Below are 113,458 nucleotides of genomic sequence, written 5' to 3' on the forward strand. Positions count from 1 at the left end.
TGAGATGGGATCCAGACGACTTGGCCGTGCTGTTTACAGTGCTGATAAGTTCTTTCTCAGCTCCAGGAGCGGCTTAAACGGAAGTTGTCGGGTACTGAGCTTCTGCCCACCCAGATCAATTTTTGAGGTACTGGTAAATAGTTTCTCGACTGACTCCAAATTCCCTTGCGAGTTTGGCTTTAGGTTCGTCACTACGGGCTTTGAGCGCTGCTACCTGTGCCGTGGTAAGGCTAGGCTTCCGGCCTTTGTATGCGCCCTTTTTCTTGGCGATGGAAATACCTTCCTGCTGGCGTTCCCGAATCAAAGACCTCTCGAACTCGGCAAAGGCTCCCATGACGCTCAGGAGCAAGTTGGACATTGGAGAGTCTTCTCCTGTGAAGATCAGACCTTCCTTGACGAACTGTACCCTTACTGACCTTCCTGTGAGCGTCTGGACTAGGTTCCGTAGGTCATCTAGGTTGCGGGCAAGACGGTCAAGACTATGGACGATGACCGTATCGCCTTCCCTGACGAAATCGAGCAACGCTTTGAGTTGAGGACGGTGCGTGTTCTTCCCGCTGATCTTCTCAGTGAAAAGCTTGTCCACCTGGAGGCCCTCAAGCTGCCGCTCTGGATTCTGCTCAAAGGAACTTACACGAACGTACCCCACAACTTTTCCGGTCATGGTGTCAGTCTAGACTCTAAGAATCTATCTTGAAAGTGTCAGAAATTACTAAAGTGGACCCTAATCTGACACCTTTTTGTCTGTTTTCGGATGTCAGGAATGGGTATACCCCAGATTGACATATCTGACTAGCGATACGTAATTTATGTTACACTTAAACTACTCAATCACCAAAGGAGCAAGTATGAAAAAGACTGGGTGCTTCGTACTACTGATCTCGCTTAGCGTTAGCTGTAATCAGCCGCAGAAAAGTGCCATAACTGAAGAGAGAATAACTACGCTAGAGAATAAAATAGCTGGACTTGAAGATGCAAATTCAAATTTGAAGAATGAATTCTTAGTTTTACAAGACAAAATACACGATGAAGCGAAGACCTCAGACATTTTGTATACCGAGGCAGAATTAACTGGGAATGACTTAAAGAGAATTTACGGTCTTTTCAGAAACTTTTGTGGAGGATTTGATCGTTTTGGAAACAATTTAACAAACTATGTTGACGTTTGCGGAACCAGAGATGATATGTTGCCTACCGAATCAGGGGGTGTAAAGCGTATTGTAAAAGAGTAGTTTACGGTTGTTTCGAAGTGCCTGGAACCGTGAGGCATGTCAGACCTCAAGCAAATCATAGATGGGTGGAGGTTCCTCCTAGCCCGCACTGGAAATCAGACCACATGGTCGGGTTTCCATGCTATGATTATGGTAATTCTTTGAAGTAGACTTTCAAAGCGGCATAACCTAATACAAAAATGGGTATGAGTTTTTGCGAAGCCTCAGCTATTTTCTGGGCGCTTTCTGCGATTTCGGTAGCACTTTTAAATATTTCCACTGCGCTTTTACTTTTAACGGGCTCACCCATATGAGTGCCCACATTCTGAACGCTTTTTCCAATGAAAACGTTAATATTTTCGAACAGCTTATCCGGCCCAATGAAGTTTATTCTAGTGATGCCGTCCAACATTTCCATCAAAGTTTTTGACAACGTGTTCTTAATCTCATCACTGAAGCTTGACTTAGATACTATATCAAGCAAATCTATTATCCTATCTCTTAGTTCGTCAATTTCCTGTTGTGGAACAAGATAATGTTCTTCTTTCTCAGATATATTCTGATCTATCATGTCTGCTCTCGTCAAAATGTCTGGACTGAAGCCATGAATATGATTTATGCCAGAATTTAGGTTTGCAACTTCGTAGAGATTTGTAATTCCTTTAACTACATCCATGTTTGAGTCTCTGGCTCTCGCTGGAGAGTTCCTCTCCACATATTTCAAAGACGCATCACATATGGCTAACATAGCCTTGTAATCTTCGAGAATTTCAATCAAGGAATAGCCAGCATTTATGAATGGCCTACCTAAGACAAAAGAGATACTTGGACCTAGCATAAGATAACCGCCGTTCACAGTATACCTATTCCTAAATTCCTGTGATAAGTTTTGCGTACTGAGTTGGCGGGTTATACGTACTAAATTAGTAAGTGGACTGACGATGTCAGACGGTGCTTCTTGGGTCATTAGATTTGTATTCTAACTCAGAATTTCCCATACCTGAGCGTTCTCAGGTATATCTATAGCCACTCCGAAATGTGCACAGAACCGTTGAGCGTTACGCCGTCTGATATCGGCGTCCTGTCCGCCTGACTGCCTAGAACCTGTCCAGAGCCGCTCTAGCAAGGGAAGAGCAGGAGTGACCTAGCAAATCTTTTATACCTGCCTTCTGTCTATACTCCCTTAGTGCCGTATGCTGTCTTTATGGAAAGACAAGCGATAGTCACAAGGGTATCTAGCGACGGGCAAAGAGGAAATTTCAGCGAAGAGTACCAAAAGGATACGTGCGAACGTTACGGGAATGGAATGGGTTGGGAAACTTACGGCCAATTTCATGATGTTCAAACAGGAACAGATTATCTAAAGCGAAAAGCAGTAAGAACGGTACTAGAATTACTAGATTCAAAGATCATTCAACATGTCACATTCATGTCTATTGACCGGGTTGGACGTGAGAGTGAAGTTATTAAGCAGTTTGTCAAAGACATATACGCTAAAGGTGGAGACGTTTCTATTGCAGGTTCCAATCGTACATATGAAAGTTACCTGGAATGTATTACGGATCAAATCTGGAATATTGCACAAGCTGAAGGTGAACGATTAAGAATGATGGCACGTACTCAGCCTAATCGCCTTTTGGCATTTAAGAAAGGCAGTTATGCCAAGCGTGCGCCGTACGGATACCGAACAGTCTCTAGTGGTGCAAGACTTAAGCAAAAGTTTGTGAGTTTAGAAGTTGTAGAATCTGATGGTGAAACTATCCGCTCTATACTTACCTATTTTGCGAAAACCCGTAGCAAGTCGGCCACTTTAAGATATGCAAATACGGAAAAGCTTTCTTACATGGGAAATCCACAAAGCAATTGGCATCCAGGTACATTAAAACGCACTATTGCCTACGCAAATGTTTATGCAGGAATACCACAGATTCTCAGATACTCACCGAAAGAGCCTGTGGGCAAGGATAATCCAGAGATTGAATACACTTATCCCGCTATCATATCTCTAGAGTTGGCACAAGCGGTCAATTTGGCAAACAGCCTAAATGACCATAAGGGGACCGAGCTAAAAAATCCCAAGCCTTTTACGAAACTTGTGTGGTGTGAATGTGGAAAGCGTGCCAATTATGAAGAGAGTAGAAACTTAGCAAGTTCCCTTTTCAAATGTCCTACGGGACAACTCAACAAGCGTAATAGAAATCTAAACAGGCACGTAAGATATGAAAACGCCTGCAATCATGGGATTAGTCCTGTGATTCTAGAAAGAGTTTTGAGAGCCTACCTGTACAACCTCGACTCAGAATTGTTTATTTCAGAACTAGAGATAGAGTTGATGGACTATTACATGAAAGCAATGAACCTAATGGCAGACATAACCGCCATAAAAGCCTCAAGAGACAGCGCAGAGATACGCCGTAAGAGATACCGTGAAAGAATTTTGGAGACTGATCCCATAGAGTTTCCAGACTTTGTTGCAGAGATTAATTCCGCCATCAAAGAATTACAATTTGAGATAGATAATTTAGCAGAAAGAGAATCGCCCATTAAGCAGGAGCTGAATATGATTGAGAAAACATTTTCTCAGTTAGATTTACCACTATTTAACAATCTTTTACATGAAATTGGAGAGTGGGAACCTGACGAACAAGACGAAAAACTTTTGGAGGAAATTTACAGGCGCTATTCAGGTCTAGAAATCATGAATCTGGGATTAGATCAAATAATTCCAGAACTTAGGCACAGAATTCACCCACGAATGACAAAGGTTCGTAGTGCGGTTCAGGAACTCTCAGGGGCAGTAGACCATCAGGACTGGGAAAAGGTGTCTTACCTTATGGCCCTGCTAGGGCTGAGATTCCGAGCAGATTTTGCGGAACCTGGAATCAGCAAGCGAAGAAAGACTATACGGATAGAGATGAGCCTAGAAAACCCTATGCCAGTGGACGAAAATACACTAGGCCGTGGTTTTGTCTCTAATGGAGCAGGTTGTGCCCACCGGCCAGCGCGATTTCCAGCGCCCGGCGGGCTTGCCCCTGACCTTTGAGGTCAGCCAGATCAAGCGGCACGGAGCCGTCGTCGGAGAAGTCCGGGGCCTGGGCAGGGGTCAGGGGCACGTGGCCCGAGAGGTGCTGCAACGCTTCGCGCAGGGTGCGGGCCGGGTAGACCTTCACCTCGTCGATCAAGGCAGCCTCGCTGGCGTTGACCTCGCCCAGCAGCACATCCAACTCCTCTTGTCCGGCGAGCAGCGCCAGATTCACCGCGCCGCCGACGGGCCGCACGCTGCCGTCGAGTGCCAGCTCACCGGCCAGCAGCGTGCCCAACAGCGCTCCGGCGGGCAAGAGTTCCTGGGCAGCCAGCAGCCCCAGAGCAATCGGCAGATCGTACATCGGGCCTTCCTTACGCAGATCGGCAGGCGCGAGGTTGACCGTGATGCGGGCCGCCGGAAACGGCAGATTGCTGTTGCGAATCGCCGCCCGCACCCGCTCGCGCGCCTCGCTGACCGCCTAATCCGGCAGGCCCACGATATTGAAGGCAGGCAGACCCGGCGACACGTCCACCTCCACCGTGACCAGCACGGCGTCCACCCCGATGAGGGCAGCGCTGCAGGCGGTGGCGAGCATCAGGGCACTCCAGCAGAAGTGAAGCGGGCGGCACGAAACAAAGCGGCGGGCATGAAGATCACGCTAGCCGCCGCACCATCACCGAATTCTTTTGCGCCCCGGCAACCCGGGCCGCTTCAGCGCCTGCGCCGTTTGTTGATTTCCAGCAGCACCGGCACAAACGAGGCCACCAGAATGACGCCCACGATCACCAGGATGTACTTGTCGAGCACGTCGGCCGGAATGATCTTGCCCAGACCGTAGCCCGCCAGCGGCACGCCTGCGCCCCACAGCAGCGCGCCTACCGCATTGGCAATCATGAAGGTGCGCGGACTCATCTGGATAGTTCCGGCCAGGGTGGGCACCAGCGTGCGGATGATCGGCACAAAGCGCGCCAGCACCAGCGTCTGGTTGCCGCGCCTATCGAAGTACTCGCGGGCCTGCTCGACGTATTCGGGTTTGAGAAACCTGGCACGGGCAAACACGGCAGGGCCGAACTGCCGCCCGATGGCGTAGCCCGAAACGTTGCCCAGAAACGCCGCCACCACCGTCAGCCCGATAACCACCCCCAGATTGAGGTCGCCGCGCGCCGCGAACAGCCCTGCCGTGATCAGCAGGCTGTCGCCCGGCAGAAAAAAGCCCAGCAGCAGCCCGGTTTCGGCAAAGATGATCAGGGCCAGGCCCAGGTAGGAGAAGGTCTTGAGCAGGTATTCCGGATCGAGCATTCGGTGAGTCTACAGGCTGGCATCTGATCGGGGCGTCAGCCGAAAGTAAAACCCCCAGGGTCCGGGGACCCAACGTCCAGACGCTTAAACCCGGGTTAGGTCTTTCGGCAGCGGCAGAAACTCGATCTCGGGGTGTTGGGTCTGGGTGTAGTCGAGGTCGTAGGAACTCCTGAACAGCATCACCGGGCGCCCCTGGTCGTCCTCGACGTGGCGGGCGAAGCGGGCCACCGACGCCGTATCACCGGCCAGCCAGCGCACCAGCTCGTAACTGGTGACGTGCAGCTCGACCTCCACGCCGTACTCCTCGGCGAGCCGGGCCTGAAAGACCTCGAATTGCAGCGGCCCCACCGCGCCCAGATAGGGATCGCGCGCACCGTCGGTGGGGTAAAAAACCTGCACCACGCCCTCCTCGGCCAGCTGGGTCAAGCCCTTCATGAAGGCCTTGCGCTTGCCCACATCCTTCAGCGACAGCGTGGCGAAGGTCTCGGGCGTGAACCTCGGGAAGCCCGGCAATTGGAGTTTGGTGTCCAGGCTGATCACGTCTCCGATCTGAAAGACGCCGGGGTTGACCAGCCCCACGATGTCACCGGGGTAGGCGTCCTCGACCTTCTCGCGGTCCTGGGCAAACAGGGTATGGGCCTGCGAGAGCCGCAGCTTACGCCCACTGCGGGTGTGGGTCACGTCCATGCCGCGCTCGAAGTGGCCGCTCATGACCCGCATGTAGGCGGTGCGGTCGCGGTGGGCCTTACTCATATTGGCTTGGAGCTTGAAGATAAAGCCCGCGAACGGCGCGTCGGGATCGCGCTCGCCGAGGTTGGTCTCGGTGGGGCCGGGGGCGGGCGCGAGGTCCACGAAGCGGCTCAGGAAGTGCTCGACGCCGAAGTTGTTCATGGCGCTGCCGAAGAACACCGGGGTCAGCTCGCCCGCCAGGAAAGCTGTCTGATCGTAGGCGTCCATCGCGCCCTCGATCAGCTCCACGTCCTGCCGGAGCTTGGCCGCCAGGTCCGCGCCGACCAGCCGGGGCAGCTCGGGGTCGTGCAGGCCCGCCACCTGCACCGGGGCGCGCTGCTTGCCGCGTGCGGTGCGCTCGAAGACCAGCACCTGCTTGGCCTGAAGGTCGTAGACGCCCTTGAAGTCGGGACCGTCACCGATGGGCCAGGTCAGCGGAATGGCCGCGATGCCGAGGGTACTCTCGACCTGTTCGAGCAGCTCGAACGGATCGACGGCAGGGCGGTCCATCTTATTGATGAAGGTGAGAATCGGAATGCCCCGGTTGCGGCACACCGCGAACAGCTTCTCGGTCTGCGCCTGCACGCCTCTGGCCGCGTCGAGCACCATCAGTGCCGAGTCGGCGGCGGTCAGGGTGCGGTAGGTGTCTTCCGAGAAGTCCTGGTGACCGGGGGTGTCGAGCAGGTTGATGTGGCGGCCCGCGTACTCGAAGGTCAGCGCCGAGCTGGAAATCGAAATGCCGCGCTGCTGCTCGATGCTCATCCAGTCGGAGGTAGTGTGGCGCATCCCTTCGCGGGCGGTGACCGATCCAGCCTGCTGGATCGCGCCGCCGTAGAGCAGCAGTTTCTCGGTGATGGTGGTTTTGCCCGCGTCGGGGTGCGAGATGATGGCGAAGGTGCGGCGGCGCAGGATTTCGCGCTCCAGCTGGGCGTCGGTGGCGCTGGGGGCAGCAGGTGAAGGGGTGTCCGCGTCGTCTGAGCTGGGAATGTCAGAACTGGGCGTCTCTGAACGGGCGACGTCTGGCAGCGCCGTGTCTGTCACGGCACTGTCCAGCACAGTGGAGTCAATCAAGGGGGAATCGGTGGTGGTCATACGGCACTCCTGCGGGCGCTGGCGAACAAGCGACAACGGCGATCACGGAACTGAGGTTCGTTTCTGCGACTCAGGGCCAAACGGGTCGACCGAACAGGTCAATGTGGCGTGAGGAGAAACATCATCCGTTCATCATACCGCGTCTGGAGCGGCAGCAAAAGCCCCCAGCGCCGCGTCCAGGGTGGCCAGCCGCGCCTGCACCAGCGTGGCCGGGTCGCGGTGGTAGCCCCCGGCCATCAGCGACACCAGCGGCGTGTGGGTGCGGGCCGCCCAATTGTAGACTCGCTCGTCGCGCGCCCGCAATCCCTCTAAACTCAAGGCCAGCCGCCCCAGTTGATCGCCTGCCAGCACGTCGGCTCCGGCCAGGTAAAACAGCAGATCGGGGCGAAACTCCTGCACAGCGGGCAGCACCGTCTCACTCAGCACCGCCAGATACTCGGCGTCCTCGGTGCCATCGGGCAGGGCCACGTCCAGCGTGCTGGTTTCCTTCCTGAACGGGTAATTGTGTTCGGCGTGAACGCTGAGGGTAAAGACCCGCGCCTCGTCAGCGAAGATGCTGGCGGTGCCGTTACCCTGGTGCACGTCCAAGTCGAGAATCAGCACCTTCCTGACGAGTCCGGCGTCGAGGACGTGCTGGGCCGCAATCGCCACATCGTTGAGAAAGGAGAAGCCCTCGGCGTGATTGGCGTAGGCGTGGTGGGTGCCGCCACCCAGGTTGAGACCCAGGCCGGTGCTGAGGGCGTCCCAGGTGGCGCTGAGGGTCGCGCCGCACGACGCCAGCCCACGCTGCACCACCGCTGGATGCCAGGCGAAGCCCAGCGCCCGCTCCTCCTGGCGGGTGACCTCGCCTCTTTGCCAGCGGGCCAGGTAAGCCGGATCGTGAACGCGCTCAGCCAGCGCCCAGGGCAGATCTGGGGCCGCCAGCAGCGGGAAGCGTTCGGCGGCCCCGGCCAACAGAGTCAGCAGGTACTCTCGTGGCAGAAACTGCCTGCGCGGCGGCGGTGCATCGGTGTAGGCAGCATGCAGGAAGGGTGTGAAGGCACGGGGCACGGCTGAGTCTAGAAGGTGACCCCGCTCCTCAACGCAATCGGTCTCCCTTTGAAAGGTTGTGGTAGGCACATAGCAGTTGTACGTTCTCAGACTTGAGAGAGGTGCCGCCTTTAACAAACGGCAAGACGTGATCGAAGTGCAAATCTTCGGTAGCCCCGCACTCGACACAGCGGCCCTCATCACGACACCAGACTTCAATCTTGATCCAGGTAGGAATGGCCCGGCGTCTGGACGGACGGGGTGTCTGAGCAAGCACCTCCCTATCTTCGACGGGGGTCAAGCGGAACTTGAACACTCGGCGCGGTCCGCTCTGTTCTTGCCAGGAATCAACCAAGTTGAAAACGCCAGCATCAGATCAAATGCCTGCCCGGAGTTTTTCATACACCTGAACGCGCTCCGGGGCTGTTTGCGACAGCTTGGCCGCCTGAGCCGCCGCGTGGAACTTACCTTTCTCGCTCGGCCTACCGCTGGGCAAAAACTCCGGCTGGTCCAGCGTTTTGGGGTCAGGACTTCCTGCCCGTTTGGGCTCGTCATGCCCTTCGTAAATCAGGACCATACCGTCTGCCTGCCATAGATCGTGATAGGGCGCTCCCGGACGGGTAGACATCAGCACAACCGAGTGAGCGCCGTGCAATTTGAAATTCATACTGCGCTGAAGGTGGGCGTTCTCGCGCAAACACAGCTGCATATAACTGAGAATTTGATCGGCCACAGTCATCGGAGTGTAGAGCTTCAAAGGCAAGAGAGCGGGGCCGATAAGCCACACGGCCAACAGACTTGCTACACTCCCCTTGACCCGCTCAGGTTCCCTGAGGTCCGGCTTTCCTTCCCGCCCGTGAGAGGTTTTGATTCGTGAGAAGCGCCCCCCAGTCCACCGACTGAAGACGACACCCGTTGTCTGAGCGCCCTGCCGTGCGCCCCGCTTTGCCCGTGGGGCCGCGCTGCCACATTCAATACCGAGGGAAGATGCTGCTCAAGCTGAGCCATGTCGCCCGCACTCGCGGCGACCAATTGATTTTCGAAGACGTTTCTCTGACCCTGCAGCCCGCCGAACGCCTGGCCCTCATTGGCGAGAACGGCAGCGGCAAGACGACCCTGCTGCGCTTGATCGCCGGATTGGAGCAGCCCGACAGCGGCCAGATCGAGCGCTCGGGTACCCTGGCCTACCTACCCCAGCACGCGCCGCAGCCGTCCGGCCAGGTGCTGGAGGCGGTGACGCCGCCGGAGCTGCGAACCGCTGCCCAAACGCTCGCCGCCGCCAGCGACGCCTTGAGCAGCGCGACTCCGAGCGCCTTAGACGCCTTCAGCGCCGCCGAGGAGACGTACCGCGTACTGGGCGGCTACGACTTCGCGGCGCGAGCGCGGGCTGTGCTGGGCGGCCTGGACCTATCTCCAGACGCCTTGACAGCTCAGCTCTCGGGCGGGCAGACCCGACGCGTACTGCTGGCCCAGCTGCTGCTCTCCCCCGCGGAGGTGTATCTGCTCGACGAACCCACCAACCACCTCGACGAGGCGTCGGTGCGTTGGCTGGAAGACTGGATTGTCCACAGCCGCGCCGCCTTCGTGCTGGCCTCGCATGACCGGGCTTTTCTGGATGCGTCAGCCACCCGCAGCGCCGAACTGGAACGCGGGCGGCTGACGCTCTATCCCGGCAACTACGCGGCGGCGATGGACCTCAAAAGCACGCTGCGGGAAGCGCAGGGGCGCGACCACCGAGCGCAGCAACGCCAGCGCCGCGCCCTGACCCAGGAACAATCCCGGCTCAGCAGCCAGGCCCACAGCGCTGGGAAGTTCAGCCACCGCCGCGCCGGAAACAAACCGCTGCTGGCCGCCAAGAACAAGGCGGAGGGCGTCTCCAACACGCTGGCGGGCCGCGCGAAGGCCCTGGAACACCGCCTGACGCAACTGGACGCGGCAGCCACCGACAAGCCCTATGACGACCGCCGCCACCTGACCCTCGATCTGCCCTCCGCTCCGACTGGACCCGCCGAGGTGCTGACGGTGCGCGGCCTGAACGTGCGCCGGGGCGAAACCACCGTGCTGAGCGGTGTCGATCTGGACGTGCGCCGGGGTGAGAAGATCGCGCTGACCGGACCAAACGGCGGTGGCAAGAGCACGCTGCTGCTGGCATTGCTGGGCCGACTGCCTTCGACGGGCAGTGTGCGGCTGGGCACGAGCGTGCAGGTTTACTTTGCCGGACAGGGGGGCGAGGAACTCTCCAGCTTTCTTACCCTCAAGGACGCCCTGCTGGACGCCAACCCCCTGCTGACTTCGCACCAGCTCTATGAGATTGCCGCCCAGGTGGGCCTGCCGCCCGACCCCGGCTTCCGGGTGGCCGACCTCTCCGGCGGGCAGCGCACCCGGCTGACCCTGGCGCGGCTGGGCGTGACCCGCGCCGGGCTGCTGGTGCTCGACGAGCCCACCAACCACCTCGACGTAAAGGCCATTGAGGCGCTGGAAGGGTTGCTGCAAAGCTTTCCCGGCACGCTGCTGCTGGCGAGCCACGACCGGCGGCTGCGCGAGCGGGTGGCGACGCGGGTGTGGAACGTCGGGTCGGGCGGGGTGCGGGCGGACTGATGGTCTAAGCGCTGAGTTCGCGCCCCAACCAGGCCGCCGCCGTGTCCATCAGGGCGGCAGCCGCCGGAGACAGGGCAGTCATGTTGGCAAAGCCGTGAATCATGCCGGGGCCGCTCTGCTGCTCGGCGCGGTTGCCTGCTTTCTTGAGGGCCTCGGCGTAGGCCGCGCCCTCGTCGCGCAGCGGGTCGAACTCGGCGGTGAGTACCAGGGCGGGCGGCAGATTCCCCAGGTCGGCGTTGATGGAGCTGACGTGTGGGTGAAAAGCGTGCTGGGCGTCGGCCAGGTACATTTCGCCGAAGAACTTCATGCGCTCCTCGGTCAGGAAGTAGTCCTTGCCGTTTTCCTGCCGTGAGGGATAACGCTCGGTATTGCCGAAATCGGTGGCCGGATAGATCAGCAGTTGCGCTTTGATGGCCGGGCCATGTTCGTCGCGGGCACGCTGGGTCACGGCGATGCTGAGGCTCGCGCCCGCGCTGTCACCCGAAACGGCCAGCTTGGAAGCGTCCACACCCAGTTCAGCGGTATGCCCGGCAGCCCACACGAAAGCGGCGTAGGCGTCGTCCACCGGAGCGGGAAACTTGTGTTCGGGAGCGAGGCGGTACTCCACGCTCAGCACTGCCGTATTGGCCCCCTCACACAGCTCGCGGCAGACCTGATCGTGCGTCTCGATGCTGTAAGCCACAAAGCCGCCACCGTGGTAGAAGACCGTCAGCGGCCAGCCGCCTTCAGGTTTCGCGCCCAGCGGCAGATACAGGCGGGCAGGCAGTTCGGACTCGGGGCCAGGAATCAGCAGATCACGGGTCCCGGCGATCTTGGTGGGGCGCTTGGGCGTGCGCTCGGCGCTGGCGATCACCATCTGGCGCATCTCGCCCAAGCCATTCGGCTGCGGCGCGGCGGCGAATTGAAGCAGGACTTCTTTTAGGGCAGGGTCTAGTGGCATTGGGGTCTCCATTATTTGTTCAGAAGCCAGTTGAGGTGTTTTCTTAAATCAGCCGCGTGATGACACCAGTGGGTGTCATACCCGAAGCGGAGTCGGGAAACCGCACCTGAATTATTGACATGGGCAATTTCAAGTGAGCGTCCCAAAGCAAGAGCGATGTCGGTCAGGTCATCAATCGCGTCACCCACTGAGGAAAACTGCTCTCCCAGTTCTTCACCGGGATCTTTGGCATAAAAACCGAGCTCAGGCCACTGCCGACTGATCTCAGCTCTTAATGTTTCGTACTTCAGTTTCGATTGAAACTCTTCCGGCCAGCCGAAATTGTTGGGAAAGCCCTCGGCCACGCTCACCACGGCAAGCAAGGCATAATCCAGCTCCAGCAAAGAGGCATCGCGGCGTTCAACAAACAGCTCAAAAGCAGGCGCCACGATGTGCGTCATCAACTCCTGAGCCGTTTGCCGATTCACGCTTACAGCACCTCGAACAACCCCGCTGCGCCCATGCCGCCGCCGACGCACATGGTCACGACCACATGCTTCGCGCCCCGGCGTTTGCCTTCCAGCAGGGCGTGTCCGGTGAGCCGTGCGCCGCTCATGCCGTAAGGGTGGCCGATGCTGATGCTGCCGCCGTTGACGTTGTACTTCTCGGGGTCGATGCCCAACTTGTCGCGGCAGTAGATCGCCTGCACCGCGAACGCCTCGTTGAGTTCCCACAGGTCAATGTCGTCGACAGTCAGGCCGTGGCGCTTGAGCAGACGCGGCACCGCGAACACCGGCCCAATGCCCATCTCGTCGGGTTCGCAGCCGTGAACGGCAAAGCCCTTAAAGAGGCCCAACGGTTGCAGGCCGCGCTCACGGGCGAGGTCGGCGCTCATGACCACGCAAGCCGAGGCACCGTCGCTGAGTTGCGAGGCATTGCCCGCCGTGATGACGCCGTCCTCGAAGACCGGCTTGAGCTTTTGCAGGCCTTCCAGTGTGGTGTCGGGGCGGTTGCCCTCGTCAAGCTTGAGGGTCACTTCCTTGTCGGAAATTTCTCCAGTGGCCTTGTCCTGCACTTTCATGCTGGCGGTAAACGGCACGATCTCAGCGTCGAACTTGCCCGCCTGCTGGGCGGCGGCGGTGCGCTGCTGGCTTTTCAGGGCGTATTCATCTTGCGCCTCGCGCGAAATGCCGTAGCGCTTGGAGACGATTTCCGCCGTTTCCAGCATCGACATGTAGATGGCGGGCTTGTGCTCCATGAGCCACTCGCCGCGCAGCCGGTACTTGTTGGCATGCTCGTTCTGGGTCAGGCTGATGCTCTCCAGCCCGCCCGCCACAATGATGTCGCCCTGTCCGGCCATAACGCTGTTGGCGGCCATCGCGATGGTGTTGAGGCCGCTGGAGCAAAACCGGTTGACAGTCACACCCGCCACACTGACCGGAAAGCCGGAGCGCAGGGCGATCTGGCGGGCGATGTTGGAGCCAGTGGCACCCTCGGGGTTGCCCGCTCCCATGATCACATCTTCGATCTCGGAGGGGTCGACGCCTGCTCGCTGGACAGCATGGGTGACGGCATGCGCGCCCATGTCGGAGCCGTGGGTGTCGTTGAGGTAGCCCCGGTAAGCCTTGCCGATGGGGGTGCGGGCGGTAGAGACGATAACAGCTTCAGGCATGGTGGAACTCCTTTGGTCGAGAGGGCTTGTGGTTTATCGCTTGTTGTGAGAGGAGACGAGTGGCAGACTGTAAAAATTGTGCCAGCCCTGCCGCCGTGTGCTGGGGAGTATGCGCCGCCAGCACGCGGGCACGGGCTGCCTCTCCCATCTGACGGGCACGTTCGGGATTGACCGACAGGCGGCGCAGCGCCAGCGCCAGCAGGTGCGGGGCGGGCGACACCAGCAGGCCCGACACGCCGTCCTCGACGAGTTCGGCCTGCGCGGGAATCGGGGTGGTGATGATCGGCAGGCCCGAGGCCATCGCTTCCAGCGTCACCAGCGACTGGTTCTCGGCCAGCGTGGGCTGGAGCAGGGCGTCGGCGGCGCGGTAGAGAGCGGGCATGTCATGGCGGCGGCCCAGGAAGCGGACGTTGCCGAGGCGGGCCAGCCGCTTGAACTGCACCGCCAGTTTGCCCAGGGCCGAGTCCATATCGCCCACGAAAACAAAGTCCAGATCGCGGGCATGCCGGGCCGAGCGCAGCGCCGCCCACTGGTTTTTTTCCACGACGAAGCGGCCCGGCACCAGCACCGTGAAGCGGGTAAAGCCGAACTCGGCGCGGAGGGCGGCGCGTTCCGGTTCAGTTGCTGGGCGGAAACGGTCCACGTCTACCCCATTCTTGACGAAGCCGGAGGCAGGGAGTTTGGTGCGGCGCAGCCACCCATCCGCCCACTCCGAGACGGTCAACACGCCGCTGGCTTTCTTCATGCCCCAGCCTTTGGTCAGCCGGAAGCCCAGGCGGTAAAAGGCCCGCAGGCCCAGCGGATAGAAGAATTCCAACTGGTCGTGAATGACCACCCAGCGCGGCTGGGCGAGGTGGGACAGCAGGCGTAGGTAGGTCAGCAGGCCCCAGGCGTGCATCACCCGCACGTCGAAGTCGCGGGTCAGGGCGGGCAAATCACTGAGGCGCTTGAAACGGGTCACGGGGAGGCTCGCCGCCGTCAGCCGCTCCGCAAGAGGATCTAAGGCCGCTCCCACCGGCAAGAACACAGCCGGGTCAATGCCCTGCTCAGGCAGATGCGGCAGCACGCTGAGCAGCCACACTTCGCTGCCCGCCACGCGCGGCGCATCGGTGAGAAAGGCGGCAGTGGGCATCAAGCAGGCCCCTCCAGCGGCACGACGAAAATCTGGCAAGTCTCTTCCTCGCCGCCCACTGAGGCGTAGAGGCGGCGGGCCACCGCATTGTCCGGCTCGGTCAGCGTCCAGGCCGCCACGCAGCCCAGCGTGCGGGCGTGATCCAGCAGCGTGTCCATCAGCCGCCGCCCCAGCCCCTGCCCCTGATAAGCGGCTGAGACCCCCACCTCGTTGATGAACAGTTCCGGCGGCTTGTCGGGGTGGACGTAGCGCACGCCGGATGCCATGCCGACCACCGCTTCACCGTCCAGCGCCACGGCCAGATGATGCTGGGGATCAGCGAAAAACTCCGCCGTCCAGCGCGAGTCCACCGGATTGTCGAACACGTCTGGGGCGAGGTTTTCCAGGATATGGGCTTCCAAGGAAGTGAGGACGCGGACTGTGGTGGGCATGGGCTTCACCTCCTGATTTTGAGAGCTTCCACTATCAGTACGAGAATCAATTGGCCTACTTGAATGACGGGATCGAAATTTTGACGCGGCAAGAAGCTGAGGCGAATTGGAAGAGCAAGCCGAGATTTCCTCAGTTCCAGCAATGGCGAAAAGAATTTAATCAATCACGCTGGACGCCAATATTGCAGGATTGCTCATGCAATCCTTCAGAGGTGATAGAGGCGCGCTCATAATCTATGAATTAAACCAGTTGACAGATAAATTGAATTTTTTGAGCGACGGTCATGATTGATGCCTGGAACATTTTGAATCGCTTAAAGGGGTTCTAGATCTGATTCTCAAAAGTTAGATACAGCAACATCATTTGTTGTCTAGCTTCTCGCTTTCTCCTTGTCCCACCCCGCGAACGTCCCCCCCTGCTCCGCCAACTGCTTGAGCAACGGCGCGGGCGTCTGTCCGTACTGCTCCAGATCGGCCACCACGTTCTTCAGGCCCTGCTCGTCGGCGTACTGCATCGGGCCGCCCCGGTACGCCGGAAAGCCGTAGCCGTAAATGTAGATCACGTCGATGTCACCCGCCCGCTGAGCAATGCCCTCTTCCAGAATCTTCGCGCCCTCGTTGACTAGGCTGTAGGTCAATCTCTTGGCGGCTTCCTCCTGACTCACTTCGCGCGGCGTGATCCCCTGCTCGGCGCGGTAATCGGAGAGCAGCTGCGCGACCTCGGCGTTCGGCCTGGGCTTGCGGTCCTCGCCGTAGTCGTAGATGCCCGCCGCCGTTTTCTGCCCCTTGCGGCCCTTCTCCACAATGCGGTCGAGCCAGCCGTCGGGCTTGGGCTGCCCCGCAACCTTGGCCTGGTGCTGGCGAATAGCGTAGCCGATGTCCAACCCGGCCATATCGCCCATCTGGAACGGCCCCATCGGGAGGCCCAGCCCGTTCATGGCGGCGTCCACGTCCTGCGGCGCGGCTCCGGCTTCCACCAATTGCCGGGCCTCGTCGCTGTAGCGGTGAATCATCCGGTTCCCGACGAAACCGTCACATACGCCCACCACCACGCCGACTTTCTTTATTTTCTTGGCGAGCGCCATGCTGGTCGCCAGCACCGAGGCCGAGGTCTTATCGGCCCGCACGATCTCCAGCAGCTTCATCACGTTGGCGGGGCTGAAGAAATGCAATCCGATCACGCTTTCGGGGCGCCCCGTCACGCTCGCGATCTCGTTCACGTCCAGGGTCGAGGTATTGGACGCCAGAATCGCGCCGGGTTTGGCGATGGCGTCCAGCTTGGTGAAGATGTCCTTCTTCACGTCCATGTTCTCAAAGACCGCCTCGATGATGATGTCGGCGTCCTTGAGATCGGCCATGTCCAGGGTGGGCGTCAGCAGCCCCATCCGTTTTTCCACGTCGTCCTGGGTCATGCGGCCTTTCCTGGCGGTGTTCTCGTAATTCTTGCGAATGGTCGCCAGGCCCCGGTCCAGGGCGTCCTGAGCGGTTTCCACGATCGTCACCGGCAGACCCGCATTCAGGAAGTTCATAGCGATGCCGCCGCCCATCGTGCCCGCGCCGATGATGCCCACCGCCTTGATCTCGCTCTGCGGCGTGTCCTTGCCGAGCCCGGCGATCTTGCCCGCCTCGCGCTCAGCGAAGAAGATGTGGCGCAGCCCACGCGACTGCGGCGAGTCCTTGGCCTGCATGAACAAGCTGGCCTCGGCGTCCCAGCCTTCCTGAAACGGTATGGTGGTGGCCTTTTCGGCCAGATCAATAATCAAGCCGGGCGCGAGCTGGCCCTGGTGCGTCTTCTTGATACCCTCGCGGGCGGCAGCAAAGACTTCAGGACTGCCTTCGGCCGCCTTCTCACTGATGCGCGGCAGCGGGCGTTGGTCGGCATGCGCCTCGGCAAACTTCACCGCACCCGCCAGCAGATCGCCGTCCACGATCTCGTCAATCAGGCCCAGCCCAGCCGCCTCACTGGCTTTCACCGGGTTGCCCGACAGCATCATCTCCAGCGCCTTCTGAGCGCCCACCACTCTGGGCAAACGCTGGGTGCCGCCCGCACCCGGCAGCACGCCGAGTTTGACTTCCGGGAGGCCCAGCATGGCGTCCTTGACCGCCACCCGGTAGGTGCAGGCCAACGCCACTTCCAGACCGCCGCCGAGGGCCGTGCCGTGAATGGCCGCCACCGTGGGCTTACTGAAGGCGTCGAGCCGGACGATGAAGCCGCGCAGGTCGGGAGCCTGGGCGCGCGGCATGTCGAAGGTCTTGATGTCGGCCCCGGCGATGAAGGTGCGTCCGCCGCCGATGATGACCACCGCCTTCACGCTCTGGTCCTGCTCGGCAGCGTCAAGGCCCGCGCGCAGGCCTTCCGGGACGCCCAGCGAGAAGGCGTTGACGGGCGGGTTGTTGATGGTCAAAACGAGAACGTCACCCTGACGGGTCTGGCCTACGATGCTCACGGTGCTACCTCCAGAAGAGAGATGCTGAAACGCTGAACGTGTCAGACAGGTTGTCTTGGCCCGCCCATGGTTTCACGCGGGAGGCGGGTGGGTCAACCCGATGCAGGCAGTGACAGGCGGCAATTGTGCAACGTGCCTCCACCTTCATCCCAGCCCCCAGACGGCGCTTAGAGTAAAAGACATGACTCAAGCCCAGACCATGCGCCAGATTCTCGTTGAGCAGACCGGCAACCCCGACGTGATGCAGCTTCGCGACGCCACCAGGCCCGAACCCCGCGCGGGTCAGGTGCGCCTCAAGGTGCAGGCGGCAGGCATCAACTTCGCCGACGTGCTGGCGGTCAAGGGCCAGTACCTGACGCCCACCAAGCTGCCGTTGATTCCCGGCGGCGAATTTGCCGGAACCATCGACGCGCTCGGGGAGGGCGTGACCGGCTTCGAGATCGGTCAGCAGGTCGCCGCACTGACCGGGCAGGGGGCCTTGCAGGAATACGCCATCGTTCCGCTGCGCGGCATCATTCCTGTGCCAGACGGCCTGGACGCCGCCGAGGCCGCCGCTTTTCCGGTGAGTTACTACACCGCTTACATCACCCTGGTCACACTGGGCCGTGCCCAGAAGGGCGAGACGGTGCTGGTGCAGGGCGCGGCAGGCGCACTCGGCACGGCGCTGATTCAGGTGGCCACCGCCCTCGAACTCAACATCATCGCCATTGCCAGCACCGACGCCAAGCTCAAACTGGCCGAGGGTCTGGGCGCACACACCACCCTCAACTCGGAACGGGAAGACCTCGTGGACGCGGTGAAGGAAGCGACTGGCGGCAACGGCGTTCACATTCTGGTGGAAATTACCGGTGGTGAAATGGTCGCCAAAAGCCTGAAGATGCTCGCCAACATGGGCCGTCTGATGATCGTGGGCGCGGCCAGCGGTGAGCAGGCCAGCATCAACCCTGCTGCCCTGATGAAGAAGAACCTGAGCGTGACCGGCGTGTGGCTGACCCCGATGCTGGGCGACCAGAACATGGTCCGAGACGCGCTGGCCTTCTTCAATCCGCTGGTGGCGGCAGGCAAGCTGCGCCCGCAGGTCGGGCCGCGCTACCCGCTCGCCGAGTCGGCGCAGGCGTTTCAGGACATTCTGGACCGCAAGACCACCGGCAAAGTGACCATCGAGCCGCAGAAGTAAGCGGTGCTTTCCCTCACGGCGCAGACCCGCATTCGCCTGGCCCGGCCCAGCTCGGACCTCGAGGCCGCCGAGCGCTTCTACGGGCAGGGCCTGGGCCTGAGCGTGTTGCACCGGCACATCGCCACCTCGGACGCCGAGTTCTCACTGCTGATGCTGGGCTTGCCGGGAGCCAGCTGGCATCTGGAACTGACGCACTCGGCCCGGCATCGCGTCACGCCCACGCCCAGCGCCGACGATCTGCTGGTGCTGTATCTGGGGACCGCCGCTCCGGAGAGCACAGTCAAGCAGCTGGAAGCCTGCGGCGGCGTGCGGGTGGCGGCGCTCAATCCCTACTGGGACGAGTGGGGCGTGACCTTTGAAGACCCCGACGGTTACCGGCTGGTGCTGTGCCGCCGCGACTGGTCGGTCTGAGCGGCAGCCCTGGGCATCAGCAACCCGCCAAAACGACATTCGGTCCGCACGCTGTAAGCTAGACAGATGCATCTTCTCCAGGGCCGCTACACAGCAGAACACCGCAACGGCGGGTACTTCATCAAGATTCTGGAAGACTACGGCCATCACAGTGCCAGCGTCAGCAAGGAAGATTGGCGGGCCGACATCGACACGCTGACCCACGCGCTGACGCAGCTCGATCCCAGAGTGGAGGTCAACACCCAGGTGGGCAAACTCGTCTGGCGCTTCTCGCGGCGCGAGCGCGACAGCAACACCGGAGCCAGCGCCTACTTTCAGGGCCGCGCCCAGACCCTGGTCACGCCCATCGTCCGGCGCTAGAGCTGGGCGGTCACCTTCCGTTCACACCGTCGGGACAAGGCGTAAGGCTTTGTCCCGACGGTCTTGGCACACCCACCAGTTGTTTACCCCGCACAGACGGCGAACCGGGCGATCCGGCACACCTTCAGGGTTGCCCGGCTAGCAATCCCCCTTCAAAAGTTTTAGACTGAGTACAAGCAGCAAGACAAAACCCCTCCACCCAGCTCAGCACGCGCCAAGGAGAAGACCCATGCCCAGCTACAAAGCACCGCTCCGCGATTTTCGTTTCGTGATGCACGAGGTCCTGAAGGCAGGCGAGGTCCTCAAGGAGATGCCCTACTACGCCCAGAACGAGACCGCCGACGCCGATCTGATGGATCAGGTGATCGAGGAGGCCGCCCGCTTCGCCGAGAACGAACTTGCGCCGCTCAACGCGGTGGGCGATCAGGAAGGCTGCAAGCGCGACAATGACGGCAACGTCACCACCCCCACCGGCTTCAAGGCCGCCTACACCAAGTTCCGGCAAGCAGGCTGGACCGGGCTGGACGCCGACCCCGCCTGGGGCGGTCAGGGCATGCCGCACGTGGTCAACATCGCCACCAGCGAAATGAACATCTCGGCCAACACCGCCTGGAGCATGTACCCCGGCCTGTCTCACGGAGCCTACAGTGCCCTGGTCGCGCACGGCAGCGACGAACTGAAAGCCACCTACCTGCCCAAGATCGTCTCGGGCGAGTGGACCGGCACCATGTGTCTGACCGAGCCGCACGCCGGAACCGATCTGGGCATCATCCGCACCAAGGCCACGGACAACGGCGACGGCAGCTACGCTATCAGCGGCACCAAGATCTTCATCTCGGCAGGCGAGCACGATTTCACCGACAACATCGTCCACCTGGTCCTGGCCCGGCTGGAAGGCAGCCCGGAAGGCACCAAGGGCATCTCGCTGTTTCTGGTGCCCAAGTTCCTGGTCAACGCGGACGGCGGCATCGGTGAGCGCAACGGCGTGGTGTGCGGCAGCCTGGAGCACAAGATGGGCATCAACGGCAACGCCACCGCTCTGCTCAACTTCGACGGCGCGACCGGCTACCTGGTGGGCGAGATCAACAAGGGCATGAACAACATGTTCACCATGATGAACGCTGCCCGCCTCGGCACCGGTATGCAGGGCCTGGGACTCGGCGAAGTGGCCTACCAGAACGCCGTGGCCTACGCCAAGGACCGGCTCCAGATGCGCCACGAGCCGCGCATGTTGCCGGGCGAGAAGGCCGACCCGATCATTGCTTACCCCGACGTGCGCCGGATGCTGCTGACGGGCCGCGCCTACAGCGAGGCAGGCCGCGCCCTGGCCCTGTGGCTGGCGCTGAGCCTCGACACCGAACACCATCACCCTGACGAAGCCAAGCGCCAGGAAGCCGCCGATCTGGTCGCGCTGCTGACCCCGGTCGCCAAGGCCTTTATGACCGACAACGGCTTCAATGTGGCGGTGCAAAGCCAGCAGGTCTTCGGCGGACACGGTTACATCCGCGAGTGGGGTATGGAGCAGTTCGTGCGCGACGCCCGCATCGGCATGATCTACGAGGGCACCAACAGCATCCAGGCACTCGATCTGCTGGGCCGCAAGGTGCTGATGGACGGCGGCAAGAAGTTGCAGCGGCTGGCAGCGCAGGTCGAAGCGCTCGTCAGCGAAGTGGCGGACGACGAGGAGCTTCAGGGCTATGCCGACCAGCTCGGCAAGGCCGCCGGACAGGTCGCCACCCTGACGATGGTCGTGGGCCAGAAGGCCATGCAAAACGCCGACGAGGCCAACGCCGCCGCCGTCGATTACCTGCGGTACGTGGGCCACGTGACCTACGCCTTCCTGTGGGTCAAGATGGCCAAGGTCGCGCTCGACGCCGTGAAGGCGGGCCAGGACAAGGACGGCTTCTACACGGCCAAGCTTCAGACCGCCAAGTTCTACTTCGACAAGCTGTTTCCCGAAACCAAGATGCTCTCTGCCACCATCAAGGCGGGCGGCGACTCGCTCGACGTGGACCTGGGCATGTTCGGCGTCGAGAAGGAACTGGCGACGGCGTAAGTTCAATCCTGAGCTGAAACGGCCTTCGCCTGCGGGTGGGGGCCGTGCTTTTATTGTCCCGGCGTACCCGGCCAGCCCAGAAAGCTGTCCTGATCGCGGCTGAGCTGTTCGGTCTGGGACGGTGCGGTTTGAAACGCTAGCACCGCCAGCGTGCAGGCCGTTTCCTCCTCGCGGACGCCCTCGGCCTGGGCCTCATCAAGCAGGGCGCTGAGGGCGCGGACCAGCTGCTGATACCGGGCCGGGGTCAGGCGCAGGGTCAGCACATCGGTGTGGGCAGGGTACGACTCGTCTGAAGTCGGATACGGCAACTGATCGAGTGTGGCGGGCTGCTCGGTGCTCCCAAAGCCGTAGACATCCTCCTCACCCGCTTTCAGGCTGCGCCACGAGCGCTCGTAGGCGTCCAGAAAAGCGCTGGAGAGCCGGTGCATGGTGGACACACCGCTGCTGGCCTCATCGCCTGGCGGCAATTCGCACGGGACCCGGAATTCACGGGCGGCGAGCTGATACAGCACTTTCCCGCCCTCGCGCCGCACCTCGAACAGTAGGCCCAGGGCGGCCAACTTGTGGACGTGGTGGTGCGCCAGATTTGCCGCCATGCCCAAGCGCGGAGCCACGTCGCTGGGCGACAGGGGCGTGATGAAGTGCGCCAGGAAGCCGCTGCGTTGCCGCAGGGCACGGGCGGCGGCAAGGTCGGTGACGCGCCGCTGCTCAAGCTGAGTTCGGGTCATGCCCACAGCTTGCCGCTTTGCCTTTCAGTGGGCGAGTGGGTGGACTGAAACACCCCAGCGCAACTGACTGCAAGCTGATTGGAACTGACCGGAGAGACAGAATGTACGGTCTTGAATGGTCTATGTCAGACGCGGCAGGATAGTGTGAGGAATGTCCCTTGCAGGCACCCGCGTGGCCGACCACTACACTTTGCTACGCCCGCTGGGTCAGGGAGCGTCGAGCCGGGTGTATCTGGCGGTGGGTGACGACGGCAAAGCGTACACCGTCAAGCTGTTTTCCGCTGGACTCACGGCACACGCCGAGCGCGAGGCGAGCATGCGGGTGCGCGCGCCGCATCTGGCCGAGGTGGTGGCACAGGGCGAGGTCGCGGGACAGCCCGCCGTAGTGCTGCGCTTCAGCCGGGGTCAGGAACTGTTCTCGCGCTACCGCGCCCGCCCGGCTCTGACGCACGAGCGCCACGCCTACCTGCGCACGCTGAGCGATGTGCTTGAAGCACTGGTGGCCATGCACGCGGGCGGCTGGCTGCACCGCGACGTGAAGGCAGACAACATTCTGGTACAGCCCAGCGGCGAGGCCCAGTTGCTCGACTACGACCTCTCGGGGCCGCTCTACGAGATTTTCGACGCACCGCTGTGCATCGGCACGGCAGCTTTTCAGTCGCCCGAAGCCCGGCTTGGTGCAGTGTTGGGACCGCAGAGCGATCTCTACAGCGTCGGCGTGCTGCTTTACTGGGGGCTGTGCGGCGCACTCCCTGAGGGTCCCCACCCGCATTTCAACGCCGGGCCGCTGGGGGCGCTGTGCCGCCGCCTGCTCGACCCCGATCCGGCTCGTCGGCCGGGCGACGCCGAGCAGGTGAGAAGCGAGCTGCTGAGACTGGAGCTGGACTGAGTTCGGTGAGCGGCGGCTACAGGTACACCCGCGCCACCGTTTCCGCCGTCGCGGCGGGCTTGTCCTGCCCCTCGATCTCTATGGTGTTGAGCAAAGTCAGTTGCAGGTAACCGCTGCCCTGCTCGACCGCTTGCAGCACGGCGCGGTTGCGCAGGCGGCGGCCGACCCGCACCGGAGCGACAAAGCGCACCCGGCCCAGGCCGTAGTTGACCACCATTTTCGCGCCTTCCAGTTGCAGGCTGCCGCCCAGGTTGGCGAACTCACCGGCCAGCAGGGACAGGGTCAGGAAGCCGTGGGCGATGGGACCACCGAAGGGCGTCTGGGCGGCCTTTTCCGGGTCAACGTGAATAAACTGGTGGTCTCCGGTGGCGTCGGCAAAGGCATTGACGCGCGCCTGGGTGATCGGCACCCACTCGGAGAGAGCAATCTGCTGGCCGATCAGCGCTTGAAGTTCGCTCGGTTGCATATCAGGACTCCGTGAATCTTCGTGGATGGGTTCGCTCGGCAGGTTCGCGGCGCAGATGTGACGGCTATGCACTGATACTTTAGGAGCGCGTCCCGATGACGGCAATGGTCGCCAGCGCCGTCGCCACATGGGTGTCCTGAGCGCCGCTGACGGCGTATACGTCCGAGCGCACGATGACCTGCTGCTTTCCAGCGCGCAGCACCTCGCCCCGCGCCCACAACAACTCACCACGTGCCGCCGTCAGAAAGTTGAGCTTGTATTCGGCGGTTACCACGTCGCCCGTCAGGCTGGCCGCCGCCCAGGCGCTCACGGTATCGGCCAGGTAGCCGATGACGGCTCCATGCGCCTGGCCGTGGTGCTGGGTGAGATCGGTGCGCAAATCGAGTTCGATCTCGACGGTACCTTCCTTAAACGAGCGCAGGCGCACACCGATCCAGCGGGAATAGGCGCTGCCTTCCAACCCCAGCCTGGTAAGCAGCCTCGCGCCCTCACTGTCCAGTCCAGAACCAGTCAGGTCAGCCCCACTCATATCAGCATGGCTCCGCCGTCCACCGCGATGTTCTGCCCGGTCATGAAAGCTGAGGCGTCGCTCGACAGCAGCAGGGCCAGGCCCTTGAGGTCCTGCTCGTTGCCGATGCGGCCCAGCGGCGTGGCGGCCAGAATGCGCTGCATGCCGTAGTCGAGCGTGCCTTTGGTCATCTTGGTCGGGAAGTAGCCGGGGCAGATGCTATTGACCGTGATGCCGTGCGGTGCCCACTCGGCGGCCAGGGTGCGGGTCAGGTTGACGACGCCGCCCTTGGAGGTGTTGTAGGCCAGCGTGGGAATCATGCCCATGCCGTTGCCCTGAAGTCCGGCCACCGAGGCCACGTTGACGATGCGCCCGGACTTGCGCGGCAGCATCGACAGCTTGCCCACCGCCTGTGTCACCAGAAACAGCCCGTTGATATTCAGGTTGATGACCTTTTCCCAGGCTTCCAGCGGGTGCTCCTCGGTTTTTGCGCCCCAGGTGGTTCCGGCGTTGTTGACCAGAATGTCGATCTGCCCCCAGGCGTCCAAGATCTGCTGCACCATCGGCTCCACGCTGGCGTAGTCGCTTAAGTCATTGCGAATCACCATGACTTCCACGCCGAGGCCCTCCAGATGGGCTTTGGCCTCGTCGAGTTCGTTTTGCTTGCGGGCGGTCAGCACCACTTTCGCGCCGTACTCACCGAGTGCCTCGGCGATTTGTAGGCCCAGGCCGCGCGAGCCACCGGTGATGAGGGCGATTTTACCGCTGAGGTCGAACAGGGGTTTGAGTGGCATGGGTTCTCCTTTGAGTTGAAGAGGGAATTAGAAAAGTCGGTACCTGGCCCGGGCCAGCTCGAAGCCGTGACCGTCGCGGTTGGAGCAGCGCACGCCCGCTGTGCTGGAGACGCAATTGATGCCGCCGCGCCGCCAGACCTGACCGTAGGCCAGCACGGGCCGCGCCAGATCGACCACGGTGTCGCCGTGGCAGGTGAAGTAAGGTTTGCCATTGTCGTCCAGGCCCAGCGAATCTCCCCAGGCCAGCGTGCAGTCGGCAGGCTGACGCGGGGCCTTGAACGCCGGTTCCAACACGTCGCAGCGCAGCGTGAAGGCCGGGCCGTCGGGAGCGAACTGACATTGCAGCCTCTTTGACGGCAGCGAGAAGCCGTCGTCCAGCGAAGTACTCTGCGCCGAGGCCGTCGCGCACCCCAGACCCAGCACCACCAGCAGCAGCCACGGTTTCATTTGCTCGCCTCCAATTGCTCGTCCAGGAAGCCGCGCACATGCCGCAGAAACTCGCTGCGCCGCTCGATCTGCGGCATGTGCCCGGTCTGCGGGTAGATCTTGAGCCGCGCGCCAGGAATGCCGTCCACGAGGCGCTGGGCGTTGGGCAGCGGAATCAGGTCGTCGGTTTCGCCGTGCAGAATCAGCGTCGGCACCTCGATCTGGGCGAGGTCGGCGCTGGTGTCGTGGCTGCGAATAGACCGGAACTGACGCTTGTAGCTCTCGGCGCTCTGGGGGTGGATGCGGGCATTGTGTTCGGCCATGTCGAAGGCGGCAGGGTCGCGCTCCACTAGGCCGTCAGCGGCCATCAGGGCCAGGGCCTGCCGCGCCCGCTGGCCCGCCTCGATCTCGGCAGACAGAAACAGGGCCTCTCTCCCGCGCTCGGTGGCCGGGGTGCTGGCCGCACCGCCGGGGGTAGTGGACACCAGCACCAGCCCACACACCAGTTCGGGGTGGCGCAGGGCCAGCTGCTGCGCGACCATGCCGCCCATGCTCAGGCCCACCACGAACACCGGGCCGCTGCCGAGCGCCCGCAGAAACGCGGCGGCGTCGTCGGCCAGATCAGGCAGGGTGTAGGCGTCCTCGACTTTCTCGGAATCGCCAGTGTCGCGGTGATCGGGCGAGAGCGCCCGGTACGCCTGACCGATCTCGTCCACGACCTGTTGCCAGCCAAGCCGCGAGCCGCCCAGCCACGCCAGAAAGAGCACTGTGGCGCGGGGGTGAGCGGGCGAGACTTCGGTGTAAGCGACCCTGCGCCCATCAATCTGAATAGCGTTCAATTGAACCTCCTGAGTGCACCGGCAATGCCCACAAGTCGCCGCACTGCCGTCAGCGCGGCTCCCACCACGATGATCCACAGCACCACGCCCGGAATCTGGACCGCCCAGGCGGCGGGCACCACCGCGCACAGCCCTGCGCCTGCGGTGACCAGGGCCATGCGCTGCGGCTTGGCCAGCGGGCCGCGAAAATCGCTGGGCGCACCCGCAGCGCGGCCCACCGCCCGGATATAAGCGGTGCTCATCGCCGCCAGCGCCGCCGCGAGGCCCAGCGCCAGATTTCCAGCCGCCCAGCCCAGCCCCAGCACAATCGCGGTGTCCGAGACCCGGTCCGGCACCTCGTTGAAGAGTTCGCCCACCGGGGAAGCCACGCCGCGCCCGATGGCGACCATGCCGTCGAGCAGGTTGGCCAGCAGACGAAGCTGCACCAACGCGCCGCCGAGCAGCCACCATGCCCAGGCCGCGCCAGGCGGCGACGCCGCGAGCGCGAAGCAGCCCCCAGCCAGCAGCGCCGAGCCCATCCCGGCCAGCGAGACGGCGTTGGCCGAGGCCTGCCGGGCAATCAGCCAGGCCGCCAGCCGCTGCGCCGGACCGGAGTCGCGGGCGGCGATGGGGCGGCGCTCTCCCCCGTTGGTCACCGGCGGGCCTTAGAACCAGGCACTCTGCATGTCGTGGGTGGTGGAATCGGCGCTGGCCAGCAGGTCGGTGTGAAACTTGATCTTGGGCAGCTCGTAGACGGCAAAGAAGTGGGCGGCCTGGAGTTTACCCTGGTAGAAATCGGCGTCGTCACCCCTGGCACTGGGCAAGGCCCTGGCTGCCGCGCTGGCCTGCCGCAGCCACATCCAGCCGATGACGGTGTGGCCGAGCGCTTCCAGGGCGCTGTTGGCATTCGCCAGAAACAGATCCGGGCCGAGCTGGGGCGCTTTGCCGAGAATCGTCTGGAAGGCACTGCGGCACTCGTCAATCGCTGTTTGCAGCGCGTCGCGAATCTCCACCACGCCGTCCAGCGCCTCGGACGCCTGAAGGTCGGCCTGCATCTTTTCCAGCAAGACGACCAGACCTCGCCCGCCTGCCTGCGAGAGCTTGCGGCCCAGCAAGTCGTTGCCCTGAATGCCCTCGGTGCCCTCGTGGATGGGGTTGAGGCGATTGTCGCGGTAATACATCTCGACCGGATAATCGCGGGTATAGCCTGCGCCGCCCATCACCTGAATGGCGTCGGATAAGCTCTCCTGGCTGTACTTGCTGGGCCAGGACTTGACGATGGGCGTGAGCAGATCGAGCAGCAGGTCGTTGTCGGCCTTCTGGTCTTCCGGCCCGGTCTGAATCTCGTCCACCAGCGCTGAGGCGTAAAGGCCCAGGCTCAAACCGCCCTCCACGAACGATTTCTGGCGCAGCAGCAGCCGCTTCACGTCGGCGTGGTCAATGATGGACACCATGCCGCTGCCGGGGTCCTTGTTGCTGGCGTGCCTGCCCTGCTTACGCTCACGGGCGTACTCCAGGCTGGCGAGGTATCCGGCGTAGCCGAGCATCACCGCGCCCATGCCCACGCCGATGCGGGCCTCGTTCATCATCCGGAACATGTAGGCCAGGCCGCGCCCCGCCTCGCCCAGCAGTTCGCCCACCGTCTCGCCGCCCTCGCCGAAGTTGAGCAGGGTGTTGGTGGTGCCCCGGTAGCCCATCTTGTGGTTGAGGCCCGCCAGCACGACATTATTGGACTCGCCGACTTTGCCGTCCTCGGTCACCTGGTAGCGCGGCACGATGAACAAGCTGATGCCCTTGACCCCCGCTGGAGCGCCCTTGATGCGGGCCAGCACCAGATGGACGATGTTCTCCGAGAGTTCGTGCTCGCCGCCGGAAATCCACATCTTCGTGCCGGAGATGTTGTAGCTGCCGTCGTCTCTGGGCGTGGCGGACGTGGTGATGTCGGCCAGCCCGCTTCCGGCGTGCGGCTCGCTGAGGGCCATCGTCCCGAACCAACGCCCTTCCAGCAGCGGCAGCATGTACTTTTGCTGCTGCGCCTCGGAAGCGAACTCGCGCTGCAAGTTGGCGTTGCCGATGGTCAGGAACGCGTAGCCGCTGCTGCCCACATTGGCGGCCTGAAAGTGTGCCTGCACCGCCTGAAGCACCACCCAGGGCAGTTGCAGGCCGCCGAGTTCCTCGTCGTGGTGGGCGCTGAAAAATCCGGCGTCACGAAAAGCGTTGACCGCCGCCTGCACGCCCGGCACCAGCCGCACCTTGCCGCCCTCGATGTGCGGCTCGTTGAGATCGGCCTCGCGGGCGTGGTTGGCAAAATACTTTTCGGCCACGTTGTAGGCCAGCGCCAGCACGTCGTCATACACCTCACGGGAATGCTCGGCAAAGCGCGGGCGGCTCGGCAGAGAAGCGGTGTCGAGCACCTCGTAGAGCTGAAACTGCAAATCGCGTTTGGAGAGAAATGGGGCCACGGAAAGAATCCTCCTGACAGGTCGGGGCGCGGGTGGGGCTGGGGCAGCTTGAGCACGCCAAGTCTAGCGCAGACGCGGCGCACCTGTCTGACAGGTCACAGGCGCATCCGATTGGGCGTTGGGGCTAGGCAACCCAGCAGACCCACTCTTGCACTTGCGAAATTTCACGAATGCGGACGCGACCCGACCCAGGGTGCCGCCCAGAAGTGCTCCCGCACCTTGCTCCCAGCTCCACCCTCCACCCTTTTCCAGCCGGGAGCGGGCGTGTAGGCTGAGCGTAGTCCTGTTCCTCTATCCCCTTCACCCCATACCGGCCCCGGCGTTTTGCCACCGGCCCCAGGAGTCCCGATGACCTCAGGAAGCGATCTTCACGGCGGCCCCCACCCCAGCGGCAAGATGCGCGGCGTGGTGCTGCCCGGCAACCGGACCCTGTCGTGGCGCGAGTCCGACATTCCGGTGCCGGTGGGCCAGCAGGTACTGATCGAGATGAAAGCGTCGAGCCTGTGCGGCAGCGATCTGCGGGCCATCTACCGGCCCAGCGACCAGGGCCACGGCCCCGAGGCGTACCGGGGCGTCGTCGCCGGGCACGAGCCGTGCGGCGTCATCGTGGCCACCGGGCCGGACGCGGGGGTCTTCGAGATTGGGGACCGGGTGGTGGTGTACCACATCGGCGGCTGCGGGGTGTGCGCGGCGTGCCGCCGGGGCTACATGATCTCATGCAGCGACCCGGTTCGGCGGCGGGCCTACGGCTGGCAGCGCGACGGCGGGCATGCGCCCTACCTGCTGGCCGACGCAGCGCATCTGGTGAAGTTGCCGGACGCGCTGAGTTACGTGGACGGGGCACTGGTGGCCTGCGGCTTCGGCACCGCTTACTCGGCCTGCCTGCGCGCCGCCGTCTCGGGCTGTGACCGGGTGCTGGTCACGGGGCTAGGACCGGTGGGCCTGAGCGTCGCCATGCTGGCCCGCGCCATGGGCGCAGCTGTGGTGGGCGTGGAAAGTGTGCCAGAGCGGCGCGAGCTGGCCCACGCGCTGGGCTTTGCCGATATCGTCTCGCCCTCCGACACGGCGCTGGACGAACTGCTGGCCCTCAGCGGCGGCCAAGGTTTCGAGGTGGCAATCGACTGCTCGGGAGCCGAGGCTGCCCGCCACCTGTGTCTGGAAGCCGCCCGCGAGTGGGGCCGGGTGGTGTTCGTGGGTGAAGGCGGCACGGCCTCGTTTGCGCCTAGCCCGCTCCTGATTCACAAGCAACTGACCCTGCATGGCTCGTGGGTGTGCAGCCTCGGCGAGATGATGCGCCTGGTGGAACTGCTGGAGCGCTGGCAGCTTCATCCCGAAACCACCGTGACGCACCGCTTCAAGCTGGACCAAGCCCAAGACGCCTACGAACTCTTCGACACCGGCAAGACCGGCAAGGTGGTCATCACCTGGGACGAGCCGGTTTAGCGGCCACTGGCCTCAAGCCGGGTCGGTGACTTCAGATCGGGTAATACGTCCGGGCCTCGCCCCTCAGAAAATCGCGGGTGGGAATCCAGATCAGCGGGTTGCGCTCCTCGACTTCCGGCGGTGGACCGAACTTCACCAGGCTCAGCACCTGCTCGAAGGCCACCCACTTGGTGCCCACCACTTCCGGGTCGGTGGGAGCCAGCTCGCCGGTGAAGTTGGCCGTGAAGCGCCCGAAGTTGGCGTAGCACTCGTTGCGGGTGCCGGTGAGCATCTCGCCTTCCAGCAAGCTCACAAACTGCAAATCGGTCACGCTCAGGCCGGTTTCGAAGCGCACCTGGCGCACGGCGGCGTTGGCCAGACTCTCGCCGGGGTGCGCCTTGCCGCCGGGCAGACCATAAAAGATGCTGCCGTCGTCCATGCGCTCGGCGACCAGCAGCAGGTGGTTGTCGTTGACCAGGTAAACGTGGGCCGCACGCTTGATCGGCAGCGTGCGTGACAGATGACTCATGCGGCTCAGTCTAGCGCCGCTGGCGCGCCCCGCCCGGTTGCCAACTTGGCCCGGTTGCCGAGGTAGCCCAGTCGCCGACTTCATCCAGTTGCACATTTTGCCCAGTTGCTTCACCCGCGCCGCCGTACAGTGGACGCATGGTGGACGCACTGATAGGACATACGCCCGTCGTCAAGCTGAAGAGCCTTGCTGAGCCGGGTTCGAGCGACGTGTTCGTGAAACTCGAAGGCCAGAATCCCGGCGGCAGCATCAAGGACCGCACCGCCCTGGGCCTGATCGAGGACGCCGAGGCGCGCGGCTGGCTCAAGCCCGGCGGCCTGATCGTGGAGCCGACCAGCGGCAACACCGGCATCGGACTGGCGCAGGTGGCGGCGGCGCGCGGCTACCGCCTGGTGCTGTGCATGCCCGCCTCGATGAGCGAGGAGCGCAAACGCACCCTGGCTGCCTACGGAGCTGAGCTGGTGCTGACCGACCCCTCACGGCGGATGCTGGCCGCCATCGAGGAGGCCGAGAAGATTGCCGCCGAGCGCGGCGGCTGGATGCCCAACCAGTTCGAAAACCCCGCCAATCCCGCTACCCACGAGGCCACCACCGGCCCGGAACTGTGGCAGCAGATGGAAGGCCGCATCGACGCCTTCGTCTACGGCACCGGCACCGGCGGTACCCTCACCGGGGTCAGCAGATACCTGCGCAAGATGAATCCGGCGGTCAAGATCTACGCCGTCGAACCGGCCCGCAGCAACGTCTTGTCGGGCGGCGAGCGCGGCGACCACGGCTTTCAGGGCATGGGGCCGGGCTTCATTCCCGGCAACCTCGACCGCTCGCTGATCGACGAGGTGATCGAGGTCTGGGAGGAGGACGCCTACCCGCTGGCCCGCCGCCTGGCCCGCGAGGAGGGACTCTTCGTGGGCATGTCCAGCGGCGGCATCATCTGGGCGGCGCTGGAACTCGCCCGCCGCCTGGGACCGGGCCAGCGGATCGCCACGATTGCCTGCGATTCCGGCGCGCGCTACCTCACGACGCCCCTGTTCGACGGCAGCCGCGACACCCCCGGCCACTACCTGCCGTATTCGCGCGAAAAAACCGAGAGCCCTGTCTGAGCCGCTGACCTGGGGCTACATGGACGCTGCCGCCGTGCGCTGAGAGTGTGAGATTTCTGTCATTAGCGGATGATTAGACTTCGAACAGTTGTTCAGTCTGCTCTGCGCTTTTGATCACCCGCCTGATCACTCCACGCACGCTGAGTTCCGTATTCCGGCGGACTGCGCCGCATCCCCGCTGATCCATCTGGCGCTGCTTTTCCGGAGGCCCCATGACCCTGCTCGGCACGTTGGAACAATCCGCCTTCATCGACCTGTTCAAGTTCATCCAACACCAGCACGGGACCCTACTGCTGCATCAGGCCTACCAGGGGCGCACGCTGGAACTGTACCTGGAAGCGGGGCAACTGCGCGCCCTCTACGCCGACGGCTTTCAGATTCAGGAGCAGTTGCGGGTGCGCGAGGTCGCCTACCACCTGGTCACGCAGCCGGTCAGCGCCTTCGAGTTCGACAACCGCAAAGTGCAGCCCGGCGAGAAGTTGTGGCTGGACCTGAATCTGGGCGAGCTGCTCGGCAAAGCGGCCCGGAGCGCGCAGGTTCCCGAAGACCAGCTCCCGGAACCCCAGGAGAAGTTCATGGCCGAGCCGCTGACGCGCCGGGTACCCGAGACGCTGGAGGGGTGCTGGCAGCAGCTTCGGCCACTGCTGCGGGCCGGGGCGAGCGCCGCCGACGTGGCCCAGCACCTGCCGTACAGCGAGCGCGAGGCCCGGCTGATGCTGCGCGACCTGCGCGCTGTCGGGCTGATCGTGCCGCAGCGCCAACTGGCCGTCCGGCAGCAGTTCGCTGCCCAGCTCCGGGCCACGGCGGCAGAACCACCGGTCCCAGAGCCGGTCGGCGCGCACGCCAGCAGCCTGCGGGCCACCCTCAAGCGGCTGAGCGAGTCTTTTCACTGAAGCTGGAAACGGTTCAGCAGGCACCGGCGAACAGCCCGTCCAAGAAGTCTGGACGGGCTGTTCGCCGGTGGGCAGGCAAGAATTCTCGATTCAAGCGATTTCCGTCCAATTCGTTCTAAAAATGGAACCCCGCCATTTCTAGAACTCCTTTCCCAGCAACCGCTTTCCTTCTGCCATTGATCGGGTCAACAGTGATGGCATCACTGAGTAACCAGAATTCTTGATTCAGGCCGGCACGAGGTCGCCAGAACGGTTCCAGAAGCGGTGCTGGGCCAGCCCATTCAGGAAATCGTCAGTGGACGCCTTGGACAGCTCGAAGACGCCCTGCTCGGCACCCAGCGGCACGCCCGCCTGCTTCAGCAGCGCTGCCGCGTCGGCACTGGCCGCCAGCGGCTTGCCGTGCTTGTAGGCCTGGGCCACGAAGCGCACGGCGTCGCCCAGTGTGCCCAGCGTCTTGAGGCTGGCCGCGCCGCCCGGCAGGTACACCGCATCGTACACGACGGAAGGGGTGGTTAGCACCGTCTTGTCCACCGGGGCGCTGCCACCTTCGCCTTTCAGCTGGCCCAGATGGGTGCCGACGACCTCGGCCAGTGCGCCCTGGGCTTCCAGCGCCGCTTTCATGGCCTCGATATCGGCAATCCGCACGCCGTCGGCGGCCAGAATCGCCACTTTGCGGCCCTGAATGGAGGGCGGTGCGGTGTTGTGCTCTACCATGCTCAGGGCCGCGTCGCGCTGCAAGCCGCCCGACGCGGTGGTCGGGGTCGTCGCCCCGGCGAGCAGCTTCATCAGCTCGGCGTCGGTGGGCAGCGGCCCGGCCACATCCAGTTCGCCCAGCGCGGCGGCCACCTGATCGCCCAGCACCGCGTTGATGCGGCGCAGGTGATCAATCATCTTCAGGCGAATGTCGCGGGTTTCGACTTTACCCAGCTCGAACTGCTGCGCGCGCACGATGTGCATTTTCTCGACCGGCGACATCGAGTTCCAGAACAGCTGGGCCTGCCCGTAATGGTCGGCAAAGCTCTCGGCCCGCTGGCGAATCTTGGTGCCTTCCATCGCTTCCGGGTAGCTGACGAAGCCCCCCTTGTCGGCCGGTACCTCCGCCGGTTGCCCGCCGCCCAGCGAGTTGGGGTGGTAGGCGACCCGGCCTGGATTGACGGTCCGGCGCATCTGGCCGTCGCGCTGGTGATTTGCTACAGGCGCGAGCGAGCGGTTGATCGGCAACTCGGTCCAGTTGGGTGTGCCCAGGCGGCTGATCTGGGTATCGAGGTACGAGAACAACCGGCCCTGCAAGAGAGGGTCGTCGCTGAAATCCATCCCCGGCACCAGGTTGGTGGGCATGAAGGCGACCTGTTCGGTTTCGGAGAAGTAGTTGTCGGGGTTGCGGTCCAGCGTCATCTTGCCGACCCGCTTGACCGGCACCAGCGCTTCAGGAATCAGTTTGGTGGCGTCGAGCACGTCGAAGTCGAAGGCGGCGGCCTGCGCCTCACTGAAGATCTGCAAGCCGAGTTCCCATTCCAGCGGCTGCCCCAGCTCGATGCTGTCCCACATATTGCGGCGGTGAAAATCGGGGTCGCGCCCGGCCAGTTCCTGCGCCTCGTCCCACACCAGCGAGTGAAGGCCCGCCAGCGGCTTCCAGTGAAACTTGACGAAGTGCGACTGCCCCTGCGCGTTGATCAGCCGGAAGGTGTGCACGCCGAAGCCTTCCATGTTGGCGAACGAGCGCGGAATGGCCCGGTCACTCATCACCCACATCAGCATGTGCATGGTTTCGGGCGTCAACGACACGAAGTCGTAGAAGGTGTCGTGGGCACTGGCCGCCTGCGGAATCTCGCGGTGCGGCTCGGGCTTGACCGAGTGGATCAAATCGGGAAACTTGATGGCGTCCTGAATGAAAAACGGCGGAATGTTGTTGCCCACCAAGTCCCAATTGCCCTCCTCGGTGTAGAACTTGACCGCGAAGCCGCGCACGTCGCGGGCGGTGTCGGCCGAGCCACGCGATCCGGCCACCGTCGAAAAGCGCACGAACACTGGCGTCTGGCGGCTCGGGTCGGTCAGCACCTTTGCTACCGTGAACTCGGCGAGCGAATCGTCATACACCTGGAAGGTGCCGTGCGCGCCCGCGCCGCGGGCATGCACCACCCGTTCGGGGATGCGTTCGTGGTCGAAGTGGCTGATCTTCTCGCGCAGCAGGAAGTCTTCCAGCAAGCTGGGGCCGCGCACGCCCGCCCTGAGCGAATTCTGGTCGTCGCTGATGGCGTGCCCGAGGTTGTCGGTCAGCTGGGGACCGGGCGGCTGGGTGGCCTGCTGAACGGTCGACAGTTGACTGCTGCGGCGCTGGGCCTTGGTCTGTTCGGGCTGCTTGGTGTGGTCGTCCTTCATATGCTCCCCCTCACGGGTGGCCGCGCCGGATGAGCGGACGGCTACCATTGAAGGGGGTTATAAACCGGCGGTATTAAACGAACGTCAGATCTACCCACAAGGTAAAGCGCCGCTCAACGGCGGAGCATGGTACCGCGGCTGTTCTTCTAGATCGGATGAAGCCGGGTTTAAGTGACCCTCGGAAAAGCGACCTGAAAGGCTGTGTACTGCTGGATACGGTCCCCGATCAAATCGTTTCAGGGGAGCCGACGCCAGCAGAACACCCTACCGGACGTGGAAGAGGCAAATCGGAGTTCGTATCAGAACTGCAAAGCGTAGGCCGCACCGTCGCTGCCCTGGCAGTCGCCCACGCCGTGTCCGCTGGCGTCTGCTTGAAAGGTGCAGATGAGCGTTTTGACGGCGGCAGCATCGAGCTTGAGGGTCTTGACAATCAGGTTGCCGGGCCGGGCCACGTTGCGGGCCGGGGCGCTGAAGCCCATGCCGGAACCGTGCCGGAAAAAGCCCCCACCGGAGCTGAAACCGCCGCTTAGGCCAAAGCGCAGATTGACTGGATCCGCGTTGCCGATCACGCTGTACTGGCCGCTGTAAAGTTCCTGGCCGAGCTGCACCGTCACGTTGTCGGGCATGCCGGGCGTGGCGGCGCGCGCCTGGAAGCCGCCGAGAAATACCACCCGGCCCTCCTGCCCGCTGACGGTATTGACGAGACGGCCCGCCGTGTCAGTTATGGTGGGCGCGCAGGCCGCCAGTACACTGGCCGACACCACAGCGAGAAGAAGGGCAGAGCGGTTCATGCTTCATGATAGCTCCGGCGAACTGGCAGGCGGCTGAGAGAACCCCCGAATGTCCCCACCCGCCATTCACCCGCGCCCGCTTGCGCTAGCCTGAGCCGCCATGAAGCTTCGATCCAGCCGCCGACCCCCCAGTGCCCACGACCCCAGTGCCCGGCACCCCGGTACTCCGCACCCGAGTGCCCAGCCGCCGACCGCCACGCCCGACCGACTCATTCTCGACATCGAGAAGGTCGTGGCGGGTGGTCTGGGGCTGGCCCGGCACGCGGGCGGCGTGGTGCTGGTGCGTGGCGCGCTCGGCGGCGAGCAGGTCGAAGCTCAGGTCAGGGCGGCGCGGGGGGTGCGCCAGGGCCGCCTGCTGCGGGTGCTGCGGCCCAGCCCTGACCGGGTGGACGCCCCCGAGCTGCCCACCACGGATCTGGCCCACGCCAGCTACCCGGCACAGCTCGGCATCAAGCGCGAACTGGTGGAAGAAGCCCTGAGCCGCATCGCCAGACTGGACATCGCCAAGCTGGCCCATCCGGTGGCCGCGACGGTGGCGAGTCCCCGGCAGTGGCAGTACCGCAACAGCGCGCAGTACCTGATCACGCCCGGCGGCCTGGCCTACCGCGAGCGCAGTGGGCCGGGCGTTCGGCGGCTGGACGGCCCCGACCCGCTGCTCATGGAAGCGGTGCAGGCGGTGATGGCGCGGCTCAACCCTGCGCTTCTCGACCCGGCCCAGGAAATCGCCTTCCGGGGCAGCCGCCTGAGCGGCGAGGTGGTCGTTACCCTGATCGGTCCCGGCGAGCCGCGCCAGTACCTGCGGGCCTCGGATCACCTGCTTGACGCGGGCGTGGTCGGGGTGTCCCTGGCGAGTCCGGCCACTCAACCGGCGGGGCGGCGCTTCTCGGCGGGCGTCAAGCTGATCGCTGGGGAAGCCACCATCCTGGAGCAGCTCGGTGACGTGCAGGTGAGCCTGTCGGCCTCCGGCTTCGCGCAAATCAACCCCGAGGCGGCGGGGCTGGCCTACCGGCTGGCGGCGCAATTGGCAGGCAGCGGCGAGCGGGCCACCGACCTCTACGGCGGCAGCGGCGCGATTGGCCGCCACCTGGCGCACACCTTCGCGCAGGTGCTGGTGCTCGACACGGCTTCGGAAGCGCTCAAGCGCGGCCAGCGCGACGTCCTGCGCAGCGGTGAACGCAACGTGGTGTTTCGCCGCACCGATGCGGACGTCGGCGTCGGCCCACCGCTGCCCGAGGCCGACGTGATCGTGGTTGATCCGCCACGCGCGGGGCTGAGTTCGGAAGCCCGCCACGCCATCGACGCCGCCGCTGCCCGGACGCTGATCTACGTGTCGTGCGACCCGGCCACCTGGGCACGCGACGTGGGCGATCTGGTCAACCGGGGCTGGCAGCTCGGTGAGGTGGTGCCGCACGACTTCTATCCGCAGACCAGCCACGTGGAAGTCGTCAGCCGCCTGACCCGGCGCTAAATTCGCCGCGACCGCCTTCGCCTGTCTTCACTCGTCCTGTACTCCCTCAGCCTGGGCCGATCTCACCTGCCGCCAGCAAGCGCTCCAGCACAGCGGCCACACCGCCCTCGTCGTTGCTGAGGGTCAACTCGCTTGCCGCCGCCTTCACCCCGGCATCGGCGTTGGCGACGGCCACCCCACGCCCGGCCCAGGTCAGCAGCGGCAGGTCGTTGGGCGCGTCCCCGAAGGCAATGACCTCGGCGGCCTGAATCTCCAGCGCAGCGCACAGCTGTGCGAGCGCCGCACTTTTATGCACACCGCGCAGAGCGATCTCGGCGAAGGGTGCACCACTGGTGGAGGCGTGGAGGTCCTGGCCGCAGCAGGCGTTGATCAACTCCGCCAGGGCCACGGGAGAGCGGGTGGCCGAGCGGGCGATCACCTTCAGCACGGGGGGGCCACTGTCCAGCACATTGAGCACGTCATTCACACTGTCCGGCGCGGCGCGGTAGGCGATTTCGGCACGCATATCGCTGCCCCATTCCAGCGCCAGGCCAATGTCGGGACAAACCGAGCGCAACAGTGGCACGGCGCGGCGCAGCACCCCCGGCGGTACCGGAAAGAGCGACTCCGCGCCGCCGTCGGAGAGGCGGTGAATGGCCGCGCCGTTGCTGCAAATGACGTGGCCTTCCAGGCCGAGTTCACTGGCCAGCGGCAGCACCGTCCTTGAGGGCCGCCCGGTGATCAGCACCACCACGCCGCCCGCCGCCTGCACACCCGCAAGGGCGGCGCGGCTGCGCCCGCTGACCTCACCTGCCGTGTCGAGCAGCGTGCCGTCCAGATCGGTGGCGATGAGCCGCAGCGTACTGGCACGGGGCATCAGCGGGCTTCCAGCAGCACCACAGCCGAGGCATGCTCACGGGTGTGGGTCAGGGTCAGGTGGGCCACCCAGCCGAGGCGCTGCATCTCCAAAGCGATGACTGGCGCAAAGCCCAGCAGCGGCGGCGCGTAGGGAAAGGGACCGCCGGGGGTGCGGGGGCGCTCTACCCACACGTCGCGCCAGCCGTGTGGACGGGGCCAGACTTTCTGAAAGGCTTCCTTGGCGGCGAAGCGGGCGGCGAAACTCGGCACCGGGTCGGCGAGTGCGCGGCAGTAGTCGAGTTCGGTGTCGGTAAACAGCTTGCCGAGACGGTGACCCTCGCGCGCCAGCAAGCCCCGGATGCGCTCCACCTCCACCAGATCATGCCCGATGGCCACGATCACGCGGTTCCTGCGGCGCGGCGGCCCACGGCTAGTAGCCTTTCTCCAGCTCGACTTTGTTGGGCGGCTCCTCGCCGCGCGCAAGCTGGCCCAGCACCCCGGCGGCGTACCCGGCGGCCCGCTGCGACATGTCTGCGGTGGTGCTGGCGATGTGCGGCGTGATCAGCACGTTGGAGCGGCCCCAGAGTGGGTCATGGTCCGGCAACGGCTCGGGGTCGGTCACGTCCAGCACCGCTCCGCCGAGGTGGCCGCTGTCGAGGGCGGTCAGCAGCGCCGCCGGATCGACGAGTTCGCCGCGCCCCAGGTTGTAGAGCCACGCGCCGGGCCGCAGCTGACCGAGCACGTCCGCGTTCACGATCTGCCGGGTGGCGTCGGTCAGCGGCAGCAGCAGCAGCAGGTCGTCGGCCATTGCCAGGGCCGCCCCGATCTCCTGCGGCGTGGAGTGGGAGCGCAGCCCGGTCAGCTGCGCGCCGAAGGGGGCCAGTAGATCGCCCAGCTCGCGCCCGATGTGGCCGTAGCCCCACACCACCACCTGCCGGTCCTTGAGGGTCCACAGCGGCCCGTGCTCCGCCGCGCCGCGCGCCCAGTGGCGGGCCTGGGCAAAGCGGATCAGCCCGCGCCCCGAGGCCAGCAGCACCGCCGCCGCGTGCTGAGCTACTGCCGCGTCGTGCAGTTCGTGGGCGTTGTAGAGCGTGACCCCCGGCGGCAGCAGGTCGGGCCAGCCGTCGATTCCGGCGGTGAGGGTCAGCACCCACTTGAGATTGGGACGGGCCAGCACCCGCTCGCGCATGGCCCTGGGCAACCCCCAGGCCACCACCCCCGCGAAATCGCCGTCCGGCAGCTGGTCGGCGCGGTAGTAGGCCGCCTCAATGCCCGGTACGTCCAGGGCCCGAAATTCAGGCAGATCAGGAATCAGTACGCGCATGCCAGTCCTCCGAGGTTATTTCCATATGCACGTCGGTGCGCCCGGAACGCTCGCTGCGGCCCACCTCACGAAAGCCCGAGGCGGCAAAGGCCCGCTGGGCGCGGCGGTTGTGCGAGAAGGTGGTCAGGCGAATGCGCCGCAGCACCGGGTCGCGCACGGCAAAGGCCCACTGCAAGGTGGCCTGCACCGCCTCGCGTCCGTAGCCCTCGCCCCACAGCCGCCGCTCGCCGATCATCACGCCCAGGGTGGCCGTCGTCGGGCGGGCCGGCGGCGAAGGGCGCAGATCGTAGAGTTCGATGCTACCAATCAGGTGCGCGTCCTCGTTGACGATGCCGAACCCGTGGCGCTCGCCGCTGCGTTCCTCGTCTTGCATCACCTTGCGAAACAGCCACTCCGGCAGCCGGATTGGTTGCGCGCCGTTCCAGTCGGCCAGTTCGCGGTCGCGGAAATAGCTGTACAGGGTGCGCCACTCGGCGTTGTTCATATCGAGAAGCGGCTTGAGCATCACCCGCCCCCACGTTGGCCCCGCCCGTTGCTCGCTCACCATCGCCCGGCATCTTATCCCGAAACCCGCGCCTGTCACGGACAACGGCATGCTCGTCAGAATGCTTGAGGTGACAGCCCTCACGTGCCGCTGCTAGCCTGATGACATGCGCTTCTTTTCTCGGGTGACCGTTTCGCTCCTGACTTTCTCGTTTCTGACCGCGCCGCTGGCGCTGGCCACCGCGGTCCAGGCCACCTGGGTCACGCTCAAGCCGCTCTCTGAGACGCCGGTCCTGAAATTTGACGCACCGCAGCAGGTCACCGACCCGGCCAAGTCGTACCGGGCCGTCGTCAAGACCACGCGCGGCGACATCACGCTGGACCTCTACGCTCAGCAGGCTCCAAAAGCCGTCAACAGTTTCGTGTTTCTGGCGCTCAACCATTTCTACGACGGCACGCCCTTTCACCGCGTCCTGACCGGCTTCATGGCCCAGGGCGGCGACCCCACCGGCACCGGCACCGGCGGCCCCGGCTACAGCTTCTCGGTGGAGATCGACAAGGCGCTGAATTTCGACTCGGCGGGCGTGCTGGGCATGGCCCGCGCCCAGAGCCTCTCCTCGCAGGGCAGCCAGTTTTTCATCACACTGGCTCCGGCGGGCTTTCTCAACGGGCAGTACACCGTATTCGGCAAGGTCGCGGACGGCCAGAAGGTCGTGGATGCCCTGCAGAAGATCGATCCCCAGAAGTCCGACGCCTCGCTCAAGCCCGACCGCATCGAGAGCGTGGAGATTCAGGAGGAAGCAACGGGCGGGAAGTGAGGTCACTGGGAGGGTAGCTGGGAAAGAGGAGCAGCGGGGCGCTAGCATCTGTTCATGACTGCTCAAGCTCCGATGCCCGAATCCGTCCAGCCGGTGCCCACCGCCCGCATCGATTTGCGCTCCGATACCGTGACGCTGCCCACCCCCGAAATGCGTCAGGCGATGGCCGAGGCGGTGGTCGGCGACGACGTGTACGGCGAAGACCCTACCGTCAACACCCTGCAGCAGACGGTGGCCGAACTGCTGGGCAAGGAAGCGGCGCTGTTCATGCCCTCGGGCAGCATGACCAACCAGGCGGCCATCGCCATGCATACCTCACGCGGCCAGGAAGTCATCTGCGCCGAGGGGTCGCACATCTACGAGTGGGAACTCGGCATGATGGCGGCCTTCTCGGGGGTGGTGCCCAGGTTCGTGCCCGCCCCATTGGGCATTCCCGACCCACAGCAGGTGCGCCGGGCGGTGCGGCACAGCATTCACCAGTCGCCCACCGGCCTGATCAGCCTGGAAAACACCCACAACAAGGCGGGCGGCACCGTCATTCCGCTGGACGTGATGCAGGCCGTTCGGGCGGTGGCCGACGAGGAAGGGTTGCCGCTGCACCTCGACGGCGCGCGGATGGCCAACGCGGCGGCGGCGCTGGGCATGAGCCTCAAGGACGTGGCCGCTCCCTTTCACAGCGTCTCTCTGTGTCTGAGTAAGGGCCTGGGCGCGCCGGTGGGCAGCGTGCTGGCCGGATCGAAGGCCGATCTGGTGCGCGCACACCGCTACCGCAAGATGCTAGGCGGCGGCATGCGCCAGGCCGGAATTCTGGCGGCGGCGGGTCTGATCGCCCTGCGCGACGGCCCGGCGCGCCTGAGTGCCGACCACGCCCGCGCCCGCAAGCTCGCCGAGGCGCTGGTGGAAGCCGGGTACGCCGTCAACCTGAACGCCGTGCAGACCAACATCATCTACGCCACCATTCCCGGCGCTCAGCAGAAGGTGGACGCCTGGGCCGAGCAGGGTGTGCTGGCCAGCGCCCTGGACGTGGACAGCGTGCGCTTCGTGCTGCATTACCAGATCGGCGACGAGATGCTGGCGCAGGCGATCGGGGTACTGACCGCCTGAACCGGCCCACTTTCCCCGGCCCGGACAGGCTACCCTGAAGGCATGTCCGAGCTGCCGCCCACCAAGCTTCCGCACGCCGCCGCCGAGCTGTTCGCCGACAATCTGCCGTCCGCCCAGCCCACCCCGGCCACGCCGCCGATCACGCCTGCCGAGGGCGGCTGGGCGGCCATCATCGTGCTGGTGACGCAGAACGCGGTGTCGGCCATTGCCCTGGCACGCGGCCTGCCACTGGGTACAGCGCTGCTGCTGTCGTTCGTGGTGGTGGTGCTGGTCTTCGGCCTGACCATGCGCCGCACCGCGCTGGCCTTGCTGCGCGACGTTCGCTGGCGCACCCGGCCCAATATCGGCGTGGTGCTGGGCAGCTTCGCGCTGGCGTTCGTGGCGTCGCGGGCGCTGCTGCTGTTCGTGCTGAGCCTGTGGCCCGCCGGGGCGCAGACGGTGCCGGAATTCCTGTCGAAGGGCGCAGACGTGTGGGTGCTGCTGCTGGTGGCAGGCTTCCTGATTCCGGTGGCCGAGGAAGTGGCCTTCCGGGGCCTGCTGATGCGCGGCTTCGAGTGGGCGCGGGGGCCGGTCTTCGCTGCGCTCGTGTCCAGCTTGCTGTTCGGGCTGGCGCACGGCGCACCGGCCCAGGTCATCGCTATTTTGCCGCTGGCCTGGTTTCTGGCGCGCAGCGTGCAGTACAGCGGCTCGCTGTGGACCAGCATCAGCATTCATATTCTCAACAACGCGCTGGCGGTGGGCCTGAGCGCGTTCCTCCAGGGCAAGGACCTCAGCGCGCTGGGCGGCGACATCACCGGCGTCAGGATTCCGCTGACGCTGGGCCTGGCGAGTCTGCTCGTCGGCGTGGCTGCGCTGGTCATCGGCATGCTGTGGCTGACCCCGCGAACGTCGCCCGCGCCCGAGGTGCGTTTTCCGCGCTGGCCCGTCTGGACGCTGAGCACCGTCGTGCTGGGCGTGCTGGTGCTGGCGGCGGTGGCCCTCTCCAGCGCGCCGCTGATCTTCAAGAATCTGGACTTCAAGGGCCTGTGATGACGGCGCGTCGCACTTCTTCTCCCCCAATTCCTGCAAAGGCCCAGCCATGACCAAGCGTCCCTCTTCTGCACCACTGCTCCAGTCGCCCACGCCCGCTCCATTACCCGCACCTTCAATCGCCGACCTGCTCATCCGGCCCACTGCCTTTTTCGAACAGTTACGCGCCCTGCCGCCCAGCGCGGGCCGCTACCTGTGGCTGGTGGCGCTGGCCAGCGTCGTCAGCGGAGTCTCGACCACCATCCTGGCCCGGCACGTGCTGGGCGCGCAGTCGTCGATTCTGTCGGGCGCGGCGGGTGGCAGCGCCATCTCGCCGCTGTTCAACTACGGAGCCGCCGCCTTTGCCAGCGTGTTCGTCACGGTGCTGCTGTGGCTGGCCCTCTGGGGCCTCGGAGCGCTGGGGGCAGGTCCGGCGGGCCGCGCCGCCGAGGTCTACGGCGCGGCCTTCTTGCCCACCCTGATCTGGGCGGTGGTGCTGCTGCCGGTGGCGCTTTTCTTCGCGCCGCAGGTCGCGGTGGCCGCGCCGAACCTCAGCGGCCTGAGCGGCGCGGCGCTGCAAAAAACCGTTCAGGCCTACATCCTCCAGGTGCAGGCAGCGTCGAGCGGCGACCCGGTCAACACGGTGACAACCTGGCTCGGTTACGCCGTGTACCTGTGGCAGTTCGCGCTGGCCTTCGTCGGCTTCCGGGTGCTGACTGGCCAGCCGAACAAAGCCTGGCGCGGCGTGCTCTACCCACTCGCGCTGCTGCTGGTGCTGGCGGCGGCAGCCTGGCTGGCCTCGAAATCGGTGGGGAGTTTGCTGGGGGGATAAAGACGGGCGCACAGACGACGGCTGTCTCAGCGGGCCGTCTGTGCGGTGGGCTGCGCCTCCGGCACCGTCAGTAGCGGCAGCAGCACCTGCACCAGCGGCCCGATCAGCAGCGCGTAGGCCAGCGTTCCCAGGCCCACCGAGCCGCCCAGCAGCCAGCCGACAGCCAGCACCGTCACCTCGATAGCGGTTCTGACCCAGCCGACTGGGCGACCGGTGCGCCGGACCAGCCCGGTCATCAGGCCGTCGCGCGGCCCCGGCCCCAGCCCCGCGCCGATGTAGGCCGCCGTTGCCAGCGCGTTGAGCAGCACGCCACTGATGAGCAGCAGCACCCTCAGCGGCAGGGCCGTGACGGGCGGCAGCAGCCACAGCACGGCGTCGGCCACCGTGCCCAGCACGAAGATATTGGCGACGGTACCGACGCCGGGCCGCTGACGCAGGAAGAGCCACAGTAGCAGCACCAGCGCGCCGACCACATTGACCACCGTGCCCAGGCTCCAGCCCAGGCGCTGCGCGAGGCCCTGGTGAAACACGTCCCAGGGGTCCAGGCCGAGGTTAGCCCGCACCATCAGGGCCAGCGAGACGCCGTAGAGGGACAGGCCGAGGAGCAGCTGAATCAGGCGGCGGGGCAGCATGCCTCCAGCATTCACTCAACTGGACTGTTTTTCTAGAGCCAGTTGTGCCAAAGTGGCTTGATGTCTGCTCCTGCGCCTGTCTTCAGTGGAGGCTCACGCTCGATCAGTGCCGACGCTGTCGCCGCGCTGCTGGGCGAGTGGGCCGGGCGCGGGGCGGCCTACCAGCAACTGGCCCTGGGCCTGCGCCACCTGCTGCTGGATGGTCGCCTGGCCCTGGGCGTGCGGCTTCCCGGCGAACGCGAACTGGCCGCCAGGTTGGGCCTGAGCCGCACCACCGTGACGGCGGCCTACCTGCGGCTGCGTGATGAGGGCTTTCTCACGACCCGGCGCGGTTCGGGCAGCCTGACTTCGCTGCCTGTGGGCGCGGCCCTGCCGGGGGTACCGCTGCCGTTTGAGCCGGCCAGTGGGATGAGCAGTGAAACGGGCCGCTTGCTCGATCTCGCCTACGCCACCCTGCCCGCACCCGAGGGTCTGCACCGGGCCTATACGGCAGCCCTGCAAGCGCTGCCCGCTTACCTGCCAGGTCACGGCTACGCTCCTGCTGGGCTGCCCGCCCTGCGCCAGATCATCGCCGAGCGCTACACCCGCCGGGGCCTGCCCACCGACGCCGAGCAGATCGTGGTCACCTTCGGCGCGCAGCACGCCTTAGGCCTGCTGGTGCGGGTGCTGAGCGCCCCCGGCGAGCGGGTGGTCGTGGACCATCCCACTTACCTGCACGCGCTCGACACCTTCCGGGCCGCCAGCTGCCAGATCGTGCCGGTGGCACTGGGCACGGGCGGCTGGGACCTTCCGGCGCTGCGGACTGCCCTCCGGCAAACCGCGCCCCGCTTCGTGTACCTGATTCCCGATTTCCACAATCCCACCGGGCTGTGCATGTCGCCAGTGCAGCGGCGCGGCGTCGTTGAAGCGGCGGACGAGGGCCGCACCCCAGTGATCGTGGACGAGGTGCTGAGTGATCTGGCGCTCGACGGCCCCGTGCCGCTTCCACTGGCCGGATACGCGCTCCATGCGCCGATCATCAGCATCGGCTCGCTGAGCAAGTCGTTCTGGGGTGGGCTGCGCCTGGGCTGGATTCGTGCGCCCAGGGCGCTGGCTCTCCAGGTAATGGCGGCCCGCACCGCCTCGGATCTGGGCGCGCCGATTGTGGAGCAGCTTACCGCCGCACACCTGCTGGCCGACGCCGAATCGCTGCTCTTACAGCGGCGGGCCACCTTGAAGCGGCAGCGCGCGGCCCTGCAAACGGCGCTCGGTCAGCACCTTCTCGAATGGCACTTCACCGTACCGGAGGGCGGCCTGTCGTTGTGGGCCCGTTTGCCGCAACCGATCAGCTCGGCGCTGGCGGCCAGCAGCGAGCGCTTCGGCGTCCGGGTCATCGCGGGGCCGCGTTTTGGAGTGGGTGGTCAGTTCGAGCGCCACCTGCGCCTGCCCTTTACCCTGCCGGAAGCGGAGATCGGCGAGGCGATCCGGCGGCTTTCCCGCGCCGCCCAGGCGGTGAGCGCCAGGCCGCAAGGCAAGGCGGCTTCCGAGATGGGCGGCCTGCTCAGCGGGGTTTGAGGGCGCAGGGCGGTTTGGCGAGCTGTTCGGCCCCACTTCACCGCTCCGTGCTAAGTTTTTAGCCATGCGCGTACTTCATACCGCCGACTTTCACGCTGGGCGGAATCTGCGCGGTTATGACCGCACCCCCGAGATCAGGGAGGCACTCACCGAGATTGCCGGGCTGGCCCGCAGCGAGAAGGTGGACGCCGTGCTGGTGGCGGGCGACCTCTTCGACACCGTCAATCCGCCTGCCGACGCCGAGGCTGCCATCTTCGCCTTCTTCCTGTCGCTGCGCGACGCCGGGATTCCCAGCATCGTCATCGCCGGAAACCACGACAGCGCCTCGCGGCTGGGCGGCCTCAGCGGCCTGCTCGGCTGGGTCGGCGTGCAGGTGGTGGCCCAGCCCAGCGCCGACCCCCGGCAGATGCTGAGGTTCGTCGAGACGAAAAGCGGCGAGAAGCTGGTGGTGGGCGCACTCCCCTACCTCTCCGAACGCCGACTGGTCAAGGCCGCCGACGTGCTGGGGGCTGACGTGGGCAGCTGGCGGCAGAAGTACCGCGAGGGCATGAATTTCTTTTTGCGGCGGCTGGCCGAGGGCTTCGAGCCCGGCGCGGTGAACATGCTGATGCTGCACGCCACCTTAGATGGCGCAGTCGCCAGCGGCTCGGATAGGGGCATGCAGTTCGATTTGACCAACGCCTACACGGTCTCGCCCCTGCAACTGCCCGCCAGCGCCCAGTACGCCGCGCTGGGGCACGTCCACAAGCCGCAGCAACTGGGTGCCGCGCCGCTGGCCTGCTATCCAGGCAGCATCATTCAGCTCGATTTCGGCGAGGGCGGCGAGAAAAAGCAGGTCAATCTGGTGGAGGTCGAGGCCGGGCGGCCCGCCCGCGTTCACGCCATTCCGCTCGTCAGCGGCAAGGAACTCAGGACGGTGCGCGCCGATCTGGACACGCTCGACGCCCGCCTGAGCGCCCTCTCCGGCTTCGACGGACTGCTGAAGGTGGTCGTGCGCGCGCCCACCGGCACGGCGCTGCCGGGTCTCAAGGACCGGGTACTGCGGCAGTTCCCCAATGCGCTGGGTGTGGAACTCGACCCCATCAAGGACGAGGCCACCGCCCAGGCAGGCAGCCGCGAGGGCCTGAGCCTGGAGCAGCTCTACGAGCGGTTCCATCAGGAAAAACGCGGAGAATTGCCCGCTGCGCTGCGCCAGGTGTTCAAGGAAAGTGACGCGGCGGTGCGCGAGGCGGCAGGTGAGGGGGCATGAAACCGCTGCAGCTGAGCGTGCAGGGCTTCATGCCGTTTCGGGAGCACACCGAGGTCGATTTCACCGATCTGCAACTCTTCGCCATTCAGGGCGCCACCGGCAGCGGCAAGAGCAGCCTGCTCGACGCCATCACCTACGCCCTCTACGGCGAGACCGACCGGCTGGGCCAGACCGGACTCGACGCGCTGATCTCGACCGGCGAAAAAGCCTTCTCGGTTAGCCTCACCTTCGAGAGCGGCGGGCAGACGTACCGGGTGACGCGCACCAAGGGCCGCAAGCAGGCCGAGAACCAGGTGCGGATCGAACACCTCCAAGCGGGCAAATGGCTCAACCTCTCGGACAACACCACCCGCGCCACCCAGAGCCGCATCAGCAAGTTGCTGGGACTCGACTTCAAGAGCTTTACCCGCGCCGTGATGCTGCCGCAGGGCAAGTTCGACGCCCTGCTGCGCGGCTCCAAGGCCGAGCGCCAAAAATTGCTGGGCGAGCTGACCAACATCGGCCATGTGGCCGAGATGCATACCCACGCCGCCGAGCGCGCCAAGACCTTCAAGTTCGAGCTGGCGGGCGTGCACCATCTCCTGGAAGGCGAATACGCGGGGGTCTCGGCCAGCTGGCTCGGCGAATTGCGGGCCGAACGGGGCCGCAGCGAAACAGAGGCCCAGACGCTCACCGACGACCGCGACGCCCTGCAAGCCGAACTGACCCGCCTGCGCGCCCAGGAAAGCCTGCACCGCGAGCTGGAGGACACCCAGCGCAGGCTCGCGGCGACAGACGCCCAGGCCGAGGGCGTGCGGGCCGGGGCCGCGCGGGCCGAGCAGGCCCGGCTGGTGGCGGGCGCGCTGCCGCTGCTGGACACCGCCAGCACGGCGCGCTCGGCGGCAGTGCGGGCCGGGCAGGACGCCGACCGGGCAGAGGCGCTGCTGCAAGGTGCGCAGGTGGCGCTGGAGCAGGCCGCCGGGCGTGAGCGCGCTGCCCTCGACGCCCAGGAAAGCGGCAGTGCGGCGGCCAATGCGCGCCTGGAGCGGGCCGGGAAGATGGCCGAGGCGCTGCCGCTCCTGCGAAGTGCGTCGCAGGCAGGCGATCAGCGCACGCGGGCCGAGCAGCTTGTCCGCAGCGCCCAGACCAGCTTCGATCAGCTTCAGGCCGCCCAGCTCGCCGCCGCCCAGGCCGAGGCGGCGGCCCAGCACCAAACCCGGCGCATTCCCGATCTGGAGGCGCGCGCCGAACTGCTCCGGAATGCCGAGACCGATCTGGCGCGGCTCAAGCGGGCCGGGGGGACCCTCCAGACCAGCCATCCCGACCCGCTGCCCTGGGACGAGGACGCCCACTTCACGGCCCGCGAGGCCGCCCACAAGCTCGAACAGCTGCGGGCCGAGGCGGTCAAGCTGGAATCCGAGAAGGCCGGGCTGAGCGCCGAACGCGCCCGACAGGCCGAGCGGGAGCAGCTCCAGCGCCAGGAAAAAGCCGAGATGGACCAGATCGAGCAAGACGGCCGGGTGCTCAAGGCCGACTTCGAGCGGGCCGAGGCGGCGCTCAGGGCGGCCCGAGACCAGGCGGGCCTGAGCGCCTACCGCGCCCACCTGCACCTGGGCCAGCCGTGCCCGCTGTGCGAGCAGCCAGTCAAGATCCTGCCGGGGGGCCCGGTGGCCGACGTGGAGGCGCTGAAGGCATCGGCTGATGCCGTGCAGCAGCGGCTGGAGGAGCGGCGTGACCGCTTCAAGAACCTGCGGGCGTCGAGCACCGTGCGGGCCAGACAGCTCGAGGAAAAAGCCAGCGAACTCGGCGACTGGGCCGCCGTGCTGCAAGACCGCGAGACCGAGCTGAGAAGCGGGCAGGCGAGGTACAGCGGTGAGGAGCCGGAGCAGGCGCGGCGCTTGCTGGCGGGTCTGGCGGCGCGGGTGCAGCAAGCGGGGCGCGATCCGGCGGGCGAGCGGCAGCGGGTGTTGGCCGAGGTGAGCGCGCTCAAGGCCGGGCTGGACACGGCCCGGACGGCGCTGGCCAGCGCTCAGGCGCAGCAGGCCGCCGCCGCCGCCCGACTGGACGCGGCCCAGCAGACCCTGAGCGAGCGCGCCAGCGAGGCCGAGCGCGCCGGGCAGGTGCTGCAATCGGCGCTGGACACCCTGGAGCTGAGCGCCGAGCAGGTGCGGCAGTCGGCTGATCCGGCAGACGAGCGCCGCGCCGCCCAGCAGCAGCTCAGGGCGCTGGCCGAGACTGCCGAGGCGGCCCGCCGGGCGGTGTCGCAGGCCCAGGCGGAGCAGGCCGCCGCCGCCGCCACCGCCCAAGCCGCCCGCGAGCGGGCCACCGAGCGCGCCACCGAGGCCGAGCAGGCCGAGCGCTCGCTGGGCGCGCTGCTCAGCACCCTGGGGCTGAGCGCCGGGCAGGTGCGGGCCGCTGCCCTGCCGGAAGCCGAGATCCGCGCCCTGGAGTCGGCACTCAGAAGCCACCTGGCCGCGCGCGAGCAACTGATGGCCGAGCGCGCGGCCCTGGACGCCAAGCTCGGCGGCGCGGCGTTCGACCCGGCCCGGCTGGGTCAGGTCCAGCGCGATTTTCACGCGGCGGAGGCCGCACTCTCGGCGGCGCGCGGACGTATCGGGGAGCTGAGTGAGTCGCTGCGCGCCGGGGCCGAGCGCCTGGAGCGCAAAACCGAACTGGAAGCCAGCGCCGGGCGACTTTCCAGCACCCTGGATCTGTGGAGCACGCTGTCCAATTCGCTGAGGGCCAACGAATTTCAGCAGTATCTGCTGCAAGACGTGGAAAGCCGTCTGCTGGCCGGAGCCGGCGAGCTCCTGTACGACATCAGCGACGGGCGCTACCGGCTGGCCCTGGGCGATGGCGGCGGCGATTATCTGGTGCAAGACCTCTGGAACGCGGGCGAGACGCGCGGGGTCAAGACCTTATCGGGCGGCGAAACCTTCCTGGCGAGCCTGTCACTGGCGATCGCGCTCAGCGATTATCTGGCCGGAAACCGCATTCTGGGTGCGCTCTTTCTCGATGAAGGCTTCGGCACGCTCGACCCCCAGGCGCTCGACTCGGTGGCGGGCGCACTGGAAAACCTGCGGACCCAGGGCCGGATGGTCGGTGTGATTACCCATGTGGAGAGCCTCTCTGAGCGGCTGCCCAGCCGCCTGCTGGTGAGCAAGAGCGTAGCGGGCAGCAGTGTGCAGCGGCTGGACGGCTAAAACGGCTGGTGTGACTCAGCGCGGCTGCTCGCTCAGCCACGCCAGCGCCGCCTCAGCCCCACGCAGCACCGACAGATGGCCGTCGTCCGGAAAGAGGCGCAGCTCTGCCGAGCCGCAGCGATCCGCCAGCCAGCGGCTGTGACTGCTGGGTACGATCCGGTCCTGTTCGCCGTGAAGCAGCAAGAGCGGGCTGGTGATCCGCGCCGGGTCGAACCCCCAGGCCGCCACATACGCCAGGTCATCGTCGATCATAGGGCCGGGGCCACTGACCTGCGCCGCCTGCACCACGCTGTTCAGCCAGGCCCAGTCACCTGCGAGGGCGGCGTGATCCGCCGGGGTGAACATCTCCGGGTCGAAGTCGCCGGACGCCAGGCAGATGGCCAGCGCTTCCCGGCCTGTCTGGGCCGCCCGCAACTCCGCCGCGCCGCCGGAATACATGCCCGCGAACCAGTCGAGCCCCGCCGCGCCGAAGGGAGCCAGCCCCGCCAGGCTGATGGCCCCTACCACCCGCTCCGGCAGCAGCGCGGCGCAGGCCAGCGCGTGCGGACCGCCACCGGAATGGCCCATCACGGCAAAGCGGGTCAGGCCCAGCGCGTCGGCCAGGTTTGCCACGTCGAGGGCAGCTGAGGCCACGTCCCGGCCCGGCAGCGGTGACGAGCCTCCGTAGCCGGGCCGGTCATGACCCACCAGACGCAGGTTCAGCCGCTCAGCAGCGGCGAACAGGGGTGCGGGCGGCATACTTATATTGGGCGTGCCGTGCTGCCAGAACACCGCCAGCGCCTCGGCCTGGCCCAGCTGATCCGCAGTGGGGAAGTGATCGTAGAAGTGCAGCGTGCGCCCATCTGGCAGTGTCAGGTCCGCCTGCGTCATCATGCCCATGCCTCCCGCCCCAGTTCTCTCGAAAACGATTCTTAGGACTGGGTTCTGTTCTAGCACGAACGGCGCGGCGGTGGTCGGCGCACACAGGTATCGGGTGGGCCGCCTGCGGGCGTAAGCTCAGGGCATGAGTCAGCCCACCCGGTCCGGCCCGCCGTTCGAGATCACCATCGGCAGCGTCACCCGTCCACTCCGATTGGTGCCGGTGGGCCAGATGGGCTTCGTGCCGCTGATCGAATTTCTGGGCGACAGCGAACTCACCCGCGCGGCGGCCCAGGCCCTGCTGCCGCTGATCCCGGAAGGCAGCGAGGCGCTGCTGACGGTCGTGACCAACGCCCTGCCGCTGGCGCACGAACTCAGCGACCTGTCGGGCCTACCCTATGAGGTGGCGCGCAAGAAGCGCCGCACCTACATGCAGGCTCCGCTGATTCAGGAAGTGCCGGGCCTGACGCTGGGCGTCTCGGAAACGCTGTGGCTCGACGGTCCGCACGCCGCACGCCTGAGCGGAAAGAAGGTGGTCATCGTACAGGACGTGATCGCCAGCGGCACGACGGCGGCAGCGCTGGCCCGCCTCGTCGAGCGCTCCGGCGGCACGGTTCACGGCTACCTGGCCGCCTTCAAGCAGGGCAACAGCGCCTTGCCGGTGCGCTACCTGCAGGAGTTGCCCGGCCGGGTCTGAAGCTGCCCTCACCCTGACTGGGCGCACCTTCCGCGATGGGAACGGCGACGACCGGGGGCCTATTGCCGGGGAAGTGGGGATAACTGACAACTGGGTTCCTGACTCCTAGCGTCCAGACTGATGCCGAGATGAACGGTCAGGCCGGTAGTGTGCTGGCGAAATTCGCGCATGCCAAAGATTGGCAGGGCGGCGAGCAACAGGAGCAGCGGGTGGCCAGGTTCGAGCATGCCGATCACGATGTGTCTGCGGAGCGCCTGGGCTGGATAGTGCTGACCGCCCTACTCCCGAAATTCCAACCTGAAAAGATCAGAATTTGGTGAACGCGAACCGGATAATGTTCGTTTGCAAGACTGACCCTTGCTGCTCTCTTCAGAGAAAAGATTAATGAAAATCACATAGTAGCCTGAGTTTTGCTCAATCTATCGTTAAGCCAATTTCCCTTAGACACACTATGTTCCTCTTAAACTCAGGGTTGCCTCCTGAAACTGAGTAGCCCGAATTTTACGTTTGGATTCAATTAAGCTCATCCCAAAGCGATTTATGATTTGTCCTCTATTCAATAGACAGTTAGGTCGCTAGGCTGAGTCAACTCGGTTCGGTTGGGCGAGGCACGCACACCTGCTAGGGTCGATTGTGATTACCAGATGCACTGATCGTGAAGAAACGCACTATAATAGACTTTTGTATTCATGACACCCATTTTATCAAGCTTTTACCTCATGGTCTTAAGAAAAGCGGTCTGGGCAGGCGGGGAATATAGTAAAAATAAAGGGCCTCGTACGTTCTGGCAACATTGCCGGGAGTAGGGGGTGGGGAGACGACAGTGAAAGGAACTTCGGACAATACAGCGGTGATTCTCTGCCTTTCGCATTTAAGATGGGATTTTGTCTTTCAGCGCCCACAGCATCTGATGACCCAGGCGGCGCTGACCCGGCGGGTCTACTACGTCGAACTGCCGCTGTTTGGTGACTGGGACGATCATCTGGAGATCCGGGCAGTGGAAGGCGGCGTGCAGGTGGTGGTGCCCCACATCCGCACCGGCTTCGATGCCGCCGAGTCGCAGGCCCGCACGGCGGCGCTGCTGGCCGAACTGGCCGAGCACCAAGCGCTGGGCGACTTCACCCTGTGGGTCTACACTCCGATGGAATTGCCCGTCGCCGCCCGGTTGTGCCCCGGCCTGACGGTGTACGACTGCATGGACGAACTCGCCAACTTTCGCTATGCGCCGCCAGAGTTGCACTCCCGCGAGCAGCAGCTATTCACCCAGGCCGATCTGGTCTTCACCGGCGGCCACCGTTTGTGGGAAGCCAAGAGTAAGCAGCACCCGAATGCATACCCATTTCCTTCCAGCGTGGACAAGGCCCACTTTGCCCAGGCCCGCGCCGATTTGCCCGATCCCGAAGATCAGACCTCCTTGCCGCGTCCCCGGCTGGGCTTTTACGGCGTCATTGACGAGCGCTTCGATACCGAGCTGATCGCCGAACTGGCCCATCGCCGCCCGGAGTGGGCGTTCGTGCTGCTGGGGCCGGTCGTCAAACTGGAAGACAGCGAACTACCGCGCGCCGCCAACCTTCGCTACCTGGGCATGAAGAGTTATGCCGAGCTGCCCCACTATCTGGCCCATTGGGACGTGGCCCTGATGCCGTTTGCGCGCAATGCGGCCACCGAGTTCATCTCGCCGACCAAGACACCGGAATACCTGGCGGCGGGTGTGCCAGTGGTGTCCACCTCGATCCGCGACGTGGTACGGCCCTACGGCGAGCGGGCACTGGTGCGGATCGCCGACACGGCGGACGACTTCGAGGCAGCCTGTGAGGCCGCCCTCGCCGAGCGCCGCCAGCTGGCCGGGCAGGAGAGGCAAGCCAGCGCCGACGCTTTTCTCGCCGAACTCTCCTGGGAGCAGACCTGGCGCGAGATGGACCGCCTGATGACGTCGGCCCGGCAACGGCAACAAACCCAGGCCACCGAGCGCATTGAGGCTGCCGATGACTGAGCCGATGACCAGCGTGCCAGCGGGTTTCGATTACCTGATCGTCGGGGCGGGCTTCGCCGGGTCGGTGCTGGCCGAGCGCCTGGCCTCGGAAGGCAAGCGGGTGCTGATCGTGGACAAGCGGCCCCATATCGGCGGCAATGCCTATGATTGCTACGACGACGCGGGCATTTTGATTCACCCTTACGGCCCGCATATCTTTCACACCAATAGCCGCGAGGTCTTCGACTACCTCTCGCGCTTCACCGACTGGCGGCCCTATCAGCACCGGGTCAAGGCCAGCGTGGACGGGCAACTGCTGCCGATTCCGATCAATCTGGACACGGTGAACCAGATGTACGGCCTGAACTTGACCGCCTTTCAGGTGGAGGAATTTTTCGCCTCGGTGGCTGAACCCATCGAGCAGGTGCGAACCAGTGAGGACGTGGTGGTCAGCAAGGTTGGACGCGACCTCTACAACAAGTTCTTCCGGGGCTACACCCGCAAACAGTGGGGCCTGGACCCCTCCGAACTCGACGCCTCGGTGACGGCCCGTGTGCCGACTCGCACCAACCGCGACGACCGTTACTTCGCCGACACCTATCAGGTGATGCCGCTGCACGGCTACACCCGGATGTTCGAACGGATGCTGGCGCACCCCAACATCAAAGTGATGACCAACACCGACTACCGCGAGATCGTGGACTTCATTCCGTTCAGCCATCTGATCTACACCGGACCGGTGGATGCCTACTTCAATTACCGCTTCGGAAAATTACCCTACCGCAGCCTGGAATTTGTCCACGAGACGCACGCGCAGGCGCAACTGCTACCGGTAGGGACGGTCAACTACCCTAACGACTACGCTTACACCCGCGTCAGCGAGTTCAAGCACATCACCGGGCAGACACACGCCCAGACCAGCGTGGTGTACGAGTTGCCGCGTGCCGAGGGCGATCCGTACTACCCGGTGCCGAGGCCCGAAAATGCCGCGCTTTACAAGGAGTACGAGGCGCTGGCCCGGGCGACGCCGAACGTGACCTTCGTAGGGCGGCTGGCGACCTACAAGTACTACAACATGGATCAGGTGGTGGCCCAGGCGCTGACGACGTACCGCAAGTTGAGCGTAGCGAGGACATCGGAAGAAGCGATAGTGTGAGCCGGAGAAACCGAACGCTACCGGGGATGTAAGATTCCTGTGTCCTAACCCCTGTGGAAGCGGCCAAGGCTGGGAAGCGTCAGTACACTAGGCGTTCAAACCAAACCCCAAAAATCGAACGTAGCGGTAAACCCGGAGGCAGATAGGGACAGCCAACCACTTGTACTGTCCCGTTGGAGCGTCATTTCTCCACCGCAAACGACAAATTCGGGTCCGATCGCGAGTCAGTTGACGCGGCGAGAGGGAGTGGCAGCTCGGTGCTGGCGACGGGCGACTTTGCAGGCGTACATTCGCTGGTCACTCAGGCGCAGCAGGTCGCCTTCGAGGGTGGCCTCTTCTGGAAACGAGGCGATGCCCGCGCTGATGTTGGCCGAAGGGAAGCCCTGGCGCTGGACCATGCGGACCACCTGTTCCAGATCGCTCAGAAAGCTGGCCTGCTGCGCCTTGCCGACGTGGTCAACCACCACGGCAAATTCGTCGCCGCCGATGCGGTAGAGTCGGCCCACCGGACTGAGATGGGTGCGCAGCGCCAGCGCCACCTGCCGCAGCAGCGTATCGCCTCGTTCATGGCCTTCGAGGTCGTTGACCACCTTGAGGCCGTCGACATCCATCGACACTACGCTCAGCGGGTGCTGGTGGCGCACCGCATGCACAATCTCGGTCTGGAGTTCGTCCTCGAAGGCGCGGCGGTTGGCCAGCCCCGTCAGGGCGTCGGTAAAGGCCGCGACCCTGAGGGTGTCGATGGTCTGGCAGGCCTGCTGGTATTTGTATTCCAGCTCCAGCAGGTGTCCGGCTCCCTCAGGAATAACCGGCAGCGGAGCCTGGCCCGGCTGCGGTTCCGGCGCGCTGCGCTTGATCAGGATGTCTTGCAGCGCCGTGTCGTCGTGCAGCAGGGCTCGCAGCGGCAACTCGCCTGAAGCGTGCAGGGCCAGCAGGGCGTCGACGATCTCCGGCTGGAAGTGCCGCCCGCGCTGCTGGCGAATTTCGCTGAGCACCTCGCCCAGTTCCCAGGCCCGCTTGTATGGGCGTGGGTTGAGCAGCGCATCGTACACGTCGGCCACGGCGACGATGCGGGCCACCGGGGCAATCGTCTCGCCGCTCAGGCCCTGCGGGTAGCCGCCGCCACTCCACTGCTCGTGGTGGCTGAGGGCGATCTGCTCGGCCATTTGCAGCAGGGGCGACGCGCCGCCCGCCAGAATCTGGCCGCCGATGGTGGTGTGGCGCTTCATGGTTTCAAATTCCTCGTCGGTGAGCTTGGCAGGCTTTTGCAAGATCAAGTCGGAAATGCCGATCTTGCCCACGTCGTGCAGCCGCGCCGCCACCCTCAACAGCGCCACGTCTTCGGCGGGGAAGTTCAGCTGCTGCGCCAGCAACGCCGACACGTGTCCGACCCGCAGGGTGTGTTCGCCAGTCACGTCGTCGCGGTACTCGGCGGCATTGGCCAGCCGGATCGCCACCTCAACCTGTGTCTGGGCCAGCCGACGGGTCTGCTCACTGACCTTGAGTTCGGCGGCCTGATACGCTTGCTGAGCGATTTCTGTTTGCAGATTCGATACGGAAGTTTCGTGGTGGGCGCGCTCCACATCAAACTGCACCGTGAGTTGCCGGGTGTGGCGCTCGCGCTCGTCGTTGAACAGGTACTGCTCGAGTTCGCGCAGCGCCCACAAGTGGTCGAGCGCGCCCTTGAGGTCCCCTGCTTCCTGAGCGCTCTGGGCCAGCAGCGCCCGAATGCGGGCGACCTGCTTGTGGGCCGCCGCGTCCACAGCCAACGGCAGGGCACACTCCAACGCTTCCTGCGCCCTGGCAGGCTGCTCTAGTGCCAGGTGCGCTTCGCCCAAGCCCAACAGGGCGTCGACCTCACCCTGGGCCTCACCGAGTTCGGCGGCGATCTCCAGCGCCTGCTGGTGGTGCCTCACGGCGTCACCGGGACGCGCCAGGGCTGTGGCCGCCCGGCCCAGACCGTGATGGGCGCAGCCGCTGAGGTAGCGCATGCCGATGCGCTCGGCCATGCTCAGCGCCTGGGTAAACAGCGTCCAGGCTTCCTGATGGCGCTGGAGGCTGCTGACCGCTTCGGCGAGGTTGTTCAGGCAATACAGCTCCAGGGTGTGGTTGCCGTGCCCGCGCGCCAGTTCGAGCGCCCTGGCGTGGTAGTCGTAGCTGAGCTGATGGTCGCCCATTTCCTCGTAGACGTAGCCGATGTTGACCAGGCAGTGGGCGCTGGTGCTGGGGTCGTCGACCGTCTTGAGCAGCTCGTAGGCCTCGGTCAGCGTCTGGAGGGCGGTGGGCAATTCGTGGCGGCTCAGGTGAACCTGCCCGATATTGTTCAGGCACTGCGCCGCGCCGAGGTTGTCGGCCAGCTGGCGGCGGATTTCGAGTGCGCCGCCGAGCTGCTCCAGGGCCAGCTCCGCATTGCCGCTGGTCTGCGAGAGCGCGGCCTGCTGGTTGAGGACCGAGGCGTACATGGCGCGGTCCTTCATTCGCTCGCCCAGACTGAGTGCCCGTGCCAGCGCTTCCCCAGCCTGACCCGGCTCGCCGAGTTCACGCAGCACCATGCCACTGACCAGCAACGCCTGGGCCTGCTGCGCCGTGTCGCCGAGCGCAGCGAACAACGTGACGGCCCTGTTGAGGTGACCTTCAGCTTCCCGAAGTACGGCCATGCGGTGCAGGGTTTGCCCGCACAGCAAATGGGCCTGCGCTTGCCCCGCCTGATACGCCAGATCGCAGGCCAGCGCCAGCGCTTCCTGGGCCATGTCCAGGGCGCGCTTGGGGTTGATAGGCAGCAGTGCCGAGGCGGCGTGGATCAGGGCGTCTACCGTCGGAGAAGTGGGCGGCTGAGTGAAGGCGTCAAAGGATGGCTGCATGGCAAGGCTCCAGGAGAGGGGCGAAAGAAAGTTCAATACAGCAGCAGGGCAGGCCCGGTTTGGACATGCCCCCGCTCGCCGCGTTGAAGATTTAAGGTTGGGTGGTGGCCCGGATGAAGCTGCCGACGTCCAGACGACGGTTGACCTTGTTTCCGTAACTCAGATTGAGGGTCGTGATGTTGCAGGACGTCTTGATGACAAGACCGGTCAGGGCTCTGGGCGTGATCCCTGCTTTGAGTGTCTGGCCCAGGGCCAGCGCGATACTGCCCGCCACCATCGGCGCGGCCATCGAGGTGCCGCTCCAGTACGAGAAGAGGTTGCCCGGCACCGGACCCCAGACCATCTCGCCAGGAGCCATCACGCCGATCTTGTCACTGTAGGTGGAGAAGTCCGACTTCCGGTCTGTGGGGGTGACGCTGCCGACGCCCATCGAGTAATCGTCGGTGGCGTCCCGCGCCGGGTAGGTGACGCGTTCGTCTCCAGTGTTGCCCGACGAGGCGATCACGCTGACGCCCTTGTCGGCAGCGTATTTGATCATCTTCTGAATCGTGTCCGATTTGGTGATGGAGCCGAGCGACAGGTTGATGACCCGAGCGCCGTGGTTGACGGCAAAGTTGATGGCCTGCGCGACCATGGTTTCGTCGCCACTGCCGTCGGGGGCCAGCACCCGTAGCGGCATGATCTTGGCGTGCGGCGCGATCTGCAAGACGATGCTGGCCACATTGGTGCCGTGGCCGAATCCCTCGTTGGGAAAGTCGCCCTCTTCCTGCGGCACCGCGTCGTTATTGAAGAAGTCCCACTGGTCTTTGGGACTGACCAGCGCGCCCTGGAACATCTCGTGCTGGAGGTCGATACCCGTGTCGATGACCGCCACCGTCACGCCCTCACCCAGATTGGGCGCGGCAGCCCAGGCGGCGGGCAAGCCGATCTGGCTCCAGGTTGCGCTGTTTTCGGGAATCCCGCCCACAGTGCCTCTGCCACCGCTCCAGACACGGGCACGTCCACCGCTCCAGACGTAGGCCCGTCCACCGCTCCAGACGCGCGCCCGACCCGCACTGTCGAACTGCACCGCCTTGCCTGACCAAGCGCTCGACGTGCCGCTGGCCCCGAAAACGTTCTGGTTGTTCGCATACGTGAGTGCCGCTCCATTCAGGTCCTGCGCCTGAAGCGATCCACCTTGCGGCTTGTGATGCAGGCCCAGCACCGCGAATCCAGCGTCGGGGCGCCAGACCACCGCTGTCGCGCCGTAGCGCTGCTCCACGGCGGCCTGTGTGTCGGCGTCGGTAATCGACACGGACGTGCTGTATTCATATCTGAGCGCCTGCGCCTTGCCCGGCTGCTGGACACCCGACTGACCACAGCCGCCCAGCAGCAGCATGGTGCTCAGCCCCATTCCCGCCCAAAAGAGCTTTCGTAAAATATGCATTTCATCCTCCTGTGCCCGCTCAATTTGAAGTGGTCTGCCAGAAACCGAAACGGCAGCACTCCATGCGTGCGCCCTGTACTCTGCCTATCAAGCTCTGACAGGGCACTTAAGGGCAATAGTCGAGAGCGTGTTAATTACTTCACGTTTTTGCTTTCTCTGTCTGGCACGCGATATTTCTCTTTTTTGCCCGTTTCGCGCTTGGCCCGGTCGCCAGCGCATGCCTGTTTATTTTCCAAAATTAAAGGCCGCTTCAGGTCAGGGAACACTGGAGAGTGTGCTGGTTCTGGAGCGACCTTCACAGGTCATACGGTTTCCGTCCAGTCGGGTCGGCAGTGATTGCAGAAGGGATTGACCAGGGTTCTTATCACAGGACGCCAGGCCAAGTCGACAAGTGAAGTCGAAAGGCCAAATCAAAACCCCCGGCGTCTACCGGGGGCATTGCAAGTGGGGAGTCCGCACTCAGTCGGCAGCCTGCTCCACCTCCGGAGCATAAACCTCGATGATGCCCGCCGCGCCCATGCCGCCGCCGATGCACATGGTGATCAGCGCCTTGCCGCCGCCGCGCCGCCGCAGTTCGTGAATGGCGGTGGTGGTCAGCTTGGCTCCCGAGCAGCCCAGCGGGTGGCCCAGCGCAATGGCCCCGCCGTTGACGTTAGTGATCTCCTCGTCCATACCCAGCGTGCGGATGACGGCCAGACTCTGCGCCGCAAACGCCTCGTTGAGCTCGATCAGGTCCATGTCGGCCAGGGTCAGCCCGTTTTGCCTCAGCACTTTCGGCACGGCCTCCACCGGCCCGATGCCCATGACCTCCGGCCCCACGCCCGCCACCGTAAAGCCGATGAACTTGGCGAGCGGCCTGAGGCCCAGCTCGTCGGCCTTCTGGCGGCTCATCAGCAGCAGCGCCGAAGCTCCGTCCGAGAAGGGTGAGGCGTTGCCTGCCGTTACCGAACCGCCCATCTTGAAGGCGGGCTTGAGCTTGGCGAGGCCTTCGGGGGTGGTGTCGCGGCGAATCAGCTCGTCGTCTTTGTACACCACCGTTTCGGAAGTGATTTTGGTGCCCTTCATCTTGTCGACGCGCACCGGCACCGGCACGATCTCGTCCCTGAACTTGCCCGCGTCCTGGGCGGCGGCAGCCCGGGCGTGGCTGCGCGCGGCGAAGGCGTCCTGATCGGCCTTGCTCACATCGTATTTGGCAGCCACGTTCTCGGCGGTCAGGCCCATGTTGATGTAGGCTTCCGGGCGCTTGTCGACGAGTGACAGGTTGGGGCTGGGGTTGTGGCCGCTCATCGGCACCATGCTCATGCTCTCCACGCCGCCCGCCAGCACGACGTCGAAATGTCCGGCCTGAATCGCCGCCGCCGCCATCGCCACGGTTTGCAGGCCCGACGAGCAGAAGCGGTTGACGGTAACGCCGCCCACCGAGTCGGGGAATCCAGCTTGCAACGCGGCCAGGCGGGCGATGTTGAGGCCCTGCTCGGCCTCGGGAATGGCGCAGCCGAAGATCACGTCCTCGACGATGGCCGGGTCGACGCCGACGCGCGATAAAGCTTCTTTCATGACCAGGGCGGCCAGATCGTCGGGGCGGGTGTTGGCGAGCGTGCCTTTGACGCCGCGCCCAACAGCGGTGCGGACGGCGGAGACGATCACGGCTTCACGCGCAGGATCAGGGGGATTAGACATTGGAATTCTCCTTGTGGGCAGGGGTCGGAACTTCGGGTTGATTCGGCTCGGCACTTCCCAGCATGCGGCCCAGGTACTGGCGCAGGTGGCGCTCGTAGGCTTCGATGTCCATGTTCCAGTTGCGCAGATGCTGGCCGCCCTCGACCCGCACATACTCGATCAGGTCGGGCCGGGCCTCGAACAGCCGGTCGAGCTGCACGACCGGCACGGTGTTGTCGTCGCTGCCGTGAAAGATCAGCATGTGCAGGTCATAGACGTGGGCGTGCTGGAAATGGTCCACCGCGTCGAAATCCTGGCCGCTCTTGAGGGTGGTCAGCCGGGCGACGATGGGCGCGAGGAACACCGGCAGATGAAAGCGCACGGCGTGGTGCTTGATCAGTTCGCGCCATTCCAGCGCGGGTGAATCCAGAATGACGCCGTTGATGTGCCGCGCCAGCTTGCTGCGGCGCATGAAGGCCAGCGTGATGCTGCCGCCCATGCTCAGGCCCATCAGCACGATCCGTTTGGCTCCGTGCTCACGGGCGTACTTGACGGCCACTTCTAGGTCTTCCCACTCGTCGGCGCTGAGACGGTAGACACCCTGCGGGGTGCGGCCCGCGCCGTGGGCGTTGCGGTAGGTGACGACCAGGCTGCTCAGGCCATAGGCGTGGTAAGCGGGCAGGTAGCGCAGTGCGTCCTGCCGCAGGCCCTGGTAGCCGTGCATGATGATGACCCAGTCCTCGGCGGGGTTGGCGCTCGGCACGCCGTCCTGGCCCGGCACGAACCAGGCGGGCAGCGGGCCGTGTTCGCCGTCCAGCACCAGATTGTCATAGATCAGGCCGCGTGCTTTCGGCGTGCCCAGACCCATCGAACTGGGCCGCACCGTCAAACCGGGGTGCAGGTACAGCCCGCCGCGCAGCAGGGGCCGCGTGACCCAGTCGGAGCCGCCCTCCGCCACTGGCCCCAGCAACGAGCCGCCGTCCTCGTCGTCCCAGTCGAGTGTGATCACGCCGGGCCGGGCGGTGATGAGGTTGCGGGTCAGGCGAATCAGCGTCTCGCTGCCTTCGCGCGACACGGCCAGCACGCGGGTTCTGGGAATGGGCCGCCGGACCGGTTTGGCCTTGACCAGTTCGTCGGCAAAGTACCAGCCGGTGCCGAGCGTGGCTGCCGCGCCGAGGCCCACGCCGAGCAGCACGCGGGCGAAAATGGGAAAGGAAGATCTGGAAGTGGGGGTCATGGGGAAGTATCTCCAATGGGGGCAGAGGTGTAAACGGACGCCACCTCAGTTGCGCAAAGGCTTCCCGGTCTTGAGCATGTGCGTGATTCGGTCCTGCGTGCCCTTCTTCCCGGCCAGCGTCAGGAAGGCCTCGCGCTCCAGATCGAGGAGCTGTTGCTCAGTCACGCGGGCCTGGCGGTTGTTGGTCGCGCCGCCCGCCAGGATGTTGGCGAGTTGCAGCGACACCTCGCGGTCGTACTTGCTGGCGTAGCCGCCCTCCACCAGCCCGTAGAGCGCACTCTTGATCGCGCCGATGGCCGCCTCGCCCATCACCGGGATGTCGGTTCGCATGGTGGGCTGCATATAATCGGGGGCAAGTTCCAGCACCTTGCGCTTGGCCTCCGAGAGCAGGTTGTCGCGATTCATCACGGTCTCGTCGCTGGGCCGCAGAAAGCCGAGCTTGCGGGCGTCCTGGGCGCTGGTGCTGACCTTGGCGGTGCCGATCAGCTCGAAGGCGCGCTGCACGGCGGGGAGTAAGGGCTGGCCGGGCAGGGTCTGGTCGGTAAATCTCAGCAGCATTTCCTTGGTGCCGCCGCCGCCAGGAATCAGGCCCACGCCGACCTCGACCAAACCCATATAGGTTTCGGCGATGGCGGTCACGGCGTCGGCGTGCAGGGCCATCTCGGTGCCGCCCCCCAGCGTCAGGCTGAACGGGGCCACCACCACCGGGTGCGGCGAGAATCTGAGGCTGGTGGTCGCCTGCTGAAACAGCTTGATGGCCGCGTCCAGCTCGTCCCACTCCTCGTCCTGCGCCTGCGAGAGAATCAGCGGTAAGTTCGCACCCGCGCTGAAGTGCTCGCCCTGGTTGCCAACCACCAGTCCGGCGTAACCGAGTTCCTGCACCGTCTTGTGCGCCGTGCCGATCATCCGGATGGCGTCCTCGCCCAGGGCGTTCATCTTGCTGTGAAATTCCAGCAGCAGCACGCCGTCGCCCAAGTCAACCAGGCTCGCGCCACCGGACTTCTTGACCACCTTGCTGGCGTCTTTCTTGAGGTCGCTCAGGATCAGGTACGGAGGCTGATACGGCTGCAGCTGGCCCCCAGCGTCCACGATCTGCTCGCCGTTGTAGAAGCTGGCCTGGCCGTCGTCCTTCATCTTCTGAAGCAGCGGCGGCAGGGTGCGGCCCTCTTGTTCCAGGTTGCCGATCACCGTCTGCACGCCCAGCGCGTCCATCGTCTCGAACGGCCCCTGCTCCCAGCCGAAGCCCCACTTGAGAGCGTTGTCGATGTCCTGCAATTTGCCCGACACGGTTCCGGCCATCTTAGCGGCGTACCAGAAGCCGTCGTTCATGACGCCGCGCATGAAGTCGCCCTCTTTGCCCTCAGCCTCGTACAGGCCCTTGACGCGATCATTCAGCGACCTAGCCTTCAGCGCGTCGAGCACCGCGACTTTGGCGGGCGGCTGGTCCTCGTAGTCTAGGGTCTCCAGATTCAGCGTCAGAATCTTGGTCTTGCCGCGCTCATCCCTGGTTTTCTTGTAAAAGCCGCTGTCGGTCTTGTCGCCGAGCCATTTTTTCTCTTCCACCAGTTTCTTGAAGGTGTCGGTCAGGGTGAAGTCCTCGTCCGGCCCCGTCACCGCGCCGATGTCGTTGGCGACGTGATAGATGATGTCCAGGCCCGACAGATCGGCGGTGCGGAAGGTGGCGCTCTTGGGGCGGCCAATCGCTGGGCCGGTCAGCAAGTCCACTACCGCCGGAGTCAGGCCCGTTTCCTCCATGCGCTTCATGGCCCGCACCATGCCGTACACGCCGATGCGGTTGCCGACAAAGCCCGGCACGTCGTTGGCAACGACCACGCCCTTGCCCAGCGTGTGATCGGCGAAGGCACTGAAAGCGCTGAGCACCTCGGGGCTGGTTTCGTTCGTCGGAATGACTTCCAGCAGGTGCAGGTACCGGGGCGGATTGAAGAAGTGCGCCCCCACGAAGCGACTCTTGAAGTCCTCTGAGCGGCCTTCCACCTGAAGGTGCATCGGGATGCCGCTGGAGTTGCTGGAGATGATGGCCGTCTTCTTGGCGATCTTTTCCACCTTGGCCCAGAGGTCGCGCTTGGCATCGAGCTTCTCGATGATCGCCTCGATGATCCAGTCGGCGTCCCTCAGCTTGGCGAGGTCATCTTCCAGGTTGCCCACCGTGATCAGCTTGGCGTTTTCCTGGGCCATGAAAGCGGCGGGGCTGGCCTTCAGCGCGCGCTCGATACCCGCTTTTGCCAGAAAATTGCGATCGGGCTTATCGGGCAGCACGATGTCGAGCAGGATGACCGGAATGCCTGCGTTGGTCAGTTGGGCGGCAATCGCCGCGCCCATCACGCCCGCGCCGATGACGGCGGCCTTCTGAATGGGAGAGGGCTGGGGCATCGAAGTCTGCTTGGGCTGCGTTCGGGGAGACTCTACTGCGGTCACGGGAAACCTCCTGAGTGAGAAACGGGACGGATAAATAATTTTAGACTCAGTTCAAAGTTTAGGGCGGCGCGGGGCGTTTGTCCAGCCAGTTCGGCACTATCTCCGCCCGGTCCAGACACCAGATCACGGCCCTGTCACACCTATGCTGGCATGCTGGGATGACAGCAGCTTGCTGACTTGGTCAAAGGAGACTGATGAACAGACTGACGCGGCTTCTCCCGGTGCTCGCCCTCGGTTGGTGGAGCACGGCCCAGGCGGCCACCACGTATACCCTCACCCTCAATGGTCAGCCTATCAGCGGCGCGGTGATCAACCAGGGCGGCAGGCTGTACTTCAGCGCCGAGGTGCTGAAAGCCGCCGGACTCACGGTGGTCGTCAAGGGAAACACGGTCATGCTGACCCAGCAAGCGGTGGGCGGCGCTGATCCCCTGACCGCCGTGAGCGGGTGCCTGAATCAGCCGCTCTTCAACGGCATCTGGCGCTTCAAGGTGCTGAGCGTGGCGGGCGACGCCACTGCTTGGCATCTCAAGGTGGAGGTCCGCAACGGTGCGGCGCAGACCGGCCTCAGCATGATCGGCACCGGGTTGCCGTTCGACAAGAATTTCAATCTGCAACTGACGGGCGGCGCGGTGCTGGCGGCCAACAGCGGCGCACCCGAACTGCGCGACCGGCCCTTCTTGCAGGCTGAGGCGTTCACGGCCACGCTCGATTTCGACAAAAACGGCGCAGCGGGCCAACCGGTCAAATTGGTGGTACCGCTCGACCCCACCGGAACGCTCAACACTGGGCTGAACTACAGTATCAAGGACCCGAGCTTCCGGGTGGACCTGACCTGCCGCAAGTGAAGGCGGGCGGGCCAGAGGCCGCTGCGGCATACTACGGGGCCATGCCGTCTTCCCTGCCCACCGTCTGGTTTACCAAGAACATCAACCCCACCCTCCACCGTATCCGGCAGGTGGCGCAGTCGGGGCGCTACCGGGTCGTCGCCAGCCATACCTCCACCGATGCCAGTTACCTCGGCGCGGCGGATCTGGGCTTGACCGAGCCGACGCCCATCGCGGAGGAGGCTTACCTCGACTATGTGCTGGAAACGTTGCGGCAAAAGAACGTGCAGGCCCTCGTCGGCGGGCGCTTCGCGGCGCTGCTGGCCCGCCACCGCGCCGAACTGGAGAATCTGGGCTGCCGTCTGATCGTGCCCAGCGCCGAGCCGGACAGTTACGAGCTGTGCGAGGACAAGGCCCGCTTCTACGGGATATTCTCCGGGCGCATTCCCATGCCCGAGACGCGGGCCGTGCGCGACTGGGACGCGCTGGAGGGTGCCGCTCGCGACCTGGAGGCCCGGCACGGCTCGGCCTGCCTCAAGCCCGCGCGCGGCATCTTCGGCATCGGCTTCCGGATCTTGACGCCGGGCGGCGACCTCAAGCACTTCCTGAGCGGCAACACCACCCGCATGAGTTACGCCGCCGCCGAACTGCTGTTCAGGGATCAGGCGCTGCCGAACATGCTGGTGATGGAAACCCTGCCCGGCTCCGAGTACAGCATCGACGCCCTGGCACGCGGCGGCGAGCTGCTCACCGGCGTGATCCGGAAGAAGGTGGGCGGGCTGGGCAACGTGCAGGTGGCCGTGGACCTGCCGCAGCTGCGCGAGTGGACCGCCCTGCTGGCCCGCGAACTGAAGATGGACGGCCTCTTCAACGCCCAGTTCAAGGAGGACGCGGCGGGCGTGCCCCGACTCCTGGAAGTCAACGCCCGTGCCAGCGGCGGTTTGCCGATCAGCGCGGCGCTCAGCGGACTGCCGCTGGGCCTGCTGGAAGTCGATTCGCATTTCGGCGCGCCCCTGGGCGACCTGAGTTACGCGCCGGGCCGCCGCGTCACCGACACCCAGGAGGTCGTCGAGCTGCCAGTTGGGTTAAACTGATATTCAAGGCACAATTGGGCCAGCGCATCATTTGGACGGTGACCCCTGGCCTATAGAGAGGAGAAGCGCATGGAAAAACGCCGTGAGAACCTCAAGCAACTCGACACCGCCGCGGGCCGGGGCGTCACCTTCACGACCTACCAGAGTCCGGTGCAGCCGCACGATCTCTACGAGGCTCAGCACTTCTATGCCGCCGACCGCATGGGCATGCGCCCCAACGTGCTGGAGATCAAGCTCGACGGCGGCGGCGCGCTGCTGCAACCCGGGGCCTTTCAGTTCAGCCGGGGCAACGTCAAGATGCAGTCGATCAGCGGCATGCGCAGCAACCTGGGCGGCAACCAGAACAACCAGAGCGGCGGCGGGCTGGGCGGCCTGCTCGGCGGCGTGGCGCGCATGGCGGCGGGGCGGGCCATGGGCGAGTCGTCGGCGCGCAATCTGTTTCAGGGCAACGGCGTGGTCTGGACCGAACCCACCTACAAGCACCTGATCATCGGCGAGAAAGACACCCCCAACGACAACTACATCATCGACGACGGGGCTTTTTACTCGTGCGAGACGACCATGGACATGTCGCCCCGGCTGATGCTCGACGCCCGCGCTTTCGGCGGCAGCGGCCTGGTGTCGCCGGAACTCAAGGGCACCGGGTTTTTCGTGCTGGAAAGCCCAGTGCCGTTCGAGGAAATCGAGATCCACACCCTCAGTAACGACGAGATGCGGGTCGACGGGGACTTGATCTTGCTGTTTTCCAGCAGCCTGAATTTCAATATCGAGAAGTTCGACCGCGGCTGGTTCAGCACCTACCGGAGCGGCGAGGGCATGATCTACAGCCTGACCGGCAGCGGCGTGGTGTGGCTGACCCCCACCGCCCAGGCCGCCCGCAAACAGGTGGCGATTCCGGTGGGTGACAGCAGCAGCGGTTTGAAGCCCTGAGGCGGGCGGCGCAGCCTATTTCGCCCCCACACCCGTCACCAGCGCCTCACGGATGCCGCGCGCGATGCCCAGCGCCACCCGCTCCAGATAGTTGTTGTCGAGCAGGTTGCTGCCGTCGACGGGGTGGCCAACGAAGCCGATCTCGACCAGGGCAGCGGGCACCTTCGAGCCGCGCAGCACCGCCAGCGAACGGCTGCTCTTGAGGCCTTGGTTGAAGGCCCCGGTCGTCTGGATAACATTGTTTTGCAACAGCGTGGCAAACGCCGAACTGGCGGCGTTGTTGTTGTTCCACCAGGTCTCGATGCCGTAGCCCCTCAGCACATTGACCGGTTCCATGCTGTTGGCGTGAATGCTGAGAAAGAGCTGCGCGCCGCTCCAGCCGAGCGCAGCGCGGGCGTTGAGGTCGGCGTTCTTGTTGGGCAGCAGTTCGCGGTCGGTGTCGCGGCTCATGATCACGGTGACGCCTGCCGACTGCAGGTACTGGCGCACCCGCAAGGCCACGTCCAGCACCACCGCTTTCTCGGTGACGCTGCCCACCGCGCCGGGGTCGCGCCCGCCGTGGCCGGGGTCGATGACCACGCTGGGAGCTACCAGCGCCGCGCCGCTGAAGGTGAGCGCGCCGGAACGCACCGGCGGCACGGCGGCCAGCACCCGCTCGGCGGGCAGCAGGGACGTGGTGTTGGCGATGGCGGGTGAGAGGTCGATCGCCAGGCGTGAGCGGTCCGAGCCGCTGGCGGGCGGCAAGAAGACGCTGCGCCAGCCGCTGTGAAGGCCCAGCGGCGAGGCCGTCATCAAAAAGACATTGCTGCGCGTCCCCGCCGCGCCGTAGCGCCAGCCGCGCAGCTCACTGCTGACTGCGCCGCTTGACCCTGCCCCGCTGACCTGGGCATCGACGCCCACACCCACCAGATCGATGCTCAGGCCCAGCGCGCCAGGGGTAATGACGAAGCTGGTGCCGGGCGGCAGATCAAGGACCACCCGCGTCACGCCAGGATTCTTGCCAATACGCGGCGCGGCCAGCAGCGCGCCGGACAGCGCGACTCCGCTGGCCTGTCCGCGCAGCACGTTGGGATCGCTGTCGTTCGCGCCTGGCAGCCCTGCGGCAGGCGCGGGCAGCGGGCCACTGGCGTTGCCCGGCGCGTCGCCCGGCGGAAGCTGGCTGGCCCCCGAACCGGTGGCCGGGCTGCCGGTGTTCAGCCCCGGCGCGGGGTCAGCTAGGCCAAGCGGGCCGCTCACAGTGGGCGAGGAGACCGAGGGCCGGGCGCTGCGGCTGAGACTCACACCCGTGCCGCCGTCCAGGCCGGGTGCGGTGAGGGTGATGGGGCTGACGGGCGCAGAGGCCGGGGGCGTGGGAACCGGGGTAACGACCTGATCGCCGCGCACCTCACCGCGCACACTGCTCAGCGCGCCGCCGCTGATGGCCGGGCCGAATTCCAGAATCAGCACCCGCCCGCCCGAGGCAATGGCTGTCTCACTGGCCCGCCAGCCGCTGCGAAGGCCCAGCGCGAAAGGCGTGGCCAGACTGAGCTGCGCGCCGCCGGGCGAGGTCGCCACCCGGTACTCGCCCACACTCGCGCCGAGCTGGGCCGTGATGCTGGGAGCCGCCCTCAGCCCCCGGAAGTCGAGCCGCAACCCGCTGAAGCCCGGTATCAGGGTATAGCTGACCCCAGTCGGCAGATCGTAGACCACTTTGGTCTGGCTGCCCTCACTGTAGACGCGCGGCGTGCTGAGGCTGGGCAGTGTGCTGGCCGTGGTCTGGGTGCTGCTCGGCGCGGCGGGCGGGGGCTGGGTCAACACCGATTGGCCCACGCCAGCTGGGATGGGTGCGGCAGGCAGCAGCGAGAGCCCTGGCAGACTCTGGGCCGGTGCGCCGCGCACGAACGGATCACCGAGCGTGACACCCTGAGCGGCGGCGCGAGGACTGAGCGCCGCCCCGAGCAGCAGGCCCGCAGATGAAAGGATCTTCAAGGCAAGATGCATGTCTGACATTCACTTTAGGGGGCAGGGAGTGAGAAAGGCTCAGGGGAATCTCACGCGGGAGGCAGCCGAGTGTGTCGGGCGCGGCAATCGAGCCTGCGCTGCGTCCGGCGCTCTACCCTGAAGCCATGCCCCCGCACCCCACCGAGCACCCCAACTGGCCACGCCTGATTCCCGACGCTGAGCAGCCCTGGCAGACCCTCGAACAAGTTGAGCTGAGCGGCCCGCCACGCCGTCTGGTGCGCGACACCGTGCGCCTGCACGGCGGCCAGCAGGGCGAGTATGTCTACCGCCCACGCGGCCCGCGCGCCGTGTTCGTGCTGCCGATCACGCCGGCAGGCGAGGCGGTCATGATCCGCGAGTACCGCTACCCGCTGCGGGCCTTCATCACCGAGATGGTGGCAGGCGGCGTTGAGGAGGCCGAGAACCTGGGCAACGCCGCCGCACGCGAACTACTGGAGGAAGTGGGCGGGGTGGCCGCCGAGTGGCTGGCCCTGCCGGGCTTTTATCCGCAACCGAGCATCAGTGGGGTGGTCTTTTATCCGTTCTTGGCCTTCGGGGTGGCGTTGCAGGCGGCCCATAACGAGGAAAGCGAACTGATCGAGCGTCTCGTGCTGCCGCTGCCAGACGTCTACCGGCAGCTGGAGGCGGGCGAGATTCTCGACGGCCCCAGCAGCCTGGTGCTGTTTCATGCCCGGCGTGAATTGGAGGCGCGCGGCCTGCTGTGAGCACCAGTTCGCCTGATCTGGCGCCGTTCGTGACCCTAGCCGCACCGCACCGCAGTGACGCCGTCATCGAGGGCAGCGAGTTTCTGGCCTTCGCCGCGCGCGCCGACACGCCGGAAGAAGCGCTGGCCCAGCTCGCGGCCCTCAAGGAGCGCTATCCCGACGCCACCCACCACTGCTGGGCCTACCAGATCGGCCCCCTCTACCGCTTTTCCGACGACGGCGAACCCGGCGGCACGGCGGGCACCCCGATGCTGCGGGCCATTCAGGGCCAGCACCTCGACCACGTGATGGTGGTGATCGTGCGCTACTACGGCGGCGTCAAGCTCGGCACCGGGGGGCTGGCGCGGGCCTACGGCGGCGGCTGCGCCGAGTGCCTGCGCACCGCGCTCTGGCTGGAAGTGCGCCCACGTGTGCCCAGGCGCGTCACCGTGCCTTACGATCAGGTCAGCGCCCTCTACCATCTGCTCGGCCAGTTTTCTGTGGAGCGCGGCGAAGAGGAGTACAGCGGCGCGGGTTTGGCGCTGGTGGTGCAGCTCTATCCTGAGGACGTGGGGGGCTTCGGCGCTGCGCTGCGCGACGCCACGCGGGGCAGCGGCAGCCTTGAAGAGCTCTAGAACAGGGAGCTAGAGGACCTGCGCCGCCCGCGCCCACCAGCCGGGAAACCGGGCCTGCAAGGTGGCCGCTGCTCCCCGCGCCTGCGTCTCAGTTTCGGCCAGGCCGAACACCGTGCTGCCGGAACCGCTCATCAGCGGACTGTGCAGACCGACTTCAGCCACGACCTTCAGCGCTATGGCAATCTGCGGATGGTGGGCCACCACTCCGGCTTGCAGAGCGTTGAAGTGCGGCACCAGCTGGCCGGAAGCCAGGGCCGAGAGCAGGGCTGGAATATCCAGCGGCGGGGTGTAGCTTCGGCGCTCGTCGAGCCAGGCGTAGGCGTCGCGGGCGCTGACGGCCACCCCCGGGTTGAGCAGCACCAGCCAGATCGGCGGCACGTCCAGTGGAGTCAGACGCTCGCCGATGCCCTCGACTTTCGCCGCGCCACCGATCAAGAAAAACGGCACGTCCGCGCCGAGCGCACGCGCGAGTTCCGGCAACTTCACCGGCGACGGGTACAGTTCCGAGAGGGCCAGCAAGGTACTCGCCGCGTCGCTGCTGCCGCCGCCCAAACCGCTGGCTAGCGGCAGCTGCTTGTGCAGGGTGATACAAACGCCGCCTGGCGCGTTCGCCGCCGCCAGATAGCGCTCGGCGGCGCGGTACACCAGATTGCCCCCATCGGTGGGCAGCTCGGCCCCCACCACCTTCAGGTTCAGATCGGCGGCAGGTTCGAACATCAGTTCGTCGCCCACTGACAGCGGCAACATCAGGGTGGAGAGATCGTGGTACCCGTCGGGGCGCAGCCCCAGTACCGAGAGGCCCAGGTTGATCTTGGCGGGCGCGAAGCGGTGCAGGCGCTCAGGAGGCATCTTCAGCGTCCCAGAGGTGCGCCAGCGCCCGCGCCAGAATCAGGTCGCCGGGCGTAGTCACCTTGAACAGCCTCGCGTCGCCGGGCACCAGTGCCACCGGCAACCCCAGCCGCGCCACCAGCCCGGCGTCGTCGGTGGCCTGAATACCGTCTCTCTCGGCTTCCAGGTGGGCCGCCAGCAGCAACTCGCGCCGGAAACCCTGCGGCGTCTGCACCGCCCACAGCCCCTCGCGCAGTGTCAGTTCACCCCACAGGGGCGGCGACGCCTGGGACTGCCCGCGCACCAAAGTGTCGGCCACCGACAGGGCGGCGGTGGCGGCCCCGGTTTCGGCGGCGGCCCTTCGCACCCCGGCGATCACCTCGGGCGGCAAAAAGGGCCGGGCCGCGTCGTGAATCAGCACCACCTCGGCGTCGGTGACGCGCAGCAGGGCCAGCACCGACGCCTGCCGGGTCGCGCCGCCCGTGATGGCCCTGGCGCGGATGTTTTCCGGCAAAGCGTACCCTTGCGGCAGCGCCACCACCACTTCGTCCACGTGCGGGGCGAGGGCGGTCACACTGCGGGCCAGCAAGGTGAGTCCATTCAGATCCAGAAAAGCTTTCGGTCCCTGCCCCAGCCGGGTGCCGAGTCCGGCGGCGGGAATCAGCGCGGCCGTTTTTGCTGGGCCGCTCAAACCTCGCCCCAGCGCTGGAAGCCGCCCGCCTCCAGCCCGAACTGATCGAGCACCCGCGCCGTCACGAAGTGCAGCAACTCGTCCACCGTCTTGGGCGCGTGGTAAAAGCCGGGACTGGCGCTCATCAGAGTGGCCCCGGCGTCATGGGCCAGCAGCATATTTTGCAGCATCGGGCGCGGCAGCGGGTCCTCGCGGGTCACCAGCACCAGGCGGCGGCGCTCCTTGAGGGTCACGTGAGCGGCGCGCGCCAGCAGATTGTCGGCAAAGCCGTGGGCGATCTTGGCGAGCGTTCCGGCGCTGCACGGCACCACCAGCATGCCCGCCGTGCGGTATGAGCCGCTGGCGATACTGGCCCCCAGGTCGCGGTCGTCGTGGACGGTGTGCGCCAAGTCGGTCAGGTCGCTGAGTTGCGGCCCACCTTCCAGACTCATGACCCGCTTGGCCCCGCTCGACACCACCAGATGGGTTTCGGTGCCGAGACTGTGCAGCGCGCGCAGCACCGCCAGCGCGTAGGGAATGCCGCTGCCGCCCGAAACCCCCACCACCAGCCGCCGGGGAGCGTGGCCGCTCACTTCACTTGTCAAATTTGCCGTATCCTGCCGCCGAGCGCCGCTGGGCACCGCGCGCGTAGTCGAGCTGCATCTCCACGTCCTGGTGTTTGCCCTCGCTGAAGGTCGTCTCGTGAATCCAGTAGTTGAGCTTGTCGTCGCCGAGCTGCACCCAGTACTTGTTGGCGTCATCCGCGTCGCGCCAGAAGGTGACTTGCGCGAAGCCGTTGTTCTCGGCCCACTGCTGAACATCGTCAAGCACTCGCGCCGCCTTGGGCTGCGTCATCTGGAATGGGCTGCCGTCGGCCTCGTTACGAAACAAGATCTCTGTCATGCTCCCAGGGTAGCGCCCTTCTCATGAAGTTGGGCCTGGGCAGCTTACATCTTGTCTTGACGCACCCCTTCTGCCCTGACGCAGCGGGCCTGGGTCCGGGCGGGCAGGCGAGCGGCTATCCTGCGGGCGTGTCTTCTGCCCCGTCTCTGCGTGTCACCACTCTAAATGTCAACGGCCTTCGCAGCGCCCTCAAAAAAGGCCTGCCCGGCTGGCTGGAGCGTCACGCCCCCGACGTGGTCCTGCTTCAGGAAGTGCGCGCTGACCCGATGCCGGAAGTATTCGCTGCGCTGGGCTACGACTCATGCTGGCATCCGGCCCAGAAAGCCGGGTACAGCGGTGTGGCGCTGCTCAGTCGGCGCGGCCTCGCGGACGTGCAGGTGGGCATGAACGACCCCGAGGTAGACGCCGAGGGCCGGGTGCTCTCGGCGCTGGTGGCAGGCGTGCGCTTTGCCAGCGTCTATTTGCCTAGCGGCGCGAGCGCCGAGCACCGCCAGGTGTTCAAGGAGCGGGTGCTGCCGGACTTTGCCCGCTGGACCCAGGGCCACCTGCCGCAACCCGGCGAACCCAGGCCGCCCTTGATCGTCGGCGGCGATTTCAACGTGGCCCACACCGAACTCGACCTCAAAAACTGGCGCAGTAACCGGAACAAGCCGGGGTTCTTGCCGCAGGAGCGCGAGTGGTTCGGACAGTATCTGGCGCTGGGCCTGCGTGACAGCCACCGCGATCACCTCGGCGAGCGGCGCGAGTACACCTGGTGGAGCAGCCGCGCCAACGCTTATGCCAAGGACGTGGGCTGGCGCATCGACTACCTGCTCTCGGCGGGGTTGCCGCTGCGTGAGGTCTGGGTGGAGCGCACAGAGCGCTTCTCCGACCATGCGCCGCTGAGCGCCGTGGTGAGCGGGTGAGCCGCCCGTGACCCTACCCATCTTCGAGATCCTGCCGGAAGTCAAAGCGGCGCTGGCCGCGCATCCGCTGGCCGTATTGCAGGCTCCGCCCGGCGCGGGCAAGAGCACCGGGCTGCCGCTGGAACTGCTGAGTGAGCCGTGGCTCGCGGGTCAACGCATCCTGCTGCTGCAACCCCGGCGGGTGGCGGCGCGGGCGGTGGCGGCACGCCTGGCGGCCACCCTGGGCGAGAAAGTCGGCGAGACGGTGGGCCTTCGGGTGCGCTTCGAGACCCTCATTTCGGCCCGCACCCGATTGGAGGTCATCACCGAGGGCGTCCTGACCCGCCGCCTTCAGCACGACCCGGAGCTCTCGGGCGTCGGGCTGATCCTGTTTGACGAGTTTCACGAGCGCAGCCTCAACGCCGACCTGGCACTGGCCCTGGTGCGCGAGGTGCAGGGAGCGCTACGCGATGAGTTGCGGGTGCTGATCATGTCAGCCACCCTCGACCCCGCTTTGCCCGACCGCCTGGGCGCGTCAGCGCCGATCATCGAGAGCCGGGGCCGCCAGTACCCGGTGGAGGTACGCTACCTGGCCGCCGATCCACCTGACCCCGCCTTGGCGGTGGCGGGCGCGGTGACGCGGGCGCTGGAGGCAGACCCCGGCGACGTGCTGGCCTTCCTGCCGGGCGTGGCCGAAATTCGCCGGACGCTGGCCACCTTGAGGGAGCGACATCCCGAGCTGGCGGTGCTGCCGCTCTACGGTGATCTGCCCATCGCCGAGCAAAACCGCGCCATCGTGCCGGACCCGGCGCGGCGCAAGGTGATACTGGCGACCAGCATCGCCGAGACCAGCCTGACCATCGACGGCGTGCGGGTGGTCATCGACAGTGGCCTGACGCGCAGCCAGCAGTTCGACCCCGGCACCGGCCTGAGCCGACTCGTCACCGCCCGCGTGACCCAGGACAGCGCCGACCAACGCGCCGGGCGGGCGGGCCGCACTGCACCGGGCGTGGCCTATCGCTTGTGGAGCGAGCGCACCCAGCCGCTCCTCGCCGCCGCCAGAGCACCGGAAATCCTGGGAGCCGACCTCGCGCCGCTGGTACTGGAAGTGGCGGGCTGGGGCGCGGACGTGGCCAGTCTCCCCTGGCTCGACGCCCCACCACCGATGCGCGTGCAGACGGCCCAGACGCTGCTGACCGAGCTGGACGCCTTACAGGAGGGCCGTATCACCCCGCAGGGCCGTGGGCTGCTCGATCTGCCGACCCACCCACGCCTGGCCCACCTGCTGTTGGTGGGTGCGGCGCTGGGCCTCGGCGCACTCGCCGCCGACCTCGCCGCACTGCTGGAGGAACGCGACCCGCTACCGCGCGGGGCCGGGAGCGATCTGACCCGCCGGGTGGCCGCCCTGCGCCAGTACCGGGCAGGCGGAGGTGAGGGCGACCGGGCCGTGCTGGAGCGCGCCGAGCGCCTCAGTCGGCAGTGGCGCGGTTTGCTGCGTGGCCAGCCCGACCACTCGTTTCCCGAGGCCGAGCAGGTGGGGCGGCTGCTGTTTCTGGCGTATCCCGAGCGGGCAGCGCAGCTCCGGCCTGGCAGTTCGGACCGGTATCTGCTGGCGGGCGGGCAGGGCGTGCGGCTGCCGGAGGGCGACGACCTGGCCAGGCAGCCGTACCTGGTCGCTGCCCACCTCGACACGGCGGGGCGCGATCCTGCGAGCGGTGAGGGCCACCTGTACCTGGCCGCGCCACTCGACCCATCCGTGCTGGAGGCCCACTCGACCAGCACCGACACGGTGGCCTGGGACAGCCGCAGCGGTACGCTGACCGCCGCCCGCGAGCGCCGTTATGGCCGCCTGCTGCTCAGTAGCCGACCACTTCAGCAGGTGCCGGAAGCACTGCGGGTTCAGGCCGTGCGCGCCGCCGTGGAAGCTGAGGGACTGGGTTCGCTGGCCTGGACGGACGACGTGCGCCAGTGGCAGGCCCGCGTGCTAAGCCTGCGCGCCTGGAACGGCAGCGACGCCTCGGGCGAGGCCTGGCCCGACCTCTCCGACGCCGCCCTGCTGGCCCGGCTCGACGACTGGCTGACCCCACATCTCGGCAACGTCAGAAAGCGCGAGGACCTGGGCAAGGTCGCGCTGCTGGCCGCGCTGCAACCCCTGCTGGCCTGGCCGCTGCCGCGCCGCCTGGACGAACTCGCACCCCGGCAGGTGGCGGTGCCGAGCGGGCACAGCATTCGGCTGGAGTACCGCCCCAGCGGCGAAGCGCCGATTCTGGCGGTCAAGTTGCAGGAACTCTTCGGCCTGGCCGATACACCCGCCGTCAACGCGGGACGCACCCCGGTGCTGCTGCACCTGCTCTCGCCCGCGCGCCGCCCGGTGCAGATCACCCAGGACCTGCGTTCGTTCTGGCACAGCGGCTACTTCGAGGTGCGCAAGGATCTGCGCGGCCAGTATCCCAAGCATCCCTGGCCCGATGATCCGTGGACGGCGCAGGCCACGCGGGCGACGAAGAAACGGATGTAAGGGAGCGAAGTCAGCGGGGAAAGGTTGGGGGCCGGGAATGCGCTTCGGTTTGCCCCTCCCCAGTGGGGCGAGGAAGCAGGTCGCTGCGCTCGGCAGGGTGTGTGCGCAGCATTTCTCGCAGCTTCTTACGCTAGCTTTTCCGACGGCTGCACCTTAGGTCTATATTCAGGCCGCCCCGTTCAAGACTTTCCCGGCCCGCAGAGTGGAAAGGCGAAGGTTGACTGACATCTTGCAGTTTACGAAAAAGCTGTCTAGCACGGCTTTACGCCTCAAAATGAGGACGTGAAAACAAAGAATACCCGTGCTGGACAGCTTTATTCTGACATTCTTGCGACGTTCACGCGCAAGCAGCACCTGGACAGTGTCCAGGTGCTGCTCTGCCTCTTCCTGGCGGCAATGGGGAAACCACTCCCAGCTTATGCAACGGTCAAGTCGCCTGCGGCCCTGAGCCGCTTTTTGAATCAGTATTCCTGGCGCTTGCCCGCCGTCATTCGCGTCATGCGACAGCATGCACACGCTCAACTGAAAGCGTATCGAAGAAGCTGTGCTGGACGTCCTCCACGACTGGAACTCGTCGTCGATCTCACGTCAATGGCCAAGGAAGGCCGCTTCGAGGGGTTGGGAGACTGGATGCACACCTTGAATTCGGTGCACGGGGTCCACATCGTGCTGCTGTATCTCTGCTGTGGAGAACGCCGCCTCCCGTGGTCGTTTTTGATCTGGCGGGGCAAGGGACAACCATCGCCGACCCAACTGGCCTGAAAGCTCCTGCGCGGACTTCCATTGGAAGTCCGCAACAGCAGCAAGACGATTCATCTTTTGGCGGATGGAGGGTTCAGTAGCAAGGCGTTTATCCAGGGCGTCATCGCGCTGGGATTTGCTGGGTTCATTGGGATGCGTGCAGACCGGAAAACCTCGACCGGACAACATTTGCGCGATATCACCACCCCAGGCCGCAAAATTGAGCTGCACGATCTTCCAGGAGTTCTGCTCTGGCTGAGCTGGGTATGGCTGCCGGCCAAAACAGGCGACAAACAGGAACAGCGATTTATCGTCTCAACCGTGCCACGCACCGCTCAGGTCATCAAACACACTGGGAAACGCCGCTGGAAAATTGAAGCCCTGTTCAAGACTCTCAAAAGTCGTTTTGGGTTCGGAAACTTCGGCCAGCACAGTAAAAAAGGCGTACTGCGGTTCCTCTGTCTGAGTCTCTTCAGTTTCTTGCTCTGCCACTTCGAGTTCCTGGATCGCCCGGATCCGGGCGATCCAGCCTGGCCCAATTGGCGTGATCTGGCCTGCCGATTCAGACAAAAATTTCTCGCTGGCGTGCGCCTTACGGAGCTTTATCTAGAGATTGATCGGGTCAATGCTGTCCAGGACGCACTTCTTCATCACGAATTCTAAACTGCAAGATGTCAGTTGATGGAGGCACAGAACTTGCCTTTCAGTCCTCCCCCACCAGCAATAGCCAGGCGCGGCCCAGTTCGCCCGAAACGTCTGTCGCGGTCAGGCCGTAGCCGTGCTGCTGTCCGGCGAGTTCGCCCGCCTTGCTGTGGAGGCGCACGCCTGCCAGGGCCGCGTCCGGGGCACTCAGCCCCTGGCCGAGCAGCGCCGCCAGGACGCCACTGAGGGTATCGCCCATGCCTGCCGAGGCCATGCCGGGGTGCCCGCCGCGCGCCACGAACAGACCGTCCTCAGTCGCCACCGTGGACGGCCCGCCCTTGAGTACCACCACGCCGCCGAACTTCTCCTGCATCGCCCGCGCCGCGCTGAGGGGGTCGCGGGTGATTTCTGTGGTCTCGGTACCGAGCAGCCGCGCCGCCTCGCCGGGGTGAGGGGTCCAGATGATCTGCGGATGGCCCGCGCCCATCAGCTCGGGTTGCAGGGCGTCGGCGTCCACCACGGTGGGCAGGCCCCAGCCCAGTACCATGAGCGCCACCCCAGTTGCCTGGGGACCGAGGCCCATGCCCACCGCCACGGCGTCAGGTTTCGGCTCGCTCTCCAGATTGCTGAACTCGACCCGGCGCGTCATCAGCTCCGGGGTGATCAGTGGAACGTCGGCCCCGCTGTAGATCGTGACCAGCCCGGCTCCAGTCCGCAATGCGCCGAGTCCGGCCAGCGCAGGCGCGCCCAGCGTGCCGGGGTGCCCGCCCAGCACCCACACCCGGCCCGCCGTGCCCTTGTGGGCGTCGGCAGAGCGCCGGGGCAGCAGCGCGGCGATTTCGGCGTCGGTAGGGCGCAGGGCCACCGCTTCCTGTTCGGTCCACACGGGTGGCAGGCGCAGCCCGGCCACCGTCACCTGTCCGGCGGTGTGCGTGGCGGGACCATAGATCAGTGCGGGCTTGAGGCCGCCGAAGGTCAGCGTGTGGGCCGCCTTGACCACCACCTCCGGCAACTCGGCGCTGGCCGCGTCCAGGCCGGAGGGCAAATCGATGCTCAGCACCGGCAGACCGCTTTCATTGAGCAGCCCGATGAGTTCAGCGAGTTCGGTCCGCAGCGGCGGCGTGAAGCCGGTACCGAGCAGCCCGTCCACCACCACGTCCGCGTTGCCTAAAGCGCGGCGCAGGCTGGACACCGTGAGCGCCTGCGAGGCCGTGCCGAATGCCGAGAGCCGCTTCTTGTTGAGCTTGCTCAGCGGGTGCTTGGGCGGCTGCGCCAGCACGCTGACCTCGCGCCCCAGCGCCAGCAGGTGCCGCGCTGCTACCCAGGCGTCGCCGCCGTTGGCCCCGCTGCCCGAGAGCAGCAGCACCCGGCCCGCCGGGAAGCGGGCTTGCAGGTGGTCGGCCACCGCCCGGCCCGCCGTCTCCATCGCCACATTGAGTAGACCCGCCCTTTCCAGCCGGGCGTCAATGACCTTCACGCCGCCGGGCAGCAGCACGCTCTGGGCCATCAGCGGCCCTTGAGGAAGAAGTAAAACACCAGCACTGCCACCACCAGCCCGATGATTCGCAACGTCGAGGGCTTGAGCCAGGAAGCGGCCCGCTGCCCGGCCGCGCCGCCCAGCCCGCGCGGGGCGTCCTCACGCATGCGCCGAACTGCCAAACGCTGACCCTTGCGGATCGCCTTGACCGAGTCGTTGACCCGGCCCTGCTTGCGCAGCGCCACCCCCAGGTTGTGGTGCGCTCCGGCAAAATCGGGATTGAGCGCGATGGCGCGGCGCTGGGCGGCCTCGGCTTCCTTGAGGTGTCCGGCCTGCAAATCCAGGTTGCCGATGTTGCTGATGGCCCGGTAGTGGCCGGGATCGGCCTCGGCGGCTTCCCCGAACACCTGCCTGGCCTGCTCGTTTTCCTCGTGAATGGCGTGCAACACCCCCACTGCGTTCAGTGCCTCGGCGCGGGTCAGCGCCGTCTCCAGCGCTGGGGCCAGCGCCGCCCTCAGCGCATCCGGTTCCACGTGCCGGGCCGTCTCCGAAGCTTCCAGGCTGCCCAGGGCCGCGTCCAGCGTCGGCAGCTGGATGCTGCGGCGCAGGGCGGCGAGTTGCGGTTCCGGCTCGCCCAGGTCCTCACCGAGCCGGGTCAGGGCGCGGCGGGCCTGCGGATACTTGTGGGCGCGCACATGTTCCTGAAAGTCGTGCAGCGATTCCAGCGCGCCGATCAGCCCACTGGGCATCGGTGTGGGCGACAGGCGGGCGGCGGCCAGGGCGCGGCGGTACTCGCCCGCCGCCACATAGCTGGCCCAGTCGAGATTCAGCCCCTCCAGATGAGGCGGGATCGGTGATGCAGCGTCCGGGGAGGTGAGGTCAGGTGCTGGCCCCGCTTTGCTGAGGCTCACGGCGGCCTTGCTCTCGGTCATGGCCGCAGTATACTGACTGCTTGCACTCCGGCGGATTCCTATGACCCAATCTGATTCACTCCCGATAAGTGACGGGCCACTCTACTCGCCGCGCACGGTGCGCGATCTGCTGGCCCGCTTTGATCTGCGGCCTACCAAGAGCCTCGGCCAGAATTTCCTGATCGACGGCAACACCCTGCGCGCCATCGCCGAGATCGGCGGGGCCGCGCCGGGGGTCAGCGTGCTTGAAGTCGGGCCGGGCCTGGGCGTGCTGACCCGCGAACTGGCCGGGCGCGGCGCGCAGGTCATCACCCTGGAAAAAGACGAGCGGCTGCGCCCGGTGCTGGCCGAAACCCTGGCGGGCCTGGACGTACAGGTCGTCTGGGGCGACGCGCTGACCTACGACTATGCGCAGTTGCCGCCCGGCACACGGGTCGTCGCCAATCTACCGTATTACATTTCCACGGCGCTGCTCTCGCGCTTCATGCAAGCCCCCAGCATCGTTTCGGCCACCGTGCTGGTGCAGCGCGAGGTGGCCGTGCGGCTCGGCGCGCAGCCGGGTCAGGACGGCTACGGCTACCTCTCGGCGCTGGTCTCACTTCACGGCAGCGCCCGCCTTGTGCGCGACGTGGCCAAGGGAGCCTTCTTTCCCGCCCCAGACGTGACCAGCAGCATCGTCAAGCTGGAGTTCAGCGGCGAGCGGCCCGCCCCCGCTTTCGTGCGCTTCCTGGAAGCGGCCCTGCACCACCGCCGCAAGACCCTGCGCAACAATCTGCGGCTGGTCGGCTACGCGGGCGCGGACATCGACGCTGCCGTTCTCGGCGCACGTCTGGGCGAGAGCGTGCGCGCCGAGGACGTGCCGCTCGATCAGATGAACGAAGTGTTCACAGCGCTGCCCCCGCTGGTTTCTGTAGACTGACGGCCTCATCCCACCTTGCAGCGGCCTTCGCCTGTCGGCGCGGGCAGACCAGCCGTGTATGATAAGCGTACTGAGGACAGAAATTCTCCTCGCAGCGCGGTGATTTCGACTGAGGAGTGCCGGGCAGGGCGTGGGGGCGGAGGAAGAGAGTGAAGTTTTATGTAATCGGCGACGTGACGGTGGACCACCTTTATCATCTGGACCATTTGCCCGCACCTGGCGAGGAGGTGGCCCCCAGCCGCGCCACCATGCAGCCGGGCGGCGCAGGCGGCACCATCAGCGTGACGCTCGCTCGGCTGGGCCACAGCGTGACCCTGGCCGCTCGGGTCGGGCAAGACCCGTTTGCCGACTTTGCGCTCTCGGGCGTGCGTGCCAGCAAGGTGTCGGAAGCGGCGGTGCAGCGCGACACCGAGGCGCTCACCAGCACCATCACGGTGATGCAGACGCCCGACGGCAAGCGGGCCATGATCAGTTACGGAGCTGCCAACCGCGAACTCGATCCGGCCAAGCTCAAGAAAAAAGATATCGACAGTGCCGACGCCCTGGTCGTCTCGGCCTACAGCCTCATCGGCGGACCGCAGCGCGACTATGCCCTCAAAGCGATGGCGATGGCCCACAAGGCTGGGGTGCCGGTGTTTCTCGACCTCGGCACCGGGGCCGTCAACGCGGTGGGCATGGGCCTCCTCGACAGCGCCGTCAGCGCCGATTACCTGCTGCTCAACCAGCACGAGTTGCTGGCCCTGACCGGCACCCACAGCATCAGCGCGGCACTCGTCACGCTGGGCGCGCGCGGCAGCAAGAAGGTGGTCGTCAAGGTGGGCGCGATGGGCAGCATCGTCTGGACGCCCGACGAGACCGAACTGGTGGACGCGGTGGCGGTGGGCGATCAGGTCGTCGACACCACCGGGGCGGGTGACACCTTCGTGGCGGCCTTCGCGCACGCCGCCCTCGGCGGCAAGCCGCTGGCCGAGGCTGCCAAGCTGGGCAATGCGGCGGGCGTGCTGAGCGCCACCAGCCTCGGCGCGCAGGCCCGGCCTATCAGCGCCGCCGAGCTGGAATCGTTCGCCTGAGCGGGCTGGAAACTGAGCGAACGAACGACAGGAAGGCGGCCCGAGCATCTTCGCTCGGGCCGCCTTCCTGTCGTTCGTCACCTGGCTACAGCAGTTGCGCGGCCTTCATGCACAGCCAGCCGAGCGCCGTGCAGGTGGGCAGGGTGATGATCCAGGCGGCCACGATGCGCCCAGCGACCTGCCAGCGCACCGCCTTGAAGCCCTTGGTGGCCCCCACACCCATGATGCTGGTCGAGATGACGTGGGTGGTGCTGACCGGAATGCCCAGGGCACTGGCTCCCTCGATGATGGCCGCGGCGCTCATCTCGGCAACGAAGCCGTCGATGGGCCGCAGCTCCACCACCCCGAAGCCCATCGTCTTGATGATCCGCCAGCCGCCCACCGCCGTGCCCAGGCCCATCGCCGTGGCCGCCGCCAGAATGATCCAGAGCGGCACGTTGCCGAGCTGGGTGCCCAGGTAGGTCGAGACCGCCAGCGTCATGATGCCCATGGTCTTCTGGGCGTCGTTGCCGCCGTGACTGTAGGCCATGAAGGCCGCTGAGAGAATCTGGAGTCGCCCGAAAACCCGCGTGACGGTGCGGGGCCGCAGTCGCCGGGCAACCAGCCACACTACCAGAAACATCAGCAGGATGGGAATCAGGAAGCCTAGCACCGGCGACGTCACCAGCCCCGCCAGCGTCTTGTTGACGCCCAGCGGAATGATAGCCCCCCAGCCGCCCACCGCCAGGCCCGCGCCGACCAAACTGAAGACCAGCGCGTGGCTGCTGCTGCTGGGAATCCCGCGCCACCAGGTCAGCAGATTCCAGATGATGGCGCTGACCAGGGCGGCGGCCACCAGCGTCAGCGAGGCCACGTCTGGCGAGATGATGTCCTTGTAGACGGTCTTGGCGACGGCGGTGCCGGTCAGCGCGCCCACGACATTGAGGACGGCGGCCATGCCGATGGCCTGGGCCGGGGTCAGCACCTTGGTGGCGATCGAGGTGGCGATGGCGTTGGCGGTGTCGTGAAAGCCGTTGATGAAATCGAAGGTCAGCGCCAGGGCGATGATGCCGATGAGGGCGAGCAGGGCCGTGTCCATCCGTTCAGGCGTTCTTCAGCAGAATGTTTTCGACGGTCTTGGCGACTCGCTGGGCCTGGTCCGAGGCGTCTTCGAGGAGAGAGAGGATTTCCCCGGCCCGCATCGCCTGAATCATCTGCGCCACCTCGCTCACGCCGTCGTACAAACTGGCCTGCGCCGCGTCGCTGAGGCGGTCGCCCTCGTCTTCCAGGGTGCGGACTTCCAGCGCCAGTGCGCTCAGCTCAGCGATGCGCTTCTTGTCCTCGATCAGTGGCATCCCGCGCGCGAGCACCTCGCACTGCCGCCGCACCACATCTGCCAGTTCGCGCATGACGGGCGTGGGCTTCACCTGGTAGAGCCACAGCTTGCGCCCGGCCTCCTCGATGAAGTCGGTCAGGTCGTCGAGCTGGGCGTTGAGTTCGATGATGTCCTCGCGGTCAAACGGCACGATGAACGAGTCGGCCAGCATCTGGGTGATCTGGGCGGCCAGGGTATCTCCAGCGTGCTCGAGGTCGCGCAGATGCCCGGCATGGGGTCCAAGGTCGCCGGACGCACCCAGCAGTTCCAGCAGTGCCTCGGCGGTCTGCTGAGCGTTGCGCGCCGAGGCGCTGAAGAGTTCGCCGAATTTTTCGTTCTTGGGCATGAAGCGTGACAGAACCATGACCTAAGCTAGCGGGTTTGGGCGGCGCAAATGTCAGGGTTTGGTAAGCTCACATTCCGGTGACATGCAACCAAGCGAACCCGCATGAGATGAACGAGGCGTGAAGGCAAAATCTATCTTTGGGCGCGGGCGGCGGCTCCCATCATCATCTCTGGGGCGAGGGGCGGCGCTAGCATGGAAGCGATTCTGGCTGGCCCCTCGCCTTCCGGCCAGCCGCCAAGGAGCCACATGACACAAGCGAATACCCAGCAGAGCGACACCCAGCCCAGCAAACTCGAGCAGCTCAAGGCCATGACCGTGATCGTGGCCGACACCGGCGACATCGAAGCCATCAAGAAGTACCAGCCGCAGGACTGCACCACCAATCCGTCGCTGATTCTCAAGGCCTCGCAGCTCGAAGGCTACAAGAGCCTGATGACCGAGGCCCAGGGCTGGGTCAAGTCCGGCGAAAGTGCCGACGACGTGATCGACAAGCTGACCGTGAGCATCGGCACCGAGCTGACCAAGATCGTGCCCGGCTACGTCTCCACCGAGGTGGACGCCCGGCTGTCGTTCGACAGGGACGCCGCACTGGCCCGCGCCCGCCACCTGATCAAGCTCTATGAGCAAAACGGCGTGGGCCGCGAGCGCATCCTGATCAAGCTGGCTTCCACCTGGGAAGGCATTCAGGCCGCCGAGATCCTCAAGAAAGAAGACATCCGCTGCAACATGACCCTGATTTTCGGGCTGGAGCAGGCCATCGCCTGCGCCCAGGCCGGGGCTTACCTGATCTCGCCGTTCGTGGGGCGCATCACCGACTGGTACAAGAAGAGCACCGGCACGAAGGATTACCCGGTGGACGAGGACCCCGGCATCAAGTCAGTGCGCGAGATCTACCAGCACTTCAAGGCGCACGGCTACGACACCATCATCATGGGCGCGTCGTTTCGGAGTGCCGCGCAGGTCGAAGCGCTGGCCGGGTGTGACCGCCTGACTGTCAGCCCGCAACTCCTGGGCGAGTTGGCTGAGGACCACGGCAAGCTGGAGCGCCAGCTCAACCCGTCTCAGGGCACCCAGAGCGAGGAACGGGTCAGCGAGGCCCAGTACCGCTGGAGCCTGGCCGAGGACGCGATGGCCGGGGAGAAACTCAACGAGGGCATCCGGCTCTTTCACCAGGACACCGAGAAGCTCAAGAGCCTGCTGAACAGTGACCAAGCCCCAGACAAGGCGGCGCAGGACAAGCAGCCGGTGGCCAACACTGGGGCCTGAGCCCCCGGCGCTTCCACAGGCTCTCAGCCGTTTTGTGAGCGCTGCACTAAGCCACACGGCGCACACTCGCCGCCGCGCCCCTCTTTATACTGAGGGGCGTGCCGTTTGATGCCCATGCCCTCGATACCCTGGATTACCCGCGCGTCCGCGCCGCCCTGAGCGAGCGCGCCGCCACGCCGATGGGCGTGCAACTCGCCCACCGCCTCTGTCCGGTGGCCGACGCTGCCCGCATCGAACGCGACCTGAATGAACTCGAAGACGCTCTGTTCGGCGTCTCACTCTCATTGGGCGGTATTGGCGACGTGCGGGAGCTGCACAGCCGCGCCAACGAGGGCCGGGTGCTGTCCGGCTCGGAACTGCTGGAAGTGGCCTACGCCCTCGACGCGGCCATGACGCTGCGCCGCAGCATCGTCAGCAATTCGCGCGGCCCGCTCCTGCGGCTCTCCGATCTGCTCGGCGAGCACAGCCTGCTGGTGCGCCGGGTCCTCGAAAGCCTGGACCGTGACGGGCAGGTGCGCGACGACGCCTCGCACAAGCTGCGCGAGATCCGGCGCAAGGTGGAGCCGCTCAGAACCCGCATCCGCGAGCGACTGACCCGCAGCCTGGAGCAGTGGGCCGAGGTGCTGCAAGACAACCTGATCACCATCCGCCGCGACCGCTACGTGCTGCCGGTGCAGGCCAGCCGGGTGGGACAGGTGCAGGGCATCATCGTGGACGCCTCGGCGACCGGGCAGACCTACTTCGTGGAACCGGCCAGCGTCACCCCGCTCAACAACGAGCTGACCCGGCTGCTGCTCGACGAGGAAGCCGAGGTGCGGCGCATCCTGACCGAGCTGAGCGCCCTGGTTGCCAGCGACGAGCGGGTCGCTTTGACCATCGAAACGGTGGGCGACCTTGACCTGATCGCTGCCAAGGCTGCCCTGTCGCGCGACTGGCGGCTCAACCGGCCCGAACCCGCGCCCGAAGCGGTGTACGTGATGCAGGAAGCCCGCCACCCATTGATCGAGAACCCGGTGCCCAACGACCTCTTGCTGGGCGAGAACGGCACCAACCTGCTGCTGATCACCGGTCCCAACATGGGCGGCAAGACCGCGACCCTCAAGACGCTGGGCCTGGCGGTGCTGATGCACCAGTCGGGCCTCTACGTGGCCGCCAGCCGCGCCCGGCTCGCTGTCGTGGACGACGTGCTGGTGGACGTGGGCGACGAGCAGAGCTTGGAAGAGAGCCTGTCGACCTTCGCCGCCCACCTACAACACCTGCGCTACGTGCTTCGGCACGCTTCCCCACGCACCCTGATCCTGATCGACGAGCTGGGCAGCGGCACCGACCCTGCCGAGGGCGCGGCCCTGGCGCAGGCCATGATCGAGCAGCTGCTCAGCCAGGACGCCCGCGGGGTCATCACCTCGCACCTGGCCCCGCTCAAACTGTTTGCGCTGGAAACGCCGGGCCTCAAGAACGCCAGCATGGGCTTTGATCTGGAAGCGCTCGCGCCGACCTACCATTTGCAAGTCGGGCAGCCGGGGCGCAGCTACGCGCTGGCCATTGCCCGGCGCATGGGCATTCCCGGCGGCGTGATGACCCGTGCCGAAACGATTCTGGGACCGGAAGGCGGACTGCTGGAGCGGCTCCTGGAGAACCTGGAAATCGAGCGCCGTCAGCTTTCGCAGGAACTCGAAGTCGCCAAGACCGCCCGCCGCGAGGCCGTGATCGAGCGTGACCGGATGCAGACCCAGCGCCACGATATCGAGGAGCGCCGGGGCGAATTGATCGCCGAGGCCTCGCAGAAGGCCGAGGTCGCCTACGCCCAGGCGCTCGAACAGGTGCGCGGCCTGCGCGCCCGTGCCCGTGAGGAATCGGCCCGCCCGCGCGTGTTGCAGGAATTGCGCGATCTGCGCCGCGCCGCCCAGCAAGAGCGGCCCCAGGCCAGCCAGCCCACCGAGCCGAGAGGTGACCCGTTGAAAGTCGGCAGCAGCGTCAATGTCCCGGCTTACGGCGCCGCCGGGCAGGTCATGGAGGTGCGCGGCGACGAACTGGTGGTGCAGCTCGGCGTGATGAAGGTCAATGTGCGCCGCCGCGACGTGCGCCTCAAGGAAGAACCCAGAAATACGGCGCTGGCCCGCAGCTTCGTGGGCCGCACCGCCAGCGCCTTCCAGACCGAGTTGCAATTGCGTGGCCAACACGTCGAGGAAGCTATTGAGGAACTGCGCAGCACCATCGGCGAGGCGGCGGCCCTACGCGAGACGCCGCTGCGGGTGGTGCACGGCAAGGGCCAGGGCGTCCTCAGGCGACTTATCCGCGACTTCCTCAAGGCCGACAAGCGCGTCGAGAGTTTCCATGACGCCGAGCCGAACCAGGGCGGGCACGGCGTCACGATCGTGAATCTGAAGGTGTAGCACCCGCCCTTCCATTTGGACCCCGGCCCGCGCCGTACACTCGGGGGATGTTGCCGCTGCTCCTCGATTTGCACCCCGACGCCTACCCGCTGGACGGCTACCGGCGCAAACAACTGCTCGAATGGGTGTTTGTGCACGGCGCGCCCAGCTTCGCTGCCATGACCAACCTGCCCACCAATTTGCGCGCCGAGCTGGAGCAGACCTACGCCTTAAATCCCTTTACCCGCACCGAGACGTTCGAGAGCACCGACGGCAGCATCAAGTACCTCTTCACCCTGCCGGATGGTCGGCAGATGGAAGCGGTCTACATGCCCTACCTCGACCGCAAGACCATCTGCGTCTCGACGATGGTGGGCTGCCCGGCCAAGTGTTCGTTTTGCGCGACCGGCGCGATGGGCTTCGGGCGTAACCTGACGCCGGGCGAAGTGGTCGGCCAGATTCTGGCGGTCAGCTGGCACCAGGGCTTCTCGCCGCGTGAAATGCGCAATCTGGTGTTCATGGGCATGGGCGAGCCGCTACTCAACTACGACCACACCATTGCCGCCGCCAAGCTGTTGCTGCACCCGCAGGCGCTGGGCATGAGCAAGCGCCGGGTGACCCTGAGCACGGTGGGCCTAGCCAAGGGCATTCGCAAGCTGGCCGCCGAGGACGAACTCGGCCTCAAGCTGGCAATCAGCCTGCACGCCCCCGACGAGGAAACCCGGCAGCGCATCATTCCCACCGGACAGGCCAACTCGATTGCCGAGATCATGGCGGCGGCCCGTGACTACCAGGCCGTCACCGGGCGGCGCGTGACTTTCGAGTACGCCATGCTGTCGGGCGTCAACGACCATCTGTGGCAGGCCGATCTGCTGGCCGAACTCCTGCAAGGACTGGTCAGTCACGTCAACCTGATTCCGATGAATCCCTGGGAAGGCAGCGGCTTTACCGAGACGCCCGAGCATGAATTGCAAGCATTCTACGACCGCCTCGCGGCGCGTGGGGTGCCGGTCAGCGTGCGCCGCTCACGGGGGCGCGACGCGGGGGCTGCTTGCGGGCAACTGGCCCTCAAGCAGCCGGGAGCGGTCAGCGGCGCTCCGGCGTAAATCACCGGGCATACCCGCCGGGCGTAAGAGTTGGGCAAGGAAACGGCTGCTAGCATGTCAGCCACGATGAAGACGTTATTGCCCTCGCCGCTGGCCCCTGCCCGTATCAAACCCGCAAGCCTGTACTGGCGCTGGGCTGCCCTGACGTTCGCGCTCGCCGCCGGGCCGCTGACCAGCCCACTCGCCCGCGCCCAGACAATGCTCGACACCTTGCAGACCATCAACATCTCCAACACCCTCGACCAGCAAAGCGTCAGCGGCGGGCAGGCGGCCCTCGACCGGGCCAAGGCACTCAAAGGCCAGCTTCAGGGCCAGGCCGCGCCGGACACCTCCGTTCCCGTTCCGGCCACGCCTGCAGCAGGCAGCGCCGCTCCAGCCGCCGCAACTCCGCCCGCTGCCACGATCCCCACCCTGCCGTTCAGCGACGCTCAGGCGGCCCGCCTCAAAACGGCCAAGACGCTGCTCTCGCAGAGCAAGTGGGCACAGGCCCGCGCCATCTACGAGGGCCTGATCGCCGACAACTACCAGCAGCCCGAGCCGCACTTCGGGCTGGCGCTGAGCCTGTTCGCGCTGAACGATCTCACCGGAGCGCGCTTTGAACTCAATCAGTTCGTGGCCCTGTCGCCGCAGAGCTTCGAAGGGCCTTACAACCTCGGCATCATCGCTGTGCAGAACAAGGACTACGACGAGGCGCTCAAGCAGTTCACGGCGGCGGCGGCCCTGGCCGACAAGGCCACCCCCAGTGCCCGCCGTCAGGTGCTCGAAGCGCTGGCCAGCGAGCAAAACCGCCGCCAGGACTACGCTGGTCTGAGCGCCACACTGACCCAGGCGCTGACGATCGACCCCAACGACGTCTCACTCCAGTACCGGCTCGGGCAGGCGGTGGCCCTATCAGGCAACGGGGCTGGAGCGCTGCCGCTGCTCTACGGCGCACTTCAAAACGACGCCACCCGCGCCGGGGCCGCGCTCCTGATCGCCGACATCTACGACGCCCAGAAACTGCCGGACCGGGCCGTACGCGAACTTGACAGCGCCGCCGGACAGACGCTCAGCGGCACCGACCGCGCCCGACTGCTGCTGCGCAAGGCCCAACTGCTGCAAGCCCAGAACCAGCTCAAACCCGCTGCCCAGGCAGCCCGGGAAGCCACGCTGGCCGATACCCGCTCGGCCAGTGCCCAGGCCACCCTGGGGGCGCTGCTGGCTGCCACCGGTGACCTCAGCGGCAGCCTCGACGCCTGGAGAAAAGCCGCGCCGCTCGAGCCCACCAACGCCAGCATCCTGCTCAATCTGGCCGCCGTGCAGCTCTCGCTCGGCCAGAACGCCGAGGCCCGCCACAACGCCGCGCTGACCCTCAAGCTGGCCGCCGACAACGACAGCGCCACCCTGGCCCGCGCCACCTTCGTGCAGGGCGTGAGCGCCTACCGCCTCAAGGATTACCCCGCCGCTGTCAGCGCCCTGAGCAGTAGCGCCGCCCGGCAGCCCAGCGCCGAAACCGCACTGTGGCTAGGCCTGAGTCACTACGCCCTCAAAGCCTACCCGGCGGCCATCGCGGCGCTGAGTGACAGCGTGCGGCTGGGCAGCACCCCCAGCGCCCGGCTCAACCTCGGCGCGGCGCTGCTGGCAGCGGGCCGCTTCGCCGAAGCCGAACCGAATCTGCGCAGCGTGGTGGTCGAGGACCCCGGCAATGCGGCGGCCTGGTATCAGCTGGGGCTGTCGCGCAAGGCCCAGGGCAAGAACGCCGAGGCCAAAACTGCCTTCACCTCGGCAGCCAAACTGGGGCTGGCCGCAGCCAAAGCCGAACTGAAATAAGCCCACCGTTCACACCCTCGTCACAGGTTTTACCGCGTTGCAAGCCGGGGAAAATACCCTACTCTGTAGCGTGAGGTACCTGACATGAGACTTGTTGGACGACGTTTACCCGATATTTTGATCGGCATCCTGATCGTGGTGTTGGCGCTGGGGCTGGGCAGTCTGCTGCTGACCCAGCGCAACCGCGCCGCCACCACCCCGAGTGCCCTGACGCCTCCGGCGGTGAGCAGCACGCCGGAGAGCACGGCCAGCATTCCCGCTGCCCCCGGCACGGCCCAGACCCAGACACCGGCCCAGACCCAGGCCGTCACGCCGCCCGCCGCCCCGGTGCCCAGCACGCCGAACAGCACAACGCAACCCGCCGCCCAGACACCAGCAGCGCAGACGGGTACGGCCCAAACCGGTTCGGCACCGTCCACTCCCGCGCCGTCCGGCACCGCTCCGACCCAGCCCGAGTCGCCCAGCACGCCCTCGACGCCTGCGCAGCCGTCGGGCAGTGCAGGCACGGTGACCAGTCCCAATACAGCCGCCACCGGCCCGATACCCACCAACAGCGTGGCCGCCCCGGTGACGCCGCAGCCCGATACCTCTCAGCCTCCCGTCACCACAGGGCCGGTCACGACCGCGCCGGACACCTCCTTGCCGAACTCGCCTGCCTTCGATGAGTCCGGGGCCACCACGCCTACCACCAGCACGCCCGCTCCCCGCAGCGGCGGCCCAGTGGCGACCAGCGAGAACCGCACCCCCCTGCGGCGCGACTACCGCATCAGCCTCGGGACCTTCGGCAGCGAGGCCGAGGCCAACGCCAGCACCGCCGCCGTGCGGGCGCTGGGCTACACCGTCTACCCGATTGACCTGGGCTCCCAGGTGGTGGCGCAGGTCGGTCCCTTCGCCGACGCGGCCACTGCCAACGCCGCCCTCAGCGACATCTCGCGGACTTACGGCGGCGCGGCCCTCTATGCCCCCCGGCAGTCGGCCACCGGCACCCCACCGTCTAGCAGTCAATCGCTCGAACAGCCTGCCGCCAGCAGCGCCGCGTCGAGTTCGGCCAGCACCACGGCTCCAACTCCGACCACACAAACGACCAGCCCAGCAGCCAGCACTGCCACACCCACACCACCAGCTCAGGCAGCTGCACCCAGCAGTCCGGTGTATTTGCAGGTTGGGGCCTTTGACCGCCAGGAGAGCGCCCAGCGCATGGTGGGCCTGCTCGGCGATCTGGGCTACTCGCCCAGCGTGCAAGCGCCTGAAGGCAAAAAGGTCACGGTGCTGATTGGTCCCTTCTCCGGCGACGCGGTGCTGCGGGCCGAGAGCAAACTGAACGACAACGGCTTTGATCACTTCCGGGTGCGCTGAACTGAGGTGGCCTGGGCTAAGGGCCACGTGATTGTTCCCGGCATTCCCACCGCCGCTGTTTCACGGCTGGTCACCTACCTGCGGATTCTGGAAGAGCTGGAGCGCGCCCAGACCCTGACCACCAGCAGCGGCGCACTGGCTGGGCGCGCCCAGGTCAGCGCTTTTCAGGTCCGCAAAGACTTGGCCTACTTTGGCCGCTTCGGCACGCGCGGCATGGGCTACACCGTCAGCGTGCTCAAACGCGAACTGACGCGGGTGCTGGGCCTCAACCGCTCGTGGAACGTGGTGATCGTCGGCATGGGGCGGCTGGGGCAGGCCATCGCCCATTATCCGGGAGCCAGCGAGTACCAGTTCGGCTACGTAGGCCTCTTTGACGTGAAGGCCGACCTGATCGGGCAACATGTGGACGTGCCTGCCCAGCGCGAACAGGCAGGGCCGCTGGGGCAGGCCGCGCCGCCGCGCCAGCTCAGGACCCGGCACATCCGTGATCTGGCCGACTTCGCCGAGCAGCAACGAAGCGCGGGACAGGCCATCGATATGGGCTTCCTGGCGGTGCCACCCGAACACGCCCAGAGCGCGGCGCAGTCGCTGGTCGAGGCCGGGGTCAAGGGTATTCTCAATTTTGCGCCCACCTTAATTCAGCCGCGACCCAAAGAAGGCGGCACTTTGCAAGAGATCAGTGACGAGTGGCGTGATGTGATGGTCGAGAACGTGGACTTTCTGGTGGGCATGAAGCGGCTGGCGTTTTATATGCTCAATCCGCAGCTCAAAGACCAGGACCCGGAGGAGAGGACATGAAGCACGAAAACAACAGGCGCTATTCCCACAAGATCTGGCTGCTCGGCGCGCTGATGCTGCCGCTGGCGGGGTGCGGAGACGTCGGTACCACCGGCTCCGCCCAACTTCCGACCACCTTGAATATCGGCATCAGTGTCAACGACAGTGCATCGGCAGTCACGGTGACGAAGACGGTCACGTCGGCAACCGCAGGCACCGCCGGTACGCCTGCTATACCGGCGGTGCCCGGTGTGGATGGCCAGCCCGGAACCCCAGCGGTTCCTGCGGTTCCGGGCACACCCGGCACGCCTGCCAAAACCACCTGGACGACCAGCAAGGCGGGTGCGGCAACGTTCGTCTTTACCAGCCGTCCCGGTTCAGACGCTGGGTATATCACCAGCTACCGCATTGTCAGCGACGTTATCAACGGTCAGGAGATGGTGAATACACCCGTCACGAACCCGAACCAGAAACTGAACATCTATGTACCGTCCGGGTACAGCTGCCCCACGGCCAGCGCTGCCCAGTCCTGCGACGCAGCGGCCACGACGAGCGTGCTCGCCAACGGTGTTCCTACGGAACCTCTCTCCATTGATTTTGCCAGCCCACTTTCTGATGTTGTAATTGCGAGCAACGCTTCAGCCTACCGAAGCACCGAGATCGAGTTTCTGGGCACCAGCAGCCGTGGGAAGACCTTTGTGATCAAGACCGAGGTCAGTTCGGTGGGCTATAAAGCGGGCGACGAGTAAGCTACCCTGACCTCCCCCTCACATCCCATCTGCTAAACTCCTCTTTATGAAACTGGTACTCGCCATCGTCCAAGACGCCGATACGCCGGGGCTGATGCGGAGCTTATCTGAGCAGGGCTACGAGGTCACCAAGCTGGCCTCGACCGGCGGCTTTCTGCGCGAGGGCAACACTACCTTGATGATTGGCGTGCAAGACGAGCGGCTGCCGCACCTCAAGGTTCTGGTGGCCCAGAACTGCCGCAGCCGCAGCCGCCTGGTTACACCCAGCGTCCCCATGGGTGAGCAGGGCGAGGGCCTGGTATCCGACCCGGTGGAAGTGCCGGTCGGCGGCGCGGTGATGTTTGTGGTCAACGTGGACGAGTTTGTGCGGGTCTGAACTGATTTGCCCTTCTACCCGAAGTATCCCGCCTAGAATGGCGGGATGATTCGTTTTGCGCTCCCGCTTTCACTGGTTCTGCTCGGCAGCGCCGCCCTCGCCCAGGTGGGGGGCCCCGCCACGTCGCTCAATGGCAACCCGGCCCTCAGCGGCTACACCAGGAGCGGCAACACCCTGGCTTCGCCCGACGGTACCCAGATCACGCTCTCCAGTCGGGGACCGTATCTGGCGGGGGCCACCATCACGCTACCGACGTTCGACGCGGCCAGAGCAGGCCAACTGCTCGGCGTGCTGACCGGCTACGGCGACGGCCTGAGCACGCCCTACGCTGGGTATCTGGGCAATCCGCAGGTCAAGTCTCAGCTCAGTACCCCGGCGGGCACGTCCATTAACGCCGAGCAGTACCAGGTCACCACCCGGCAGATCGGCGCGAGATTGCAATTCAGCATCAAGCTAAGCGAGGTGCCCGCCAGCACCTTTGTCAGCACGGCCAACACCACCGGTCCCGACAAGACGGCGGTGGTGCTGCGCTTGTTCAGCGACTTCCAGTGCCCTTACTGCGAGCAGTTCGAAACCCAGACCTGGCCCACCCTCAAGGCTGACTTACAGAAAAGTTTCGGCGGCAAAATCAGGGTCGAGTTTCACCAGTTGCCTTTAGAGCAGCTGCACCCCAACGCCCGCGCCGCCGCCGAGGCCAGCGAGTGCGCTGCCGCGCAGGGGCAGTTCTGGGCCTATAAGGACACGCTATTTGATCCCAGAAACTGGGCAGTCTGGACGGTAGCCGCCAATCCCAATCCCAATTTCCTGGCGCTGGCAGCGGGCGCCAAGCTCAACGCCGACCAGTTCAAGACCTGCCTGGCCAATCGGGACGGCAAGGTAGCAGTGGACGCGGGGCTGAAGGAAGCGGCGGCGGTGGGCGTTAACGGCACCCCGACCTTGTACGTCAACGGCTACAAGGTGGCCAACATCTACGACCCCGCCGCCACCCTGCAACTGATCCGCTACGTGCTGGGCCAGTAACAGTTGGAGCACTTGTCGGTCAGGCACAATGGGGCCTTATGGAAGGTCTAGCCCTGGCCCACACCCTCGCCGAGTTGCGCGAACACCTGCCCGCCCGCACGCTCGGCTGGGTCTTCCCCGACGAAACCTCGGCGGCGCTGCTGCTCGAAGGCCGCCGGGGCGTCAGCAATCTGGTGCTCTCCTACCGCCCGCCGCAGCCGGTGCTGTATCTCAGCCGCGAGCGCCTGCGCGGCGACGCCCACAACGCCTTTCAGCGCTTTCTGGCGGCCAAGGTGCGCGGTGACCTCACCAGCGCCCAGCAACTCAAGCTCGATAGGGTGGCTCAGCTCAGTTTCGCGGGCGAGGGCGGCTTCGTGGATGTGCCCGCCGTCAGGCTGCTGTTCGAGCTGACCGGGCGCAACACCAATCTGCTGGTGCTGGAGCTGCTGGCAGACAGTGTTGAAGGAGAGGAATCCACGGACGCCTGGCAGGGCCGCATCCTCACCGCCGGGCGCGAGATCACCGGCAGCCGCAACCGCTTTCGCACAGTCCGCAGCGGCGGGCGGTACGTGACGCCGCCGCCCTACACCAAGCTCGACCCCCGCACCATGACGGAGGACGAGGCCCGGACACTGGCCGAGCTGCCACTGGCCCGCTGGCGTGAGCGCGTCGACGGGCTGGGGCCGACCCTCAGCGCCGAGCTGGTACGCCGGGCTGGGATGAGTGGACCGCCGGGCGAGCAGTGGCCGCAGGCGCTAAGAGCTCTGCAGAGCCTAGTCACCGATCCGACCCTGAGCGCCTCGGACAGCGACCTCAACGACGCCTCGCGCGAGTCGGCCCGCAGTGAAAAGGCCGCGCAGCTGCGCAAGGCCCTGCGCGAACCGCTGGCCAAGCGCCTGACCCTGCTGACCCACCAGCTCGGCGACGTGGAGCGGGCGACCAGCGGGCTGGACGAGGCTGCCAAGGACCGCCGCGAGGCCGATCTGTTGATGGCCTACGCGCACACCCTGGAACCCGGCGCAGTGTCGGCGCTGCTGCCCGACTTTTCCGGCGAGGGTGAGGTGCCGGTGGCGCTGGAAGCCGCCCTGACACCCATCCAGAATGCCGAGAAGCGCTACGCCCGCGCCCGCCGCCGCGAGGAGGTCTTCGCGCGCCTGGCCGAGCGCGAACCCACCCTGCGCGCCGACTATGCCGAAGTCGAGCGCCGCCTGGCCGATCTCGACGGGGCCAGCCTGGAGCAGCTCGAAGCGCTGGAAAAGCAGCTCAGCGCCGAGCAGCCGCTGCGCAGTGCCTACGGCGCGCGCTACACCTCGCCGGGCGGCCTGGAAGTGCTGGTGGGCCGCAACAACAAGGAAAATGCCGCGCTGACCCACCGGCTGGGCCGCAGCCAGGACTACTGGTTTCACGCCCAGGGCTACCCCGGCTCGCACGTGCTTGTGCGCTCCGGCGGGCGCGACCTCGATCTGCCGGATATTCTGTACGCCGCCCGGCTGGCCGCCTGGCACAGCAAGGCCCGGCAAAGCGGCAATGTGCCGGTGGACTACACCCGCATCAAGCACGTCTGGCGACCCAAGGGTGCAGCCAGCGGCCAGGTGCAGTACACCCAGCAAAAAACCGTCTACGTAGACCCGCTCGACCCCCGCACGGAGGAAGGCAGCAGCTGATTGCCCTCATCTCCCCCACCGAACCGGGCGGCATGATGGGCCACTGATGCGCCGCGCCTTTCTCCCCTTTCTGCTGCCCCTTTCCCTGACCGGATGCGCGCCTGCCGGAGCGCTGGACGTGACTTCTCCCGTTTGGCAGGGCAACAGCTATACCGTTACGACCCTCGACCCCAGCCGCGACACCCTGCGGCTCTACTGGAAAAACCCGCGGACGGGCCAGCCGTTCCTGCGCTTCCAGACACTGCGGGCGTATCTGGCGGGGCGCAATGAAACGGTTGTGTTTGCCACCAACAGCGGCATCTATACTCCCGCCTACGCGCCGCTGGGCCTGCATGTGGAGGGCGGTCAGACGCTGGTCCGCCTCAACAATGCCCGCAGCAACGCCGGAACCGGCGGCGGCAACTTCTCGCTGCGGCCCAACGGGGTGTTCTGGATTGGGGCGGGCAAAGCGGGCATTCTGGAAACCGACGCCTACGCCCGGCGCAGCCCCAGCGCCGAGTTCGCCACCCAGAGCGGGCCGCTGCTGGTGAGTGGCGGCAACGTGCATCCCGAATTCAATGCCCGCAGCACCAGCTTTAAGCTCAGGAGCGGCGTGGGCGTGTGCCGGGACAATCAGACCGGAAAAACGCTGATCAAGTTCGTCATCAGCGCTGCGCCGGTCAACTTCTACACCTTCGCCACCTTCTTCAGAGACGCCCTGAACTGCCCCGACGCCCTCTACCTCGACGGCTCAATAAGCGCCCTCTACACGCCGCAGCTAGGTGACGGGCAGTTCGTCAACTACGCCGGAATGTGGGCAGTGACCACCAAGCGCTGAGCGTTTCGTTCCGCCTGCTCAGCGCCCAACTTTGGGGGCAGGTTGCGTAATCAGGGTCGGGCCAGAAATGGTGACCATACCACCCGTAAAACCCACCCTATCGAGGCGCATGCTGCGGTAGCCCGATTGATCGCCGATCTTGCCTGCCGTCCAGGCGTGGTACACCAGCCAGGTTTGATTGCTGTCGTCGGTGAAGATCGACTGGTGCCCCGGCCACCTCGCCCCGGCTGATGAGCAGCGGCCCGGCGGCCTTGTGGTACGGCCCGGTGAGCTGCGGGCTGGTGGCGTAGCCCACCGCGTAGCCGTCACTGTCGAAGGCCCCACCGGAGTAGAGCAGGTAATAGAGCCTGCCCTGGCGGTGCAGCGTCGGCGCTTCGATCACCCGGCCCTCCCAGGGCTGGTCGTTTTGCAGCAGGACGGTGGACTGCCCCGTCAGCTGCAGACCGTCTCTGCTCAGCGGCTGGATGTAGAGCCAAGTCGGCAGGCCGCAGCAGTTGCCGTCGTTTTTCCACAGCAGATACGCGTGGCCGTCTGCGTCCACGAAGGGGCTGGGGTCGATGCTGCCGCCCAGCTGGTTCTGACAGACGAGCGGGCCGTTGCCCACCGCCTCGAAGGGACCCGCCGGACTGCTGGAGACCGCCACGCCGATGCACTGCCTCTTGCTGGCGAGATCGTGGGTCGTGTAATAGAGCTGGTACTTGCCGTTCAGGTGCACGACCTCGGGGGCCCAGGTCAGACCCGGCAAGGCCCAGCCTGGCAGGGTCGGCAGCGCGTCCTTGCCCTCCGACCAGTGGACCAGGTCGCGGCTCTCGGCGTACTGCACGTTGCTGCCGCCGCCGTTGGTGGCGTAGGCATAGTAGGTGTTGCCCACCCGCAGGATGAAGGGGTCGGGGAAGTTAATAGCGATCACCGGGTAGCGAAACGTTTTGGTCAAGACGCGGGCCGAACCGGACTTGACCGTGCTGGACTGAACGGTGCCAGATGGAACCGGACCCGGCTGAACAATCGCGGGAACGGCGGCGCGGGGCAGCAGGGGCGCTGAGCCTGCACCGCCTGCCAATGCCGGGCCGAAGAGTAGCGGAGCCAGCCGTGAGCGTGGCAGGAACGGGACCAGACTGCCCAGGGGCGTCGGCATGGGCGGGCCTCCTCCTGAGGTTAGGAAAAGGCAGGCGGCGCGGCGGAGCTGAAGCAGCCAGCATGCTCCCGTTCCCGGCCCGACTACTGAACCGACTCACCGGTCTGCTCCCCCAGCGAGAACGCGGCATGCTCGCTGCTGGCCGCGCCATCCGCCGCGTGCAGGCGCAACCAGCGGGCGCTGTAGCCCAGCGGATTCTGGGGCTTGCGGGCGTGGCCCAGGGTGGCGGTGGCCAGCCCAGCGATGGGGGTTTTGGGGGTCCGGTCCATGCGGGTCAATCCGTTGATTTCCTGGTAGGTGTCGGTGAGCTGGGTGTAGCAAAACCCCGCCAGACCCCGGCAAGCGTGGACGGCCTTCATCAGCGCCGCGTAGTGAGCCAGAAAGGCTTCTGCGTCAGACACCTCGTTGTAGCCCCAGCCCAGCTCCTTCTTGCCGCCGCTGCGGTAGGCGACGCCGCCGAACTCGCTCAGTACGGTGGGGATCACCGTGGTGGTGAACTCCGGCAGCACCAGGGTGCGGCCCGCCGAACGAAAGCTGAGCAAGCTGAGCGCCACGGCTTGCGGATCGGCGTAGCGGTCCAGCAGTTCCTGCGGATCGCCGGTGTAGTCGTGAATGGTCAGCAGGTCGCTTACCACATGCTCCCAGCCGTCGTTGCCAATCACCAATCGGGTGGTGTCAAGGCTGTGGGTCAGCGAGTACAGGCTCTGGACCAGGGCGCGCTGCCCGGCCCTCAGCGGCAAATCCGGCACCCCCCACGATTCGTTGAACACCACCCACACCACGATGCAGGGGTGCGACACGTCGCGCCGCAGCACCGCCAGCCAGGTCTGACTCAGGCGTTCGGTGGCCGCCGGGTTGGAGGTGTAGACGCTGGGCAATTCTTCCCACACCAGCAGGCCCAGTCGGTCACACCAGGCCAGCCACTGCGGACTCTCGATCTTCTGGTGCTTGCGCACACCGTTGAAGCCCAGCCGCTTGGCCAGCTCCACGTCGGCGCGGTACTCGTCGTCGGTGGCGGTCATGCCCCCGTCCGGCCAGTACCCCTGGTCGAGCGCCAGCCGCAGCAGGTAGGGACGGCCATTGAGCAAAAACCGTCCGTTGTCGCTGCCCACGCTCCTGAGCGCCGTGTAGCTCTCGACCCCATCGAGCCGTTCGCCCTCAGCGCTGAGGACTTCCAGGGTAACGTCGAGCAGTTGCGGATGTTCAGGCGACCACAGGTAAGAGTCGCGGGCGTCGTCGATGCCGGGATCCGGCAGCCGCAGCACCCGGCTCAGCGCCGTGCCCGTCAGGCCGTAGGTGTCGCGCACCAGCACCGTTTCGCCGCAGCGCAGGGTCACGCGCAGCTGGCCGCCCACCGCCTCGGGTGTCACCTCGGCGTCCAGGGTCAGCGAGAAGTCGGCCACGTCCGGCGTCCAGCGCAGTTCACTGAGCCGCGCGGCGCTCACCTTTTCCAGCCAGACGGTCTGCCAGATGCCGCTGGTGCGCGGATACCAGATGCCGTGGCCCTGGCCGCCCACCTGCCAGTCCTGCTTGCCGCGCGGCTGCGCCAGGTCGTGCGGGTCGTCGCTGGCCCGCAGCGTGATGGTCAGGGTCTGCGTTTGAGCGGAAAGCGTCGGGGTCACGTCGAAACTGAACGGCGTGTAGCCGCCACGGTGTTCGCCCAGAAACTGCCCGTTGGCCCACACCCGCGCTTCCCAGTCGACCGCACCGAAGTGCAGCAGCAGCCGCTGATCTGTGCCAGGCCGCTCGCCCACGCCCAGCGTGAAGGTCTGCTGGTACCACACCACCGGATGAACGCCCGGCTCGTGAATACCGCTGCGCGGCGACTCCGGCGCGTAGGGCAGTGTGATCTGCCGGTCGAAGGTGACCTGCTGCGGGTCCGGGCTGCCGGAGAAGGCCAGGTCCCAGGGGCCGTCGAGGGTCTTCCAGTGGGCACGCCGCAGCAGCGGGCGGGGATAGGTCATCGAAACTCCTTTGGGGGAGGCTGGGACTGGACCGGACTTCACGAATCAGACCTCTTTTCACCCAAGCATGCAGGCTGAGCGCCGAGCAGAGTTTAGCAAGTGGCCCAGTTGACCTGCCTGACGCTCATGGCGCGACCAGGCCAGGCTGATCCGGGCTACTCAGCTCTAGTCTGCCCAGCTTTAGACTGGGCGGCATGGGTACTCCTGTTTCCCGGCTGGCCGTCATTCACACGGGCGGCACCATCGCCAGCCGTCCCGATCCCGGTGGCGCGGGCCTGACGCCGCAGCGAGCGCCGCAAACGCCGGTGTCGGGGCCGATTCGCCCGGAGCACATCGACGACATTCAGGCGTTCAATCTGCCCAGCCCACACATCACGCCCGCGCACATGGAGAGCCTGCGCGGACTGATCGAGGACCTCGCGCCGGAGTACGGCGGCCTGGTCGTGACCCACGGCACCGACACGCTCGAGGAAACGGCTTTCTTTTTACACCTGACGCTCGGCACGCCTGCCGGGGTGGTGCTGACCGGCAGCATGCGCCACGCTGAGGAGCCGAGCTGGGACGGCCCCGGCAATCTCCACGATGCGGCGCAGGTGGCCGTGAATGCCCAGACGCGGGGGCGCGGCCCGCTGGTGGTGTTCGGCGGCGATATTTTTGATGCCCGCACCGTGACCAAGGTACATACCACGGCAGTGGACGCCTTCGGGGGCTACCCCGGCCCGATTGGGCGCATCGATTACGGACCTGCCGGGGCGGCGCTGCACTACTTCGCCCGCCCCGAGCCGCGCCCGCTCTACCGCCCCGCACGGGTCGATGCCCGCGTGGAAGTGCTCTACGCCTACGCCGGGTGGCAGGGTGAGGGTTACGCGGAAGCGGCCGAGCGGGCTGACGGCCTGGTGATCGCCGCGCTGGGCACCGGCAATTTGCCCGCCGAACTGCTGGCGCTGATTGAGCAGACCTGCACACGCACCCAAAAGCCCGTCGTCATCGCCACACGCACCCACGCCGGGCCGGTGCTGCCGATCTACGGCTATCCGGGCGGCGGGGCCACGCTGGTGCGCGCCGGGGCGATTCCCGCCAGCTTCCTCAACGCCCACAAGGCCCGCATCCTGCTGATCGTGCTGCTGGGCCTGAACCTGAGCCGGGCCGAGATCGCTGGGGTGTTCGGGCGGGGAGCGTTTTGAAGGCAGCCCAGGAAAAGCGCCCCGGCCCTGAACCCTGGCCGGGACGCTTCTGGGGAGAGGTTCAGGGAATCAGGTATGTAACGACGAGCTGGGCCTTGGTCGCCTCAAGGTTGCTGACGGCGATGTAATCTGCCGAGCTGTCGCCGTTGGTGTCCTTGGGAAACGACAGCCGGACCTCGCTGAGGTTGCCGCGCGCCACGCGGTTGGTCAGATCGTCTCTCAGCCAGGGGCTGATGTCGCTGGTGTTCCAGCCGGTGGTCGTGCTGACGAACAGGCAGATGATGGTGCTGGCGCAGGGCGTCTCGTCGGTCAGGCCGCGCACGTCTGCCGAGAGCGGCGCGATGCCGTAGGCGCTGCCGGCAATGGTGTTGCCGTAGGCCACGTGTTCCAGGGCCACGCTCTTGCCGGTATACAAGCAGAACTGGCCGCTGCACGACTGGAACAGATCGGTCAACGGTGTGCCCACGAAGGAGTCAACGTACATCCGCACCCGCGCCGCCACGATGTTGGCCGGATTGAGGTCGCTTGGCAGCCCGGTGAGGTCGAAGCCGACGAAGCCGCGCCGCGAGGTGTTGTTGGCCTGATCACCCACCCGGATGTCTCCCGCCACCGAGTTGACCGTGAAGGTGTTGCTGATCTCGCCCACCGTGCTGGCCCTGACCGGCAAGGTCGCCGAGAGCTGCCGGAAGGTCTTGAAGCTGGCGCTGGTCGGGTTGCTCAGTGCGTTGCCCTTGAGGTCAGTGGCGGTGTTGGTGATCTGAAAGCTGTAGCTTTTGCCGGTGTTGGTGTAGACCAGATCGGCATTGGGATTGACGGTCATGACCTTGCCGGAGGCGTCCCAACTGATGGTGCTCGCTCCCAGGTCTGCCGACTGAAACGCCGCCTGGGCGCTGGCCTGATTCATAGCCTCGGAAAAGGTCACGACGATGTTGGCGTCCTTGGCGACGCCGGTCGAGCTGCTGGCGGGCGTCACCGAGACGATGCTGGGCGGGGTGGTGTCGCTGGGGTCCGGCGGCGGTGGAGCAGGATTCGAGCCGCTACAGGCGGACAGACTCAGGGTCAACGCGGCCATGGCCAGGCCCAGACCAGACGAAACAGTTGGAAAAAGACGCATCACAGACCGCCTCCTGACCGGGCGGGCGGCGACGTTCTGATGGGTCCGCCCTGTGTGCCCGGTCTGGAGAGCACTCTAGAAGGTGGGGCGTCAAATCCCCGTCAAAGTGTGGCCAGCAGGGTGTGAACCGCGCTCAGGCCAGCAGCAAGGCGCGCACCTTCAGCGCCGGGCTGTCCTCAGAGGGCGCGCCCGTGCGGCGCAAGATCAGCACGTCAAGCTGGGCGTCGGGCACCAGAAACGGCAGCCAGCTGTGGGCCAGGTAGCCCAGGGCCTCACGCGCTTGGGCCTGCAACATCACGTCGCTGCCCGCGCAGCGGTCCAGACCGCGCAGCACCAGCACCGCCCGCTCGCCGCTGCCGGTCTGCCAGACATCGGCCTGACCGAACCGGTCAATGCCAGCCGCATCGCGGTATTCGAATTCATGGGCCTGCCGAATCAGTCGCACCCTTGTCTGCCCACCTCCCTGCCTGACTGTGATTGGTCCCAGTGTAGGCCAGGGCGGAGGGTACACATGACCCTCAAGTGAGTATGAAGCGTCTCTTCAGGTGAGACCGGGTTCTATCAGCTGCAGCTCAGGTTCGGGCGTTCGGCCCCACGGGTCAGCTCAGTTTGGCTCTGAACTGGTCGTAGCCGAACTCGCGCACGATCTGGTATTCACCGCGCTGGTGCCAGATACCGATATCGGGGTGCTTGACGCCGTTGAAGAAGCTGGTCTTGACCATGGTGTAGTGAATCATGTCGTCGAAAATGACCCGCTCGCCGACTTTGAGGGCATGGCCGAACGAGTACTCGTCGATCACGTCGCCCGCCAGACAGGTCGTGCCGCCCAGCAAGTAGTCGTGCGGCAACTCGCCGGGCAGTCCAGCCCCCAGCACGTTCGGGCGGTAGGGCATTTCCAGCACGTCGGGCATGTGGGCACTCACCGATACGTCCATCAGCGCGATCTGCTTGCCGTTCTCGACCACGTCCAGCACGGTGCTGACCAGCCAGCCGGTGCGCCAGCCGAAGGCCGAGCCGGGTTCCAGAATCACGTCCACGTCCCACTTTTCCCGGAAGGCGCGCGCCAGCCGGATCAGGCGGTCGGTGTCGTAACCCTCGCGGGTCATCAGGTGGCCGCCGCCGAAGTTGACCCAACGCATCTGCGGCAAGAACTCGCTGAAATTGCGCTCCACGACTTCGAGGGTGCGCTCCAGGGTATCAGCGTCCTTCTCACAGAGGGTGTGGAAGTGCAGGCCATCCACGCCCTCCAAGAGATCGGCCCGGAAGTTGCTGCGGGTCACCCCCAGGCGCGAGAACGGCCCGGCCGGGTTGTAGAGATCGGTCTCGACCTCAGCGTATTCGGGGTTGATGCGAATGCCGATACCGACCTGCTTGCCCCCGGCTCGGGCGGCCTCGACCTGCGGCCTGAAGCGCTCCCACTGAGAGAAGGAGTTGAAGGTGAGGTGGTCGGCCAGCGCCAGCAGCTCGGGAAACTCGCCGTCACTGTAGGCCGGAGCGTAGACGTGCACCTCGCCGCGCATTTCCTGCCGGGCCAGCAGCGCCTCGTTGAGGCTGCTGGCGGTCGCCCCGGTGATCCCGGCCTCGCGCAGCCAGCCAAAGGTGCTGAACATCGAAAATCCCTTGAAGGCCACGATGATCTGCGCGCCGCTGAGGTCTTGCACCTGCGAGATCAGGGCCAGGTTGCGCCGCAGCCGCGATTCGTCAAGCACGAAGGCGGGGCTGGGAATGGTGTTCCAGGGAATGGCGTCGGCGGGGTACACGTCGGGCAAGGTGATGGGAAACTCGGGGGCAACGGCAGTCATAAACCCAGGGTACACAATGGACGGGTGGGCCTTTGTGCTGATTCAGCCGCCCCAGATTGGCGCTACACTTCCCCGCATGTCACGGGTCTTTTCAGGAATCCAGCCTACCGGAGAGCCGCACATCGGCAACCTGTTCGGAGCGATGTTCAATTATGTCAAGTTGGGCCAGCAGTACGGCAAAGAAGCGATTTACTGCATCGTCGATCTGCACGCGCCTACCAATCCGCTGGCCTACGACAAGGACACCCTTGGCCGCCTCACCTACGAGATGGCACTGGCGAATATGGCCGCAGGGCTCGACCCCGAGAAGGTCATCTTCTTCGTGCAGTCGCACGTGCGCGAGCACACCGAGCTGAGCTGGCTGCTCACGGTGCAGACCCCGGTGGGCGAGCTGGAGCGCATGACCCAGTACAAGGACAAGGCGGGCAAGCTGGAGAGCGTTCCGGCAGGGCTGCTGATGTACCCGGTGCTGATGGCTGCCGACATTTTGCTCTACAAGGCCGACACCGTGCCGGTGGGCGAGGACCAGGTGCAGCACATCGAGCTGACCCGCGAGATCGCCCGGCGGTTTAACCACACCTTCGGCGAAACCTTTCCCGAGCCCAAAGCGGTGCTGACCCAGGATGCCCTGCGCGTGCCGGGTGTGGACGGCAACGGCAAGATGGGCAAGAGCAAGGGGCCGGGCAGCACCATCGGCGTGCTGGAAGACTTCGGCAGCATCTGGCAGAAACTGCGGGTGGCCCCCACCGACCCCGCCCGCGTGCGCCGCACCGACCCCGGCAACCCCGACATCTGCCTGATTTTCGATTACCACAAATTGTTTTCCGATCTGCCGACCATCGAGATGGTGGACGTGGAGTGCCGCCGCGCCGGAATCGGCTGCATCGACTGCAAGAAAGCGCTGCTGGGTGGCATCGAGCGCACCCTGACACCCATTCAAGAACGCGCCGCCGCCCTGAACCAGGAGCCGCAGCGGGTCTACGACGCACTGGCCCACGGAGCCGAGCAGGCCCGCGCCATCGCTCAGCCGGTGATGGCGGAAGTGCGGGAGAAGATGGGGTTTTCGAAGCTGTGACGACCCGTGATTGCCGCGCCTGAGTCCGCACCAGCGGCTTCCTTCTCTCACTTCACCTTTCCCGGCTTTTCCGGCACGCTGACTGAGCTGGCCGCCGCGCTGCGCTCGGGGCGGATGCTGCCGGGCGAGGTGTCGCTGCTGGACCTGACCCGCGAACTGCTCGGCAGAATCGCAGCGCAGCAGTTGACGCCTGAAGAGCACGCCGAAACGCTGCCGGTGCTGGCGGGCGTCATCGCCCTCAAGATGCGGCTGCTGCTGCCCCGGCACGACGCGGCCCCCACCACGGAGTTTGACGACGACGATGGGCTGGGCGAGGTGCTGGAGGGCGTGGAGGCACTGGCCGAACTCGGCGAGCTGGTGTCGTTTCTGGCGCAGCGGCGCTCGGAGCGGGCCGGGCTGATCGCGGCACGGCCCCTTGAAATCGAGTGGCCGCGCCGGGTCAGGCCAGCGGTGGGCCGCAGCGGGCTGGAAAAACTGGTCAAGGCCGCCCAGAGCGCGGTGCGCGAGGTGCAGGTGCCGCTGCTGTCGCGTGAGCGTCTCACCCTGGCCGGAGCCTTGCGGGCGCTGCGGGCTTTCGGGGCCCGGCTGCGCACCTTCACGTTTCTGAGCGTGCCGGTGGCCGACTGGGGCGAGCGGGCCACCTACTTCTCGGCGCTGCTCGAAGGCGTCAAGGAGGGTAGCTTCAGCGCCGAGCAGACTGAGACGTTCGGGGACATCGAGGTGCGGCATCTGGGGGAAGAAAGCTGAGCGGGCCTCGCCTCAGTTTCCTTGGCTTCGCCCCGCCTCGAAGGCGCTGATCCAGCCGGAATAATTGCGGGCGATCTCGGCGCTGGCCTGCTCGGCAGTGATCTCGCTCGCCCGCCAGCGTTTGAGGGCATCCCAGAAGGTCGTGCGGCCCACCGCGAAGCCGATGAACCCCGGCACCCCGGCGGCCACCTCCAGCCAGCGCTTGACCTGAGCGTCGTCCGCACCGCGCCCCAGAATAATCAGGGCTGCGTTTTCGCGCCCGCCGCGCCGCGCTGCCGCCACCAGCGCCTCGGCGTCCCCCCGCTCCCCGACGCCCTCCACCTTCCATAGCTGCGCTTCCACGCCCGCGTCCTGAAGCTCGTGAATGGCCTGCACCATCAGGCCGGGGCGGGCGTGGGTGTCGTAGTTCTGGGTGTCGTCACCGGAGGTGTCTTTCTGGGCAGCCGTAGCCGGAACCAGCAGCTCGAACATCAGTGGGCGCTGGGTCGTTTGCAGATAAGCCGAGAGGCCCGCCAGTTTCTTCGCCTGCCGGGCGTTCAGCGCCGCGTCGCCCGCCGGGTTGTAGCGCACCAGCACCTTGACATAGCTCGGATTCATGGCCTCGATGTGCGCCTGATAATCACTGCCGTACTCGAACTCAAACTCGTCCTGGCCGCTCTTCTCGGCGGGGCAGGCGGTCAGGACGCCGCGCGCGTAGGCGTCCTGCAAGATCTCGGATCCGAACTGCTCGTCGACCAGAATGCCGCCCGAGTCGAGCGGGACGCCCGCTTGCAAAAAGCCCTGGTACACGACCTGCTTGGCCACCTTGACCTGCTGGGTCTGCTCGGCACTCAGCGGCGGCGAGAAGCCGAACAACCCGTGCTCGAACGAATCGCGGTGATCGAACGGCAGGATGTAGAGGGCAGCGGGCTGTCGCAGGCCGGGATTTTTCAGATCGCGCATCGTCATGGGGTCACCGTACACCCCGGTTTGATCACCTGGGATGAAGGGCGGCTCAAATCAGCTGGGCTCTTGAACCGGAGCCGCCACCGGGCCGGCGATCTCCATCTTGCCTTTGGACGCTTCACACAAAGCGTGCTGGGCGATAACTGAGGTTTCTCTTCCCCACTTATGCTCAGCGTAAAGTAGCAGCGAGGGAGAGCAGATGAGCGAGAAAGTTCGCAGGGACGACATGATCCAGGGCGCGGTGGACGACGCCAGCTTGCAGACCAGGCGCGATTTGCACAGCGGGGAAACGACCCTGCCGCACTTTTACGCGGGCGTGAGCGGCACGGCGGGCCAACCCGACGCCGGGCCGCTGCGGGGTGCCCAGGCCGTCAGCCTCAAAATCGACGGCGGGGCCTTTATCGGTCAGGCGGGAGAGCTGCTCATTGACGCCATCAACCGCGCCCAGATCGACGTGGCGCAGGTGTGCTACCACCCGCAACTCGGCAGCATTCAGACCTGCGACACCTGCATCGTGGAGGTCGATGGCCAGCTCGTCCGCGCCTGCGCCACGCCGGTCAAGGACGGCCTGATCGTTCGCACCCAGACCAACGCCGCCCGGACCGCCCAGCGCGAGGGCATGGACAAGCTGCTGGCCAACCACGACCTCTACTGCACCATCTGCGACAACAACAACGGCAACTGCACGGTTCACAACACCGTCGAGTTGCTCGGCATCGAGCACCAGACGCGGCCCTACCAGCCCAAGCCCTACGAGGAAGACTGGAGCAATCCCTTTTACCGCTATGACCCCGACCAGTGCATTCTGTGCGGGCGCTGCGTGGAAGCCTGTCAGAACTTGCAGGTCAACGAAACTTTGAGCATCAACTGGGAAGGCACCAACCCCCGCGTGCTGTGGGACGGCGGCCAGCCGATCGGCGACAGCAGCTGCGTGAGCTGCGGCCACTGCGTCTCGGTGTGCCCCTGCAACGCGCTGATGGAAACCTCGATGGTGCATCAGGCGGGCGTGTTCACCGGCATTCCGCTGACGGTCTTCGATGCGGCGGTGGGCGTGGTCAAGGGCAGCGAGGCCAGCAGCGGCTACGGCCCAATCTTCAAGGTGTCGGAAATCGAGTCGGCAGCCCGCGAGGGGTATGTCAAGCGCACCAAGACGGTGTGTACCTACTGCGGAGTGGGCTGCTCCTTCGATGTCTGGACCAAGGACCGCCAGATCCTGAAGGTGGAGCCGCTGAGCGGGCACGCCAACGGCGTCTCGACCTGCGTCAAGGGCAAGTTTGGCTGGGACTACACCAACAGCCCCGAGCGCCTCAAGACGCCTTTGATCCGCAGCCGCGATGCAGACGGCAACGACTTCTTCCGCGAGGCCAGCTGGGACGAGGCGCTCGACTTGATCGCCTGGCGCATGAACGAGATCAAGGCGCAGCACGGCCCCGACGCCCTGGCCTTCGTGGCGTCGAGCAAGGCCACCAACGAGGAGGCCTACCTGGTGCAAAAGCTGGCCCGAGCCGTCGTCGGCACCAACAACGTGGACAACTGCTCGCGCTACTGCCAGTCGCCCGCCACCCAGGGCCTGTGGCGCACGGTGGGCTACGGCGGCGACTCGGGCACCATCAAGGATCTGGAGGTGGCCCGGCTGGTGATGACGGTGGGCAGCAACACCACGGAGTCGCATCCGGTGCTGGCGACCCGCATCAAGCGCGCCCACAAATTGCACGGCCAGAAACTGATCGTGGCCGACATCCGCAAGCACGAACTGGCCGAGCGAGCCGACGTATGCTTGCACCCCAACCCTGGAACCGATTTCGTGTGGCTCTCGGCACTGAGTAAGCACATTCTGGATACGGGGCGGGCCTCGCAAGCCTTTCTGGACGAGCACGTCAACGGTCTTGCCGATTACCGCGAGAGCATCCAGGACTTCACGCTGGACTTTGCCGAGGCCGAGACCGGGCTGAGCCAGGTCACCCTCAGACAAGTGGCCGACATGCTGGTGGACGCGTCCGACCAGACCGAGAACGGCGGCGTGTGCATCTGCTGGGCGATGGGCGTGACGCAGCAGATGGGCGGTTCGGAAACCAGCACCGCCATCTCGAATCTGCTGCTCGTCACCGGCAACTACATGCGCCCCGGCACCGGCGCTTACCCGCTGCGCGGCCACAACAACGTGCAGGGCGCGTCCGACTTCGGCGCGATGCCCAGCCTGCTGCCCGGGTACGAGAAGATCAGCAGGCCCGAGATCATGGCCAAGTGGGAAGCCGGCTGGGGCGTGGCGCTCAGCCGCGAGAAGGGCCTCGACAATACCCAGATGATCGACGCCATGCTGGACGGCAGCTTGCACTTTCTGTACCTCAATGGCGAGGAGATGGGCCTGACCGACGCCAACAGCAACCACGCCCAGGAGGCTTTCGAGCGCCTGACGTTTATGGTCGTGCAGGACATCACCATGTCGGACACCGCCAAATTTGCCGACGTGGTGCTGCCCGCCTCGCCCGCGCTGGAAAAGGACGGCACTTTTACCAACACCGAGCGCCGGATTCAGCGGCTGTATCAGGCGATAGAACCCTACGAGAACAGCCTGCCCGACTGGGAAATTTTGCAGCGGGTCGCCAATCGTCTCGGTGCGAACTGGAAGTACACGCACCCCGCCGAGATCATGCTGGAGGCGGCCTCGCTGACCGAACTGTTCGCGGGGGTGACCTACGAGCGGCTGGAAGGCTACAAGACGCTGTGCTGGCCGGTCAAAGCCGACGGCACCGACACCCCGCTGCTGTATACCGACAGATTCCACAGCGAGGACGGCAAGGCGACCCTCTACCCGGCGGTGTACCAGCCGCGCACCCACGCGCCGGGCCAGGAGTACGACCTGCACCTGAACTCGGGCCGGATGTTGGAGCACTTCCACGAGGGCAACTTGACCTTTCACGTGCCGGGCATCGCCCAGCAGGTGCCGGACGGCTTCGTGGAAATCAGTCCCGAACTCGCCGTCGAGCGCGGGATCAAAGACGGCAGCGCGGTGAGATTGGTCTCCAGCGTGGGCGCGGTGCGCCTGCGGGCACTCGTCACCGACCGGGTGCAGGGCAAGGAGCTGTACGTGCCGCTGAACATTCGCAACGCCGTGGACGCCGTCAACCGCCTGACCGGGGCCAACAAGGACACCAATACCAACACCCCCGCCTACAAGGACACCGCCGTACGCATGGAAGTGCTGGGGGAGGACTGCGCTGCGCCGCTGCCGCGCAGCAACCACCGCTACCACCAGGCGACCCCGCAGCGCGGCGTGGAGGTGCAGCGCAAGTGGGCGCGGCCCGACTACGCCTTTCCTGGCAGCAGCCTGCCGCTTTCCGGAGACAGCCTGAACGCCCGGGCCGACGCGATCGGCGGGGACGACTGAGGAGCGAGGGCCTGCGGCACTGTGCTGACCTCCACTTCCGGCAACGACCCACCGAGGTAATCCCCCACATGGCCAAATACATCCAGTACACCCCCAAGCCCAAGACCCCCCAGGAAAAACACGCTGAGGCCGAGTTCGAGAGCGCCGAGGCCCGCACCGAGTCGCTGAAACTGCTGCGCGAGCTGCACGAGGCGGGGGTGCTCGACGTGCTGAGCAAGCTGGTGCGCGGCGGCGAGGGCCTGACGTCCTCGCTGCTGCACACCCTCACCAACGACAACACCCTGGCAGCCATCCGCAGCGTCACCGAGCTGGGCAAAACGCTGGGCAGCCTCAACCCGCAGGCCGTGGGGCAGCTCGGCGCGGCGGTGGAGGCCGGGATCAGTGAGGGCGCACGCCGGGTGGCCCAGGGCAAGGGCGTGGGCCTGGGTGAGCTGCTCAAGCTGCTGAGCGACAGGGACGTGCAACTGGCGCTGGGGGCCGTGTTCGGACTGCTTCAGGGCGCTGGGCGCTCGCTGCGGGAAGCGCGCGGCGACACCACCGACACGCCGAACCAGGGCGAGTTCGACCGTCACGACCAGGTCCAGCCCACACCCAACGCGCCGAAAAGGCCCCGTCAGCCTGTTCGCCGCTAGCGTGCGCAGGGGCACCGCGACCTCCCCCATCCGGGCTTACCGGGCCGGGGGGTTTAGCGACACGGACGATGTGCTGGCCGTCGAGGAGCCGCTGGAACTGCGCATCGGCCACGATTCGTCCGGGGAGGCCTCGACCCTCAGCGTGATGATGCGCACGCCCGGCCACGACCGCGAGTTGGTGGCCGGCTGGCTGTGGGCCGAGGGCCTGCTGGAGGCGGTAGACGGGCTGGAGACCGACCCGGACACTCCCAATGTCGTGATCCTGCGCGGTGATTCTGAGCGGCTGCGCGGCGCCGCGCGGGCCACCCTGACCTCGGCGGCCTGCGGCGTGTGCGGGTCGGGCAGCGTGGAACGCCTGAGCATTCGGGCCGCGCCCGCGCTCTGGACAGCGGGTGCGCTCGACCCCGAGCTGATTTTGACCTTGCCGGAGCAGCTGGGCCGCGCCCAGCCAGGCTTCGCGGCCACCGGTGGCCTGCACGCGGCGGGTCTGTTCACGCCGGACGGTGGACTGCTGTGCGCCTTCGAGGACGTGGGCCGCCACAACGCCGTGGACAAGGTCGTGGGCTGGGCCGCCCGGCGCAGCGAACTGCCGCTCACCGACCGCGTGCTGGTCACCAGCAGCCGCGCGGGGTTCGAGATCGTGCAGAAGGCGGCGCTGGCGGGCGTGGCCGTCACAGTCACGGTGGGGGCGGCCAGCAGCCTCGCCGCCGACACTGCCGGAGCGCTGGGGCTGACCCTGGTGGGCTTCGTGCGGGCCGGGCGTTTTAACGTGCACGCGGGCGCGCAGCGGGTCGGGCGCGGTTAGCTTTCCAGCCCTTCTTCCGGTTCTGCCGGCAGCGCTGCCCGGCGTTTCCAGCGCCACCAGGCCAGCGCCGCCACGACCAGCACCGCGCCGATCAGGTAAGGCAGCGCCTGACCCTGCACCTGCTCGAATTCTTCCAGAATGCTGGGGCCGAAACGCCAGATCAACGTCTGCCAGACGCCCACGTGCACCGCTGCCCCCACAGCGCTCCAGGCCAGGTAAGCGGGCCAGGCGTAGCCGCTCGCTCCGGCGTACAGCGTCACCGGCGTGCGCAATGAGCCGATGGTGCGGCTGATCACCACCAACAGGCCGCCGTAGCGTGCCATCAAGCGGGCGGTGCGCTGGCTGCGGGCCAAGCGCTGCCAGCTCTGTGGCAAGCGGACCAGCAGCGAGGCCGCCAGGCGGTAGCCCACCAAACTGCCCAGCCAGTTGCCCAGTGTGCCCGACAGCAGCGCCTCCCAGAGTGTCGTGTGCCCGGCGTGGATGGATTCCGAAAGCGCCAGCATCGGCAGAATGCCGGGAATGCCGGGAATGCCCATGCCCTCCAGAAACATCAGCACGAAGCTGGAGCAGTGGAGCCAGAACGGATGGAGAGAATCGAGCCAGGCGAGCACGGCCCCGAGTGTAGATCAAGCGGATGAGCAAGTGGCCGGAGGCCAGAAGGACCGCCCTTCCGACCCGAGGTCGGGCTTACGGCTCCAGCATGAAGTCCCGCACTGCGTCCACGATCCGAGCCTCGGTAGCTGCACGGCTGGCGGTGGGCGTGCCGTCGCCCGCCTGATCGCCGTAGCGACCAAAGTAAGCGTGAACGGCTCCCGGCAACTTGACGAGCCGGGTGCTTTCCGGCAGCCGCCCCAGGCCGTCCTCGACCTTGACGGGCGTGCTCAGGCCGTCGTTCTCGGCTTCCAGATCGAGCACCCTGAGAGCCTGGCCCCGCAAGGTAACGTTGTCGGCGGGATACGATCCCAGCAAGACCAAGCCCGAAACACGCCCCTTGTGCGACTCCAGATACTGCGCCGCCGTCACACCGCCGAGGCTGTGACCCGCCAGGTAAACCTTTTCCCCGGCGGGCAGGGCCGCCAGCACTTCGTCGGCACGGTTGGGGGCAAAGAAAGCCAGGTCCATTGGAAAGCCGAGAATCACAGTCTGAATGCCGGAGGGGGCCAGCGCCTCGCCCAGCCAGCGGTAGGCTTCGGGCTTGACCTTACCGCCCGAGTAATAGATCAGGGTGGCCCTGCGTTCGCCCACGGCAGGCACCGTCACGGCATTGTTGAGCGTCACCGACTGATTGGGGCCGATCACCGAAACAGGCCGGGCGGTGGGCGCGCAGGCGACCAGGCCCAGCGGCAGGGAGAGCATCAGC

105 protein-coding genes and 1 pseudogene (1 of these 106 cut by a window edge) are annotated in these 113,458 nt (G+C 65.7%); 51 read left to right on the plus strand and 55 right to left on the minus strand.

Annotation, left to right across the window (positions count from 1 at the left end; all coding sequences use genetic code 11):
* Nucleotides 1–115: 115 nt before the first annotated feature.
* Nucleotides 116–664, minus strand: a complete 549-nt coding sequence (locus GUI70_RS10820; RefSeq protein ID WP_161882334.1) for a recombinase family protein — start codon at nt 662–664, stop codon at nt 116–118.
* A gap of 184 nt (nt 665–848) precedes the next feature.
* Between GUI70_RS10820 and GUI70_RS10825 the strand changes: the two genes are divergently transcribed.
* The gene (locus GUI70_RS10825) at nt 849–1,232 is read left to right on the plus strand and encodes a hypothetical protein (protein ID WP_161882335.1); all 384 of its coding nucleotides are present in this window, start codon (nt 849–851) and stop codon (nt 1,230–1,232) included.
* A 127-nt stretch (nt 1,233–1,359) separates the two neighbouring features.
* On the opposite strand, the gene GUI70_RS10830 is transcribed toward GUI70_RS10825, so the two are convergent.
* Nucleotides 1,360–1,989 carry a hypothetical protein gene (locus GUI70_RS10830; RefSeq protein ID WP_161882336.1) on the minus strand — a complete coding sequence of 210 codons (630 nt, stop codon included), beginning with the start codon at nt 1,987–1,989 and terminating at the stop codon, nt 1,360–1,362.
* Nucleotides 1,990–2,397: 408 nt separating this feature from the next.
* Here GUI70_RS10830 and GUI70_RS10835 point away from each other — a divergent pair, with 408 nt between their 5' ends.
* Nucleotides 2,398–4,254, plus strand: a complete 1,857-nt coding sequence (locus tag GUI70_RS10835) for a recombinase family protein (RefSeq protein WP_161882337.1) — start codon at nt 2,398–2,400, stop codon at nt 4,252–4,254.
* Here the strand turns inward: GUI70_RS10835 and GUI70_RS24985 are convergent.
* The 7 genes and pseudogenes from GUI70_RS24985 to GUI70_RS23990 form a co-directional block, all read right to left on the minus strand.
* A complete protein-coding gene (locus GUI70_RS24985; protein WP_272952871.1) occupies nt 4,184–4,468 on the minus strand; it encodes an ATP-binding protein in 285 nt (94 codons plus the stop codon). The genes GUI70_RS10835 and GUI70_RS24985 overlap by 71 nt on opposite strands.
* Nucleotides 4,442–4,702: pseudogene (locus GUI70_RS24990) on the minus strand (magnesium chelatase domain-containing protein); the annotation flags it as partial. The gene GUI70_RS24985 and the pseudogene GUI70_RS24990, both read right to left, overlap by 27 nt.
* A 245-nt stretch (nt 4,703–4,947) precedes the next feature.
* Nucleotides 4,948–5,535, minus strand: coding sequence for a DedA family protein (locus GUI70_RS10845; protein ID WP_161882338.1), 588 nt, complete (start codon nt 5,533–5,535; stop codon nt 4,948–4,950).
* 84 nt (nt 5,536–5,619) lie between these two features.
* Nucleotides 5,620–7,356, minus strand: a complete 1,737-nt coding sequence (locus GUI70_RS10850; protein ID WP_161882339.1) for a peptide chain release factor 3 — start codon at nt 7,354–7,356, stop codon at nt 5,620–5,622.
* 132 nt (nt 7,357–7,488) lie between these two features.
* Nucleotides 7,489–8,406, minus strand: a complete 918-nt coding sequence (locus GUI70_RS10855) for a histone deacetylase family protein (RefSeq protein ID WP_161882340.1) — start codon at nt 8,404–8,406, stop codon at nt 7,489–7,491.
* A gap of 28 nt (nt 8,407–8,434) precedes the next feature.
* Nucleotides 8,435–8,701 (minus strand): HNH endonuclease, encoded by a 267-nt coding sequence (locus GUI70_RS25240; RefSeq protein ID WP_368733634.1) that lies wholly within the window; start codon nt 8,699–8,701, stop codon nt 8,435–8,437.
* Between the two features lie 60 nt (nt 8,702–8,761).
* The gene (locus GUI70_RS23990; protein ID WP_202630456.1) at nt 8,762–9,124 is read right to left on the minus strand and encodes a hypothetical protein; all 363 of its coding nucleotides are present in this window, start codon (nt 9,122–9,124) and stop codon (nt 8,762–8,764) included.
* A gap of 248 nt (nt 9,125–9,372) precedes the next feature.
* Here GUI70_RS23990 and GUI70_RS10865 point away from each other — a divergent pair, with 248 nt between their 5' ends.
* Nucleotides 9,373–10,983 (plus strand): ABC-F family ATP-binding cassette domain-containing protein, encoded by a 1,611-nt coding sequence (locus tag GUI70_RS10865; protein WP_161882341.1) that lies wholly within the window; start codon nt 9,373–9,375, stop codon nt 10,981–10,983.
* A 4-nt stretch (nt 10,984–10,987) separates the two neighbouring features.
* Here the strand turns inward: GUI70_RS10865 and GUI70_RS10870 are convergent, their stop codons facing one another.
* From GUI70_RS10870 to GUI70_RS10895, 6 genes are all read right to left on the minus strand, one after another.
* The gene (locus tag GUI70_RS10870; protein ID WP_161882342.1) at nt 10,988–11,923 is read right to left on the minus strand and encodes an alpha/beta hydrolase; all 936 of its coding nucleotides are present in this window, start codon (nt 11,921–11,923) and stop codon (nt 10,988–10,990) included.
* A gap of 11 nt (nt 11,924–11,934) precedes the next feature.
* Nucleotides 11,935–12,363: a DUF5063 domain-containing protein gene (locus GUI70_RS10875; protein ID WP_237724844.1), complete on the minus strand. Its 429-nt coding sequence runs from the start codon at nt 12,361–12,363 to the stop codon at nt 11,935–11,937.
* 29 nt (nt 12,364–12,392) lie between these two features.
* Nucleotides 12,393–13,574 carry an acetyl-CoA C-acyltransferase gene (locus GUI70_RS10880; protein WP_161882344.1) on the minus strand — a complete coding sequence of 394 codons (1,182 nt, stop codon included), beginning with the start codon at nt 13,572–13,574 and terminating at the stop codon, nt 12,393–12,395.
* Entirely contained in the window at nt 13,567–14,706 is a 1,140-nt protein-coding gene (locus GUI70_RS10885; RefSeq protein ID WP_161882466.1) for a glycosyltransferase family 4 protein, read from the minus strand. The genes GUI70_RS10880 and GUI70_RS10885 overlap by 8 nt, the downstream gene beginning before the upstream one ends.
* The gene (locus GUI70_RS10890; RefSeq protein WP_161882345.1) at nt 14,706–15,137 is read right to left on the minus strand and encodes a GNAT family N-acetyltransferase; all 432 of its coding nucleotides are present in this window, start codon (nt 15,135–15,137) and stop codon (nt 14,706–14,708) included. The genes GUI70_RS10885 and GUI70_RS10890 overlap by 1 nt, the downstream gene beginning before the upstream one ends.
* A 371-nt stretch (nt 15,138–15,508) precedes the next feature.
* Entirely contained in the window at nt 15,509–17,584 is a 2,076-nt protein-coding gene (locus GUI70_RS10895; protein ID WP_161882346.1) for a 3-hydroxyacyl-CoA dehydrogenase NAD-binding domain-containing protein, read from the minus strand.
* 181 nt (nt 17,585–17,765) lie between these two features.
* Here GUI70_RS10895 and GUI70_RS10900 point away from each other — a divergent pair, with 181 nt between their 5' ends.
* The 4 genes from GUI70_RS10900 to GUI70_RS10915 all read left to right on the plus strand — a co-directional run bounded on the left by GUI70_RS10900 (nt 17,766) and on the right by GUI70_RS10915 (nt 21,588).
* A complete protein-coding gene (locus GUI70_RS10900; protein ID WP_237724845.1) occupies nt 17,766–18,761 on the plus strand; it encodes a quinone oxidoreductase family protein in 996 nt (331 codons plus the stop codon).
* A 3-nt stretch (nt 18,762–18,764) separates the two neighbouring features.
* Nucleotides 18,765–19,172, plus strand: coding sequence for a VOC family protein (locus tag GUI70_RS10905; RefSeq protein WP_161882347.1), 408 nt, complete (start codon nt 18,765–18,767; stop codon nt 19,170–19,172).
* A gap of 66 nt (nt 19,173–19,238) precedes the next feature.
* On the plus strand, nt 19,239–19,532 hold the full coding sequence (locus GUI70_RS10910; protein ID WP_161882348.1) for a hypothetical protein: 294 nt from the start codon (nt 19,239–19,241) through the stop codon (nt 19,530–19,532).
* Nucleotides 19,533–19,761: 229 nt separating this feature from the next.
* Nucleotides 19,762–21,588 (plus strand): acyl-CoA dehydrogenase C-terminal domain-containing protein, encoded by a 1,827-nt coding sequence (locus GUI70_RS10915; RefSeq protein WP_161882349.1) that lies wholly within the window; start codon nt 19,762–19,764, stop codon nt 21,586–21,588.
* A 50-nt stretch (nt 21,589–21,638) separates the two neighbouring features.
* On the opposite strand, the gene GUI70_RS10920 is transcribed toward GUI70_RS10915, so the two are convergent.
* Nucleotides 21,639–22,316 carry a winged helix-turn-helix domain-containing protein gene (locus GUI70_RS10920; RefSeq protein WP_161882350.1) on the minus strand — a complete coding sequence of 226 codons (678 nt, stop codon included), beginning with the start codon at nt 22,314–22,316 and terminating at the stop codon, nt 21,639–21,641.
* A gap of 151 nt (nt 22,317–22,467) precedes the next feature.
* Between GUI70_RS10920 and GUI70_RS10925 the strand changes: the two genes are divergently transcribed.
* Nucleotides 22,468–23,205, plus strand: coding sequence for a serine/threonine-protein kinase (locus GUI70_RS10925; RefSeq protein WP_161882351.1), 738 nt, complete (start codon nt 22,468–22,470; stop codon nt 23,203–23,205).
* A gap of 16 nt (nt 23,206–23,221) precedes the next feature.
* Here GUI70_RS10925 and GUI70_RS10930 read toward each other — a convergent pair whose 3' ends face one another.
* The 7 genes from GUI70_RS10930 to GUI70_RS10960 all read right to left on the minus strand — a co-directional run bounded on the left by GUI70_RS10930 (nt 23,222) and on the right by GUI70_RS10960 (nt 28,679).
* Nucleotides 23,222–23,671 (minus strand): MaoC family dehydratase, encoded by a 450-nt coding sequence (locus GUI70_RS10930; RefSeq protein WP_161882352.1) that lies wholly within the window; start codon nt 23,669–23,671, stop codon nt 23,222–23,224.
* A 79-nt stretch (nt 23,672–23,750) separates the two neighbouring features.
* Complete coding sequence (locus GUI70_RS10935) at nt 23,751–24,200, minus strand: PaaI family thioesterase (protein WP_161882353.1); 450 nt, start codon at nt 24,198–24,200, stop codon at nt 23,751–23,753.
* Nucleotides 24,197–24,973, minus strand: a complete 777-nt coding sequence (locus tag GUI70_RS10940; protein WP_161882354.1) for an SDR family oxidoreductase — start codon at nt 24,971–24,973, stop codon at nt 24,197–24,199. The genes GUI70_RS10935 and GUI70_RS10940 overlap by 4 nt, the downstream gene beginning before the upstream one ends.
* 27 nt (nt 24,974–25,000) lie before the next feature.
* Nucleotides 25,001–25,420, minus strand: coding sequence for a DUF6636 domain-containing protein (locus GUI70_RS10945; protein WP_161882355.1), 420 nt, complete (start codon nt 25,418–25,420; stop codon nt 25,001–25,003).
* On the minus strand, nt 25,417–26,238 hold the full coding sequence (locus tag GUI70_RS24305; protein ID WP_161882356.1) for an alpha/beta fold hydrolase: 822 nt from the start codon (nt 26,236–26,238) through the stop codon (nt 25,417–25,419). Before GUI70_RS24305 ends, GUI70_RS10945 begins: the two co-directional genes overlap by 4 nt.
* Complete coding sequence (locus GUI70_RS24310) at nt 26,235–26,873, minus strand: CDP-alcohol phosphatidyltransferase family protein (protein ID WP_161882357.1); 639 nt, start codon at nt 26,871–26,873, stop codon at nt 26,235–26,237. Before GUI70_RS24310 ends, GUI70_RS24305 begins: the two co-directional genes overlap by 4 nt.
* Nucleotides 26,874–26,882: 9 nt before the next feature.
* Entirely contained in the window at nt 26,883–28,679 is a 1,797-nt protein-coding gene (locus GUI70_RS10960; protein ID WP_161882358.1) for an acyl-CoA dehydrogenase, read from the minus strand.
* Nucleotides 28,680–29,027: 348 nt separating this feature from the next.
* Between GUI70_RS10960 and GUI70_RS10965 the strand changes: the two genes are divergently transcribed.
* A complete protein-coding gene (locus GUI70_RS10965) occupies nt 29,028–30,122 on the plus strand; it encodes a zinc-dependent alcohol dehydrogenase family protein (RefSeq protein ID WP_202630458.1) in 1,095 nt (364 codons plus the stop codon).
* 31 nt (nt 30,123–30,153) lie between these two features.
* On the opposite strand, the gene GUI70_RS10970 is transcribed toward GUI70_RS10965, so the two are convergent.
* On the minus strand, nt 30,154–30,630 hold the full coding sequence (locus GUI70_RS10970) for an NUDIX hydrolase (protein ID WP_161882359.1): 477 nt from the start codon (nt 30,628–30,630) through the stop codon (nt 30,154–30,156).
* 137 nt (nt 30,631–30,767) lie between these two features.
* Between GUI70_RS10970 and cysK the strand changes: the two genes are divergently transcribed.
* Nucleotides 30,768–31,730 (plus strand): cysteine synthase A, encoded by a 963-nt coding sequence (cysK, locus tag GUI70_RS10975; protein WP_161882360.1) that lies wholly within the window; start codon nt 30,768–30,770, stop codon nt 31,728–31,730.
* 212 nt (nt 31,731–31,942) lie between these two features.
* Complete coding sequence (locus GUI70_RS10980) at nt 31,943–32,623, plus strand: DUF4388 domain-containing protein (protein ID WP_161882361.1); 681 nt, start codon at nt 31,943–31,945, stop codon at nt 32,621–32,623.
* Between the two features lie 225 nt (nt 32,624–32,848).
* On the opposite strand, the gene GUI70_RS10985 is transcribed toward GUI70_RS10980, so the two are convergent.
* Complete coding sequence (locus GUI70_RS10985) at nt 32,849–35,050, minus strand: catalase (protein WP_237724846.1); 2,202 nt, start codon at nt 35,048–35,050, stop codon at nt 32,849–32,851.
* Nucleotides 35,051–35,301: 251 nt separating this feature from the next.
* Nucleotides 35,302–35,793, minus strand: a complete 492-nt coding sequence (locus GUI70_RS10990; RefSeq protein ID WP_161882362.1) for a hypothetical protein — start codon at nt 35,791–35,793, stop codon at nt 35,302–35,304.
* Between the two features lie 100 nt (nt 35,794–35,893).
* Between GUI70_RS10990 and GUI70_RS10995 the strand changes: the two genes are divergently transcribed.
* Complete coding sequence (locus tag GUI70_RS10995; protein WP_161882363.1) at nt 35,894–37,261, plus strand: class I SAM-dependent RNA methyltransferase; 1,368 nt, start codon at nt 35,894–35,896, stop codon at nt 37,259–37,261.
* A 46-nt stretch (nt 37,262–37,307) separates the two neighbouring features.
* On the opposite strand, the gene GUI70_RS11000 is transcribed toward GUI70_RS10995, so the two are convergent.
* Genes GUI70_RS11000 through GUI70_RS11015 form a run of 4 tightly spaced genes read right to left on the minus strand, consistent with a single transcriptional unit; the run spans nt 37,308 to nt 39,927 of the window.
* The gene (locus GUI70_RS11000; protein WP_161882364.1) at nt 37,308–38,117 is read right to left on the minus strand and encodes an HAD-IIB family hydrolase; all 810 of its coding nucleotides are present in this window, start codon (nt 38,115–38,117) and stop codon (nt 37,308–37,310) included.
* On the minus strand, nt 38,117–38,500 hold the full coding sequence (locus tag GUI70_RS11005; protein WP_161882365.1) for a 4'-phosphopantetheinyl transferase superfamily protein: 384 nt from the start codon (nt 38,498–38,500) through the stop codon (nt 38,117–38,119). The genes GUI70_RS11000 and GUI70_RS11005 overlap by 1 nt, the downstream gene beginning before the upstream one ends.
* 28 nt (nt 38,501–38,528) lie before the next feature.
* Nucleotides 38,529–39,422: an NAD(P)-dependent oxidoreductase gene (locus tag GUI70_RS11010; protein ID WP_161882366.1), complete on the minus strand. Its 894-nt coding sequence runs from the start codon at nt 39,420–39,422 to the stop codon at nt 38,529–38,531.
* Nucleotides 39,403–39,927, minus strand: a complete 525-nt coding sequence (locus GUI70_RS11015; protein WP_237724847.1) for a GNAT family N-acetyltransferase — start codon at nt 39,925–39,927, stop codon at nt 39,403–39,405. The genes GUI70_RS11010 and GUI70_RS11015 overlap by 20 nt, the downstream gene beginning before the upstream one ends.
* Before the next feature lie 145 nt (nt 39,928–40,072).
* Between GUI70_RS11015 and GUI70_RS11020 the strand changes: the two genes are divergently transcribed.
* From GUI70_RS11020 to GUI70_RS11035, 4 genes are read left to right on the plus strand one after another with little or no spacing between them, the layout of a single operon-like run.
* Nucleotides 40,073–40,723 carry a peptidylprolyl isomerase gene (locus GUI70_RS11020; protein WP_161882367.1) on the plus strand — a complete coding sequence of 217 codons (651 nt, stop codon included), beginning with the start codon at nt 40,073–40,075 and terminating at the stop codon, nt 40,721–40,723.
* Between the two features lie 54 nt (nt 40,724–40,777).
* Nucleotides 40,778–41,827: a threonine aldolase family protein gene (locus GUI70_RS11025; protein WP_237724848.1), complete on the plus strand. Its 1,050-nt coding sequence runs from the start codon at nt 40,778–40,780 to the stop codon at nt 41,825–41,827.
* A gap of 42 nt (nt 41,828–41,869) precedes the next feature.
* On the plus strand, nt 41,870–42,856 hold the full coding sequence (locus tag GUI70_RS11030) for a CPBP family intramembrane glutamic endopeptidase (protein WP_161882368.1): 987 nt from the start codon (nt 41,870–41,872) through the stop codon (nt 42,854–42,856).
* Between the two features lie 49 nt (nt 42,857–42,905).
* Entirely contained in the window at nt 42,906–43,667 is a 762-nt protein-coding gene (locus tag GUI70_RS11035; RefSeq protein ID WP_161882369.1) for a YIP1 family protein, read from the plus strand.
* 26 nt (nt 43,668–43,693) lie between these two features.
* Here GUI70_RS11035 and yczE read toward each other — a convergent pair whose 3' ends face one another.
* Complete coding sequence (gene yczE / locus GUI70_RS11040; RefSeq protein WP_161882370.1) at nt 43,694–44,299, minus strand: membrane protein YczE; 606 nt, start codon at nt 44,297–44,299, stop codon at nt 43,694–43,696.
* Nucleotides 44,300–44,359: 60 nt separating this feature from the next.
* Between yczE and yczR the strand changes: the two genes are divergently transcribed.
* The 3 genes from yczR to GUI70_RS11055 all read left to right on the plus strand — a co-directional run bounded on the left by yczR (nt 44,360) and on the right by GUI70_RS11055 (nt 50,284).
* A complete protein-coding gene (yczR, locus tag GUI70_RS11045) occupies nt 44,360–45,853 on the plus strand; it encodes a MocR-like transcription factor YczR (protein WP_161882371.1) in 1,494 nt (497 codons plus the stop codon).
* Nucleotides 45,854–45,917: 64 nt separating this feature from the next.
* Nucleotides 45,918–47,102, plus strand: coding sequence for a metallophosphoesterase family protein (locus GUI70_RS11050; protein WP_161882372.1), 1,185 nt, complete (start codon nt 45,918–45,920; stop codon nt 47,100–47,102).
* Complete coding sequence (locus tag GUI70_RS11055; RefSeq protein WP_161882373.1) at nt 47,099–50,284, plus strand: AAA family ATPase; 3,186 nt, start codon at nt 47,099–47,101, stop codon at nt 50,282–50,284. The genes GUI70_RS11050 and GUI70_RS11055 overlap by 4 nt, the downstream gene beginning before the upstream one ends.
* Before the next feature lie 15 nt (nt 50,285–50,299).
* On the opposite strand, the gene GUI70_RS11060 is transcribed toward GUI70_RS11055, so the two are convergent.
* Complete coding sequence (locus tag GUI70_RS11060) at nt 50,300–51,157, minus strand: alpha/beta fold hydrolase (RefSeq protein WP_161882374.1); 858 nt, start codon at nt 51,155–51,157, stop codon at nt 50,300–50,302.
* Between the two features lie 130 nt (nt 51,158–51,287).
* Between GUI70_RS11060 and GUI70_RS11065 the strand changes: the two genes are divergently transcribed.
* The 4 genes from GUI70_RS11065 (at nt 51,288) to glf (ending at nt 54,967) form a co-directional block, all read left to right on the plus strand.
* The gene (locus GUI70_RS11065) at nt 51,288–51,839 is read left to right on the plus strand and encodes a phosphoribosyltransferase family protein (RefSeq protein ID WP_161882375.1); all 552 of its coding nucleotides are present in this window, start codon (nt 51,288–51,290) and stop codon (nt 51,837–51,839) included.
* Nucleotides 51,840–51,967: 128 nt separating this feature from the next.
* On the plus strand, nt 51,968–52,159 hold the full coding sequence (locus GUI70_RS11070) for a hypothetical protein (RefSeq protein WP_161882376.1): 192 nt from the start codon (nt 51,968–51,970) through the stop codon (nt 52,157–52,159).
* Nucleotides 52,160–52,749: 590 nt separating this feature from the next.
* On the plus strand, nt 52,750–53,832 hold the full coding sequence (locus GUI70_RS11075) for a glycosyltransferase (RefSeq protein ID WP_161882377.1): 1,083 nt from the start codon (nt 52,750–52,752) through the stop codon (nt 53,830–53,832).
* Nucleotides 53,825–54,967, plus strand: coding sequence for a UDP-galactopyranose mutase (gene glf / locus GUI70_RS11080; protein WP_161882378.1), 1,143 nt, complete (start codon nt 53,825–53,827; stop codon nt 54,965–54,967). The genes GUI70_RS11075 and glf overlap by 8 nt, the downstream gene beginning before the upstream one ends.
* 224 nt (nt 54,968–55,191) lie before the next feature.
* On the opposite strand, the gene GUI70_RS11085 is transcribed toward glf, so the two are convergent.
* The 6 genes from GUI70_RS11085 to GUI70_RS11105 all read right to left on the minus strand — a co-directional run bounded on the left by GUI70_RS11085 (nt 55,192) and on the right by GUI70_RS11105 (nt 64,541).
* A complete protein-coding gene (locus GUI70_RS11085) occupies nt 55,192–57,828 on the minus strand; it encodes a diguanylate cyclase domain-containing protein (protein ID WP_161882379.1) in 2,637 nt (878 codons plus the stop codon).
* 91 nt (nt 57,829–57,919) lie between these two features.
* A complete protein-coding gene (locus GUI70_RS11090; protein WP_161882380.1) occupies nt 57,920–59,254 on the minus strand; it encodes a S8 family serine peptidase in 1,335 nt (444 codons plus the stop codon).
* Between the two features lie 134 nt (nt 59,255–59,388).
* Entirely contained in the window at nt 59,389–59,520 is a 132-nt protein-coding gene (locus GUI70_RS24995) for a hypothetical protein (protein ID WP_272952870.1), read from the minus strand.
* 193 nt (nt 59,521–59,713) lie between these two features.
* Nucleotides 59,714–60,934: a thiolase family protein gene (locus GUI70_RS11095; RefSeq protein ID WP_161882381.1), complete on the minus strand. Its 1,221-nt coding sequence runs from the start codon at nt 60,932–60,934 to the stop codon at nt 59,714–59,716.
* Nucleotides 60,927–62,150, minus strand: coding sequence for an alpha/beta hydrolase (locus GUI70_RS11100; protein WP_161882382.1), 1,224 nt, complete (start codon nt 62,148–62,150; stop codon nt 60,927–60,929). Before GUI70_RS11100 ends, GUI70_RS11095 begins: the two co-directional genes overlap by 8 nt.
* Nucleotides 62,151–62,195: 45 nt before the next feature.
* On the minus strand, nt 62,196–64,541 hold the full coding sequence (locus tag GUI70_RS11105; RefSeq protein ID WP_161882383.1) for a 3-hydroxyacyl-CoA dehydrogenase/enoyl-CoA hydratase family protein: 2,346 nt from the start codon (nt 64,539–64,541) through the stop codon (nt 62,196–62,198).
* A gap of 239 nt (nt 64,542–64,780) precedes the next feature.
* On the opposite strand from GUI70_RS11105, the gene GUI70_RS11110 reads away from it, so the two are divergent.
* The 3 genes from GUI70_RS11110 (at nt 64,781) to GUI70_RS11120 (ending at nt 67,434) form a co-directional block, all read left to right on the plus strand.
* The gene (locus tag GUI70_RS11110) at nt 64,781–65,431 is read left to right on the plus strand and encodes a hypothetical protein (RefSeq protein WP_161882384.1); all 651 of its coding nucleotides are present in this window, start codon (nt 64,781–64,783) and stop codon (nt 65,429–65,431) included.
* Between the two features lie 41 nt (nt 65,432–65,472).
* Nucleotides 65,473–66,504: an ATP-grasp domain-containing protein gene (locus GUI70_RS11115; protein ID WP_161882385.1), complete on the plus strand. Its 1,032-nt coding sequence runs from the start codon at nt 65,473–65,475 to the stop codon at nt 66,502–66,504.
* A 69-nt stretch (nt 66,505–66,573) separates the two neighbouring features.
* On the plus strand, nt 66,574–67,434 hold the full coding sequence (locus GUI70_RS11120) for an AIM24 family protein (protein ID WP_161882386.1): 861 nt from the start codon (nt 66,574–66,576) through the stop codon (nt 67,432–67,434).
* 15 nt (nt 67,435–67,449) lie between these two features.
* On the opposite strand, the gene GUI70_RS11125 is transcribed toward GUI70_RS11120, so the two are convergent.
* Nucleotides 67,450–69,414 (minus strand): N-acetylmuramoyl-L-alanine amidase family protein, encoded by a 1,965-nt coding sequence (locus GUI70_RS11125; RefSeq protein ID WP_161882387.1) that lies wholly within the window; start codon nt 69,412–69,414, stop codon nt 67,450–67,452.
* 125 nt (nt 69,415–69,539) lie between these two features.
* Between GUI70_RS11125 and GUI70_RS11130 the strand changes: the two genes are divergently transcribed.
* Nucleotides 69,540–70,139, plus strand: coding sequence for an NUDIX domain-containing protein (locus GUI70_RS11130; RefSeq protein ID WP_161882388.1), 600 nt, complete (start codon nt 69,540–69,542; stop codon nt 70,137–70,139).
* Nucleotides 70,136–70,753 (plus strand): IMPACT family protein, encoded by a 618-nt coding sequence (locus tag GUI70_RS11135; RefSeq protein ID WP_202630459.1) that lies wholly within the window; start codon nt 70,136–70,138, stop codon nt 70,751–70,753. The genes GUI70_RS11130 and GUI70_RS11135 overlap by 4 nt, the downstream gene beginning before the upstream one ends.
* 9 nt (nt 70,754–70,762) lie before the next feature.
* On the opposite strand, the gene GUI70_RS11140 is transcribed toward GUI70_RS11135, so the two are convergent.
* The 4 genes from GUI70_RS11140 to GUI70_RS11155 are packed head-to-tail and all read right to left on the minus strand — an operon-like array spanning nt 70,763 to nt 73,154.
* Nucleotides 70,763–71,602 carry a 4-(cytidine 5'-diphospho)-2-C-methyl-D-erythritol kinase gene (locus GUI70_RS11140; RefSeq protein WP_161882389.1) on the minus strand — a complete coding sequence of 280 codons (840 nt, stop codon included), beginning with the start codon at nt 71,600–71,602 and terminating at the stop codon, nt 70,763–70,765.
* On the minus strand, nt 71,592–72,272 hold the full coding sequence (gene ispD / locus GUI70_RS11145; protein WP_237724849.1) for a 2-C-methyl-D-erythritol 4-phosphate cytidylyltransferase: 681 nt from the start codon (nt 72,270–72,272) through the stop codon (nt 71,592–71,594). Before ispD ends, GUI70_RS11140 begins: the two co-directional genes overlap by 11 nt.
* On the minus strand, nt 72,269–72,844 hold the full coding sequence (locus GUI70_RS11150) for a UbiX family flavin prenyltransferase (RefSeq protein ID WP_237724850.1): 576 nt from the start codon (nt 72,842–72,844) through the stop codon (nt 72,269–72,271). The genes ispD and GUI70_RS11150 overlap by 4 nt, the downstream gene beginning before the upstream one ends.
* Before the next feature lies 1 nt (nt 72,845).
* Nucleotides 72,846–73,154 carry a hypothetical protein gene (locus tag GUI70_RS11155; RefSeq protein ID WP_161882391.1) on the minus strand — a complete coding sequence of 103 codons (309 nt, stop codon included), beginning with the start codon at nt 73,152–73,154 and terminating at the stop codon, nt 72,846–72,848.
* Between the two features lie 128 nt (nt 73,155–73,282).
* Between GUI70_RS11155 and GUI70_RS11160 the strand changes: the two genes are divergently transcribed.
* The 4 genes from GUI70_RS11160 (at nt 73,283) to GUI70_RS11175 (ending at nt 77,960) form a co-directional block, all read left to right on the plus strand.
* Nucleotides 73,283–74,059, plus strand: coding sequence for an exodeoxyribonuclease III (locus GUI70_RS11160; protein WP_237724851.1), 777 nt, complete (start codon nt 73,283–73,285; stop codon nt 74,057–74,059).
* A 7-nt stretch (nt 74,060–74,066) separates the two neighbouring features.
* Nucleotides 74,067–76,556, plus strand: a complete 2,490-nt coding sequence (gene hrpB, locus GUI70_RS11165) for an ATP-dependent helicase HrpB (RefSeq protein WP_161882393.1) — start codon at nt 74,067–74,069, stop codon at nt 76,554–76,556.
* A 282-nt stretch (nt 76,557–76,838) separates the two neighbouring features.
* The gene (locus GUI70_RS11170) at nt 76,839–77,318 is read left to right on the plus strand and encodes a hypothetical protein (protein WP_161882394.1); all 480 of its coding nucleotides are present in this window, start codon (nt 76,839–76,841) and stop codon (nt 77,316–77,318) included.
* Between the two features lie 21 nt (nt 77,319–77,339).
* Nucleotides 77,340–77,960: a transposase gene (locus GUI70_RS11175; protein ID WP_161882395.1), complete on the plus strand. Its 621-nt coding sequence runs from the start codon at nt 77,340–77,342 to the stop codon at nt 77,958–77,960.
* A 40-nt stretch (nt 77,961–78,000) separates the two neighbouring features.
* Here the strand turns inward: GUI70_RS11175 and GUI70_RS11180 are convergent, their stop codons facing one another.
* On the minus strand, nt 78,001–79,446 hold the full coding sequence (locus GUI70_RS11180; protein WP_161882396.1) for an NAD(P)H-hydrate dehydratase: 1,446 nt from the start codon (nt 79,444–79,446) through the stop codon (nt 78,001–78,003).
* Nucleotides 79,446–80,348: a tetratricopeptide repeat protein gene (locus GUI70_RS11185; protein WP_161882397.1), complete on the minus strand. Its 903-nt coding sequence runs from the start codon at nt 80,346–80,348 to the stop codon at nt 79,446–79,448. The genes GUI70_RS11180 and GUI70_RS11185 overlap by 1 nt, the downstream gene beginning before the upstream one ends.
* Nucleotides 80,349–80,388: 40 nt before the next feature.
* On the opposite strand from GUI70_RS11185, the gene rsmA reads away from it, so the two are divergent.
* The gene (gene rsmA / locus GUI70_RS11190; protein WP_161882398.1) at nt 80,389–81,246 is read left to right on the plus strand and encodes a 16S rRNA (adenine(1518)-N(6)/adenine(1519)-N(6))-dimethyltransferase RsmA; all 858 of its coding nucleotides are present in this window, start codon (nt 80,389–80,391) and stop codon (nt 81,244–81,246) included.
* Between the two features lie 149 nt (nt 81,247–81,395).
* Nucleotides 81,396–82,316: a carbohydrate kinase family protein gene (locus GUI70_RS11195; RefSeq protein ID WP_161882399.1), complete on the plus strand. Its 921-nt coding sequence runs from the start codon at nt 81,396–81,398 to the stop codon at nt 82,314–82,316.
* An 85-nt stretch (nt 82,317–82,401) separates the two neighbouring features.
* Here GUI70_RS11195 and GUI70_RS11200 read toward each other — a convergent pair whose 3' ends face one another.
* Together GUI70_RS11200 and GUI70_RS11205 are read right to left on the minus strand one after the other, a co-directional pair.
* A complete protein-coding gene (locus GUI70_RS11200) occupies nt 82,402–83,394 on the minus strand; it encodes an inorganic phosphate transporter (protein ID WP_161882400.1) in 993 nt (330 codons plus the stop codon).
* Between the two features lie 4 nt (nt 83,395–83,398).
* A complete protein-coding gene (locus tag GUI70_RS11205) occupies nt 83,399–84,034 on the minus strand; it encodes a DUF47 domain-containing protein (protein ID WP_161882401.1) in 636 nt (211 codons plus the stop codon).
* 228 nt (nt 84,035–84,262) lie between these two features.
* Here GUI70_RS11205 and tal point away from each other — a divergent pair, with 228 nt between their 5' ends.
* The 11 genes from tal to GUI70_RS11255 all read left to right on the plus strand — a co-directional run bounded on the left by tal (nt 84,263) and on the right by GUI70_RS11255 (nt 97,307).
* The gene (gene tal, locus GUI70_RS11210; protein WP_161882402.1) at nt 84,263–85,282 is read left to right on the plus strand and encodes a transaldolase; all 1,020 of its coding nucleotides are present in this window, start codon (nt 84,263–84,265) and stop codon (nt 85,280–85,282) included.
* A 98-nt stretch (nt 85,283–85,380) separates the two neighbouring features.
* Nucleotides 85,381–87,675 carry an endonuclease MutS2 gene (locus tag GUI70_RS11215; RefSeq protein ID WP_161882403.1) on the plus strand — a complete coding sequence of 765 codons (2,295 nt, stop codon included), beginning with the start codon at nt 85,381–85,383 and terminating at the stop codon, nt 87,673–87,675.
* Nucleotides 87,676–87,725: 50 nt separating this feature from the next.
* Nucleotides 87,726–88,760: a dual-specificity RNA methyltransferase RlmN gene (gene rlmN / locus GUI70_RS11220; RefSeq protein WP_161882474.1), complete on the plus strand. Its 1,035-nt coding sequence runs from the start codon at nt 87,726–87,728 to the stop codon at nt 88,758–88,760.
* Between the two features lie 66 nt (nt 88,761–88,826).
* Nucleotides 88,827–90,569 carry a tetratricopeptide repeat protein gene (locus GUI70_RS11225; RefSeq protein WP_161882404.1) on the plus strand — a complete coding sequence of 581 codons (1,743 nt, stop codon included), beginning with the start codon at nt 88,827–88,829 and terminating at the stop codon, nt 90,567–90,569.
* Between the two features lie 84 nt (nt 90,570–90,653).
* Complete coding sequence (locus tag GUI70_RS11230; protein ID WP_161882405.1) at nt 90,654–91,925, plus strand: SPOR domain-containing protein; 1,272 nt, start codon at nt 90,654–90,656, stop codon at nt 91,923–91,925.
* Nucleotides 91,926–91,955: 30 nt separating this feature from the next.
* Nucleotides 91,956–92,723 (plus strand): redox-sensing transcriptional repressor Rex, encoded by a 768-nt coding sequence (locus GUI70_RS11235; RefSeq protein ID WP_161882475.1) that lies wholly within the window; start codon nt 91,956–91,958, stop codon nt 92,721–92,723.
* Nucleotides 92,720–93,451 (plus strand): hypothetical protein, encoded by a 732-nt coding sequence (locus GUI70_RS24000; RefSeq protein ID WP_202630460.1) that lies wholly within the window; start codon nt 92,720–92,722, stop codon nt 93,449–93,451. The genes GUI70_RS11235 and GUI70_RS24000 overlap by 4 nt, the downstream gene beginning before the upstream one ends.
* A 46-nt stretch (nt 93,452–93,497) precedes the next feature.
* Nucleotides 93,498–93,827 (plus strand): cyclic-di-AMP receptor, encoded by a 330-nt coding sequence (locus GUI70_RS11240; protein ID WP_161882406.1) that lies wholly within the window; start codon nt 93,498–93,500, stop codon nt 93,825–93,827.
* A gap of 45 nt (nt 93,828–93,872) precedes the next feature.
* Nucleotides 93,873–94,847 (plus strand): DsbA family protein, encoded by a 975-nt coding sequence (locus GUI70_RS11245; protein WP_161882407.1) that lies wholly within the window; start codon nt 93,873–93,875, stop codon nt 94,845–94,847.
* Nucleotides 94,848–94,885: 38 nt separating this feature from the next.
* Nucleotides 94,886–96,490 (plus strand): Rqc2 family fibronectin-binding protein, encoded by a 1,605-nt coding sequence (locus tag GUI70_RS11250; protein ID WP_161882408.1) that lies wholly within the window; start codon nt 94,886–94,888, stop codon nt 96,488–96,490.
* A 118-nt stretch (nt 96,491–96,608) separates the two neighbouring features.
* A complete protein-coding gene (locus tag GUI70_RS11255; protein ID WP_237724852.1) occupies nt 96,609–97,307 on the plus strand; it encodes a phosphodiester glycosidase family protein in 699 nt (232 codons plus the stop codon).
* Nucleotides 97,308–97,404: 97 nt separating this feature from the next.
* Here the strand turns inward: GUI70_RS11255 and GUI70_RS11260 are convergent, their stop codons facing one another.
* Nucleotides 97,405–98,442: a glycoside hydrolase family 43 protein gene (locus GUI70_RS11260; RefSeq protein ID WP_237724853.1), complete on the minus strand. Its 1,038-nt coding sequence runs from the start codon at nt 98,440–98,442 to the stop codon at nt 97,405–97,407.
* Nucleotides 98,443–98,525: 83 nt separating this feature from the next.
* Nucleotides 98,526–100,406 carry a glycoside hydrolase family 2 protein gene (locus GUI70_RS11265; protein WP_161882410.1) on the minus strand — a complete coding sequence of 627 codons (1,881 nt, stop codon included), beginning with the start codon at nt 100,404–100,406 and terminating at the stop codon, nt 98,526–98,528.
* A 194-nt stretch (nt 100,407–100,600) separates the two neighbouring features.
* Here GUI70_RS11265 and GUI70_RS11270 point away from each other — a divergent pair, with 194 nt between their 5' ends.
* On the plus strand, nt 100,601–101,590 hold the full coding sequence (locus GUI70_RS11270; RefSeq protein ID WP_161882411.1) for an asparaginase: 990 nt from the start codon (nt 100,601–100,603) through the stop codon (nt 101,588–101,590).
* 61 nt (nt 101,591–101,651) lie between these two features.
* Here the strand turns inward: GUI70_RS11270 and GUI70_RS11275 are convergent, their stop codons facing one another.
* The 3 genes from GUI70_RS11275 to nspC all read right to left on the minus strand — a co-directional run bounded on the left by GUI70_RS11275 (nt 101,652) and on the right by nspC (nt 104,506).
* Nucleotides 101,652–102,704 carry an Ig-like domain-containing domain gene (locus tag GUI70_RS11275; RefSeq protein ID WP_161882412.1) on the minus strand — a complete coding sequence of 351 codons (1,053 nt, stop codon included), beginning with the start codon at nt 102,702–102,704 and terminating at the stop codon, nt 101,652–101,654.
* 133 nt (nt 102,705–102,837) lie between these two features.
* Entirely contained in the window at nt 102,838–103,149 is a 312-nt protein-coding gene (locus GUI70_RS11280) for a hypothetical protein (protein WP_161882413.1), read from the minus strand.
* Nucleotides 103,150–103,303: 154 nt separating this feature from the next.
* Nucleotides 103,304–104,506, minus strand: coding sequence for a carboxynorspermidine decarboxylase (gene nspC / locus GUI70_RS11285; protein WP_161882414.1), 1,203 nt, complete (start codon nt 104,504–104,506; stop codon nt 103,304–103,306).
* A gap of 76 nt (nt 104,507–104,582) precedes the next feature.
* Between nspC and trpS the strand changes: the two genes are divergently transcribed.
* Nucleotides 104,583–105,581: a tryptophan--tRNA ligase gene (gene trpS, locus GUI70_RS11290; protein WP_161882415.1), complete on the plus strand. Its 999-nt coding sequence runs from the start codon at nt 104,583–104,585 to the stop codon at nt 105,579–105,581.
* 6 nt (nt 105,582–105,587) lie between these two features.
* Nucleotides 105,588–106,328, plus strand: coding sequence for a segregation and condensation protein A (locus tag GUI70_RS11295; protein WP_161882416.1), 741 nt, complete (start codon nt 105,588–105,590; stop codon nt 106,326–106,328).
* A gap of 12 nt (nt 106,329–106,340) precedes the next feature.
* On the opposite strand, the gene GUI70_RS11300 is transcribed toward GUI70_RS11295, so the two are convergent.
* A complete protein-coding gene (locus GUI70_RS11300) occupies nt 106,341–107,276 on the minus strand; it encodes a 2-deoxy-5-keto-D-gluconate 6-phosphate aldolase domain-containing protein (RefSeq protein WP_202630461.1) in 936 nt (311 codons plus the stop codon).
* Nucleotides 107,277–107,472: 196 nt separating this feature from the next.
* Here GUI70_RS11300 and fdhF point away from each other — a divergent pair, with 196 nt between their 5' ends.
* From fdhF to GUI70_RS11315, 3 genes are all read left to right on the plus strand, one after another.
* Nucleotides 107,473–110,661, plus strand: coding sequence for a formate dehydrogenase subunit alpha (fdhF, locus tag GUI70_RS11305; RefSeq protein ID WP_237724854.1), 3,189 nt, complete (start codon nt 107,473–107,475; stop codon nt 110,659–110,661).
* A 68-nt stretch (nt 110,662–110,729) separates the two neighbouring features.
* Complete coding sequence (locus tag GUI70_RS11310; protein WP_161882417.1) at nt 110,730–111,293, plus strand: helical membrane plugin domain-containing protein; 564 nt, start codon at nt 110,730–110,732, stop codon at nt 111,291–111,293.
* Nucleotide 111,294: 1 nt separating this feature from the next.
* Nucleotides 111,295–112,098, plus strand: a complete 804-nt coding sequence (locus GUI70_RS11315; RefSeq protein ID WP_237724855.1) for a formate dehydrogenase accessory sulfurtransferase FdhD — start codon at nt 111,295–111,297, stop codon at nt 112,096–112,098.
* Here the strand turns inward: GUI70_RS11315 and GUI70_RS11320 are convergent.
* Entirely contained in the window at nt 112,095–112,709 is a 615-nt protein-coding gene (locus tag GUI70_RS11320; protein WP_237724856.1) for a DedA family protein, read from the minus strand. The genes GUI70_RS11315 and GUI70_RS11320 overlap by 4 nt on opposite strands.
* Nucleotides 112,710–112,785: 76 nt before the next feature.
* Nucleotides 112,786–113,458, minus strand: partial view of an alpha/beta fold hydrolase gene (locus GUI70_RS11325; protein ID WP_161882418.1) — the 3' portion only. Its footprint extends 32 nt past the window's final position; the window shows 673 of its 705 coding nt (coding positions 33–705); its start codon lies off the right edge, out of view; it ends in the stop codon at nt 112,786–112,788.

Source organism: Deinococcus alpinitundrae, from assembly GCF_009982895.1.
Classification (GTDB): Bacteria; Deinococcota; Deinococci; order Deinococcales; family Deinococcaceae; genus Deinococcus; species Deinococcus alpinitundrae.

Excerpts from the sequence above, each read along its gene's own strand:
- GUI70_RS10820 (WP_161882334.1), bottom strand. The coding sequence starts at position 664 with ATGACCGGAAAAGTTGTGGGGTACGTTCGTGTAAGTTCCTTTGAGCAG.
- GUI70_RS10825 (WP_161882335.1), top strand. The coding sequence starts at position 849 with ATGAAAAAGACTGGGTGCTTCGTACTACTGATCTCGCTTAGCGTTAGC.
- GUI70_RS10845 (WP_161882338.1), bottom strand. The coding sequence starts at position 5,535 with ATGCTCGATCCGGAATACCTGCTCAAGACCTTCTCCTACCTGGGCCTG.
- GUI70_RS10850 (WP_161882339.1), bottom strand. The coding sequence starts at position 7,356 with ATGACCACCACCGATTCCCCCTTGATTGACTCCACTGTGCTGGACAGT.
- GUI70_RS23990 (WP_202630456.1), bottom strand. The coding sequence starts at position 9,124 with ATGACTGTGGCCGATCAAATTCTCAGTTATATGCAGCTGTGTTTGCGC.
- GUI70_RS10865 (WP_161882341.1), top strand. The coding sequence starts at position 9,373 with ATGCTGCTCAAGCTGAGCCATGTCGCCCGCACTCGCGGCGACCAATTG.
- GUI70_RS10870 (WP_161882342.1), bottom strand. The coding sequence starts at position 11,923 with ATGCCACTAGACCCTGCCCTAAAAGAAGTCCTGCTTCAATTCGCCGCC.
- GUI70_RS10875 (WP_237724844.1), bottom strand. The coding sequence starts at position 12,363 with ATGACGCACATCGTGGCGCCTGCTTTTGAGCTGTTTGTTGAACGCCGC.
- GUI70_RS10880 (WP_161882344.1), bottom strand. The coding sequence starts at position 13,574 with ATGCCTGAAGCTGTTATCGTCTCTACCGCCCGCACCCCCATCGGCAAG.
- GUI70_RS10885 (WP_161882466.1), bottom strand. The coding sequence starts at position 14,706 with ATGCCCACTGCCGCCTTTCTCACCGATGCGCCGCGCGTGGCGGGCAGC.
- GUI70_RS10890 (WP_161882345.1), bottom strand. The coding sequence starts at position 15,137 with ATGCCCACCACAGTCCGCGTCCTCACTTCCTTGGAAGCCCATATCCTG.
- GUI70_RS10900 (WP_237724845.1), top strand. The coding sequence starts at position 17,766 with ATGACTCAAGCCCAGACCATGCGCCAGATTCTCGTTGAGCAGACCGGC.
- GUI70_RS10910 (WP_161882348.1), top strand. The coding sequence starts at position 19,239 with ATGCATCTTCTCCAGGGCCGCTACACAGCAGAACACCGCAACGGCGGG.
- GUI70_RS10915 (WP_161882349.1), top strand. The coding sequence starts at position 19,762 with ATGCCCAGCTACAAAGCACCGCTCCGCGATTTTCGTTTCGTGATGCAC.
- GUI70_RS10920 (WP_161882350.1), bottom strand. The coding sequence starts at position 22,316 with ATGACCCGAACTCAGCTTGAGCAGCGGCGCGTCACCGACCTTGCCGCC.
- GUI70_RS10925 (WP_161882351.1), top strand. The coding sequence starts at position 22,468 with ATGTCCCTTGCAGGCACCCGCGTGGCCGACCACTACACTTTGCTACGC.
- GUI70_RS10930 (WP_161882352.1), bottom strand. The coding sequence starts at position 23,671 with ATGCAACCGAGCGAACTTCAAGCGCTGATCGGCCAGCAGATTGCTCTC.
- GUI70_RS10935 (WP_161882353.1), bottom strand. The coding sequence starts at position 24,200 with ATGAGTGGGGCTGACCTGACTGGTTCTGGACTGGACAGTGAGGGCGCG.
- GUI70_RS10940 (WP_161882354.1), bottom strand. The coding sequence starts at position 24,973 with ATGCCACTCAAACCCCTGTTCGACCTCAGCGGTAAAATCGCCCTCATC.
- GUI70_RS10945 (WP_161882355.1), bottom strand. The coding sequence starts at position 25,420 with ATGAAACCGTGGCTGCTGCTGGTGGTGCTGGGTCTGGGGTGCGCGACG.
- GUI70_RS10965 (WP_202630458.1), top strand. The coding sequence starts at position 29,028 with ATGACCTCAGGAAGCGATCTTCACGGCGGCCCCCACCCCAGCGGCAAG.
- GUI70_RS10970 (WP_161882359.1), bottom strand. The coding sequence starts at position 30,630 with ATGAGTCATCTGTCACGCACGCTGCCGATCAAGCGTGCGGCCCACGTT.
- cysK (WP_161882360.1), top strand. The coding sequence starts at position 30,768 with ATGGTGGACGCACTGATAGGACATACGCCCGTCGTCAAGCTGAAGAGC.
- GUI70_RS10980 (WP_161882361.1), top strand. The coding sequence starts at position 31,943 with ATGACCCTGCTCGGCACGTTGGAACAATCCGCCTTCATCGACCTGTTC.
- GUI70_RS10985 (WP_237724846.1), bottom strand. The coding sequence starts at position 35,050 with ATGGTAGCCGTCCGCTCATCCGGCGCGGCCACCCGTGAGGGGGAGCAT.
- GUI70_RS10990 (WP_161882362.1), bottom strand. The coding sequence starts at position 35,793 with ATGAACCGCTCTGCCCTTCTTCTCGCTGTGGTGTCGGCCAGTGTACTG.
- GUI70_RS10995 (WP_161882363.1), top strand. The coding sequence starts at position 35,894 with ATGAAGCTTCGATCCAGCCGCCGACCCCCCAGTGCCCACGACCCCAGT.
- GUI70_RS11000 (WP_161882364.1), bottom strand. The coding sequence starts at position 38,117 with ATGCCCCGTGCCAGTACGCTGCGGCTCATCGCCACCGATCTGGACGGC.
- GUI70_RS11010 (WP_161882366.1), bottom strand. The coding sequence starts at position 39,422 with ATGCGCGTACTGATTCCTGATCTGCCTGAATTTCGGGCCCTGGACGTA.
- GUI70_RS11015 (WP_237724847.1), bottom strand. The coding sequence starts at position 39,927 with ATGCTCAAGCCGCTTCTCGATATGAACAACGCCGAGTGGCGCACCCTG.
- GUI70_RS11020 (WP_161882367.1), top strand. The coding sequence starts at position 40,073 with ATGCGCTTCTTTTCTCGGGTGACCGTTTCGCTCCTGACTTTCTCGTTT.
- GUI70_RS11025 (WP_237724848.1), top strand. The coding sequence starts at position 40,778 with ATGACTGCTCAAGCTCCGATGCCCGAATCCGTCCAGCCGGTGCCCACC.
- GUI70_RS11030 (WP_161882368.1), top strand. The coding sequence starts at position 41,870 with ATGTCCGAGCTGCCGCCCACCAAGCTTCCGCACGCCGCCGCCGAGCTG.
- GUI70_RS11035 (WP_161882369.1), top strand. The coding sequence starts at position 42,906 with ATGACCAAGCGTCCCTCTTCTGCACCACTGCTCCAGTCGCCCACGCCC.
- yczE (WP_161882370.1), bottom strand. The coding sequence starts at position 44,299 with ATGCTGCCCCGCCGCCTGATTCAGCTGCTCCTCGGCCTGTCCCTCTAC.
- yczR (WP_161882371.1), top strand. The coding sequence starts at position 44,360 with ATGTCTGCTCCTGCGCCTGTCTTCAGTGGAGGCTCACGCTCGATCAGT.
- GUI70_RS11050 (WP_161882372.1), top strand. The coding sequence starts at position 45,918 with ATGCGCGTACTTCATACCGCCGACTTTCACGCTGGGCGGAATCTGCGC.
- GUI70_RS11055 (WP_161882373.1), top strand. The coding sequence starts at position 47,099 with ATGAAACCGCTGCAGCTGAGCGTGCAGGGCTTCATGCCGTTTCGGGAG.
- GUI70_RS11060 (WP_161882374.1), bottom strand. The coding sequence starts at position 51,157 with ATGATGACGCAGGCGGACCTGACACTGCCAGATGGGCGCACGCTGCAC.
- GUI70_RS11065 (WP_161882375.1), top strand. The coding sequence starts at position 51,288 with ATGAGTCAGCCCACCCGGTCCGGCCCGCCGTTCGAGATCACCATCGGC.
- GUI70_RS11070 (WP_161882376.1), top strand. The coding sequence starts at position 51,968 with ATGAACGGTCAGGCCGGTAGTGTGCTGGCGAAATTCGCGCATGCCAAA.
- GUI70_RS11075 (WP_161882377.1), top strand. The coding sequence starts at position 52,750 with ATGACCCAGGCGGCGCTGACCCGGCGGGTCTACTACGTCGAACTGCCG.
- glf (WP_161882378.1), top strand. The coding sequence starts at position 53,825 with ATGACTGAGCCGATGACCAGCGTGCCAGCGGGTTTCGATTACCTGATC.
- GUI70_RS11085 (WP_161882379.1), bottom strand. The coding sequence starts at position 57,828 with ATGCAGCCATCCTTTGACGCCTTCACTCAGCCGCCCACTTCTCCGACG.
- GUI70_RS11090 (WP_161882380.1), bottom strand. The coding sequence starts at position 59,254 with ATGCATATTTTACGAAAGCTCTTTTGGGCGGGAATGGGGCTGAGCACC.
- GUI70_RS11095 (WP_161882381.1), bottom strand. The coding sequence starts at position 60,934 with ATGTCTAATCCCCCTGATCCTGCGCGTGAAGCCGTGATCGTCTCCGCC.
- GUI70_RS11100 (WP_161882382.1), bottom strand. The coding sequence starts at position 62,150 with ATGACCCCCACTTCCAGATCTTCCTTTCCCATTTTCGCCCGCGTGCTG.
- GUI70_RS11105 (WP_161882383.1), bottom strand. The coding sequence starts at position 64,541 with ATGCCCCAGCCCTCTCCCATTCAGAAGGCCGCCGTCATCGGCGCGGGC.
- GUI70_RS11110 (WP_161882384.1), top strand. The coding sequence starts at position 64,781 with ATGAACAGACTGACGCGGCTTCTCCCGGTGCTCGCCCTCGGTTGGTGG.
- GUI70_RS11115 (WP_161882385.1), top strand. The coding sequence starts at position 65,473 with ATGCCGTCTTCCCTGCCCACCGTCTGGTTTACCAAGAACATCAACCCC.
- GUI70_RS11120 (WP_161882386.1), top strand. The coding sequence starts at position 66,574 with ATGGAAAAACGCCGTGAGAACCTCAAGCAACTCGACACCGCCGCGGGC.
- GUI70_RS11125 (WP_161882387.1), bottom strand. The coding sequence starts at position 69,414 with ATGCATCTTGCCTTGAAGATCCTTTCATCTGCGGGCCTGCTGCTCGGG.
- GUI70_RS11130 (WP_161882388.1), top strand. The coding sequence starts at position 69,540 with ATGCCCCCGCACCCCACCGAGCACCCCAACTGGCCACGCCTGATTCCC.
- GUI70_RS11140 (WP_161882389.1), bottom strand. The coding sequence starts at position 71,602 with ATGCCTCCTGAGCGCCTGCACCGCTTCGCGCCCGCCAAGATCAACCTG.
- GUI70_RS11155 (WP_161882391.1), bottom strand. The coding sequence starts at position 73,154 with ATGACAGAGATCTTGTTTCGTAACGAGGCCGACGGCAGCCCATTCCAG.
- GUI70_RS11180 (WP_161882396.1), bottom strand. The coding sequence starts at position 79,446 with ATGGCCCAGAGCGTGCTGCTGCCCGGCGGCGTGAAGGTCATTGACGCC.
- GUI70_RS11185 (WP_161882397.1), bottom strand. The coding sequence starts at position 80,348 with ATGACCGAGAGCAAGGCCGCCGTGAGCCTCAGCAAAGCGGGGCCAGCA.
- rsmA (WP_161882398.1), top strand. The coding sequence starts at position 80,389 with ATGACCCAATCTGATTCACTCCCGATAAGTGACGGGCCACTCTACTCG.
- GUI70_RS11200 (WP_161882400.1), bottom strand. The coding sequence starts at position 83,394 with ATGGACACGGCCCTGCTCGCCCTCATCGGCATCATCGCCCTGGCGCTG.
- GUI70_RS11205 (WP_161882401.1), bottom strand. The coding sequence starts at position 84,034 with ATGGTTCTGTCACGCTTCATGCCCAAGAACGAAAAATTCGGCGAACTC.
- tal (WP_161882402.1), top strand. The coding sequence starts at position 84,263 with ATGACACAAGCGAATACCCAGCAGAGCGACACCCAGCCCAGCAAACTC.
- GUI70_RS11225 (WP_161882404.1), top strand. The coding sequence starts at position 88,827 with ATGAAGACGTTATTGCCCTCGCCGCTGGCCCCTGCCCGTATCAAACCC.
- GUI70_RS11230 (WP_161882405.1), top strand. The coding sequence starts at position 90,654 with ATGAGACTTGTTGGACGACGTTTACCCGATATTTTGATCGGCATCCTG.
- GUI70_RS24000 (WP_202630460.1), top strand. The coding sequence starts at position 92,720 with ATGAAGCACGAAAACAACAGGCGCTATTCCCACAAGATCTGGCTGCTC.
- GUI70_RS11240 (WP_161882406.1), top strand. The coding sequence starts at position 93,498 with ATGAAACTGGTACTCGCCATCGTCCAAGACGCCGATACGCCGGGGCTG.
- GUI70_RS11245 (WP_161882407.1), top strand. The coding sequence starts at position 93,873 with ATGATTCGTTTTGCGCTCCCGCTTTCACTGGTTCTGCTCGGCAGCGCC.
- GUI70_RS11250 (WP_161882408.1), top strand. The coding sequence starts at position 94,886 with ATGGAAGGTCTAGCCCTGGCCCACACCCTCGCCGAGTTGCGCGAACAC.
- GUI70_RS11260 (WP_237724853.1), bottom strand. The coding sequence starts at position 98,442 with ATGCCGACGCCCCTGGGCAGTCTGGTCCCGTTCCTGCCACGCTCACGG.
- GUI70_RS11265 (WP_161882410.1), bottom strand. The coding sequence starts at position 100,406 with ATGACCTATCCCCGCCCGCTGCTGCGGCGTGCCCACTGGAAGACCCTC.
- GUI70_RS11270 (WP_161882411.1), top strand. The coding sequence starts at position 100,601 with ATGGGTACTCCTGTTTCCCGGCTGGCCGTCATTCACACGGGCGGCACC.
- GUI70_RS11275 (WP_161882412.1), bottom strand. The coding sequence starts at position 102,704 with ATGCGTCTTTTTCCAACTGTTTCGTCTGGTCTGGGCCTGGCCATGGCC.
- nspC (WP_161882414.1), bottom strand. The coding sequence starts at position 104,506 with ATGACTGCCGTTGCCCCCGAGTTTCCCATCACCTTGCCCGACGTGTAC.
- trpS (WP_161882415.1), top strand. The coding sequence starts at position 104,583 with ATGTCACGGGTCTTTTCAGGAATCCAGCCTACCGGAGAGCCGCACATC.
- GUI70_RS11300 (WP_202630461.1), bottom strand. The coding sequence starts at position 107,276 with ATGACGATGCGCGATCTGAAAAATCCCGGCCTGCGACAGCCCGCTGCC.
- fdhF (WP_237724854.1), top strand. The coding sequence starts at position 107,473 with ATGAGCGAGAAAGTTCGCAGGGACGACATGATCCAGGGCGCGGTGGAC.
- GUI70_RS11310 (WP_161882417.1), top strand. The coding sequence starts at position 110,730 with ATGGCCAAATACATCCAGTACACCCCCAAGCCCAAGACCCCCCAGGAA.